Annotated in this window: 111 protein-coding genes and 1 tRNA gene (2 of these 112 cut by a window edge); 73 read left to right on the forward strand and 39 right to left on the reverse strand. The window is 62.7% G+C overall.

All coding sequences use genetic code 11. The features are described 5' to 3' along the window. Nucleotides 1-86: the 5' end (the start) of a N,N-dimethylformamidase beta subunit family domain-containing protein gene (locus ACYG9Z_RS26780; RefSeq protein WP_023690162.1), read on the reverse strand. Its footprint begins 1,552 nt before the window's first position; the window shows 86 of its 1,638 coding nt (coding positions 1-86); the start codon lies at nt 84-86; its stop codon lies off the left edge, out of view. A gap of 169 nt (nt 87-255) precedes the next feature. Between ACYG9Z_RS26780 and ACYG9Z_RS26785 the strand changes: the two genes are divergently transcribed. The 6 genes from ACYG9Z_RS26785 to ACYG9Z_RS26810 all read left to right on the forward strand — a co-directional run bounded on the left by ACYG9Z_RS26785 (nt 256) and on the right by ACYG9Z_RS26810 (nt 4,558). Beyond that, on the forward strand, nt 256-504 hold the full coding sequence (locus ACYG9Z_RS26785; protein WP_023669061.1) for a ParB N-terminal domain-containing protein: 249 nt from the start codon (nt 256-258) through the stop codon (nt 502-504). Nucleotides 505-621: 117 nt separating this feature from the next. Next, nucleotides 622-1,578, forward strand: a complete 957-nt coding sequence (locus ACYG9Z_RS26790; protein ID WP_023690161.1) for an alpha/beta fold hydrolase — start codon at nt 622-624, stop codon at nt 1,576-1,578. 186 nt (nt 1,579-1,764) lie between these two features. Beyond that, nucleotides 1,765-2,163 (forward strand): GFA family protein, encoded by a 399-nt coding sequence (locus ACYG9Z_RS26795; protein WP_023684918.1) that lies wholly within the window; start codon nt 1,765-1,767, stop codon nt 2,161-2,163. Nucleotides 2,164-2,279: 116 nt separating this feature from the next. Further along, on the forward strand, nt 2,280-2,477 hold the full coding sequence (locus ACYG9Z_RS26800) for a hypothetical protein (protein ID WP_023684919.1): 198 nt from the start codon (nt 2,280-2,282) through the stop codon (nt 2,475-2,477). Between the two features lie 355 nt (nt 2,478-2,832). After that, complete coding sequence (locus ACYG9Z_RS26805; RefSeq protein WP_023684920.1) at nt 2,833-3,897, forward strand: glycoside hydrolase family 25 protein; 1,065 nt, start codon at nt 2,833-2,835, stop codon at nt 3,895-3,897. Nucleotides 3,898-4,051: 154 nt separating this feature from the next. After that, nucleotides 4,052-4,558 (forward strand): DUF2314 domain-containing protein, encoded by a 507-nt coding sequence (locus ACYG9Z_RS26810; RefSeq protein WP_023700830.1) that lies wholly within the window; start codon nt 4,052-4,054, stop codon nt 4,556-4,558. On the opposite strand, the gene ACYG9Z_RS26815 is transcribed toward ACYG9Z_RS26810, so the two are convergent. Continuing rightward, the gene (locus tag ACYG9Z_RS26815) at nt 4,548-5,507 is read right to left on the reverse strand and encodes a LysR family transcriptional regulator (protein ID WP_023751465.1); all 960 of its coding nucleotides are present in this window, start codon (nt 5,505-5,507) and stop codon (nt 4,548-4,550) included. The two genes, ACYG9Z_RS26810 and ACYG9Z_RS26815, sit on opposite strands and share 11 nt — an antisense overlap. 65 nt (nt 5,508-5,572) lie before the next feature. Between ACYG9Z_RS26815 and ACYG9Z_RS26820 the strand changes: the two genes are divergently transcribed. From ACYG9Z_RS26820 to ACYG9Z_RS26830, 3 genes are read left to right on the forward strand one after another with little or no spacing between them, the layout of a single operon-like run. After that, nucleotides 5,573-5,785: a hypothetical protein gene (locus ACYG9Z_RS26820; RefSeq protein ID WP_023751466.1), complete on the forward strand. Its 213-nt coding sequence runs from the start codon at nt 5,573-5,575 to the stop codon at nt 5,783-5,785. Between the two features lie 28 nt (nt 5,786-5,813). Next, the gene (locus tag ACYG9Z_RS26825; protein ID WP_023751467.1) at nt 5,814-6,422 is read left to right on the forward strand and encodes a class I SAM-dependent DNA methyltransferase; all 609 of its coding nucleotides are present in this window, start codon (nt 5,814-5,816) and stop codon (nt 6,420-6,422) included. Beyond that, complete coding sequence (locus ACYG9Z_RS26830) at nt 6,419-7,303, forward strand: DMT family transporter (RefSeq protein ID WP_023751468.1); 885 nt, start codon at nt 6,419-6,421, stop codon at nt 7,301-7,303. Before ACYG9Z_RS26825 ends, ACYG9Z_RS26830 begins: the two co-directional genes overlap by 4 nt. A 20-nt stretch (nt 7,304-7,323) precedes the next feature. Here the strand turns inward: ACYG9Z_RS26830 and ACYG9Z_RS26835 are convergent, their stop codons facing one another. Beyond that, nucleotides 7,324-8,265 carry a phosphoribosylaminoimidazolesuccinocarboxamide synthase gene (locus tag ACYG9Z_RS26835; RefSeq protein WP_023684926.1) on the reverse strand — a complete coding sequence of 314 codons (942 nt, stop codon included), beginning with the start codon at nt 8,263-8,265 and terminating at the stop codon, nt 7,324-7,326. 164 nt (nt 8,266-8,429) lie between these two features. Between ACYG9Z_RS26835 and ACYG9Z_RS26840 the strand changes: the two genes are divergently transcribed. Genes ACYG9Z_RS26840 through ACYG9Z_RS26850 form a run of 3 tightly spaced genes read left to right on the forward strand, consistent with a single transcriptional unit; the run spans nt 8,430 to nt 10,560 of the window. Next, nucleotides 8,430-9,401 (forward strand): DUF3592 domain-containing protein, encoded by a 972-nt coding sequence (locus tag ACYG9Z_RS26840; RefSeq protein ID WP_023751469.1) that lies wholly within the window; start codon nt 8,430-8,432, stop codon nt 9,399-9,401. A 27-nt stretch (nt 9,402-9,428) separates the two neighbouring features. Further along, nucleotides 9,429-9,950, forward strand: coding sequence for a hypothetical protein (locus ACYG9Z_RS26845; protein WP_023700824.1), 522 nt, complete (start codon nt 9,429-9,431; stop codon nt 9,948-9,950). 4 nt (nt 9,951-9,954) lie between these two features. After that, on the forward strand, nt 9,955-10,560 hold the full coding sequence (locus ACYG9Z_RS26850; RefSeq protein WP_245259856.1) for a hypothetical protein: 606 nt from the start codon (nt 9,955-9,957) through the stop codon (nt 10,558-10,560). A gap of 23 nt (nt 10,561-10,583) precedes the next feature. Here ACYG9Z_RS26850 and ACYG9Z_RS26855 read toward each other — a convergent pair whose 3' ends face one another. The 3 genes from ACYG9Z_RS26855 to ACYG9Z_RS26865 form a co-directional block, all read right to left on the reverse strand. Further along, nucleotides 10,584-10,790 (reverse strand): type II toxin-antitoxin system HicB family antitoxin, encoded by a 207-nt coding sequence (locus tag ACYG9Z_RS26855; RefSeq protein WP_023736541.1) that lies wholly within the window; start codon nt 10,788-10,790, stop codon nt 10,584-10,586. Between the two features lie 92 nt (nt 10,791-10,882). After that, nucleotides 10,883-11,611 carry a hypothetical protein gene (locus ACYG9Z_RS26860; RefSeq protein ID WP_023736542.1) on the reverse strand — a complete coding sequence of 243 codons (729 nt, stop codon included), beginning with the start codon at nt 11,609-11,611 and terminating at the stop codon, nt 10,883-10,885. A 300-nt stretch (nt 11,612-11,911) separates the two neighbouring features. Next, nucleotides 11,912-15,676: a vitamin B12-dependent ribonucleotide reductase gene (locus ACYG9Z_RS26865; protein ID WP_023751470.1), complete on the reverse strand. Its 3,765-nt coding sequence runs from the start codon at nt 15,674-15,676 to the stop codon at nt 11,912-11,914. 732 nt (nt 15,677-16,408) lie between these two features. Between ACYG9Z_RS26865 and gltX the strand changes: the two genes are divergently transcribed. Continuing rightward, nucleotides 16,409-17,782 carry a glutamate--tRNA ligase gene (gene gltX / locus ACYG9Z_RS26870; RefSeq protein ID WP_023694165.1) on the forward strand — a complete coding sequence of 458 codons (1,374 nt, stop codon included), beginning with the start codon at nt 16,409-16,411 and terminating at the stop codon, nt 17,780-17,782. Here gltX and ACYG9Z_RS26875 read toward each other — a convergent pair. Beyond that, on the reverse strand, nt 17,700-18,896 hold the full coding sequence (locus tag ACYG9Z_RS26875; RefSeq protein ID WP_023751472.1) for a DUF2865 domain-containing protein: 1,197 nt from the start codon (nt 18,894-18,896) through the stop codon (nt 17,700-17,702). The two genes, gltX and ACYG9Z_RS26875, sit on opposite strands and share 83 nt — an antisense overlap. Before the next feature lie 203 nt (nt 18,897-19,099). On the opposite strand from ACYG9Z_RS26875, the gene ACYG9Z_RS26880 reads away from it, so the two are divergent. Further along, nucleotides 19,100-19,720, forward strand: a complete 621-nt coding sequence (locus tag ACYG9Z_RS26880) for a DUF1287 domain-containing protein (protein ID WP_023751473.1) — start codon at nt 19,100-19,102, stop codon at nt 19,718-19,720. Nucleotides 19,721-19,725: 5 nt separating this feature from the next. Here the strand turns inward: ACYG9Z_RS26880 and ACYG9Z_RS26885 are convergent, their stop codons facing one another. Together ACYG9Z_RS26885 and ACYG9Z_RS26890 are read right to left on the reverse strand one after the other, a co-directional pair. Beyond that, nucleotides 19,726-22,050, reverse strand: coding sequence for an NADP-dependent malic enzyme (locus ACYG9Z_RS26885; protein WP_023751474.1), 2,325 nt, complete (start codon nt 22,048-22,050; stop codon nt 19,726-19,728). Nucleotides 22,051-22,209: 159 nt separating this feature from the next. Beyond that, the gene (locus tag ACYG9Z_RS26890) at nt 22,210-22,989 is read right to left on the reverse strand and encodes an SDR family oxidoreductase (protein ID WP_023746000.1); all 780 of its coding nucleotides are present in this window, start codon (nt 22,987-22,989) and stop codon (nt 22,210-22,212) included. 120 nt (nt 22,990-23,109) lie between these two features. Here ACYG9Z_RS26890 and ACYG9Z_RS26895 point away from each other — a divergent pair, with 120 nt between their 5' ends. Both ACYG9Z_RS26895 and ACYG9Z_RS26900 read left to right on the forward strand, forming a co-directional pair. After that, nucleotides 23,110-23,925, forward strand: coding sequence for a UDP-2,3-diacylglucosamine diphosphatase (locus ACYG9Z_RS26895; protein WP_023751475.1), 816 nt, complete (start codon nt 23,110-23,112; stop codon nt 23,923-23,925). Between the two features lie 104 nt (nt 23,926-24,029). Then, nucleotides 24,030-25,244: an MFS transporter gene (locus tag ACYG9Z_RS26900; RefSeq protein ID WP_023715970.1), complete on the forward strand. Its 1,215-nt coding sequence runs from the start codon at nt 24,030-24,032 to the stop codon at nt 25,242-25,244. On the opposite strand, the gene dgcA is transcribed toward ACYG9Z_RS26900, so the two are convergent. Beyond that, a complete protein-coding gene (gene dgcA / locus ACYG9Z_RS26905) occupies nt 25,215-26,198 on the reverse strand; it encodes an N-acetyl-D-Glu racemase DgcA (RefSeq protein ID WP_023751476.1) in 984 nt (327 codons plus the stop codon). The two genes, ACYG9Z_RS26900 and dgcA, sit on opposite strands and share 30 nt — an antisense overlap. Nucleotides 26,199-26,275: 77 nt before the next feature. On the opposite strand from dgcA, the gene ACYG9Z_RS26910 reads away from it, so the two are divergent. Genes ACYG9Z_RS26910 through ACYG9Z_RS26925 form a run of 4 tightly spaced genes read left to right on the forward strand, consistent with a single transcriptional unit; the run spans nt 26,276 to nt 30,350 of the window. After that, nucleotides 26,276-27,463: an MlaE family ABC transporter permease gene (locus tag ACYG9Z_RS26910; RefSeq protein WP_352520279.1), complete on the forward strand. Its 1,188-nt coding sequence runs from the start codon at nt 26,276-26,278 to the stop codon at nt 27,461-27,463. 1 nt (nt 27,464) lies between these two features. Next, nucleotides 27,465-28,283, forward strand: a complete 819-nt coding sequence (locus ACYG9Z_RS26915; RefSeq protein ID WP_023694175.1) for an ABC transporter ATP-binding protein — start codon at nt 27,465-27,467, stop codon at nt 28,281-28,283. 14 nt (nt 28,284-28,297) lie between these two features. Next, entirely contained in the window at nt 28,298-29,671 is a 1,374-nt protein-coding gene (locus ACYG9Z_RS26920) for an MlaD family protein (RefSeq protein ID WP_023690141.1), read from the forward strand. A 37-nt stretch (nt 29,672-29,708) separates the two neighbouring features. Beyond that, nucleotides 29,709-30,350: an ABC-type transport auxiliary lipoprotein family protein gene (locus tag ACYG9Z_RS26925; RefSeq protein WP_460222863.1), complete on the forward strand. Its 642-nt coding sequence runs from the start codon at nt 29,709-29,711 to the stop codon at nt 30,348-30,350. A gap of 34 nt (nt 30,351-30,384) precedes the next feature. On the opposite strand, the gene ACYG9Z_RS26930 is transcribed toward ACYG9Z_RS26925, so the two are convergent. Together ACYG9Z_RS26930 and ACYG9Z_RS26935 are read right to left on the reverse strand one after the other, a co-directional pair. Further along, nucleotides 30,385-31,137, reverse strand: a complete 753-nt coding sequence (locus ACYG9Z_RS26930; protein WP_245259857.1) for an RNA ligase family protein — start codon at nt 31,135-31,137, stop codon at nt 30,385-30,387. Nucleotides 31,138-31,143: 6 nt separating this feature from the next. Continuing rightward, nucleotides 31,144-37,353, reverse strand: a complete 6,210-nt coding sequence (locus tag ACYG9Z_RS26935) for a kinesin (RefSeq protein WP_460222864.1) — start codon at nt 37,351-37,353, stop codon at nt 31,144-31,146. Between the two features lie 313 nt (nt 37,354-37,666). On the opposite strand from ACYG9Z_RS26935, the gene ACYG9Z_RS26940 reads away from it, so the two are divergent. The 3 genes from ACYG9Z_RS26940 (at nt 37,667) to ACYG9Z_RS26950 (ending at nt 39,619) form a co-directional block, all read left to right on the forward strand. Then, nucleotides 37,667-38,005, forward strand: coding sequence for an Hpt domain-containing protein (locus ACYG9Z_RS26940; RefSeq protein WP_023706163.1), 339 nt, complete (start codon nt 37,667-37,669; stop codon nt 38,003-38,005). A gap of 157 nt (nt 38,006-38,162) precedes the next feature. After that, complete coding sequence (locus ACYG9Z_RS26945; RefSeq protein ID WP_023673507.1) at nt 38,163-38,483, forward strand: 2Fe-2S iron-sulfur cluster-binding protein; 321 nt, start codon at nt 38,163-38,165, stop codon at nt 38,481-38,483. A 104-nt stretch (nt 38,484-38,587) separates the two neighbouring features. Continuing rightward, nucleotides 38,588-39,619 (forward strand): NAD(P)/FAD-dependent oxidoreductase, encoded by a 1,032-nt coding sequence (locus ACYG9Z_RS26950; protein ID WP_023715858.1) that lies wholly within the window; start codon nt 38,588-38,590, stop codon nt 39,617-39,619. Nucleotides 39,620-39,639: 20 nt separating this feature from the next. On the opposite strand, the gene ACYG9Z_RS26955 is transcribed toward ACYG9Z_RS26950, so the two are convergent. Both ACYG9Z_RS26955 and ACYG9Z_RS26960 read right to left on the reverse strand, forming a co-directional pair. Then, nucleotides 39,640-41,124, reverse strand: a complete 1,485-nt coding sequence (locus tag ACYG9Z_RS26955) for an MDR family MFS transporter (RefSeq protein ID WP_023715857.1) — start codon at nt 41,122-41,124, stop codon at nt 39,640-39,642. A 231-nt stretch (nt 41,125-41,355) separates the two neighbouring features. Further along, entirely contained in the window at nt 41,356-41,976 is a 621-nt protein-coding gene (locus ACYG9Z_RS26960; protein WP_031244130.1) for a DUF922 domain-containing Zn-dependent protease, read from the reverse strand. Between the two features lie 148 nt (nt 41,977-42,124). On the opposite strand from ACYG9Z_RS26960, the gene folP reads away from it, so the two are divergent. The 3 genes from folP to folK are packed head-to-tail and all read left to right on the forward strand — an operon-like array spanning nt 42,125 to nt 43,849. Further along, nucleotides 42,125-42,970, forward strand: coding sequence for a dihydropteroate synthase (gene folP / locus ACYG9Z_RS26965; RefSeq protein ID WP_023752194.1), 846 nt, complete (start codon nt 42,125-42,127; stop codon nt 42,968-42,970). A 17-nt stretch (nt 42,971-42,987) separates the two neighbouring features. Continuing rightward, nucleotides 42,988-43,347 carry a dihydroneopterin aldolase gene (gene folB / locus ACYG9Z_RS26970; RefSeq protein WP_023673502.1) on the forward strand — a complete coding sequence of 120 codons (360 nt, stop codon included), beginning with the start codon at nt 42,988-42,990 and terminating at the stop codon, nt 43,345-43,347. Beyond that, the gene (gene folK, locus ACYG9Z_RS26975) at nt 43,331-43,849 is read left to right on the forward strand and encodes a 2-amino-4-hydroxy-6-hydroxymethyldihydropteridine diphosphokinase (protein ID WP_023752195.1); all 519 of its coding nucleotides are present in this window, start codon (nt 43,331-43,333) and stop codon (nt 43,847-43,849) included. Before folB ends, folK begins: the two co-directional genes overlap by 17 nt. Here the strand turns inward: folK and ACYG9Z_RS26980 are convergent. Both ACYG9Z_RS26980 and ACYG9Z_RS26985 read right to left on the reverse strand, forming a co-directional pair. Then, nucleotides 43,846-44,394, reverse strand: a complete 549-nt coding sequence (locus ACYG9Z_RS26980) for a DUF924 family protein (protein WP_023673500.1) — start codon at nt 44,392-44,394, stop codon at nt 43,846-43,848. The genes folK and ACYG9Z_RS26980 overlap by 4 nt on opposite strands. Then, the gene (locus tag ACYG9Z_RS26985; protein ID WP_023715853.1) at nt 44,394-46,241 is read right to left on the reverse strand and encodes a monovalent cation:proton antiporter-2 (CPA2) family protein; all 1,848 of its coding nucleotides are present in this window, start codon (nt 46,239-46,241) and stop codon (nt 44,394-44,396) included. The genes ACYG9Z_RS26980 and ACYG9Z_RS26985 overlap by 1 nt, the downstream gene beginning before the upstream one ends. Before the next feature lie 160 nt (nt 46,242-46,401). On the opposite strand from ACYG9Z_RS26985, the gene ACYG9Z_RS26990 reads away from it, so the two are divergent. The 3 genes from ACYG9Z_RS26990 to ACYG9Z_RS27000 all read left to right on the forward strand — a co-directional run bounded on the left by ACYG9Z_RS26990 (nt 46,402) and on the right by ACYG9Z_RS27000 (nt 49,110). Further along, complete coding sequence (locus ACYG9Z_RS26990) at nt 46,402-47,391, forward strand: AraC family transcriptional regulator (RefSeq protein ID WP_023688656.1); 990 nt, start codon at nt 46,402-46,404, stop codon at nt 47,389-47,391. A gap of 60 nt (nt 47,392-47,451) precedes the next feature. Then, nucleotides 47,452-48,660, forward strand: coding sequence for an MFS transporter (locus tag ACYG9Z_RS26995; protein ID WP_023688655.1), 1,209 nt, complete (start codon nt 47,452-47,454; stop codon nt 48,658-48,660). Nucleotides 48,661-48,843: 183 nt separating this feature from the next. After that, nucleotides 48,844-49,110: a hypothetical protein gene (locus ACYG9Z_RS27000; protein WP_023688654.1), complete on the forward strand. Its 267-nt coding sequence runs from the start codon at nt 48,844-48,846 to the stop codon at nt 49,108-49,110. Nucleotides 49,111-49,453: 343 nt separating this feature from the next. Here ACYG9Z_RS27000 and ACYG9Z_RS27005 read toward each other — a convergent pair whose 3' ends face one another. The 4 genes from ACYG9Z_RS27005 to ACYG9Z_RS27020 form a co-directional block, all read right to left on the reverse strand. Continuing rightward, entirely contained in the window at nt 49,454-50,002 is a 549-nt protein-coding gene (locus ACYG9Z_RS27005) for a hypothetical protein (protein WP_023673495.1), read from the reverse strand. Nucleotides 50,003-50,084: 82 nt separating this feature from the next. Next, complete coding sequence (locus ACYG9Z_RS27010) at nt 50,085-51,149, reverse strand: YcjF family protein (RefSeq protein WP_023693368.1); 1,065 nt, start codon at nt 51,147-51,149, stop codon at nt 50,085-50,087. Next, the gene (locus tag ACYG9Z_RS27015) at nt 51,146-52,624 is read right to left on the reverse strand and encodes a YcjX family GTP-binding protein (RefSeq protein WP_023673493.1); all 1,479 of its coding nucleotides are present in this window, start codon (nt 52,622-52,624) and stop codon (nt 51,146-51,148) included. Before ACYG9Z_RS27015 ends, ACYG9Z_RS27010 begins: the two co-directional genes overlap by 4 nt. An 86-nt stretch (nt 52,625-52,710) precedes the next feature. Then, nucleotides 52,711-53,214, reverse strand: coding sequence for a SixA phosphatase family protein (locus ACYG9Z_RS27020; RefSeq protein ID WP_023696494.1), 504 nt, complete (start codon nt 53,212-53,214; stop codon nt 52,711-52,713). Between the two features lie 254 nt (nt 53,215-53,468). Here ACYG9Z_RS27020 and dksA point away from each other — a divergent pair, with 254 nt between their 5' ends. After that, entirely contained in the window at nt 53,469-53,885 is a 417-nt protein-coding gene (gene dksA / locus ACYG9Z_RS27025) for an RNA polymerase-binding protein DksA (RefSeq protein WP_023673491.1), read from the forward strand. Nucleotides 53,886-54,066: 181 nt separating this feature from the next. Here dksA and ACYG9Z_RS27030 read toward each other — a convergent pair whose 3' ends face one another. Beyond that, a complete protein-coding gene (locus ACYG9Z_RS27030; RefSeq protein ID WP_023693371.1) occupies nt 54,067-54,783 on the reverse strand; it encodes a flagellar biosynthetic protein FliO in 717 nt (238 codons plus the stop codon). 205 nt (nt 54,784-54,988) lie between these two features. Between ACYG9Z_RS27030 and cckA the strand changes: the two genes are divergently transcribed. Next, nucleotides 54,989-57,559 carry a cell cycle histidine kinase CckA gene (cckA, locus tag ACYG9Z_RS27035; RefSeq protein WP_023707485.1) on the forward strand — a complete coding sequence of 857 codons (2,571 nt, stop codon included), beginning with the start codon at nt 54,989-54,991 and terminating at the stop codon, nt 57,557-57,559. Between the two features lie 84 nt (nt 57,560-57,643). Next, a complete protein-coding gene (locus ACYG9Z_RS27040) occupies nt 57,644-58,354 on the forward strand; it encodes a purine-nucleoside phosphorylase (protein WP_023712397.1) in 711 nt (236 codons plus the stop codon). Nucleotides 58,355-58,359: 5 nt separating this feature from the next. On the opposite strand, the gene ACYG9Z_RS27045 is transcribed toward ACYG9Z_RS27040, so the two are convergent. Further along, nucleotides 58,360-58,662: a ribbon-helix-helix domain-containing protein gene (locus ACYG9Z_RS27045; RefSeq protein WP_023670924.1), complete on the reverse strand. Its 303-nt coding sequence runs from the start codon at nt 58,660-58,662 to the stop codon at nt 58,360-58,362. Nucleotides 58,663-58,882: 220 nt separating this feature from the next. Here ACYG9Z_RS27045 and ACYG9Z_RS27050 point away from each other — a divergent pair, with 220 nt between their 5' ends. From ACYG9Z_RS27050 to ACYG9Z_RS27060, 3 genes are all read left to right on the forward strand, one after another. Further along, a complete protein-coding gene (locus tag ACYG9Z_RS27050; RefSeq protein ID WP_023684616.1) occupies nt 58,883-59,278 on the forward strand; it encodes a VOC family protein in 396 nt (131 codons plus the stop codon). 80 nt (nt 59,279-59,358) lie between these two features. Then, a complete protein-coding gene (locus ACYG9Z_RS27055) occupies nt 59,359-59,883 on the forward strand; it encodes a twin-arginine translocation pathway signal (RefSeq protein ID WP_023684617.1) in 525 nt (174 codons plus the stop codon). A gap of 51 nt (nt 59,884-59,934) precedes the next feature. Beyond that, nucleotides 59,935-61,506, forward strand: coding sequence for a GMC family oxidoreductase (locus tag ACYG9Z_RS27060; protein ID WP_023752196.1), 1,572 nt, complete (start codon nt 59,935-59,937; stop codon nt 61,504-61,506). Between the two features lie 65 nt (nt 61,507-61,571). Here the strand turns inward: ACYG9Z_RS27060 and ACYG9Z_RS27065 are convergent, their stop codons facing one another. Beyond that, nucleotides 61,572-63,485, reverse strand: a complete 1,914-nt coding sequence (locus ACYG9Z_RS27065) for a PhoX family protein (RefSeq protein ID WP_023752197.1) — start codon at nt 63,483-63,485, stop codon at nt 61,572-61,574. A gap of 117 nt (nt 63,486-63,602) precedes the next feature. Beyond that, the gene (locus tag ACYG9Z_RS27070) at nt 63,603-63,998 is read right to left on the reverse strand and encodes a hypothetical protein (RefSeq protein WP_023688644.1); all 396 of its coding nucleotides are present in this window, start codon (nt 63,996-63,998) and stop codon (nt 63,603-63,605) included. Between the two features lie 311 nt (nt 63,999-64,309). Here ACYG9Z_RS27070 and urtA point away from each other — a divergent pair, with 311 nt between their 5' ends. The 6 genes from urtA to ACYG9Z_RS27100 all read left to right on the forward strand — a co-directional run bounded on the left by urtA (nt 64,310) and on the right by ACYG9Z_RS27100 (nt 70,803). Next, a complete protein-coding gene (gene urtA, locus ACYG9Z_RS27075; RefSeq protein ID WP_023688643.1) occupies nt 64,310-65,620 on the forward strand; it encodes an urea ABC transporter substrate-binding protein in 1,311 nt (436 codons plus the stop codon). Between the two features lie 112 nt (nt 65,621-65,732). Continuing rightward, a complete protein-coding gene (gene urtB / locus ACYG9Z_RS27080; RefSeq protein ID WP_023752198.1) occupies nt 65,733-67,349 on the forward strand; it encodes an urea ABC transporter permease subunit UrtB in 1,617 nt (538 codons plus the stop codon). Next, the gene (gene urtC / locus ACYG9Z_RS27085; RefSeq protein WP_023670933.1) at nt 67,346-68,578 is read left to right on the forward strand and encodes an urea ABC transporter permease subunit UrtC; all 1,233 of its coding nucleotides are present in this window, start codon (nt 67,346-67,348) and stop codon (nt 68,576-68,578) included. Before urtB ends, urtC begins: the two co-directional genes overlap by 4 nt. A gap of 4 nt (nt 68,579-68,582) precedes the next feature. Beyond that, nucleotides 68,583-69,329, forward strand: coding sequence for an urea ABC transporter ATP-binding protein UrtD (urtD, locus tag ACYG9Z_RS27090; RefSeq protein ID WP_023696501.1), 747 nt, complete (start codon nt 68,583-68,585; stop codon nt 69,327-69,329). Between the two features lie 69 nt (nt 69,330-69,398). Next, nucleotides 69,399-70,094, forward strand: a complete 696-nt coding sequence (gene urtE, locus ACYG9Z_RS27095; RefSeq protein ID WP_023706182.1) for an urea ABC transporter ATP-binding subunit UrtE — start codon at nt 69,399-69,401, stop codon at nt 70,092-70,094. 532 nt (nt 70,095-70,626) lie between these two features. Beyond that, on the forward strand, nt 70,627-70,803 hold the full coding sequence (locus ACYG9Z_RS27100) for a hypothetical protein (protein ID WP_023670936.1): 177 nt from the start codon (nt 70,627-70,629) through the stop codon (nt 70,801-70,803). A 92-nt stretch (nt 70,804-70,895) separates the two neighbouring features. On the opposite strand, the gene ACYG9Z_RS27105 is transcribed toward ACYG9Z_RS27100, so the two are convergent. The 8 genes from ACYG9Z_RS27105 to ACYG9Z_RS27140 all read right to left on the reverse strand — a co-directional run bounded on the left by ACYG9Z_RS27105 (nt 70,896) and on the right by ACYG9Z_RS27140 (nt 79,174). Continuing rightward, nucleotides 70,896-72,041: a GGDEF domain-containing protein gene (locus ACYG9Z_RS27105; RefSeq protein WP_023670937.1), complete on the reverse strand. Its 1,146-nt coding sequence runs from the start codon at nt 72,039-72,041 to the stop codon at nt 70,896-70,898. A 315-nt stretch (nt 72,042-72,356) separates the two neighbouring features. Next, nucleotides 72,357-73,160 (reverse strand): DUF72 domain-containing protein, encoded by an 804-nt coding sequence (locus tag ACYG9Z_RS27110; RefSeq protein ID WP_023693383.1) that lies wholly within the window; start codon nt 73,158-73,160, stop codon nt 72,357-72,359. A gap of 29 nt (nt 73,161-73,189) precedes the next feature. Further along, on the reverse strand, nt 73,190-73,654 hold the full coding sequence (locus ACYG9Z_RS27115) for a GNAT family N-acetyltransferase (RefSeq protein ID WP_023706185.1): 465 nt from the start codon (nt 73,652-73,654) through the stop codon (nt 73,190-73,192). Nucleotides 73,655-73,688: 34 nt separating this feature from the next. Next, complete coding sequence (gene uvrA, locus ACYG9Z_RS27120) at nt 73,689-76,610, reverse strand: excinuclease ABC subunit UvrA (protein ID WP_023752199.1); 2,922 nt, start codon at nt 76,608-76,610, stop codon at nt 73,689-73,691. Nucleotides 76,611-77,392: 782 nt separating this feature from the next. Beyond that, complete coding sequence (locus ACYG9Z_RS27125; protein WP_155923853.1) at nt 77,393-77,614, reverse strand: hypothetical protein; 222 nt, start codon at nt 77,612-77,614, stop codon at nt 77,393-77,395. Nucleotides 77,615-77,760: 146 nt separating this feature from the next. Then, nucleotides 77,761-78,369, reverse strand: coding sequence for an ATP-dependent Clp protease proteolytic subunit (locus ACYG9Z_RS27130; RefSeq protein WP_023684630.1), 609 nt, complete (start codon nt 78,367-78,369; stop codon nt 77,761-77,763). A gap of 29 nt (nt 78,370-78,398) precedes the next feature. Then, nucleotides 78,399-78,866 carry an SRPBCC family protein gene (locus ACYG9Z_RS27135; protein ID WP_023752200.1) on the reverse strand — a complete coding sequence of 156 codons (468 nt, stop codon included), beginning with the start codon at nt 78,864-78,866 and terminating at the stop codon, nt 78,399-78,401. Then, a complete protein-coding gene (locus tag ACYG9Z_RS27140; RefSeq protein WP_031244131.1) occupies nt 78,863-79,174 on the reverse strand; it encodes an ArsR/SmtB family transcription factor in 312 nt (103 codons plus the stop codon). Before ACYG9Z_RS27140 ends, ACYG9Z_RS27135 begins: the two co-directional genes overlap by 4 nt. A gap of 65 nt (nt 79,175-79,239) precedes the next feature. Between ACYG9Z_RS27140 and ACYG9Z_RS27145 the strand changes: the two genes are divergently transcribed. The 4 genes from ACYG9Z_RS27145 to ACYG9Z_RS27160 all read left to right on the forward strand — a co-directional run bounded on the left by ACYG9Z_RS27145 (nt 79,240) and on the right by ACYG9Z_RS27160 (nt 81,270). Continuing rightward, the gene (locus tag ACYG9Z_RS27145; RefSeq protein ID WP_023706189.1) at nt 79,240-79,641 is read left to right on the forward strand and encodes a hypothetical protein; all 402 of its coding nucleotides are present in this window, start codon (nt 79,240-79,242) and stop codon (nt 79,639-79,641) included. Between the two features lie 210 nt (nt 79,642-79,851). Beyond that, entirely contained in the window at nt 79,852-80,385 is a 534-nt protein-coding gene (gene ssb, locus ACYG9Z_RS27150; RefSeq protein ID WP_023670946.1) for a single-stranded DNA-binding protein, read from the forward strand. Nucleotides 80,386-80,422: 37 nt separating this feature from the next. After that, nucleotides 80,423-80,821, forward strand: coding sequence for a DUF2306 domain-containing protein (locus ACYG9Z_RS27155; RefSeq protein WP_023752202.1), 399 nt, complete (start codon nt 80,423-80,425; stop codon nt 80,819-80,821). Nucleotides 80,822-80,844: 23 nt separating this feature from the next. Then, nucleotides 80,845-81,270: an OsmC family protein gene (locus ACYG9Z_RS27160; protein WP_023706191.1), complete on the forward strand. Its 426-nt coding sequence runs from the start codon at nt 80,845-80,847 to the stop codon at nt 81,268-81,270. Nucleotides 81,271-81,322: 52 nt separating this feature from the next. Here ACYG9Z_RS27160 and ACYG9Z_RS27165 read toward each other — a convergent pair whose 3' ends face one another. The 3 genes from ACYG9Z_RS27165 to ACYG9Z_RS27175 form a co-directional block, all read right to left on the reverse strand. After that, the gene (locus ACYG9Z_RS27165) at nt 81,323-81,952 is read right to left on the reverse strand and encodes a MarC family protein (RefSeq protein WP_023670949.1); all 630 of its coding nucleotides are present in this window, start codon (nt 81,950-81,952) and stop codon (nt 81,323-81,325) included. Nucleotides 81,953-82,058: 106 nt separating this feature from the next. Beyond that, a complete protein-coding gene (locus ACYG9Z_RS27170) occupies nt 82,059-82,436 on the reverse strand; it encodes a VOC family protein (protein WP_023706192.1) in 378 nt (125 codons plus the stop codon). A 34-nt stretch (nt 82,437-82,470) separates the two neighbouring features. After that, complete coding sequence (locus ACYG9Z_RS27175) at nt 82,471-83,007, reverse strand: hypothetical protein (RefSeq protein WP_023706193.1); 537 nt, start codon at nt 83,005-83,007, stop codon at nt 82,471-82,473. An 87-nt stretch (nt 83,008-83,094) separates the two neighbouring features. Here ACYG9Z_RS27175 and ACYG9Z_RS27180 point away from each other — a divergent pair, with 87 nt between their 5' ends. Together ACYG9Z_RS27180 and gyrA are read left to right on the forward strand one after the other, a co-directional pair. Next, complete coding sequence (locus ACYG9Z_RS27180; RefSeq protein ID WP_023752203.1) at nt 83,095-83,946, forward strand: helix-turn-helix transcriptional regulator; 852 nt, start codon at nt 83,095-83,097, stop codon at nt 83,944-83,946. Between the two features lie 222 nt (nt 83,947-84,168). Then, nucleotides 84,169-86,958, forward strand: a complete 2,790-nt coding sequence (gene gyrA / locus ACYG9Z_RS27185; RefSeq protein ID WP_023696506.1) for a DNA gyrase subunit A — start codon at nt 84,169-84,171, stop codon at nt 86,956-86,958. 56 nt (nt 86,959-87,014) lie between these two features. Here gyrA and ACYG9Z_RS27190 read toward each other — a convergent pair whose 3' ends face one another. Further along, nucleotides 87,015-87,161, reverse strand: a complete 147-nt coding sequence (locus ACYG9Z_RS27190) for a hypothetical protein (RefSeq protein WP_023670953.1) — start codon at nt 87,159-87,161, stop codon at nt 87,015-87,017. A 194-nt stretch (nt 87,162-87,355) separates the two neighbouring features. On the opposite strand from ACYG9Z_RS27190, the gene coaD reads away from it, so the two are divergent. The 7 genes from coaD to tgt all read left to right on the forward strand — a co-directional run bounded on the left by coaD (nt 87,356) and on the right by tgt (nt 92,008). Next, entirely contained in the window at nt 87,356-87,856 is a 501-nt protein-coding gene (gene coaD, locus ACYG9Z_RS27195; RefSeq protein WP_023670954.1) for a pantetheine-phosphate adenylyltransferase, read from the forward strand. 169 nt (nt 87,857-88,025) lie between these two features. Then, nucleotides 88,026-88,520, forward strand: a complete 495-nt coding sequence (locus ACYG9Z_RS27200) for a peptidylprolyl isomerase (protein WP_245259922.1) — start codon at nt 88,026-88,028, stop codon at nt 88,518-88,520. Between the two features lie 43 nt (nt 88,521-88,563). Further along, nucleotides 88,564-89,076, forward strand: a complete 513-nt coding sequence (locus ACYG9Z_RS27205; RefSeq protein WP_023693397.1) for a peptidylprolyl isomerase — start codon at nt 88,564-88,566, stop codon at nt 89,074-89,076. 12 nt (nt 89,077-89,088) lie between these two features. Further along, nucleotides 89,089-89,538 carry a DMT family transporter gene (locus ACYG9Z_RS27210; protein WP_023693398.1) on the forward strand — a complete coding sequence of 150 codons (450 nt, stop codon included), beginning with the start codon at nt 89,089-89,091 and terminating at the stop codon, nt 89,536-89,538. Continuing rightward, a complete protein-coding gene (gene queA / locus ACYG9Z_RS27215; RefSeq protein ID WP_023700784.1) occupies nt 89,538-90,626 on the forward strand; it encodes a tRNA preQ1(34) S-adenosylmethionine ribosyltransferase-isomerase QueA in 1,089 nt (362 codons plus the stop codon). The genes ACYG9Z_RS27210 and queA overlap by 1 nt, the downstream gene beginning before the upstream one ends. Then, complete coding sequence (locus ACYG9Z_RS27220) at nt 90,616-90,885, forward strand: hypothetical protein (protein WP_023684641.1); 270 nt, start codon at nt 90,616-90,618, stop codon at nt 90,883-90,885. The genes queA and ACYG9Z_RS27220 overlap by 11 nt, the downstream gene beginning before the upstream one ends. Next, the gene (gene tgt, locus ACYG9Z_RS27225; protein ID WP_023706199.1) at nt 90,878-92,008 is read left to right on the forward strand and encodes a tRNA guanosine(34) transglycosylase Tgt; all 1,131 of its coding nucleotides are present in this window, start codon (nt 90,878-90,880) and stop codon (nt 92,006-92,008) included. Before ACYG9Z_RS27220 ends, tgt begins: the two co-directional genes overlap by 8 nt. A gap of 6 nt (nt 92,009-92,014) precedes the next feature. Here the strand turns inward: tgt and ACYG9Z_RS27230 are convergent, their stop codons facing one another. Then, the gene (locus tag ACYG9Z_RS27230; RefSeq protein ID WP_023684643.1) at nt 92,015-92,437 is read right to left on the reverse strand and encodes a DUF4864 domain-containing protein; all 423 of its coding nucleotides are present in this window, start codon (nt 92,435-92,437) and stop codon (nt 92,015-92,017) included. 193 nt (nt 92,438-92,630) lie between these two features. Here ACYG9Z_RS27230 and ACYG9Z_RS27235 point away from each other — a divergent pair, with 193 nt between their 5' ends. From ACYG9Z_RS27235 to ACYG9Z_RS27320, 18 genes are all read left to right on the forward strand, one after another. Continuing rightward, nucleotides 92,631-93,242 (forward strand): DsbA family protein, encoded by a 612-nt coding sequence (locus tag ACYG9Z_RS27235; RefSeq protein ID WP_023700783.1) that lies wholly within the window; start codon nt 92,631-92,633, stop codon nt 93,240-93,242. Between the two features lie 68 nt (nt 93,243-93,310). Continuing rightward, complete coding sequence (locus tag ACYG9Z_RS27240; RefSeq protein WP_023670963.1) at nt 93,311-93,547, forward strand: Lrp/AsnC family transcriptional regulator; 237 nt, start codon at nt 93,311-93,313, stop codon at nt 93,545-93,547. Between the two features lie 273 nt (nt 93,548-93,820). Continuing rightward, nucleotides 93,821-95,233: a circularly permuted type 2 ATP-grasp protein gene (locus tag ACYG9Z_RS27245; RefSeq protein ID WP_023670964.1), complete on the forward strand. Its 1,413-nt coding sequence runs from the start codon at nt 93,821-93,823 to the stop codon at nt 95,231-95,233. Nucleotides 95,234-95,376: 143 nt separating this feature from the next. Further along, entirely contained in the window at nt 95,377-96,318 is a 942-nt protein-coding gene (locus tag ACYG9Z_RS27250) for an alpha-E domain-containing protein (protein WP_023693403.1), read from the forward strand. Nucleotides 96,319-96,403: 85 nt separating this feature from the next. Further along, nucleotides 96,404-97,198, forward strand: coding sequence for a transglutaminase family protein (locus ACYG9Z_RS27255; protein ID WP_023752205.1), 795 nt, complete (start codon nt 96,404-96,406; stop codon nt 97,196-97,198). Nucleotides 97,199-97,230: 32 nt separating this feature from the next. Further along, the gene (locus ACYG9Z_RS27260; protein ID WP_023684646.1) at nt 97,231-97,962 is read left to right on the forward strand and encodes a peptidase; all 732 of its coding nucleotides are present in this window, start codon (nt 97,231-97,233) and stop codon (nt 97,960-97,962) included. An 89-nt stretch (nt 97,963-98,051) separates the two neighbouring features. After that, on the forward strand, nt 98,052-99,467 hold the full coding sequence (locus tag ACYG9Z_RS27265) for a pyridoxal phosphate-dependent decarboxylase family protein (RefSeq protein ID WP_023752206.1): 1,416 nt from the start codon (nt 98,052-98,054) through the stop codon (nt 99,465-99,467). A gap of 14 nt (nt 99,468-99,481) precedes the next feature. Then, nucleotides 99,482-99,928: a hypothetical protein gene (locus ACYG9Z_RS27270; RefSeq protein WP_156931556.1), complete on the forward strand. Its 447-nt coding sequence runs from the start codon at nt 99,482-99,484 to the stop codon at nt 99,926-99,928. Between the two features lie 115 nt (nt 99,929-100,043). Next, nucleotides 100,044-100,811 carry a DeoR/GlpR family DNA-binding transcription regulator gene (locus tag ACYG9Z_RS27275; protein WP_023752208.1) on the forward strand — a complete coding sequence of 256 codons (768 nt, stop codon included), beginning with the start codon at nt 100,044-100,046 and terminating at the stop codon, nt 100,809-100,811. A gap of 117 nt (nt 100,812-100,928) precedes the next feature. Next, nucleotides 100,929-102,449, forward strand: coding sequence for a glycerol-3-phosphate dehydrogenase (gene glpD, locus ACYG9Z_RS27280; protein ID WP_023752209.1), 1,521 nt, complete (start codon nt 100,929-100,931; stop codon nt 102,447-102,449). Between the two features lie 38 nt (nt 102,450-102,487). After that, nucleotides 102,488-103,567 carry an ABC transporter ATP-binding protein gene (locus ACYG9Z_RS27285; RefSeq protein WP_023752210.1) on the forward strand — a complete coding sequence of 360 codons (1,080 nt, stop codon included), beginning with the start codon at nt 102,488-102,490 and terminating at the stop codon, nt 103,565-103,567. An 11-nt stretch (nt 103,568-103,578) separates the two neighbouring features. After that, on the forward strand, nt 103,579-104,670 hold the full coding sequence (locus tag ACYG9Z_RS27290; protein ID WP_023730147.1) for an ABC transporter ATP-binding protein: 1,092 nt from the start codon (nt 103,579-103,581) through the stop codon (nt 104,668-104,670). Beyond that, nucleotides 104,671-105,537 carry a carbohydrate ABC transporter permease gene (locus ACYG9Z_RS27295; protein WP_023670975.1) on the forward strand — a complete coding sequence of 289 codons (867 nt, stop codon included), beginning with the start codon at nt 104,671-104,673 and terminating at the stop codon, nt 105,535-105,537. 1 nt (nt 105,538) lies between these two features. Beyond that, nucleotides 105,539-106,453: a carbohydrate ABC transporter permease gene (locus ACYG9Z_RS27300; RefSeq protein ID WP_023670976.1), complete on the forward strand. Its 915-nt coding sequence runs from the start codon at nt 105,539-105,541 to the stop codon at nt 106,451-106,453. 67 nt (nt 106,454-106,520) lie between these two features. Continuing rightward, a complete protein-coding gene (locus ACYG9Z_RS27305) occupies nt 106,521-106,808 on the forward strand; it encodes a DUF2160 domain-containing protein (protein ID WP_023684653.1) in 288 nt (95 codons plus the stop codon). Nucleotides 106,809-106,885: 77 nt separating this feature from the next. Next, nucleotides 106,886-108,613: an ABC transporter substrate-binding protein gene (locus ACYG9Z_RS27310; protein ID WP_023684654.1), complete on the forward strand. Its 1,728-nt coding sequence runs from the start codon at nt 106,886-106,888 to the stop codon at nt 108,611-108,613. 89 nt (nt 108,614-108,702) lie between these two features. Beyond that, complete coding sequence (glpK, locus tag ACYG9Z_RS27315) at nt 108,703-110,196, forward strand: glycerol kinase GlpK (RefSeq protein ID WP_023752212.1); 1,494 nt, start codon at nt 108,703-108,705, stop codon at nt 110,194-110,196. Nucleotides 110,197-110,218: 22 nt separating this feature from the next. Beyond that, nucleotides 110,219-110,695, forward strand: coding sequence for a DUF6882 domain-containing protein (locus ACYG9Z_RS27320; protein ID WP_023752213.1), 477 nt, complete (start codon nt 110,219-110,221; stop codon nt 110,693-110,695). Nucleotides 110,696-110,785: 90 nt separating this feature from the next. On the opposite strand, the gene ACYG9Z_RS27325 is transcribed toward ACYG9Z_RS27320, so the two are convergent. Continuing rightward, complete coding sequence (locus ACYG9Z_RS27325) at nt 110,786-111,277, reverse strand: BA14K family protein (RefSeq protein WP_023693412.1); 492 nt, start codon at nt 111,275-111,277, stop codon at nt 110,786-110,788. A 321-nt stretch (nt 111,278-111,598) separates the two neighbouring features. On the opposite strand from ACYG9Z_RS27325, the gene ACYG9Z_RS27330 reads away from it, so the two are divergent. Further along, nucleotides 111,599-111,674: transfer RNA gene (locus tag ACYG9Z_RS27330), tRNA-Lys, on the forward strand. Between the two features lie 47 nt (nt 111,675-111,721). Here ACYG9Z_RS27330 and ACYG9Z_RS27335 read toward each other — a convergent pair. Beyond that, nucleotides 111,722-112,235, reverse strand: partial view of an ABC transporter ATP-binding protein gene (locus tag ACYG9Z_RS27335; RefSeq protein ID WP_023670982.1) — the 3' portion only. The gene runs 548 nt beyond the window's last position; only the last 514 of its 1,062 coding nucleotides appear in the window; its start codon lies off the right edge, out of view; the stop codon is at nt 111,722-111,724.

A 112,235-nucleotide genomic window follows, 5' to 3' on the forward strand; every position in this document is an offset into this window, starting at 1 on the left:
CATTCATAGTAATGGCCGCGCACTGCCTCGCGGCGCTGCTCGGGCGTCAGTCCGAAATCGGGAAATTCGGTCGGCAGTTGGGTCATGAACACCGGAAAAGTGACAGGCCGCCATTTCGGCCATCTGCCGGCCAAGCGTCAAATGGAAACGATCGGGCCAGCAATTGCATACGACACAATTGCTTGGCCGCTCTTGGCCGCACCCGGCAAACCGACTATCTCAGGCGAGGCGGCATTTTCCGCCTCGGGAGCCGGTATGCTGAGAGTGCAGAAGGTCAAGGTCGACGAAATCTACGTGCCGACGGCGCGCAAGAAGACGCTGCATCCCGAAACGGTCCGGCATCTGGCCGAAGACATACTGGAAAACGGCATGAAGACGCCGATCCAGGTTCGCCATGACGGCAAGCGCCACATCCTGGTCGAGGGCCTGCACCGGCTGGAAGCCGCCAAATGGCTCGGCGAGACCGAGATCGACGCCTATCTGGTGCAGGCCAAGCGCCACTGAGGCGCGCGACCCGATCGAAAACAGCCAAACCGGTCATTCTTCCGCGGATTTTTTCGCAGGGCATGTCGGCATGCGGCGTGCTCGCTCGTCCTTGGGGCGGAACCCGAGGAGACCGACATGTCCAGACCAATCTATTTCGCCATTCTTGCCTCGGTCGCTGCCTTGTTTGCAGCGCCCGGCCCAGCCAATGCAGTGGAGACCAAGCCCGCCATGACCACCGAAGCAACAGCCATGCCGAAGCCGGAAAAGTCCGGCCTGCTGCCGATCGACGGCCTGAATTACTACTATGCCGTCTACGGCAAGGGCGAACCGCTGCTTCTGCTGCATGGCGGCCTTGGCACGTCGGACATGTTCGCGCCGCTGCTGCCGAAGCTGGCGGAAAACCGCACCATCATTGCCGTCGACCTGCAGGGCCATGGCCGCACCGCGCTCGGCGAGCGACCCTTCAGCCTGGAGGGGATGGGCGACGACATGGCTGGTATCGTCAAGGCGCTCGGCTATGACAAGGTCGACGTGCTTGGCTATTCGCTGGGCGGCGGCGTCGCCTTCCGTATGGCCGTCCAGCATCCCGAGACGGTGAGACGTCTGGTCCTGGTCTCGACCGGCTTCGCCGCCAATGGCTTCTATGACGAGATGCGCGGCCAGCAGGCGCAGGTGAGCGCGGCCGCCGCCGATTTCATGAAGGACACGCCGATGTACAAATCCTACGTCGCCGTCGCCCCACGTCCCGACGATTTCCCTAAACTGCTCGATGCGCTGGGCAATTTCATGCGCAAGGATTACGACTATTCCGCCGATGTGGCGAAGCTGAAGATGCCAGTCATGCTGGCCTATGGCGACAGCGACATGTACAAGCCCGAGCACGAGATCAAGTTCTACCAGATGCTCGGCGGCGGGCTGAAGGATGCCGGCTGGATGCGTGAGAACCTGTCGCAGAACCGGCTGGCCATCATTCCCAATCGCACCCACTACGACGTCTTCTTCGCACCGGAGCTGACGGCCGCGGCACTGCCCTTCCTCAATGGCGAAACCAAGGTGAAGACCTGGGACGAAGTCCTCAGCGAAACGAAATAGCTTGCCTGAAAATACATGCCGGCCGTCTCGAAGAGGCGGTCGGCTTTTTTGTGCCTGCGAAGCTACGGAGCCTTGGCGCAGCCATTGGTCCTATCGGCGCAATCGATGGCGCCATCAGGGCTTTTCAATTGACCGGAAGGTACTGTCGATATCATCAAGAGACCTTCAGTGCGATGGGTTCGAATGATGACGAAATACCAGGGCGGATGCCATTGCGGGGCAGTGCGCTACGGCACCGAGGCGGCGCCGCTCAACCAGCGCGTCTGCCATTGCCGGCGCTGCCAGAAGGTGATCGGCGCGGCTTTCAATGCCCGCCTTTTGTTTCGCATCGACGATGTCACCGTCGAGGGAGAGGTGGCGACGGTCAACACCTCTCCGGACCTCAAGCGCGGCTTTTGCGCCGCTTGCGGCACCACGCTGTTTTCCCGACGCGACTCCGCCGGCATCGTCGGCATCACCACCGGCTCGCTCGACGATCCCTCGCTGTTCAAGCCGGAAATGCATATGTGGACCGCCTCGAAGCAGCCCTGGCTGCAACTCGATGACGGCCTGCCGCACCATGAAGGCGCGCCGCCTCCGAACTGACGCCGGCCTTACCGGAAATTAATCCCGAAACCACGACATAGCCGGCAAAGCGTCATTGGCGGGCCATGATTGCCTGCCTATATATCGTCTGCGGGCCGGTATCGAGGAGACGACCGATGAGCGACAGAATCAACACCCTGGACGAGCTTTTGAGCGACCCGATGGTCCTCCTCGTCATGGAGCGTGACCGCGTGCGCCCCGAACAGGTTCGCCTGCTGCTCGAACGTGCCCGCCGCCCGGCCGCCGACGAACCGTCGGTGCCGCCGGCGCATGTGGTGGCCAAGACTTGTTTGCAGCAATGGCTGGGAAGGTAAGGCTATGATCCTTCGTCGTCCTCGGGCTTGACCCGAGGATCCACGCCGTGACGTCGGCCGAAGTATGTCGCGGTCGAGAATGGCTTCCTTGCTCGACCCGTTTCGCCCAAACTCAATCTTGAACCGTCTTCATGCCATGGATGCAACGGCATGGATTCCAGGGTCTGCGCGACGTCGCTTCGCGACTGCTTCGCCCCCGAATGACGAAGGTAGGTTATGGCCGCCGAACATACCCCGGCCAATTCCTAACAACTTGATTCAAACTTTGTTGGTAATTTCTCGTTAGTAATCGAGGCCGGTTTGTCCGGCGGCGTCTGTTTGCCTTCGGTCTGTTGTGTTTTGCGTACAGGTCCAGATGCGGATTTCAGGCGTCGTCAGTTTCATGTTGGCATCGCTGTGGCTTGCCGGCTGTTCGTCCACAGCGGGCGTCGATGGCTTGCAGCCGTCGAACGAGACGACCAGTTCGGTCGTGCGTCCGAGCGCGCCGGTCACAGCGGCTCCGGCGGAGACCGCCGACCTCGCGCCGATGCGGTCCGACATGGTGGCCGACAACGCTGTGGCCGACAATGCGCCGCCCTTTTCCATGGTCGAGGAAGAAGAGGCCATCGTCGCGGGCACGCCGCAGGGGAGCACCAGACCACAGCTCGAGCCCGCCGCTCTGATGTCTGCGCCGAAGCGGTTGACGCGCGCTGCGCCGGCCATGCTGGCCTCGCCGGTCACCCGCTACGGTTTTCGCGACGCCAAGCCGATCAATTTCGGCAAGGCTTCGCCACGCTACCTTGCCGTCCACGGCGTCGACGTCTCGCGCTGGCAGGGCAATGTCAACTGGGGCAAGCTGCGCGCCCAGGGCGCCAACTTCGCCTACATCAAGGCGACCGATGGCGGCGACCATCTCGACCCGATGTTCATGAAGAACTGGCGCAATGCCGACGCCGCCGGGCTGAAGCGCGGCGCCTATCATTTCTTCTACTGGTGCCGCACCGCGGGCGAGCAGGCCGACTGGTTCATCCGCAATGTGCCGAGGGTCGAAGGCGCGCTGCCACCGGTAATCGATGTCGAGTGGAACGGCGAATCTTCCTGCAAGCGGCGGCCGTCGCGGGCCACCGTGCTGGAAAAGATGAAGGTGTTCATGGACAAGCTGGAGCGCCATTACGGCCAGCGGCCCATCATCTACACCGCACCGGATTTCTATCGCGACAATCTCAAGGGTGCGTTTCTCGATTATCCGTTCTGGCTGCGCGCCGTGGCGCGGCATCCCTCAAAAGTCTATCCCGGCCGCAAATGGCTGTTCTGGCAGTACTCCGGCTCCGGCCTGTCGCACGGCGTGACCGGCCGCATCGACCTCAACGTCTTCCATGGCGACGAGCGCGCCTGGCGGGCATGGGCAGGCGGGCAGACGACCGTCGCCGACGCCGACTGAACGTCAGGCCGGTGTCGGTGCGCCTGCGCCGCCTGCCGCTGCGCCTTGGGTTGAATTTTCAGCGTCTCGCTAACGATCCGCTCACTCTGTCCTTTAGCGGTATCGCAACAGCCTTCCGGTAACGTGCCCGTGATCGGGTTTTCGGAGGGATCCATTGCGCAATCCAGTTGTGGCTGTCGCACTTGCCGCCGCCGTCGGCTACGGGTTTTTCAGTTCGCTCGGCCACATGCCGGGCGGAAGTGGCGCTTCGCTGGCGGAGTCGAAGCAGAACGTCGTGTCCTATTCCACCGAGGACAAGGCGATGCAGGCCGCCAAGGACAGCGGCCGCTCGACCCTCAAGCGCTTCCACGAACTGATGGACGCCGGCACGCCGGGCACCTACACGGTAAAATTCCCGCTGACCCAGAACGGCGCCACCGAGCATATCTGGCTGCAGCTGGTGGGCTACAGCGAAGGCTCCTATATCGGCCTGCTTGCTGACGTGCCGGTCAATGGCAACAAGTACAAGATGGGCGACAGGATGACGGTAACCGAGGCCGACGTCGAGGACTGGATGATCAAGAACGGCAAGGTGATCTACGGCGGCTACACCACGCGCCAGGCGCTTGCGGATATGCCGAAGGAGCAGGTTGCAAAGTACGGGTTGACCTTCAAGGACTGAGGGTTGAGGCGCGGGCGAGTTTTATCGCGGTGCCTAGAGGGCTGTCGCGCTTTTCGCGTTCGCGTATCTCTGCCGTTTGCGCCAGCACCCAGTCGCGAAACACCTTGATTTTGGGCGCGTTGCGGCGGCTCTCCAGATGCACCAGCCAATAGCCGTCGCCGTCCGATCCAAGCACGCCGAATGGCTGTATCAACTGGCCCTTTTCCAACAGGGCGCTGTAAAGGTTTTTGGTCAGGATCGCGGCGCCCTTGTCGGTCAGCGCCGCCATCGCATCATAGGCCTGCGTACCCAGTTTCGGGCCAGCGATGACGCGATCGGGCTCGAACGGCACGCCGGCAGCCTTGAACCAGATTTCCCACCAGGGATCGTCGGCACAGCATAGCGGCAGTTGGTAGAGATCCTCGGGGCGGTGGATGCCGCCGACGCTTTCGGCGAGTCTCGGGCTGAGCATCGGCGTATAGTCCGCCTTGAACAGATAGTGAGCCGTCAGGCCCGGCCATTTTCCACTGCCGGTGCGAATGCCGACATCCATGCCGCCGCGCGTGAAATCGACCAGCCCGTGCGATGTATTCACCTTCACGGCAAGATCGGGATGCATCAGCTGGAATGTTCCAAGCCATACGGCCAGCCAGTTCGATGCGAAGGTTTCCATGGTCGTCACCGACAGCACGCCGGTCGCTCCACCCTTGGTGGCGACCCATGCGTCGGCCAGGGTCGAGAACGCGCCTGTTGCGTGCGGCGCCAGCTGCTGTCCGGCCTCGGTCAGCGCGATCTGCCTTGTTTTTCTTATGAAAAGCGGCGTTCCGGCACGTTCTTCCAGCACCTTTATCTGATAGCTGGCAGCTGATTGGGTCATGCCGAGTTCTTCGGCTGCCTTGGTGAAACTGCCCAGCCGGGCCGCGGCTTCAAAGACCCTGATGGCTCCTAATGGTGGTAGTTCCCAGCTCATGACGCATCAATCCCGCTGATGCATACTATGCGACGTTCGATTGGAAACCAAGCCCGGAAAACGGCATGCTGCGTTCATCGGATCAGACCCTGGAGGATACGGCAATGACCACCACCATCGCTCTCTACAACACGCTTCGCCGCCCGGTGCTCGACCTCTTCACCGCGCCGTTCAGGCCTCGCAAGCGCGGCCTGCTCGACCGCCGCTCGCTGTCGGATCATTTCCTCAGGGATATCGGTATGCTTGACGGACGCGTGCCTCCCGGCACCATTGGCTAAGCAAGCTCTTTGACCAGGGGAGGGAAAGATGACTGTGCCATCCGAGGATCTGGCGAAGAGCCGCGAAACGATCAACGCCTATGAGGACTATGCCGAACGCTACGACGCTCTGGTGCGGCACGTTCCGAACCAAAGAGAACAGAAATGGCTGAAGCGCCTGGTGAAGATCGCCGGCAAAGGTGGCCGGATTCTGGAAGTCGGTTCGGGACCCGGATACGATGCGGACTTCGTCGAAGGGCTCGGTGTCCAGGTTCGGCGCACAGACGCAACGAAGCGGTTTCTCGAGTTGCAGGCAGCACGCGGCAAGCATGGTGAGTTTCTCGATCTCATCACCGACGATCTCGGCGGCCCCTACGACGCGGTGCTCGCATTGTGCGTCCTGATCCACGTGCCGCGCGAGCAGGCCGACCAGGTGCTTGCCAAGATTGCCGGGTCGCTGCGGCCGGGCGGCGCCTTTCTCGTCTCGATGCGCATTGGCGATGGCGAGAAGAGCGGCGAATATCATACGGTCTATTGGCGCAGGGACGACTTCGCGGCCCGCCTCGAAAACGCCGGGCTGGTCCTTGTCGGAGACGAATTCAACGTCGGCCGCGATCGCGAAGAGTGGACCACCTTTCTGGCTGTGAGGCCGTCATGACGCGCCGCGGACTGTTTTTGTTCGTGCTGCTCAGCCTCCTGTGGGGCATTCCCTATTTGTTGATCAAGCTGGCGGTTGCCGAGGTGTCGGTGCCCTTCCTGGTCTTTGCCCGAACAGCCGTCGGCGCGCTCGCGCTGCTGCCCTTCGTCCTTGTCCAGCGCAGTTTCGGATGGCTGAAGACACATTGGCCGGCGGTCGCCGCATTCTGTCTGGTCGAGATGATCCTGCCATGGGGGCTGATCACCCATGGCGAAGTCAGCATCGACCGTTCCACCGCGGGACTGCTGATTGCCATGACGCCGGCCGTAACCGTCGCGATCTCAAAGCTGATGGGTTCGGATGAGCGGCTGGGGATACGCCGCTGGACCGGCCTTTTCCTCGGTTTTGCCGGTGTCTTCGTGCTGGCGCTGCCGACCTTGGGTGGCGGATTTCTCGCGGTCGTCGAGATTCTCATGGCCGCGGCCTGCTATGCCTCGGGTTCGATCATCGCGTCGCGCTGGCTCAACGATTTGCCGGCAACCTCGCTGACGGCAGTCTGTCTGGCAGGGGCCGCGCTGATCTACGCCGTGCCGGCGGCGTTGGCCTGGCCGGCGGCCATGCCGTCGACAATGGTGGTTGGCGCAATCCTCGGTCTTGGCGTGTTTTGCACGGCGATTGCCTTCGCCACCTACTTCCTGCTGGTGCGGGAGATCGGCCCCGAACGGGCGGTCGTCATAACCTATGTGGCGCCCGCCGTCTCCGTGGCAGCCGGCGTGCTCGTCCTTTCAGAGCCGCTCGATATCGGCATTGTAGCGGCTTTCGCGCTCATCCTGTGCGGATCATATCTCGGCACGTGGCGCGCTCCGCCAGAACCGTCCGTGTCCGCGACCTCGGCAAGTTGACCGGCGGCCGCCAGCCGCCGTCAGAAATAAGGGCGCAGGTTCTCGCGAATGCGGTCCAGCACCGTCTTTCCCGAGATATCGGCGGTGAAGGTCTTGCCGGTGATGGTCTCAAAGGCCTGCGTATAGACACGCGACGTCTGCTCGATGAGTTCGGCGGGGATTTTCGGAATACGGTCCTTGTAGGGATCGCAGCGTGCGGTTACCCAGGCGCGAATAAAGTCCTTGTCGAAGCTTTGCGGCCGCTCGCCTGCCTTGAAGCGCTCCTCATAGCTTGCCGCAAGCCAGTAGCGGCTGCTATCGGGCGTATGGATTTCATCGGCAAGGACGATGGCGCCATCCTTGTCCGTGCCGAACTCGTATTTGGTGTCGACCAGGATCAGGCCGCGCTTGGCGGCCAACGCTTTGCCGCGCGCAAACAGCGCCAGCGCATAGCGCGAGACGGTGTCCCATTGCTCTTCCGACAACAGGCCGCGCGTCAGGATCTCGTCACGCGTCAAGGGCTCGTCATGGCCGCCATCGAGCGCCTTGCTGGTCGGCGTGATGATGGCCTGCGGCAGCTTCTCATTGTCGCGCAGTCCGTCCGGCAGGCGGATGCCGTACATATCGCGTTCGCCGTTCTTGTATTTCGTCAGCACCGAAGTGCTGGTGGTGCCGGCGAGGTAGTCGCGAACAACGATTTCCACCGGCAGAATGTCGAGCCTGGTGCCGACGACGACATTGGGGTCGGGATAATCGAGCACATGGTTGGGGCAGATGTCCGCCGTTTCCTCGAACCAGTAGCGCGCCGTCTGGGTCAGCAGTTCGCCCTTGAGCGGGACAGCGGTCAGGATCACATCGAAGGCGCTCAGCCGGTCGGTGGCGATGATGATGCGGCGGCCATCCGGCAGATCGTAATTCTCGCGGACCTTGCCTTTGTAGTGGTTCGGGAGTTCCGGAATGAAGGCATCCGAGAGAACGCGCAGTGCTGTCATCCTGGTCTCATGGCTCCTAACAGTTTGGGCGACTCTTAACAAAGTTGGCGGGGCTTCGATACCCGAGGAAAGGGCGGTTCGTCCTTTGCGAATAATCAAGACATTGCCTTCGCCGTGCTATCTATTTGCAGCTTCCGGCACTCCTGGGGGACGCGGTGGACGTAGAGCTCAAATTTCTGATTGTCGGATTTGCCTGCGCGATCGCGGGCGGTCTGTCGTTCATCACCTTCGTCAAATGGCGCGAGGTGCAGGCGATGAGCCACTGGCTGCCGGCGCCGGGCAAGATCATCTCGTCGCGCGTCGAGGCGCGTGAAGTCAGAAGGTCGGGCGTCGGCTCGGACAGCCGCGACACCACCGAGATGCGCAATTTTCCGGCGGTCACCTTCGAATACAAGGTCGGTAAAAAGAAATTTCAAAGCTCGCGCTACAGCGTGAAGGAGAATCTGGGGAATTTCGAAGTCACCGAAACCCTGGCGCAGTTTCCCACCGGCGCTGAAGTGACCGTCTTCTACAATCCGGCCGATCCGGGCAAGGCCGTGATCGAACGCACCCTGCCGGACGGCGCCTTCAAGTTCATGGTCAAGCTCTCGGCCTGGCTGGTGATCGGCACGGTGGTGCTGGTGTTTTCGCTCGGTGGCGTGCTGGAGGCGATCCGGCCGCACCTGCCCAAGCCGCAGAACCTCGGCGCCGGAGCGCTGCTGCTGTTCATGGGGCTGATGATCCTGCGCATGGCCTTCGTCCAGAAGTCGCTTGCCGAGCAGGCGGCAAAATGGCCGGTCGCCCCCGGCCGCATTGACTCCTCGGGCCTGCAGACGCTGCGAAACTACAGCAGCCATCGACGCTGGAGCACCGTCTTCAAATCCCGCATCGTGTACAGCTACGGCGTCGCAGGCCAGCACTACACCTCAGACCGCGTCACCTTCGGCGCCACGGTCACCGCTTCAATGCCCGGCCTCGTCAGCGGCCAGGCGCGCAGCTATGCCGAGGGCGGCAAGGTCGACGTGCATTACGACCCAGCCAACCCCGCCTCGGCAGTGCTCGAATGCAGGGTGCGCGGGCTTTGGCTGCTGTGGGTCTGTTCGGCCGCGTTTTTGGGCGGCGCGGCTTGGCTGGTCGGTTTTATCTGAGGCGCCACTTTCATGACGAGACATCCAATGATCGTTCGCAGGCTGGCCGTCGTTTGCCTGGCTCTGCTCGGCGCCGTGCAGGCAGCGAGCGCAAAGGAATGTCTGCTCAGCCACGCCACCTATCGCGAGCCGCGTTCGGGCGCGGTGTTGCAATTCCGGCCGCTAGACAATGAGCCGGCGGCACTGACGGCCGAAGTGTTTTCGGTGACCGTGCCCAACACCGACACGCGCTTGCCGGCCGACATCGCCTGGACCAATGGCAAAAATTCGTTTCCGCTCGGCACCATCCGCCACGCCTGCACCGACGACGACCGCGAAGCGGGGCTGGAGGATGGCAGCGGTCTCTGCCGGATATGGATGGGCCAGGTCTATGCCTTGACCGGAGGCGGCGCCGAGCAGCTGAATTCGCGCGAAGCGACACCGGCGCCGAAAGGGCTGTTGCTGCCCGATTTCGGCGCGGGCTTCACCGAATTTGCCGATTTCGCCAATGCCAATCCGGACGGCTCGGCGTGGGACGCCTTCACATTGACAGGATGCAGCGATGAATAGCGCCATGAGACCGATTGTCTGGATCTGCACGCTGTTTGCCTCGGCGACGATATCAGCCGCAGCGCGGGCGGACGAGCCGGCGCCGTCGCGCCCGCCGATCGACAAATGCGTCTGGGAAAAAATGGCCGACAAGACGGTTGGGCTGGCCGCCTGGGTGCAGCGCTGCGATTTCGGTTTTCGCCAGATCCACTTCGAATTCGTCGGCAACGCGCTCGCCATCAAATACAGCGATGGCGGCGCGCCCGATCCGCTGGTCGAGGTGTTCGACATCAAATCAGGCGAAACCGCCGAGGCCGCGGTGTTGCGCCTGTTGCTGGAAAAGACCGACAAATCAGTCAGCGCCCGCTGCGTGCTGACGCCCTACACCGAGGGCACCGTGCCCGCGGGCGTCAAACGCTACACATTCAGCCCCGATGCTGCCTATGCGAAAGAGCTGAAGGCGCTAGCCAATGACGAAGTTCCCGAACCGCCCTGCGGCGACTGGGGCGAAATGCCGGATGGTATTCAGTATTTCGAGGCGCCGGCGGGTGAGGGGCGGAGGGTGCTGTTCGTTCGGGCGGGGCAGGACGAGCCGCTGTTCGACGATCAGACGCTGCGGGTGCCGGGATAGGATGTTGTCCTGAAGGCTACCGCTTATGCCTCTACGTATTCCGCGAGACTGATTCCTTTGGGCACCTCCAGCCCATCGGCACGCAAGCCCTCGATGTGAAAGCGTATAGCGTCGCGAATTTCCGTTTCCACCTCAGGCACTGTCGCGCCCGTCGCGATGCAGCCGGGCAGGTCTGGCACATAAGCAGAGAAATTATCGGCCGCTTTTTCAATCACTACCGCATAACGCATACAATCACTCCTTCAGAGGATGCTACGGTGTTCCGGTGCCGCTCATCCTCTCCCCACAACAAGGGGAGAAGATAAGCACTACCGGGTGACCATTAACGCCGTTTCCGGCTGGCCTCTTCGTCAGCAATTAACCTCGCCCGAATTGACGGCCACCTGTCTGCGATCTCTTGACATGAGGCAGCCAGCAGCTTTCTGCGTTGGCTGAAGCTACCGGGTGCAGCGAAAATCTTCTGGGCGAACACGTCAACAACAAAACAAAATTCTGCGCGCGGCTCTCCAGCATCTTCGAAACATTCCTCCGCGTACCAGTGGAGAAGTGCCCCATGCAGCGCCGAAGTTTCTGTCGACAACGGTAGTGTTTTGCAGAGATAAGGTTTGATCAAGCCGAAGCCGACTTCCCCCTTTCCTGTTTGTGGCATCTTGACCGAGTTTGTCGGTCGAACACTAAGAGATACACCGGCAAGAACGAATTTTGGCTGGCTATCTGAAATGCCGGTTATTCTGGCAGCAGTAGGCAGCTTGTCCAAGCTCATAGTCCGGCAAAGTTCGATAGCATCGTGAGCCGTAAGAAGCCTTTGTTCATCGTGCGAGGTGGCAGGTTGGCGCGATAATAAGGCTCTGTCGAGTTGAGATAATCGGCTGTCATCACGCCCGTGAGTTTCAATGAAATGCATCATTGCTCGCTCTATCTCGTTGTAGCGAGTGTCGAGGAGGAAGTTCTTAGGTTTGATGATGTCTTCAATGATCGCGGTTCGCCGCGTGGAGCGAGCGAAACAATATTCAACCAACTTATTAGCGCTAATTCTCGGTTCGATCTTCATAACGAAAAAGCCCTTTCCGGAGCAGTTAAAGTCACACTAGCTGCCGATGCCTTCTCGACTCTCTGATCAGAATCTCCATATAACTACCTTGCTACAGGAGATGGGATTCCGATCTCGTCGCCCCGCGTGGGCTTCGGCGCATCGCGGTACCAAAGGCCGGCCTGAAAGGGGCGGCCTTTGGTGTTTTGAGGGATGTTACATAAAGACATCCTTATGTGGCGTACTCTTTTTGTTCTCGATACCATTTCGGCCCGATCTTACGACCGGGCCGGTGATGTTACGCTTTTGCGCTCAGTTTCCTCAGCTGCACCCGCTCGTCGAGCCGCATGTATCGCACTTCTCGCAGGTGCCGTTCCGCACCATGGTGAAGTTGTGGCATTCCGAGCATTCGTTGCCGGTGTAGCCTTGCATCAAGGATTGCTGACGCCGCGTAGAGGCAAGCGCCTTTGCCTCGGCCGCTTCTTTCGCTGCTTCGTCGGTGAACAACCCGGTGGGATCGGCTGCCTCCTCGGAAACAATATCTTCGACCAATTCCTTGGCTCGCTCCTCATAGTCGCGCTTGTAGGCGATGGCTTCGTCGCTTGCTGGTTTAAGCGCCAGCACATTGGAGCCTGAGAACGCAGTTGGGGTGACCCGGGCAGGGGCCGCGGCAGGTGATCCGGCAAAACCCTTGGGTTCGCCACCTAGGCCAGACACCAACTTGACCGGCGAGGCGCCGCGGGTAAGGCCCTTCGAGAACGGCGTCGCCTTGCCTTCGTTGATGCCGCGTCCGAGCGCCGTCTTGTCGAAATCCGACTGGTCGACATGGGCGAGGTCGTGGCGGCCGAGGTAGGACACGGCGAGTTCGCGGAACACGTAGTCGAGGATCGACGTCGCATTCTTGATCGCGTCGTTGCCCTGCACCATGCCGGCCGGCTCGAATTTGGTGAAGGTGAAGGCCTCGACAAATTCCTCGAGCGGCACGCCATATTGCAAGCCAAGCGAGATGGCGATGGCGAAGTTGTTCATCATCGCTCGGAAAGCGGCGCCTTCCTTGTGCATGTCGATGAAGATCTCGCCGATGCGGCCGTCGTCGAATTCGCCCGTGCGCAGGTAGACCTTGTGGCCGCCGACGACTGCCTTCTGGGTGTAGCCCTTGCGGCGATTCGGCAGTTTTTCACGATCGCGGTAGAGGCGTTCGATGACGCGCTCGACGATCTTCTCGGTGACCTGCACGGCACGCTGTGAAGCGGGCGCCGCGATCAACTGCTCGACCGCGTCGTCCTCGTCGTCCTCGCTGTCGGCGAGCAGCGACGAATTGAGCGGCTGCGACAGCTTCGAGCCGTCGCGATAGAGCGCGTTGGCCTTCAGCGCCAGCTTCCACGACAGCATGTAGGCGCCCTTGGCGTCTTCCACCGTCGCATCGTTGGGCATGTTGATGGTCTTGGAGATGGCGCCGGAGATGAAAGGCTGTGCCGCCGCCATCATCTGGATGTGGCTGTTGATGGACAGCGAGCGCTTGCCGATCTTGCCGCACGGGCTGGCGCAGTCGAACACCGCGAGATGCTCGGCCTTGAGGAAGGGCGCGCCTTCCAGCGTCATCGCACCGCAGACATGGATGTTGGCGGCTTCGATGTCCTTCCTGGAGAAGCCGAGCGCCGGCAGCATCTCGAACGAGAAGTCGTTGAGCTGCTCGTCGGTGAAGCCGAACGTCTCCTTCACCCAGTCGGCGCCGAGCGTCCACTGGTTGAAGACGAACTTGATGTCGAAGGCCGACTTCAGTGCTGCATTGAGCGCCGCGATCTTGTCGTCGGTGAAGCCCTTCGCCTTGAGCGAGCCGGGGTTGACCGCCGGCGCCTGGTTCATGTTGCCGTGGCCGACAGCGTAAGCCTCGATCTCGGCGATCTGGCTTTCTGAATAGCCCAGCGTGCGCAGCGCTTCCGGCACGGCGCGGTTGATGATCTTGAAATAGCCGCCGCCGGCGAGCTTCTTGAACTTCACCAAGGCGAAGTCGGGCTCGATGCCGGTGGTATCGCAATCCATGACGAGACCGATCGTGCCGGTCGGCGCAATCACGGTCGCCTGCGCGTTGCGGTAGCCATGCTCTTCGCCGAGTTCGATGGCGCGGTCCCAGGCAGCCTTGGCGTGCGCGGCCAATTCCTGCTGCTTCAGGTCGGACGCGACCAGCGGCACCGGATTGACGGCGAGCTTCTCGTAGCCCTGTTTCTCGCCATAGGCGGCACGGCGATGGTTGCGCATGACGCGCAGCATGTTCTGCGCGTTGCGGTCGTAATCGGCGAAGGCGCCGAGCTCGCCAGCCATCTCGGCCGAGGTGGCATAGGCAGTGCCGGTCATGATGGCGGTGAGCGCTGCGCAGATGGCGCGGCCCTCGTCGGAGTCATAGGGAATGCCGGACGTCATCAGCAGGCCGCCAATGTTGGCATAGCCGAGGCCGAGCGTGCGGTATTCGTAGGACTGCTTGGCGATCTCCTTCGACGGGAACTGCGCCATCATCACCGAGATTTCGAGGACGACGGTCCACAGCCGCACCGTGTGCTCGTAGGCGGCGATGTCGATCGTGCCGTCGGCATTGCGGTAGGGCAGCAGGTTGATCGAGGCCAGGTTGCAGGCCGTGTCGTCGAGGAACATGTATTCCGAGCACGGATTGGAGGCCCGGATCGCACCGGCCGAAGCGCAGGTGTGCCAGTCGTTCATCGTCGTGTTGAAATGCAGGCCCGGATCGGCCGAAGCCCAGGCGGCGTAGCCGATCTTTTCCCAGAGGTCGCGTGCCTTCAGCGTCTTCAGCACCTTGCCGTCCTTGCGGGCGGTCAGATGCCAGTCGGCGTCGTCCTCGACGGCGCGCAGGAAGTTGTCCTTCAGCGACACCGAATTGTTGGAGTTCTGGCCGGAAACGGTGAGGTAGGCGTCGGAATCCCAGTCGGTGTCGTAGGTCTTGAACGACATCGAGGTGTAGCCCTGCTTGGCGAACTGGATGACGCGGTAGATGTAGTTCTCCGGCACCGCCGACTTCTTGGCCGCCTTGATCTCGCGCTTCAGCGCGGTGTTGATCGACGGGTCGAAGCAATCGTCATCATGGCCTTCGCAGTTGATGCAGGCCTTCATGATCGCTTCGAGATGTTTTTTCACGATCTTGGAGCCGGTGACCAGCGACGCCACCTTCTGCTCTTCATTGACCTTCCAGTCGATGAATTCCTCGATATCGGGATGGTCGGCGTCGACAATGACCATCTTGGCCGCACGACGCGTGGTGCCGCCCGACTTGATGGCGCCCGCCGCGCGGTCGCCGATCTTGAGGAAGCTCATCAGGCCGGACGAACGGCCGCCGCCCGACAGCTTTTCGCCTTCGCCGCGCAGCATCGAGAAATTGGAGCCGGTGCCCGAGCCGTATTTGAACAGGCGCGCTTCGCGCACCCACAGGTCCATGATGCCGCCTTCGTTGACGAGATCGTCCTGCACGCCCTGGATGAAACAGGCATGCGGCTGCGGATGCTCGTAGGAGGACTTCGACTTGGTCAGCTTGCCGGTAAACGGGTCGACATAATAGTGGCCCTGGCTCGGACCATCGATGCCGTAGGCCCAGTGCAGGCCGGTGTTGAACCATTGCGGCGAGTTCGGCGCAACGCGCTGGGTGGCGAGCATATAGGCGAGTTCGTCGCGGAAGGCGCTCGCGTCTTCTTCCGACTTGAAGTAGCCGCCCTTGTAGCCCCAATAGGTCCAGGTGCCGGCCAGCCGGTCGAAGACCTGGCGGGCGTCGATTTCGGAACCGTAGCGCTCGGCTTCCGGCAGCTTGGCAAGCTCGGCCTCGTCGGCGACGGAGCGCCACAGGAAGGAGGGGACGTCGTTCTCCTCGACCTTCTTCAGGCGCGCGGGCACGCCGGCCTTGCGGAAATACTTCTGCGCCAGGATGTCGGCGGCAACCTGCGAGAACTGCGCCGGCACATCGATATTGTCCAAGCGGAACACCACCGAGCCGTCCGGATTCTTGATCTCCGAAAGCGCCTTGCGGAATTCGATCTCCGCGTAAGCTGATTGGCCTGGCTTGGTGAAACGACGCTCGATGCGCATTGGTCCGGTCCCTTTTGTCTATATATAGCGCTTTTCCCCGGGGATTTCTGCCCCCAATGCGAAACGCGCATGTCCGCCGTCTGCCGGCGTTCGAAAACACCGGCTCTCCTTGTGGCAGTCTTCGTCGCCTTGCCGGTCGAGCTTCTTACGAAGCCGCTGTTCCAACTCTGCGCCGAACCCTGCGGGTCCCTCAAAACTGAATTTTTCCTCGATTCCCTCGACCGAGGGAAATTCACATTATCTAGCGTCGAACTTGCCTGCAAACACTAAATATAGTGTTAACAGACAATTTATTCCAGTCCGACAAATCTCCCTTTTCGCTCCCGAAGCCCCCACGATCCAACGCTTCCGCCAGCCTCGTAAACAGGCGGAAATCATGGCCAAAACGCACAAAATCCGGGAAAAATGACCGGGCTCGAAACTCTCCGGTCGCGCCCTCAACAAGAGCACATGGCACATAAAAGGCGACTCGGTTTGCGTCGTCAAGGATTCGTTTGCGTAGCTTTTGTGACCCCAACATCTTGTGTGTCACATATGTGGATAACGGGGACAAAAAGCGGCTGAGGAAAGCCCGATTCTGCCGGCGTGGACCGCTGGTGAGCGGTTCACCCGAGACAGGCCCGGCCGGATTCTGGCTCACAGCCTTTTCATTTTAGCTGGCGTGCATTATGTCTTTGGCGTCGCGCGGGGGCGCGTCTTGTCAATTCCAAGAGCATCCGTTACGCCCCGCCCATGACAGTTACCGTCCGTTTTGCCCCCTCACCAACCGGCCGCATTCATATCGGCAATGCCCGCACCGCCTTGTTCAACTGGCTGTTTGCCATGAACAACAAGGGCCGTTTCATCCAGCGCTTCGACGACACAGACATTGCCCGCTCAAGGCAGGAATTTTCCGACGCCATCCTCTACGACCTGCACTGGCTGGGGATTTTTCCCGACGCCACCGAATACCAGTCGCGGCGCTTCGAAACTTACGACGCGGCGGTGGAGCGGCTGCAGAGAGCCGGCGTTGTCTATCCCTGCTACGAGACCCCCGAAGAACTCGACCTGCGCCGCAAGGTGCGCCGCACGCGCGGCCTGCCGCCGGTCTATGGCCGCGAGGCGCTGGCGCTTTCGCAGCAGCAGATCGCCGAATACCGCTCCGATGGCCGCCGGCCGCACTGGCGCTTTCTGCTGCCCAACTTCACCAGCGATCCGCTGCAGCCCGAACGCACCGAAATCCACTGGAACGATCTGGTGCGCGGCGAGGAAACCGTCGATCTGGCCTCACTGTCCGATCCGGTGCTGCGGCGCGAGGACGGCACTTATCTCTACACGCTGCCTTCGGTCGTTGACGACATCGAGATGGGGGTCAGTCATGTCATTCGCGGCGACGACCACGTCACCAACACCGGCGTGCAGATCGCGCTGTTCAAGGCATTGGGCGCCGAGCCGCCTGTCTTCGGCCACCACAATCTCTTGACCACGGCCTCGGGCGAGGGCCTGTCGAAGCGCAGCGGTGCGCTGTCGATCGAAAGCCTGCGCGAGGAGGGCATCGAACCGATGGCTGTGGCTTCGCTGGCCGTCCTTGTCGGCACCTCGGAAAATGTCGCAGCGGTGCATGACATGCCGGCACTGGCCGCGCGCTTCGATCCCGCCGCCACGTCGAAATCGGCGGCCAAATTCGACCCGGACGAGCTGTTCGTGCTCAATCGTGCGCTCATGCACCACATGCCGTTTTCCGAGGCGCGGGATCGGCTGATCGTGCTCGGCATCTCCGGCGACAAGGCCGAGCCGTTCTGGCTGGCGGTGCGCGGCAATCTCGACCGGCTGAGCGACGCGGTCGGCTGGTGGCGCATCCTTGCCGACGGCCCGCAGCCCGCGCCGGAATTTTCCGACGAGGATCGCGACTTCCTGCAGCAGGCCTTCGACCTGTTGCCGGAAGAGCCGTGGACCGGTACGGTCTGGAAAGACTGGACGGCCAGGATCAGGGAAGCCAGCGGCCGCAAGGGCAAGGCGCTGTTCATGCCGCTCAGGCTGGCGCTTACCGGACTTGCTTCCGGGCCGGAGCTTGCAGATCTATTGCCGCTGCTGGGTCGGGAAGGAACGCTGGCCCGACGACCCTGACCTTGCGCTGGTCCGGCGGGATCAGCGACACCGGCGACACCACCGGCTTGACGGCAAGGCGCTTGATGGCGGCGCGGTCGAGCCCGCCTTGTACGTTCGCCAGCGTCTCCGGATCCGCGCCCGGATCGGGTTTGGCCGCCGGCACCGGAATGAATGGCGTTGTCTCGGTATCAGGCTGCGATTGCTCGGGCGGTGGCGGGTTGCCGCCGATGATCTCGAAATTTCCGGCCTGCGCATTGCAGCCACAAGCCAGCGGCCGCGACATGTTGGGCTGTTTGTAGAGATAGGCGGTCGGCAACTCGCTGTAGGGCCTGCCGGTCACCGACGACGTCATGTTGGCCGAATCGTCTTCCATGCCGCGCGAATAGAACACCTGCATTTCGGTGCCGGGGCAGCTCGATTCGCAGTTCTTCTGGTCGCGCTCGAAATCGCCGAGCGAAGCCGAGTTCGACATCGGGAAGAAATAGCCGTCGCAGGTGCGCACGCAGCTCGTATGGAACTCGCCGCCGACCGTCGGGAAATCCGGCACGCCGGGCTGATTGAGCACCCGGCGCACATTGCGCTCCTCGCCGGGATCATCGGGCTGATCGAGCGTGTCGATCTGCCGGTTGCCGCCGAAAAGCTGGTCGAACAGATTGCCGTCGTCGGGTTCGCGGCTGGCTTCCTGCAGCGGCTCCCGGCGCGGCGCGGGCTCGCCGCGGCAGCCATTGGCGTCGAGCGCGGCCAGGATGCGGCCGCGGTCGCCCCGCGAGCCGCCGCCGGCAAGCTGCGCGCGCTTGGCTTGCAACGCATCGAGATTGGCGTTCATGCGATCGATGCTGCTGTTCAGCGCAGCACATTGGCTGACATTGCGCGAAAACAGCGAAAACCCGCAATTCGCATCGCTCGCACGACCGCGCACCTTTGATAGCTGTTCGAACTGGCGGGAGATGGCCTTGTCATACTTCCGCACCATGCTGGAATTGCCGCCGCCATTCGATGAAGAAGCAAGCTCGGCTTCCAGTTGACGGCAAACGCGGGAGGCGGCCTGCGGTTCAGTGGTGGCGACGGCCGAAAGCACAAGCGCTCCGAGCAGCGCCGCCAGGTGCTTCAGCCTCCATCGTCCGCCCGTCATTGCCCGAACCCCGCTTGCCAGCCTGTCTACCGGATTCGCCGTTAACCGTTCCCTCAATCTACAACCAAAGATGGTCTTAGCCCATAGACACGTTGCAGGAGGCGTTTGGATAGGGCGGCAACTGTGCGATCTCACCGCTGCATGAAAAAGGCGCAATCCCCCCGGAATTATCCCACGATCCAGCAATGCCCCGGGGAGCTGGCATGATCGCGATTACCCGTCGAACCGCGCTGCAGTTCGGTCTGTTGTGCCTGGCGGCGCCCGCCGCCCGGGCGCAGGAAAATCCAGCCGCTCCGGACTGGCGCAGCAAATTGGTCGAAGCCGCGCGTGAGCAGATCGGCGTCACCACCTTCTACGACCCGGCCTATGTCCGCCTCGGCTATCCCGGCGGCGACGTCGCGCCGGACAGGGGCGTGTGCACGGATGTCATCGTGCGCGCCTATCGCCGCGCCTTCAATCTCGACCTGCAGAAACTGGTGCATGAGGATATGGCCGCCAATTTCGCCGCGTATCCCAAGACCTGGGGCCTGAAAGCGACCGACCGCAACATCGACCACCGACGGGTCGGCAATCTTGCCGCTTTTTTCGGGCGCAAGGGAGTTTCCTTGCCCGCCAGCGAGTATCCTCCCGACTTTCAGCCGGGCGATGTCGTCACCCAGATGCTGCCCGGCAACCTGCCGCACATCGTCATCGTCTCATCCGAACGCTCGGCGGACGTTCCGGAACGAGCGCTGGTCATCCACAATATCGGGTCGGGCGCCCGCGATGAGGACACGCTGTTTGCCTTCAAGCAGACCGGGCATTATCGTTTCGTGCCTGCCTGACGGCGTCAGTTGAAATGAACCACCGCCTGCGCCTTGTGCGCCGCCTCGACCACTGCCAGCGCCGTCATGTTGACGACGCCGCGCGACGTCACCGACGGCGTCAAAATATGCGCCGGCTTGTCGGTGCCAAGCAGGATCGGCCCGACATGCAGCGCGTCCATCATCGTGCGCAGCGCGGTCAGCGTGATGTTGGCGGAGTCGAGGTTGGGGAACACCAGGAGATTGGCTTCGCCCTTCAGCCGCGAATGCGGATAGACGCGCTGGCGCAGATGCTCCGACAGGGCTGAATCGGCATGCATCTCGCCGTCGCATTGCAGGTCGGGCGCAACGCGCGCCAGGATCGCCGCTGCCTGCCGCATCTTCAGCGCGCTGGGAGAATCGCGCGAGCCGAAATCCGAATGCGACAGCAGCGCCGCCTTCGGCTCGATGCCGAAGCGCTGGATTTCCTCCGCCGCCAATATGGTCATTTCGGCGATCTCCTCGGCCGTGGGGTCGACCGAGACATGGGTGTCGGTGAGGAAGATGATGCCGCGTTGCGAGATCAGCATCGACAGCGTCGACAGGTCGCGGTCCTTGACGCCCGCGCGTGGTCCGATGACCAGCGTCACATTGCGCAGATGCCGCTCGAAACGACCCTCGAGGCCGCAGATCATGGCGTCGGCATCGCCGCGCTTCAGCGCCAGTGCCGCAATCACCGTATTGTCGGTGCGCACCATGGTGCGCGCGGCCTCCGTCGTCACGCCGCGCCGGCCGGCAAGCTCGATCAACAGGTCGACATAATGGCGGTAGCGCGGATCGTCTTCCGGGTTGATCAGGCCGAAATCTACGCCCGGCTTGATACGCAGGCCGTAGCGCTTCAGCCTGACCTCGATGACATGCGGGCGGCCGATCAGGATCGGCTCGGCAATGCCTTCCTCCAGCACCACCTGGGCTGCGCGCAGCACGCGCTCGTCCTCGCCGTCGGCATAGATGACGCGCTTGGCGGTCGACGCCTTGGCCGACGAGAACACCGGCTTCATCACCAGGCCGGAGCGGAAGACGAAGCGGTTGAGCTGGTCGATATAGGCGGCGAAGTCGGTGATCGGCCGGGTCGCGACGCCGGTGTCGCAGGCAGCCTTGGCCACCGCCGGCGCGATGCGCAGGATCAGGCGGGGATCGAAGGGCGAGGGGATAAGGAAGTCGGGTCCGAAGATCGGCGTCTCGCCGGAATAGGCGCGGGCGGCGACGTCGGATGGTTCTTCGCGGGCAAGCGCGGCGATCGCCCGGACCGCGGCCATCTTCATCTCCTCGTTGATGGCGCTGGCGCCGCAATCCAGCGCACCGCGGAAGATGTAAGGAAAACAAAGCACGTTGTTGACCTGATTGGGGAAATCGGAACGGCCGGTGCAGATCATCGCGTCGGGACGAGCGGCGCGCGCGCCCTCCGGCATGATCTCGGGATTGGGGTTGGCCAGCGCCAGGATCAACGGCTTAGGCGCCATATGATCAAGCAATTCCGGCTTCAGCACGCCGGCGGCCGACAGGCCGAGAAAAACGTCGGCGCCAGGGATCACATCGGCCAGCGTGCGCGCCTCGGTGTCCTTCACATAGGGGTCTTTCCAGCGATCCATCTCGTCGGTGCGGCCCTTGTAGGCGACGCCGAAGCGGTCGGTGACCCAGATGTTCTCTACCTTGGCGCCAAGCGAGACCAACAGGTTGAGGCAGGCGAGCGCTGCCGCACCGGCGCCTGAGGTGACGATCTTGATGTCGGAAATGGTCTTGCCGGCGAATTCCAGCCCGTTGAGCACCGCGGCGGCGACGATGATGGCGGTGCCATGCTGGTCGTCATGGAAGACGGGAATGCCCATGCGGGCCTTCAACTGCGCCTCGACCTCGAAGCATTCGGGCGCCTTGATGTCCTCGAGATTGATGCCGCCGAATGTCGGTTCCAGCGCCGAGATCGTCTCGACCATGCGCTCTATGCCCGGCGCGTCGATCTCGATGTCGAAGACGTCGATGCCGGCGAATTTCTTGAACAGCACCGCCTTGCCTTCCATCACCGGCTTGGAGGCGAGCGGGCCGATATTGCCGAGCCCGAGCACGGCCGAGCCGTTGGAGACGACGCCGACCAGATTGGCGCGCGCTGTATAATCGGCCGCGGTTGCCGGATTGTCGCGGATTTCGAGGCAGGGCGCGGCAACACCCGGCGAATAGGCCAACGCCAGGTCGCGCTGGTTGCCGAGCGGCTTGGTCGCCTGGATCTCGAGCTTTCCCGGCCTTGGATGCTTGTGGAAGTAGAGGGCGGCTTCGTCGAGGTCCGAACGTGCCGTTTTCTTGTTCTCGCCTTCCATGCGGCCGCTCCCTCAAACCTGCTTTGCAGCCTTTTAGCACGCAAAAATGGTTTTTCGCGACGCCAAATGACGCAAGGGCGGCTAAAACAACCCGGTCCGGAAAGATCGAACTATTTCAGATGATTGCGCTGAAATCCTGCCGATTATCCATCGAGCCCTTCAGAACGCGCTGACATAGAGGCCGCCATCGACCGGGATGTTCTGGCCGGTGAGATAACCGGCATGGACCGAGCACAGAAAGGCGCAGATCTGGCCGAACTCTTCCGGCGTGCCGAGCCGCTTGGCCGGAACGTCGGCGCTGATGCGGGTCTTGCGCGCTGCGGCCGCTGCCGGGTCTTCCATCGTGCCGGCCTCATGCGGGCCGCGCAGCCGGTCGGTGTCGAGCTTGCCCGGCAGCAGGCTGTTGATGGTGACGTTGCGGTCGATCACCGTGCGCGCCACGCCGGCCAGGAACGAGGTCAGCCCGGCTCGCGCGCCGGACGACAGATCGAGGCCGGGAATCGGGACGTAGACCGACAGCGAGGTGATGTTGACGATGCGGCCGAAGCCGCGCATGGCCATGCCGTCGATGACGGCCTGCACCAGTTCGATCGGCGTCACCATGTTCTGCGTCACGCCTTCGAGGATCTTTGCGCGGTCGAGTTCGCGGAAATCGCGCAAGGGCGGGCCGCCATTGTTGTTGACCAGGATATCCGGGTCGGGGCAGGCGGCAAGGAGCGCGTGCTGCACGTCGGGTTTCGAGACGTCGCCGACGATCTCGGTCACCTTCACGCCGTAGCGTTCGCGGAGTTCGGCTGCGGTTTTTGCCAGCAGCTCGGCATTGCGGCCGTTGACAACGAGATCGCAGCCGGCCTCGGCCAGCGCCATGGCGCAGCCGCGGCCCAGCCCCTTGCTCGATGCGCAGACGATGGCCTTCTTGCCCTTGATGCCGAGATCCATGACGATTTTCTCCTGTGAATGGCGCGGCACGCTAGCCCTTTGGCTGGCCCAATCGCAACCGTCATACGGTTGTTGCATGAATCGGGGCATAGCCTGCGCGAAAGCAACGGTGACGATCTGATGTCCGGTACAGAAACCCGCACTTTCCGCAGCATGTTCATATCCGACCTGCATCTCGGATCGAAGGCGGCCAAGGCCGAGTTCCTGATCGATTTCCTGCGGTATCACGACGCCGATATCATCTATCTCGTCGGTGATATCGTCGACGGCTGGCGGCTGCGGCGCAGCTGGCATTGGCCGCAGAGCCACAATGACGTCGTCCAGAAACTGCTGCGCAAGGCGCGCAAGGGCGCCTCGATCACCTATATCGCCGGCAATCACGACGAATTCGCGCGCCAGTTCCAAGGCGTGCATTTCGGCGGCATCGTCGTTGCCGACCGCGCCATCCACGAAACCGCCGATGGCAGGCGCCTGCTGGTCATCCACGGCGACCAGTTCGATACCGTCGTCCACAATGCACGCTGGCTGGCCTACCTCGGCGACTACGCCTATGACGCCGCGATGCTGGTCAACCGCGCGGTGACGAGGCTGCGCCACCTGCTTGGGCTTCCCTACTGGTCGTTCTCGTCCTGGGCCAAGGTCAAGGTCAAGAAGGCGGTCAACTTCATCGGCTCGTTCCAGACCGTGCTGACTGAGGAGGCCCGCCGCTCGCATGTCGACGGCGTCATCTGCGGCCACATCCATCACGCCGCGATCGAGACTTATGAGGATGTGCAGTACATCAACACCGGCGACTGGGTGGAGAGCTGCACGGCGGTGGTCGAACATTTCGACGGCAAGATGGAGATCATCCACTGGGCGCTGGTGCTGCCCGAAGCACCGGACGAGCCGTTCATCCCGCTGCTCATCGAAGACAGGGTCGTCGAAGCGGCATAACCCTCCTGTTAATCGACTGGTCCAGGCAGTTTCGGACCGCTTTCGCGCATGTTAAGGGATCGATCTGCGTTGCAGCCCTTTGTGCAGCGTAATTGGATCGATTCATGTCGCTGCCGCCGCTCTCGCCCGAACAACTCGTCAAGCCGCGCCATTTCGAACTGCGCATGAGTCTGATCTTCGCGACATTGTTCGTGTCGCTGGGAACGCATGTGCCTTATTTCCCGCTGTGGCTGCATGCCCAGGGTTTCCACGCCGAGCAGATCGCCATCATCCTGGCGGCGCCGATGTTCCTGCGCGTGGTGACAACACCCCTGCTGACCGCGCTGGCCGACCGGGCGAAGGACAGGGCGGATGTCTATATTGCGCTGGTGGCCGCGACGATGGTGCTTTCCGCCGGCTATTTCCTCACTCCCACCTATGCGGCGGTGCTTGCCGTATCGCTGGCGCTGACGGTGGTGTGGACGCCGCATTCGCCGATCGCCGATTCGCTCGCGCTGTCGGGCGTGCGCCGCTTCGGCTCGAACTACACCGCGATGCGCAAATGGGGCTCGATCTCCTATCTCTGCGCCAACGTCGCAGGCGGCTTTATCCTGGCCTGGACGAGCCCGCAGGCCGTGCCGGTAATCATCTTTGCGGCATTGTCTGCCGCGCTCGTCGCCGGATTGCTGGCGCCGCGGCTTGGCCGCCCGCGCCGGGCTTCGCCGCTATCTGCCGCCGACATCCAGCATCAGGCGCCGAGCCTTCTCAATCCGTATTTCCTGTATTTCACCCTCGGCGTCGGCATCATCACCGCCAGCCATGCCTTCCTCTACGGCTTTGTCTCAATCTACTGGAAATCGGTCGGCATCAGCGATTCCGTCGTTGGCCTGCTGTGGGCCTGGGGCGTGGTGGCCGAGGTCTGCATGTTCGTGTTTTTCAACCGTATTTTTGCCTCCGTCTCAGTCGTCAAGGTGATGCTGATCGCCGGCGTCGGCTCCATCGTGCGCTGGATCGCCTTTCCGTTGATCTGGCCACTCGGGCTTGGCGTTGCCGGTTTCTTCGGCGTCCAGACCCTGCATTCGGTGTCGGTGGCGATGGTGTTGATCGGCCTGCAGAAGATGATCGGCGAAACGGTTTCGGAAGAACGCACGGGTGCGGCGCAAGGCATTGCCTATTTCTTCAACGGCTTCTTCATGGCGGCGGTGACGCTGGCGTCCGGCCCGCTTTATGAGCGCTACGGCGTCGACGGCTTCCTGGCGATGATCCCGATCGCCATCATCGGCCTGGCGCTGATCGGGCTCGCCGCGCGTTCAGCCCCACAGCATCCTGTCAGGCGGTAACACCAGCGACCCCTGGTACACGAGGCCGGGCTGGCGGTCGCGGGCAAGCAGCAGCGGACCGTCGAGGTCGACGAAGTCGGCGCCTTGCGCCAAAAGCACTGCCGGCGCCATCGCCAGCGACGTGCCGACCATGCAGCCGACCATCACGCCGAATCCCAGCTCCCGGGCGCGGTCGCGAAGGGTAAGGGCGGCGGTCAGGCCGCCGGATTTGTCGAGCTTGATGTTGACGGCGTCATAGAGGCCGACAAGCGCTTCGAGGTCCTTCGCCTCGTGGAGGCTTTCGTCTGCGCAGATCGGCACCGGATGAGCGATGTGGCGCAGGATGGCATCATGGCCAGCGGGAAGCGGCTGTTCGATCAGGGCTATGCCATGTTCGGCGGCGAAAGCGAGATTCTCGATGATGTTGGCATCGGTCCAGCCTTCATTGGCGTCGAGGATGATGCGGCTGTCGGGCGCCGCTTCGGTCACGGCGCGGATGCGGGCCAAGTCGTTGTCGCCGCCGATCTTGACCTTGAGCAGCGGCCGTCCGGCATTGGCGCGGGCTTGCGCCGCCATTGCCTCCGGCTCGCCCAGCGACAGCGTGTAGGCCGTCTCCAGCGCCGACAAGGGCACAACGTGGATGGCGTCCGCGACCGCAACGCCGCTGATCTTGGCCTCCAGGTCCCACAAGGCGCAATCGATGGCGTTGCGGGCAGCACCCGCCGGCATCGCATCGAGCAGTTCCTTGCGGCTGATGCCGCCTTCTATCTGCCGGCGCATGGCCTCGATGGCGTCGCGCACCCCCTCCATGGTCTCGCCATAGCGCTTGTAGGGGACGCATTCGCCCCATCCGCGATTGTCCCCATCACTGATCGTGCAGGTAATGACTTCGGCTTCGGTCTTCGACCCGCGCGAGATGGTGAAGGTGCCGGCAATGGGAAAACGCTCGGCCTCAACCGAAATGACACGCGCCATAATTTTCTGCTCCGGCTATGCGACAACGCGTCGTCGGCAAATCGACAGGTACGACCCGTCAGGCTAAACAGGACGCCATGTTGACCATCGGCAAACGCGACGCAAGCGGCAACGCCGCCAAGGAGGCCGACCACCAGCCCCGCGTTGCGGTCGGCGAGGAGGGCGGCGTCCTCCGCTGCGCTTTCTCCGGCATCTGGACGACGACGACAGTGGCGCTGATCGACGCCGAGATGCGCAAGATCGAGCAGCGCAAAGGCTTCCAGACGCTCGCTTTGGATCTTTCCCACATCGAGAAGATGGACACCGCCGGCGCCTGGCTGATCGATCGCCTGGTCAGTGTCTTCGAAAAGAAGGGTGTCGAGATCAAGATGCAGGGGCAAAGCGATGTCGCCTCGATCCTGCTCGGCGCCGTTGGCGAAGCTGTCCGGCGCGAGCCCGAATCGCGCGGCGTCCGGCGCCCCAACATCATCCTCCGCGGGCTGGAGGCGGTCGGCCGCCGCATCTATGAGATGCGCGACGACTTCCTCGCCTCGATGAACATCCTCGGCGCCACCATCGGCGGCGCCCAGATGAAGCTCGGGCGCGGCCATGCCATCAATCCGGCGGCGATCTTCAACCAGATCGATCGCATGGGGGTCGGCGCCATCCCCGTGGTGGTGCTGATGTCGGCGATCGTCGGCGCCATCGTCGCCCAGCAGGGCGCCTACCAGCTCAATTATTTCGGCGCCAACATTTTCGTTGTCGATCTGGTCGGCGTGCTGATCCTGCGCGAACTCGGCGTGCTGATGACCGCCATCATGATCGCCGGCCGCTCCGGCAGCGCCATCACCGCCGAGATCGGCTCGATGAAGATGCGCGAGGAGGTCGACGCGCTGAAGGTCATCGGCCTCAACCCGATCGGCGTGCTGGTGTTTCCGCGCCTGGTGGCGCTGGTGATCGCGCTGCCCTGTCTCACCATCGTCGCCAATTTCGCCGCTCTTGGCGGCGGCATCCTAGCCGCCTGGCTTTATTCCGGTATTGCGCCGACGGCCTTCATCGACCGGCTGCGCGGCGCGATCGATATCAGCACCATCTTCGCCGGGCTGATCAAGGCGCCGTTCATGGCCATGATCATCGGCACCATTGCTTCCGTAGAAGGCATGAAGGTCGGCGGCAGCGCCGAATCGCTGGGTCTGCACGTCACCGCCTCGGTTGTGAAATCGATCTTCGTTGTCATCATCCTCGATGGCCTTTTTGCCATCTTCTACGCATCGATCGAGTTCTGACATGATGCGCAGAAACTCAAAGGCGACCAAGGCTATGCAGGGAACGGGCGAAAGCGATATCGTGCTGTCGGTGCGCGACATCACCGTTGCCCTGGACGACAAGCTGATCCTCGACAAACTGGCGCTCGACATCAAGCGCGGCGAAATCCTCGGTTTCGTCGGCGCCTCGGGCGCCGGCAAATCGGTGCTGCTGCGCACGATTCTCGGCCTGCTGCACAAGCAGTCCGGCACGATCAAGCTGTTTGGCCTCGACCTCGAAAAGGCCAGCGACATCGAACGGTTGCGCATCGACATGCGCCTTGGCGTGCTTTTCCAGCACGGCGCCCTGTTTTCGGCGTTGACCGTGCAGGAAAACGTGCAGGTGCCGATGCGCGAATATCTCGATCTGCCGAAGAAACTGATGGACGAGCTGGCCTTGCTCAAGATCGAACTGGTCGGCCTGCCGCCGGACGCCGCGCAAAAATTTCCCTCGGAGCTTTCGGGCGGCATGATCAAGCGCGCCGCCCTGGCGCGGGCGCTGGCGCTCGACCCCGACATCGTCTTCCTCGACGAGCCGACGTCCGGCCTCGACCCGATCAGCGCGTCCGAATTCGACGAATTGGTGGTGAAGTTGCGCGATACGATGGATCTGACGGTCTATATGGTGACGCACGATCTCGACACGCTGTTTACCGCTTGCGACCGCGTGGCGGTGCTCGGCAACAAGAAAATCCTGGTCGAAGGCACGATCGACGACATGCTGAAAAGCGAAGAACCGTGGGTCAAATCCTATTTCCGCGGAAAACGCGCTCGGCAACTTGATCTTGCCGCGCGCGCATAGACATAAGTGGGGCAATGGAAACCAGAGCCAACTACGTAATTGTCGGCATTTTCACCCTGGCTGCGATCCTGGCGGCGTTCGGGTTCGTCTATTGGACCGCCCAGATCGGTGATCGCGGCGAGACGGCGGAGCTGCGCGTGCGCATTCAGGGTTCGGCCTCCGGCCTCGGCCCCGGCAGTCTGGTGCTGTTCAACGGCGTCAAGGTCGGGGTGGTCAAGCGCGTCTATTTCGACCGCAATGACCCCAATGCCGCCATTGCTACGACCGAGATCGACCAGACAACGCCGCTCACCAAATCGACGCAGGCCGATATCGGCATCGCCAGCCTTGCCGGCCAGGTCAACATCGAATTGAAGGGCGCCGATCCCAAGGAACCGAACCTGCTGGAAGAGGCGGCAAAGGAAGGCAGGACGGCCGAGATCATCGCCAATCCGTCAGCGGTCACCAACCTGCTGCAGACGGCGCAGAACATCTTCACCCGCGCCGACAAGGTGCTTTCCGACCTAGAAGGTTTCACCAGGGATGTGCGCGGGCCGCTGACCCAGACCGTCAAGAACGCCCAGACATTTTCCGATGCGCTGGCCAGGAATGCCGACGGCATCGACAAGTTCCTGACCGCCGTCAGCGCGCTGTCGGATGAGCTGAAGGGTGTTTCCGGCAAGCTCGACGGCACGCTGAAGGCTGCCGAAGGCCTGCTCAATGCCGTCGACAAGGACAAGATCAAGAGCATCGTCGCCAATGTGGACGCCGTCACCGCCAATCTGAAGGAGACCAGCGGACAGCTCGACGGAGTGATCAAGAACGTCGATACCGCGGTCGGCTCGGTCAACGATTTCGCCACGCGCACGCAAGGCACGCTGGCAAAGGTCGACAATGTGCTCGACGGCATCGATCCGGCGCAGGTGCGCGTGGCGCTCGCCAACATTCAGAAGGCCAGCGAAAATGCCAACAAGGCCGCCGCCGACATCGCCAAGGTGACCGACAAGTTCGCCGACCGGGCCGACGACATCGACGAGACGATCAAGGACGCCAAACAGCTTGCGTCGCGCCTCAACGATGCCTCGGTGCGCGTCGACGGCATCCTGAAAAGGGTCGATACGCTGCTCGGTTCGGGCCAGGCCGACGGCGTCATGGCCGATGCCAGGGACACGCTGAAGTCGTTCAAGCAGGTCGCCGACACGCTGAACGCCCGGCTTGGCACGATCACCGACAACATCGCGCGCTTCTCGGGCCAGGGCCTGTCGAATGTCGAGGCGCTGGTCCAGGACAGCCGGCGTTCGATCAGTCGCATCGAAGAGGCGGTGACCGATCTCAGCCGCAACCCGCAGCGCATCCTGTCGGGCGGCGACGGCGAGGTCCGGCAGTTCGATGGCAGGGCACGGCGTTGACTTCCGTGCCCGCCCGCAGCAATTACATGGACCGCGGATGCGGATTCATCATACGATCCGGGGACAGTGGGGATCACGCGTGACGTTCGGGTTGGGTGGGTATAGATCGGCGGCCGTTTTGCTTGGCCTGACGCTGGCTGGTTGCGCGGCATTGGGAGGCAAGCCGGCGCCGCTCGATACGTTCGAGCTGTCCGCCCCGTCGATCGACGCCCATGGCCACAGCCGCCGCCAGATCCTGATCGCCCAGCCATCCGCGCTCAAGGCGCTGGACAGCCAGAACATCGTCATCAAGCCGTCAGATCGCTCGATCCAGTATCTCAAGGGCGCGCAATGGGCCGACCGGCTGCCGCTGATCGTGCAGGCGAGGCTCGCCGAAACCTTCCAGCGCTCCGGAAGCTTTGCCGGCGTCGGCAAGCCGGGCGAGGGGCTGGCGATCGACTACCAGGTGATCGTCGAGATCCGCTCCTTCGAAGTCCGCGTCAATGGTGGCGAGCATGCCGAGGTCAATCTCTTCGTGCGCATCCTGAACGACCGCAACGGCGAGGTGCGCGCCTCGAAGAGCTTCACCGCATCCGCTCCCGTCTCGGGCAGCGGCAATCCGGCCTATGTCAGCGCGCTCGACAGCGCCTTCGGCGAGGCGGCGAAGGATATCGTGAGCTGGACGGACTCGGTGATCTGAGCGAACCCGGCGAGGCGCTTGAGACCCAGGAACCTTAGCCGCCTGCCAGACGGTTGGTGACCAGTTCTGCCTTCATCCAGTGGGTTTCACTCTGGACATGTCCTGCCCGTACATATTTGCCCATGCGAATGGGCATGTCTGCCTCAGCAAATGCTTCGGCAATCCTAGCCACAAAGCCTTCTTGCTTGGCCTTATCCAGGGACGCAGCCAGATTATCGAAGAGGTTGGGGCTGAAAGGCCCACGATAGAGCGTGGGAACAGGAGTGATGCCCAGTTCCTCAAACCGGGCCAGGGTCAAATCCCACGGTTGAATCTCGGTCCCGATGATCCATGCAAAGCCAAGAAAAAATGACGGCAGCGCATCATACGCAACCGAATGTCGGGCATAGAGGTTCTCGCCGACAATCCGTTCATCGTCAGCAAGTTGCGGTGAAACATTTGCTGCAAATGCCTTCAGCCAGTCTCGGGATGGATGATAACGGCTATCGGGACTGCGCGCGTGAGAGCCATCGCGATGAAGGGTTGTGTTCTCTCCATCCATCTTCTCGGTGACCACAAGATCAGCCACCCTTAGTCCTTCAAGCGACGCCATGACCTTGTCGTCGCTGGTGGCTCCGACCGATATCGGCAGATGAAAGGTGCGACCGTATTTCCTCATGCTGGAGGCATAGCTTGCAGCCCATCGCGCCAGCAAGGGCGGCCTGAGTTCTTTGCGCTCGTCATCGTTCGATCCATGACAAACGAAAAAGGCGGGAAATTTCCCGCCTTTTTCATTTTGATGCAGCAATCGTAGCTAGTGCAACCGGCCGCTCGCATGGGCCAGCATGGTGTAGACCTTGCCGGTGTCCGACGTCAGGTAGGTCTGCGCCATGATGTTGTCGCGGTCGTTGCGCGAGACGTCCTTGAGCAGCTTCTCGAAATCGTCGCAGTAGCGGTCGACGGCGGCGCGGAACTCCGCCTCGGCCTGATATTTGCGGCGGATTTCGTCAAAGGTCTGCTGGCCCTTGAGCGTGTAGAGGCGGCGCGTGAACACGTCACGCTCGCCGCGCCGGTAGCGGTTCCACAGCTCGATCGAGGCGTCGTGGTCGATCGCCCGGGCAATATCGACCGAGAGCGAGTTGAGCGACTCCATGACATGCAGCGGCGAGCGCTGGGCGGGAGTTGCGCGCGGTGCTTCCGCGGGCCCAGCCGGCCTGGCGACTTCCTCCTCGCGCGATGCTCCGGTCAGGAGATCGCGCACCCAGCCGCCTTGCGGCGTGCGGGCGTTGGCGTCGCGCTGGCGCGGTGCTTCGGCGGGGCGTTCGATATCGAGCGTGCCACGCAGGCCGCCGAGCGGCGCCTGCGGAGCAGGGCGTTCCGGCTGTGGCGCCGGCGGCGGGCGGCGTACCGGCTCGGCCGGGCGCTGCACTGGCGCCTGCGGCGCCGGGCGCAGGGCGCGCGGTTCGGCATTGTCGCCGCCACGTCCCGATTTCGCAACGATATCCGAAAGTTCCTTGAGCGCGTTGATCTGCTCGGCAACGGCACGGCGGATCGCCGAGGTCGATTCCTTGGCCTCTTCCGGCATTTCGATGACGCCCTTCTTGAGCTCGGCGCGGGTGAGGTCGAGCTCGCTCTTGATCGAGCTTGCGGTGCGCCGCATCTCCTCGGTCGCATCGGCGAACCGGCTGGTTGCCGAATCGACCACTTCCGTTATGGCGATGCGGATCTTGTCGGCTGATGCCAGCGTCTTGCCTTCGGCATTCTGCATCGTCTGGCCGACAAGGTTTTCGAACGAACGCATCACCTTCTCGAGGTCTTCCGACTTCTTGACCAGGCCGACGGCGAGATCTTCGAGCGACGATTGCCGCTCAAGCGTGTGCTCCAGATTGCTCTGCGCCGAGCTCAACAGATCCGAAGCCGAGGACAGCAAGCGGCTGTGCTCGTCGAACTTGGTGGCGATCGAGGCCACTTCGCGCAGGGTCGACGACGACAGTTCGGTAAGCCGCGTGGTGTTCGAATCGACCAGGCGTGCCGAGCTGGCGAAGGTCTGCGCGGCCTTTTCGGTGGTTGCCGCGAAGCTTTGGGTGCTGCCGCTCAGACGTTCGTCGACCTGGCCGAGGTTGATCGCCGCCTGTTCGATCAGCTCACCAAGCTGCGAGCTGGAGACGCTCATGCGGCCGATGAGGTCGGCGACGCTATCGGCGAGCGACGAGCGCGCGCCTTCGACGGCCGACAGCGTTTCGGCGGTGCGGCTGGCGAGCGCGTTGACGAGGGCGGCATTTTCGCTGCGCAGCTTCTCGGTCGCGCGTTCGGTGACCTCTTCCATGCTCTTTTGCAGTTCCGAGCCGCCCTGGGCGAAGCGCTCGACCAGCGGCCGCGCGGTTTCGTCCAGGATCTTCGCCATCTCGGCCGAACGCGCCGCCAGCATCGTGTTGAGCTCGCGGGTATTGGTGCCGATTGTCTTGGCAGCGTCGTTGGTGCTTTGGCCGATGTGCTGGCCGACCGCGGTAAAAGTCTCCGCAATCGTGTTGGCGCGCGAGATCAGCTGAGCTTCTGCGCTGGAAACCTGCTCGTTGAGCTTCTGGCCCATCGTCTCCGTCGTATAAAGAAGGCGGTTCTCGACGCTGGCGACCTGTTCCTCGACGCGCGAAGCTGCGGACGCAACGCTCGCGGCCAGCCGCTCGTCGGCGCCGGCAAGAGCCTGCTCCATCTCGCGGGCGTGGACGGCAAGTTCCTGGCCGGTCTGGCGTGCGCGTTCGGCAACGCGCTGCTCGGTGCTGGCGAAGGCACCGACGATGTTGTCGGCATGCTCGCCGATGGTCGACGTGGAGTCGGCGATGCGCGACACCAGGCGGTGATCGGCCTCGTCGAAGATGCGGCTGATCTCGGTGGCGCGTGCCGACAGCGCGTCCGAACCCTCGGCAATGCGCGAGATCAGCTGCTGGTCGGCGGCGTCGAAGATGCGGCCAAGGTCCGAGGCGCGGGCGGCCAGCGCTTCGGCGGATTCGCCGATGCGCATGCTCAGCCGCTGGTCGGCGCCCTCGAAGTTACGCAGGATGTCGCCGGCGCGGTCGGCCAGCGACTGCGCCGTCTCGACCGCGCGGGCGACCAGCTTCTGGTCGGCGGCGTCGAACGTGCCGGCGATCTCGCCGGCGCGGGCAGCCAGCCGTCCGGCCGTTTCTTCGGCGCGGGCGAGCAGCGAGTTCGACGTCTCGTCGTGCCGGGCAAGCAGCACGCTCGACGTATCCTCGGTGCGAGCGAGCAAGGCGTTCGTCGTGTCCTCGGCGCGAGCAAGCAGGGCGCTCGATGTGTCCTCGGCACGTGCGTGCAGACGGCGATCCGCGTCCTCGAAGGTGCGGGCGATGTCCTCGGCCCGGGCCAAAAGGGCGGCCGAGGTCTGCTCGGCACGCTCGGCGATCTTGCGGTCGGCGTCACTGAAGGCAGCACCGGCCTGTTCGTGCAGCGCGCTGGTGACTTCCATCACCTTCTCGCGCAGCGCGCCGGCAACGAAGACGGCGCTCTTTTCGAGCACGCTGCGGACATTGTCGACACCCACCGACAACGCGCGCTCCATGGTTCCGGCGCGCTCTTCGATGATGCCGGTCTGCTTGCTGAAGGCCTGCTCGATCTTCTCGACATCGGCAGCGATTGCCGCCGAGATATCGGTGCTTCTGCCGGCAATCTGGTCGATATGGCCCGACAGCGAGCGGTCGACATCCTTACGTATGTCGGCGAGCTTTGCCAGATCGTCTTCCAGCGCCTGGGTCAACATGTTGCGGCCTTCGGCCAGCTTGCCGACATGGCCGGCGATGATGTCGTCAACCTCACCGCGGCTTGCGGACAGCTTCTGCAGGTCGGCTTCCAGCGCACGCTTCAAGATGTCTCGGCCCTCGGCCAGCTTCTCGACCTGGCCCGCGACCAGTCCGTCGATGCTCGACCGGCTCTCGGCCAGCTTGGTGAGGTCGTCCTCGAGAGCCTTCGACAGCGTCGCGCGATCCCGGACGAGCTTGTCGCTGTGACCCTCGATCAGGCTGTTGACATTTTCCAAATCCGCTTCCAGCACCCGTGCGAACTCGCCACGGTTTTCGCTCAGCTTCTGCGACTGGTCGGCAATGGCGCTCCTGATCGCATTGAGATCGGCTTCGAGCGCCCGTGTGAGAATGTCGCGGCCCTCGGCGAGCTTCTCGACCTGTCCGGCGACCAGCCCATCGATGTTGGAGCGGCTCTCCGCCAGCTTGGCGATGTCGTCTTCCAATGCCTTTGAGAGCGCCGAACGGTCCTGGACGAGCCTGTTTTGATGATCGGCCATGATGCCGCTGACATTGTGCAAATCGTCCTGAAGCGCCTGGGATAGCGTCGAACGATCCTGGACAAGCCGGCTCGAGTGGTCGGTGATCAGGCTGTTAACATTCTGAAGGTCATCCTTAAGCGCCTGGGATAGCGTCGAACGATCCTGGACAAGCCGGTTCGAGTGGTCGGCGATCAGGCTGTTCACATTTTGCAGATCGGCCTCCAATGCCTTGGAAAGCTGACCGCGCTCTTCCGCCACCTTGTCGGAATGACCCGCAATGGCACCCTTGATGGTGTTGAGGTCGGCTTCGAGCGCGCGCTTGAGGATATCGCGCCCCTCGGCCAGCTTCTCGACCTGGCCGGCGACCAGCCCGTCGATGCTCGACCGGCTCTCGGCGAGCTTGGCGAGGTCGGCCTCGAGCGTCTGTGACAACAGGCCACGATCGTCGGCAAGCCGGCTCGAATGGTCGGAGAGCAGGCCCCTGATGCCGGATAGGTCGTTCTCCAGCGCCTTGCTGAGTTCGGTGCGGTCCTCGGCCAGTTTCGCCGAGTGGTTCTCGATCACGCCCTTGATGCCGATAATGTCGTTTTCGAGCGCCTTGGTCAGGATGGCGCGGCCTTCGGCGATCTTTTCAACCTGGCCGGCGACCAGCCCGTCAATCGAGGCGCGGCTGTCGGCGAGCTTGCCGAGATCGGCTTCCAGGGCGCGCGACAGAATGTTGCGGCCTTCGGCCAGTTTACCGACATGTCCGGCGACCATTTCGTCAATGATCGTACGGGCTTGCACAAGTTTTCCGGAGTCTTCATGCAAAGCCTGGTTGAGCCGGTTGCGGCCTTCTTCAAGCCGCTCGAGATGGCTGCCCAGCGACGCGTCGATGGCGGCGCGCGACTCGTTGACCTTGCGCAGATCCTCTTCCAGGGCGCGCGAGATCAGGTTGCGGCCTTCGGCCAGCTTCTGCACCTGGTTGGTTACGGCCGCATCGATGCCGGCACGGCCCTCGGCGAACTTCGCCAGGTCCGCCTGCATGGCAGCCGCCATGCGTTCGCGGCTTTCGGACAGCTTGCGGCTGTGGTTTTCGACGGCGTCCTCGATGCCGACGCGGGCATCGGCAAGACGCTGGATATCGGTGTCGAATGAGCGCGACACGACATGGCGGGCCGCTTCCATGCGGCCGGCGAAATCGCTGGCGCGGGCTTCGAGCATCGACGAGGTCGACGAGACGATGTCGGCCATGTCGGCGCCGATCTGGGTCTTGCCCTGATCGATCATCGCCGACAAATGATCCTTGCTCTCGGCAAAGGTGTGGGCGATCTCGCGGGCGCGCTCGACCAGCGTTTCGTTGATCTGGCGGGCGCGCGCCTCGAGCGCGGCGTTGAGCTTCTGCGTGCCGGTATCGAGTGCTTCGGCGCGGGTCTGAAATTCGCTGATCAGCGCCTGGCCGCGCTCGGCCAGCGTCCGCTCGATGCCGTTCAGGCTGGACTCGAATTCCGAGCTCAGGGTGCGGGCGGCGCCGCCGAGCAGCGACACCATACCGGTGGTGCGGTCGTCGAGCAGGTCGGTCAGCGACCGGGTCAGGCCGTCTGTGGTGTCCGTCAGCTTGGCGATGCGGGTGTCGAGCAGCGAAGCAAAGGCTTCGCCCGACGTCGACAGCCTGTCGGTGATTGAATCCAGCCGGGTTTCGACGGAATCGAAGATCGACATCGAGCTTTCATTGATGCGGTCGATCAGCGTGTCGCCGGAATTCGTGATCGTCATCGACAGCTTGGTCGACGCGTTGAGGATAGAGTCGCGAATAATGTCGGAGGCGGCGCCGATCTCGTCCTTCAGCGTTTCATGCGCGCCGGTGATCGAGGCGCGCACGCGCTCGGCATGAGTGACGACGGCTTCGCGCTCGCTGCCCAGCCCGTCGACCAGCGACCGGATGCGCGATTCATTCTCCGAATAGGAGCGTTCGATCTGGTTGACCTCGCTGTGGACCAGCGTTTCGAGTTCGACGGCGCGCGCCAGCGTGCGCTCGATGCCTTCGCCCATCGCCGCCACTTCACGGCGAACGGCCTGGCCGATCATCATCACGCGATCCTGGGCGAGGTTTTCCGGCTCCGCCAGACGGAAAGCCACTTCCGTCATCGACTGCGCGGCAATGCGCATTTCCTGCGCGCGGCGGATCATCGCCGCGAAGGCCCAAAACAGGACGACCGGTATGATTGCCGCGATCGCCAGGCCGATCAGTTCAGGGCGGGCCAGGATTTGATCGAATGTACGAATTTTCCAGATGCTGGGGCCAAACAGCAAATTGGCAAGGCCGCCGGCGCCGGCGATCCAGGCCAGCGACACGAACGCCACGACCCAATAGATCGTGCTAGACGCGCGCCGGTTGAGGCTGTGCAGCAGCGTCTTGTAATCTTTTTGGCGGTCATCGTTTGCCGGCTTGAAGCCGGCTGGCTGAGCGCTGTTGCGCGATTCGACCGGGCGCAGCTCGGCGGGCTTGGCTGCCGGCTTCGCACTCTGGTTTTGTTGGACGGGCGCGTTTTGAGCGGGGGCGGGCTTCTGGGGGCGGCCTTCGCGCGCCAGTTCGTCCGCGGCCTGCGATATCTGCGCTTCCAGATCTTCCATCGACGCCGCGATATCGAGATCGCCGCTGCCGTCTCCGCTGAGATCGAGGTCTAGTGCCTTTTCGAGTTCCCTGGCTACGTCGCTGTCGAGAGTTCTGGTCGTCGTTGGTTTCTTCGCCATGCCTTCGCTACCCTGTACTAGCTGCCGAGGGACTTCTTATTTTTGCCTGATTCTGGCTCGTCTTATCCCACGCAGGAGGCTGAAAATGGACCTTCGTATCGTAATGACACACAGGGGTAAAGAAAACATGCATTCCGCGAGATACGTAAAACTTTAAATATAAGGTTAACGACAACGTGATCTAACCGCCTCAGCGGCAACAATTTTCCAGCCCATTCATTAACGCGTTGGCGACGGAAATCGCTTAGTTTTTTCGGCGATCGGCACAAGGAGTTTCAAATTGGTACGCGGTGAAAGCGGCATTGCCTTCTCAATGCCGGGCGGCGATGCGTCGGGACCGGCCCGTTCGCGCCCAGTGGATCTGGCCCACCTGGCCCGTCAGACAATGGGCGATCGCGCCCTCGAACAGGAGGTATTGGCACTGTTCGTACAGCAGGCGCTTTCCGTCCGGGACAGAATAGTCGATGCCGACGTCAGGGAGCGACTGCTTCTGGCGCATGGGCTGAAAGGTTCGGCGCGCGGGGTCGGCGCCTTTGCCATCGCCGACTGCGCCACCTCGATCGAACAGCAGCCGGAAGATGCGCGCATCCTCAAGCGCCTCGGCGCCCTGATCGAGGAAGTGCGCGATTTCATCGCCGCCATCAGCCGGTAATGGCTGCCGCTCGGCAGCGGCCACCGGGATGAATCGACGGGGCCAGGGCGTGCTTTGGCCAGCTTTCGGAAAAAACGTCACAAAGCGGCGCTTTCGCGCGGCAGTTGACTTGTCCGGCGGAGTGATTATCTCGGCTGGGACTCCCTTCAGGTGACAAATGACCAAGCTGACCTTCATTGCCCATGACGGCACTCCTTTCGATGTCGAGGCCGAAAACGGCTCGACCGTCATGGAGAATGCGATCCGTAGCGCGGTGCCGGGCATCGAGGCAGAATGCGGCGGCGCCTGCGCCTGCGCGACCTGCCATGTCTATGTCGACGAAGCCTGGACGGCCGAGGTCGGCGAGCCGGAGGCGATGGAAGAGGACATGCTGGACTTCGCCTATGACGTCCAGCCGAACTCGCGGCTGTCCTGCCAGATCAAGGTGCGCGACGCGCTTGACGGCCTGGTCGTGCGCGTGCCGGCTCGCCAGGGTTGATCTCCCGTACCATCTGATTTTTCCCGCCGCCGCTTGGCAGCGGGCCAATGCTCATGCAGTCTCGCGCCAGTTTCGCCCCAGTTTGACAATGAGGCTCGCCTGGCATGACCGATATAATCAAGACGGACGCACTCATTGTCGGGGCGGGGCCGGTCGGCCTGTTCGCCGTGTTCGAACTCGGCCTCTTCGACATGAAGTGCCATCTGATCGATATCCTCGACCGGCCCGGCGGCCAATGCGCCGAACTCTATCCGGAAAAGCCGATCTACGACATTCCAGGCTGGCCCTCGATCTCGGCGCAAGGGCTGGTCGACAAACTGCTCGAGCAAATTCACCCGTTCAAGCCGGATTTTACCTTCAACCGCATGGTCTCCAGCCTGGAAAAGCTGGACGACGGCTCATTTCGGGTCACCACCGACGAGAACGAGGTGTTCGAAGCCAAGGTGGTGGTGATCGCCGCCGGTGGCGGCTCGTTCCAGCCCAAACGGCCGCCCATTCCCGGCATCGAGGCCTATGAGGGCAGGAGCGTCTTCTATTCGGTGCGCCGTATGGAGGAATTCCGCGGCCACGACCTCGTCATCGTCGGCGGCGGCGATTCCGCACTCGACTGGACGCTGAATCTGCAGCCGGTGGCAAAAAGCGTCACGCTGGTCCATCGCCGGCCGGAATTCAGGGCGGCGCCCGACAGCGTCAACAAGATGTATGCCATGCAGGAGATGAAGCAGCTGGAGTTCCGGGTCGGCCAGGTGAGCGGCCTGACCGGCGCCGACGGCGAGCTGGCCTCTGCTACCATCAAGGGCGGGCCTGACGGCGACATCGAGGTGCCGTGCACGCGCATGCTGCCGTTCTTCGGCCTGACCATGAAGCTCGGCCCGATCGCCGAATGGGGGCTCAACCTTCATGAGAACCTCATCCCGGTCGATACCGAGAAATTCCAGACTTCGGTGCCAGGCATCTTTGCCGTCGGCGACATCAACTGGTACCCAGGCAAGCTGAAGCTGATCCTGTCGGGTTTTCACGAGGTGGCGCTGATGGCGCAGGCCGCCAAGCGCATCATCAGCCCCGGCGAACGTATCGTCTTCCAGTACACGACGTCGTCGACCAGCCTGCAGAAGAAGCTCGGCGTCGTGGAGTAGGTCCTACAGGGCTTTCCGGATCACTCCACCAGAACGACCGGCGCCTCGGCGTCGTCGCGGCCGCGCAGTGACTTCTCCGGCATCAGCGCCAGCGTGATCAGCGCCAGCACGAGCGTGACGGCCGCGGCAAGGAAGATCATCATGAAGGGCGTCGCCGAGACGATCTGTCCGGCAGCCGGCGCGCCTTCGCCGGCAAGCGGCAGGCCATAGCCGAGCGCGACGGCGCCGAGCATGGCGACGCCGAGCGCGCTGCCCAGCGAACGCAGGAAGGTCAGCACGCCGGTGGCAACGCCGAGATGCGCGCGGTCGACGGCGTTCTGCACCGATACGGTGGCGACCGGGAAGGTGGTGCCGCTTCCAAGGCCGATGCAGATGGTCAAGAGCTCGACCACCAGCAGCGAGGCGCGGCCGGCGACCAGGCTGAGCACGCCAAGGCAGATAATGGCGAAGAGAACGCCGACCATGGCTATACGCTTGTAGTGGAAGAAGCGCGGTATCGTGCGGCCGCTGAAGGTCGCGCCGGCGACCGTTCCGAGCAGCAGGCCGAGCATGGCAAGGCCCGACTGGCTGACCGACAGGCCGATGATCGACTGCAGATAGACCGGCAGATACACCGACAGGCCGATATTGGCGGCCTGCAGCAGGAACATCGACGCCGTGCCGGCAAGCACGATCGGATTGCTCAGCACTTCAAGCGAAATCAGCGGCTCGGCCGCACGCATCAGCCTGAGCGCGAACGCAGCCCAGAAGACCGCCGAACAGGCGAGCAGGCCGACGATCTCGCGCGAGCCCCATGGATAGGCGCTGCCGCCCCAATTGAGGGCCAAAAGCAGCAATGCCGTCGCCACCACCAGAAGCAGCGCGCCCAGGGCGTCGATGCGATGCCGCTTTGCGGCGACCGGCAGTTTGCGCAACGGCTTGTTGATGATGGCCATGGCCAAGATGCCGAGCGGGATATTGATCCAGAAGATCAGCGACCAATGCAGATGTTCGGCAAAACCGCCGCCGAGCAGAGGTCCGGCGATGCTGGCGACCGCCCAGGTGCCCGAAATCCACGCGGCATAGCGCGCCCGTTCGCGCGGCGGCACAAGATCGCCGATGACGATCTGCGCCAGGGCGAACAGGCCACCTCCGCCCGCACCCTGGATCGCCCGGCCGATGACCAGCACGAACATGTTGGGGGCCATGGCGCTGACCAGCGATCCCAGAAGGAAGATCAGGATCGCCGCATAGACGGTCGGCCGGCGGCCGTAGACGTCGGAAATCTTGCCGTAGAGCGGCGCCATGGCCGTCGCCGTCAGGAGATATCCGGTCACGATCCACGGCAGGTAGTCGGCGTGGCCGAGCGAACGGCCGATGGTCGGCATGGCCGGCGCGACGATGGTCTGGTCGAGCGCCGCCAGCAGCATCGACAAAAGGATGCCGGCGATGATGACGTTCTTCTCGCTTTCCGTAAGCGGCGCGGCGGGCGCCACCCTAGCCGGCTTGTCGACAGCTTGGTCCATATCAGTTCATCCATAAAGTTTGAGAGCGATTGCGCGGCGCCAAATGGCCGCTCCGCTACGCGCCGCCTCAATTGGTCTTGATCTGGTGTTTCGAAGCTCGCGCCTTGCCAGCCTGACATATCTTGCGAGCCTGACATATGTCGTCCCGTATAGGCCGATTTCGACCTATGCCCGAAAATTTTCTGGGGCTGGCCTCATGTTTTGGCAGAATTGGCTTGGTATCGCCGTGTTTCAGCCGGGCGGAAGCTGGCCGTTCTCGACGCGCTGCATGCGGTAGCGCAGCAGCCGCAGGATGCGGCTTTCGAAATTCACGCCTTCCACGCGGTCGAAGCGCAATTGGTCCTGGTCATGCCTGGCGAGTTCGGCCGCGGTGATCTGCGCCGCCTTCGCCTTTGCCCCGGCGCAGGTCTTTTGCGCAAAGCTCGCGTTCAGCGCGTCTTCGAGCAGACGGCCGTGGTTCTTGGCGATCTCGACATGACGCTCCTCATGGCGCTTGATGTCGGCCGACAGGGTGTCCCAGAACAGCCTGACATCGGGATCGGCCTTGCGCGGCCTGCGCCACTCCGGAAGGATGACCTTGACCTTGACGGTAACGGCGGCCTTGGCGATGCGGCAGGTGTCTGCGGTTTGCGCGTAGCCGATGCGGGTGGTGAACGCCATCTGGGTGGCGCCTGGATGCCGCATCCCGGTGCTTTTCACCTCGGGTCCATGCTTCGACAATTGCGTCTCGATGTCATCGAGCGTGCTGCCGCCGATGGCAAAATAGCTGTAAGTCTTCACCAGATTGGCAGCATTCGCCGGCAGGACGGTCAAAGCCAGCATCAGGGCGCAGAGCAGGGGTCGTTTCATCATGTTGCCTCTTCACTCACCTTGCTTTACGGCCGTTGCCGGCGCAACGGAATTGATCTTCCACCGATCACGCATCGTTGATGGATTGCAAGCGCTCGATGAGCCACATGCCAATGAGCCACATGCCAATGAGACACATGGTTGAAGGACAATGACGACAAGGCGATGGCAACTGGCGCATAAGTGCCATCTCGACCTTGGCGAGAAAGCCATTGTGGTCGGCATTCTCAACGTCACGCCCGACAGTTTTTCGGATGGAGGACTGTTCATCACGCCTGACCAGGCGGTGGCGCAGGCGCACCGCATGGTGGAAGAAGGCGCCGCCGTCGTCGATATCGGCGGGGAATCGACGCGCCCCGGCGCCTCGCCCGTGACGCCTGAAGAAGAGCAGGCCCGCATCCTGCCGGTCATCGCCGCGCTCGCCAGTTCAGGCGAAGCCCTGATTTCGGTCGACACCTATCGCGAGGAAACCGCGCGCCTCGCCGTCGCCGCCGGCGCGCATATCGTCAACGATGTCTGGGGCTTGCAGCGTGAACCCGGCATCGCCCGCGTCGCCGCCGAGACCGGCGCCGGACTGGTCATCATGCATACCGGGCGCGGGCGGCAAAAACTGCCCGACGTCATCGCCGACCAGTTTTTGTTCCTCAAGGCTTCGCTGGAAGTCGCCAGGCGCAGCGGCGTTGCGGACGATCATATCGTACTCGATGCCGGCTTCGGCTTCGCCAAGGAGACGGCTGAGGAAAACCTCGACCTGATGGCGCGGTTTTCCGAGCTTAAGGAGCTCGGTTTTCCCTTGATGGCCGGCACCTCCAGAAAACGCTTCATCGGCACCGTCACCGGCCGCGAAGCCGGCGCGCGCGCCGCCGGGACGGCAGCCACCAGTGTCATTCTGAGGCTGAAGGGCGCCGATCTGTTTCGCGTCCACGATGTCGCAATCAACGTGGACGCACTGGCGGTCGGCGATGCTATGCTGGCGCGCGAAAAGCCAGGACGCTGAGCCCAGGACACTAAGAAATGTACGTCATCCGCATGAAGAACTGCGCCTTCTTTGCCCGGCACGGCGTGCTGGATGAGGAAGAGGCGCTTGGCCAGCGTTTTTATGTCGATGCCGAGTTGACGGTCGAGCCCAGCCGCCCGCTGGAGGATGATTCCATCGAGGACACCGTCAATTACGGCATCGCCTTCACGGTGATTGAAAAGATCGTCACTGGACATCGCCGCTTCCTGATCGAGGCGCTGGCGCTCGAAGTGGCGAAGGCGCTGACTTCACGGTTCCCGCAGATCAGGAAGGCCGAGATCACCGTGCGCAAACCCAACGCACCGGTGCCCGGCGTGCTCGATTACGTCGAGGTGACCGTTGTCTGGCCAGAGTAACAATAACACGGTCTATCTCAGCCTTGGCGGCAATCTCGGCGATCCCTCGGCCTCGATGGCGGCGGCGCTGCGCCTGCTCGACGCCGACGAGAGCACGCGCGTCGTCGCCGTCTCCTCACTTTACCGCACGCCGCCCTGGGGCAAGCTCGACCAGCCGGATTTCCTCAACGCCGCTGCCGAAATCTCGACCTCGCTGGCGCCAAGGGCGCTGCTCGACCTCTGCCTCGAGGCCGAGCGCAAGCTGAAGCGGGTGCGCGAGGAGCGCTGGGGTCCGCGCCTGATCGACATCGACATATTGGTGTTCGGCGACCGCACAATCCACGAAACCGGGCTGGAGGTGCCGCATCCCCGAACGGTGGAGCGCGCCTTCGTGCTGGCGCCCTTGGCAGAGATCGCGCCGGATCTGGCGGTGGGCGGCAGGAGCGTGACCGAGCGGCTCAGCGCCGTCGATACGTCAGGCATAGAGCGGCTGGCTTCCGGCCGCGATTGGTGGCTGGGTTAACCGGAGAAGCCGCCGCCATCGAGAAATGCCTGTTCGTCCGCCGTCGTCTCGCGGCCAAGCATCTTGTTCCTGTGCGGAAAGCGGCCGAAGCGCTGGATGATGTCGCGGTGCTCGATGGCGTATTTCACATACTCCGGCGCCCTGGCGGTGGTGAGCTCGACCGATCTGTCCTGGTCGGCGGGCAGTTCCGAATGTTCGTAGGGCAGGTACAGGAAGACGCGCAGGTTTTCTTCCAGCGAAAGGTCATGGCCGGCCGCAATCGCCTTGGCGGCAAAGTGCCGTGCCAGCGGATCGGTGGCGTACATATGGCCTGAGCCGCGAAAGCAGTTGCGCGGAAACTGGTCGAGCAGGATCATCAGCGCCAGCGAACCCTCGGCATGCTCCGACCATGCGTCGCACTCGCGCCGCGCGGCGGCAAAGTGCAGGTCGAGAAACCTGCTGCGGAAATCCGCGTCGAAGACGTCGTTCTTCTCGAACCACGCGTCTTCGCCGGCCTCGCGCCAGAATTTGGTGACGGCGAGCGCGCGCTCATCCGATGCGGTCATCAGCTTTCCCCCTGATCGGCGGGCTCGGGCTTGTGCAGCACGCCGGCCGTCTCTTCGTTCAGCGCCTGGCCGGGCCGGCGCGGTTGCGTCAGCGGCGTCGGGATCGGCGTGCCGGTATTGCCCCTGAGGAAACGTTGCCCGGCGCGGACGCCTTCGGCCAGCTGCGTCTCCAGTCGGGCATTGTCGCGCCGTCGCACATCCTCGATGACATCGGCGACATCTTCCGGCTCGACGCCCAAAACCTCGAGCGCGGAACCGCCGAAGACGAGGGCCGATTCGAAGGTCTCGCGCAGCTGGAAGTCGACCCCGGCGCGGATGAGCGACAGGGCGGTGCCGCGATCGAAGGCACGCGCCAGGACAGTCAGCAACGGGAACTCCGCCTTGATCAGTTCCGCCATGCGCACCGTGGCGTCCGGCTTGTCGACGCAGATCAGCACGGCGCGCGCGCGGCCTGCACCTGCGGCGCGCAGAATGTCGAGCCGCGTGCCGTCGCCATAGTAGACCTTGAAGCCGAAATCGGCGGCCGCCTGTATCATTTCGACATCATTGTCGATGATCGACACATCGATGCCGCGCAACAAAAGCGGCTGGCTCGCGATCTGGCCGAAACGGCCGAAGCCGATGACCAGCACGCTGCCGGTAAGGCCGTCGGCGATGTCGACGCCTTCAAGCGACTGCTCGTCGCGCGGCGTCAAATATTTGAGCGCAATGATGGCCAGCGGCGTCAGCACCATCGAGATGATGATGATAGCGGTCAGCGTTGCGTTGGCCCGGCTGTCGATGATGCCAACCGCCGCCGCGGCCGAATAGAGGACGAAGGCGAATTCGCCGCCTTGCGCCATGATCACGGCGCGTTCCAGCGCTTCACGATGACCGCTCTTCAGCATGCGGGCGACGAGATAGATGCCGAGCGCATTCATCGCCATGTAGGCGACGACATAGACGGCGATCAGCCGCCAGTTGTCGGCCACCACATGCAGGTCGAGCGACATGCCGACGGCGAGGAAGAACAGGCCAAGCAGGATGCCGCGGAATGGCTCGACGTCGGCCTCCAACTGGTGGCGGAAGGTCGATTCCGACAACAGCACGCCGGCCAGGAAGGCGCCCATCGCCATCGAGAGGCCGGAAAGCTGCATAACCAGCGCCGACCCCAGCACGACCAGAAGTGCTGCCGCCGTCATGACTTCGCGCGCCTTGGCGTCGGCCAGGATGCGGAAGAACGGGTTGAGCAGATAGCGGCCGGCCACCACCAGCCCGACGATGGCGCCAAGACCGATGCCGATTTCGGCCAGCCTCTGCTGCAGGGTCATCTCGGCGCCGCCCGGCGCCAGGAAGGCGACCAGCGCCAGAAGCGGCACGATTGCCAGATCCTCGAGCAGCAGGATGGACACGATGCGCTGGCCCTTGGGGCTGGCCATCTCGCCACGCTCTTCGAGAAGCTGCATGACGATCGCCGTCGAGGTCAGGACGAAGCCGGCGCCGGCAACGAAGGATTGCGCGATCGGAAAGCCGCCGGCGAGACCAACACCGGTAAGCAGCAATGCGCAGACGCCGACCTGCAGCGCGCCGAGGCCGAAAATCTCGCGGCGCAGGCCCCATAGCCGCGACGGCTGCATCTCCAGCCCGATGATGAACAGGAACATGACCACGCCGAGTTCGGCGACATGCAGGATGGCTTCCGATTCGGAAAAAATGCCAATACCGAACGGGCCGATGACCACGCCCGCGGCGAGATAGCCGAGGATCGAGCCCAGCCCCATGCGTTTGAAGATCGGAACGGCGACGACGCCTGCGGCAAGCAGCGCTACCACCTGAATGAGATCGCTGCCCGATGCTTCCGCTGCCATGCCTCTTGTCCCTGTGTCCGACAGCACTCCTTGCATGCACTGGGAGCGGGAGGCAAGGGCGGGAAGCCTGCCAGAATGGGTAGGGTGCCGTGGCAGCGATTCCCCGGTGGAACAACAGTCTGCGCTTGCCTGTCGGACGGCCGGTATCTATATCTGGCAAATGCCTGATTATTCGTCCCGGCCGTCGCCGCTGCCACATATCCCGATGGATGCGCTCAGCGAAGTTCTGCAAGACTTTCGCTTGAGTGGCGTCAACTATGGCCGCTGCGAACTCCGGCACCCATGGAGCATAGACTTTCCGCAACAACAACTGCTTCGTTTTCACTTTGTCGGCCAGGGTCCATGCTGGATTCACACCGAAGCGCAAGGCTGGCAGGAGTTGCGCGATGGCGATCTGGTGCTGCTGCCGCAAGGCATCGCCCATCGGCTGGCGAGTGCGCCGGACGTGGTGGGCGATTCGCTCGAGGGCTGCCAGGTGATCAAGTTGGGCGGCAACGTTTGCGAAGTGATACGGCAGGGAACGGGCGCGACAAGCACCCTTTTCTGCGGCTCCATGTCTCTCGGCTCCTATGCGCTCAATCCGTTGATCACGTTGATGCCGCCTCTCATCAAGGGTTGCGACGTGGCCGGCAATGACCCGATGGTCGGCCCTTTGCTGGCGGCCATGACGGTGGAGGCCGCGCAACCGCAGATGGGCAGCGCCACCATCCTGTCGCGTATGGCGGATTTGCTGACAGCCAGGCTCATACGCTGCTGGGTCAATTGCAACGGCGCCTCGACCATCGGTTGGCTTGCAGCCATCCGCGACCCCCATATAGGGCGCGCTCTGGCGGCCATGCATCGCGACCCCGGCCACAGCTGGACGCTGGGAAGCCTGGCCGGCGTGGCAGGCCAATCGCGTTCGATTTTCGCCGAGCGCTTCAGCGCGGTATTGGGGGAGGGCGCCGCACATTATCTCGCCCGCCTGCGCATGCAGCTTGCCCGCGAATTGCTGGGCCAAAACGGCTTGTCTGTTGCCGAAGTCGCTACCCGTTTGGGCTATGATTCCGAGGCGTCCTTCGCCCGCGCGTTCAAGCGCATCACCAATGTCTCGCCAGGCGTTGTGCGCCGCACAATTCCCGGACGAATGGATATGAATTTCGGATTTTAAGGTACATAACATCCGGGCGGACTCGCCTATCTAAGATCTCCAAACTGTGGAGATCTTCCCGTGACTGACACAACATTACAGCTTGAAGACGCCGCCATTGGCCTTGATGCCGATGCACCAGCCGCGTGGAGCGCGGCCACCTGGTTCGCGGTCCTTTCATTGGCGGCCACCAGCTTTGCCCTGGTGTCTGCCGAATTCTTGCCGGCAGGTCTGTTGACGCCGATGGCGCGCGATCTCGGCATCAGCGAGGGAACGGCCGGACAGGTCGTCACCGCCACCGCTTCCGTTGGCGCCGTGACGGCCATGTTGAGCAATGTTCTCATCGGTCGATTGAACCGCAAGGCGGTGCTGGTTGGCCTCATGGCCCTGGCGGTCGGTTCCAATATTCTTGCGGCGCTGGCGCCCAATTTCTGGCTGTTGTTGCTGGGCCGGGCCGGACTGGGGATTGCTCTCAGCGCTTTCTGGGCACTTTCCGTTGCCGTCGTGGCGCGGCTGGTCGGCGCCAATGCGACAGGTCGCGGCATGGCGATCGTGACCCTCGGCGTCTCGCTCGCGACCATTGCCGCGCCGTCGATGGGTGCGTTGATCAGCGACTGGCTGGGATGGCGCAGCGCGATGGCCATGACGGCGGGGCTGGCCGCGCTTGCCATGCTGCTGCAGCTTCTCAGCCTGCCGACCTTGCCTGCGGCGGCAAGCAACAGCCTTGCAGACGTCTTTCGGCTGACACGGCGGCGTGGCATCCAACTCGGCATGCTTGCCATTGTTCTGCTGATGACCGGGCATTTTGCCGGCTCGGTCTATGTGCGCCCGTTCCTCGAACAGGTGACGCTCCTCACAACCGGGCCGATTGCCCTGGCGCTGCTCGGGTTCGGCATCGCCGCTGTGATCGGCAATATTGCCGGTGGCCGCCTGGCCGACACCAACATCCACATGGCCCTCGCAGTTACCGCCGCGTTGATGGCGTTTGCGGCACTCGCTTTGGTGCTTTGGGGCGCGCAAACCGGCGTTGCCTTCGGCTTTGTTACGCTGTGGGGCTTCGCCTTCGGCATGGCGCCGGTTGTGCTGCCGACCAATATGTCCCGCGCGGCGCCTGATGCGCTGGAAGCAGCAGGCAGCCTGATGGTCACTTCCTTCCAGGTTGCCATCACCGTCGGTGCGGTTGTCGGCGGTTATGTCGTGGACACCTATGGCGCTACGGGGCCTTTGACCCTAACCGCCGTCCTTGCCGCGGCGACGGCCGCACTGGCGCTGCTGCAGCCTCGTGGCTGAAACCTTGCTTCGTCTGACACGGGCGGCCTCAATCAGGCCGTCCGCGCCGTTGCAGCAGCGCTGCACAAGTTTATGCGCCGCACACGTTGCGTTTTGCCGCAATCGGCGGCTATGGGACGCCAGGCTTCGGCCGTTGGAAGGCAGCGACGATCAAGTTCTGCCTTCGTGAGGAGAATGACTGACATGAAGAAGTTTTTGCTCGTCGGCGTGGGTGTCGCCATGCTTGCCGCATCGGCCTGTTCGAAGGCGCCTGAATGCACGCAGGAGATTGCCGCCAAGAAGGCGCAGGAGATGACCGCCGCGCTGCAGGAGGCGATCACCAAGGATCCGTCCAAGGCCGCCGACCTGACCGCCAAGGTGCAGGCTGTGACGACCAAATATCAGGGCGCCACCACGCCGGCCGACGCCTGCAAGGCCTATGACGAGCTGACGGCCGCCATCAAGGGCTGATTCTTCGTTCGGAAATTGAGAAAGGCGGTGGCTCGAGTAGCCGCCGCCTTTTTTGCTGGTGTTCTTAAAGCGCATCGCGCTGACACGAAGGACGGCCGGCACGCACAGGACCCTGACACGTTGGCCTTGCTGTGGCTTGGGCCGTCGGAGACGCTGACATCGTCGGTTGCGCGCCACATGTCCGATCGCGGCAGAAAGGTGCCGCACCGAGCGGCCCGTGCTTGAGGAGCGCCGACCCGGCCGCAAGGTGGCCTGTCATTTTCCGACATCGAGCTGAGCGGAATCGCTCAGCTATCGCGCAGTGCAACCCCGTTCCGCGCTTTTTGGGGGAACCGCTTGAGAGTCAGTTTTTGGCGATGGAGCCAACTTCGACGGCATCGACGCGCTTGAGGCTCATGCCGATGACCGGCACCAGCTGCTGGTCGACGCGCACGGCGATGGTCACCGTCATCGAATTGTCGTCGGGAATGCGGGCCTGCATGACGCCGCGCAGCTGGTTGCGGTTGATGGTGAAGACGACTTTGCGGGCATCGACCACGTTGCCGCCGATGATGTCCAGGCCCGACCCCGCGGCGCCGCCCATGAAATTGCCCTTGTAGTCGCGGCCCTTGCGCTCGACGGTCGCCGACATTTTCTGGGTGAAGACACCGACGCGGCAGTCGCCATCGAGCGTCATGCCGGTCTTGTTGTCCGGCGTCGAGCCGTCGAAGCTGCAGGTGAACTTCGTGCCCTTGTATTTGCCGGCGATGATTTCGCCCGGGCCGACCCATTTGCCTTCAACGGTGCGGAAGAACTGCTTGTCGGGCTCCGCTGCAAAGGCTTTCCCGGTCGGGCCCAGAGGTGCTGCAAGCGCGACCAGGGGCAGGACGCAGGACAAGATTACGCTTTTCATAGACGACACCCGGCAACAAGGAGGCTGTTGTTGGACGACCATGAACAAGATTGGTTAATGCTTGGTGACCGCGAGAGGGCGTTCACTTGGTCGAGGCGGGTGCTTCATTCTCTTTTCTGGCCGCAAACGAGGTCAGCGCCGACAGGAAATCGCCCATACCCGGCCGCCTGCCGGCAATGAAGGGCAGGGGCCGCGCCGTCTCCATGGCAGCAATGCCGATACGCGCCGTCATCATGCCGTTGACCACGCCTTCGCCGAGTTTCGCCGAAAGCCGTGCGGCAAGGCCATGGCCGACGATCTGCTGGACAAAGCTGTCGCCGACGGCGATCGAGCCGGTCACCGCCAGATGGGCAAGAACGCTGCGCGCCAGCCGGAAAAAGCCCAGCGTGCCCGGCCTGCCGCCGTAGAGTTCGGACAAGCGGCGGATCAGGCGCCCGGCCTCGAACACGACATAGGCAACGTCTACGAGTGCGCGGGGGCTGACGGCGGTGACCAGCGACACGCGTTTGGCTGCTTCGAGGATCATCACCTTGGCTCTCGCATCGAGCGGCCCGAGAATTTCGGTCTCGGCCAGTCGCACCAGATTGCCGCCATCGATGATCTCGCCGCGCAATTCGGCCAGGGAGCGCCTGCCGGCCGCGGTTTCGGGTTTCGCAGCGACAAAGGCCGAAAGCTCTTCGACGACGGCCCTTGCAGCCTTCGGATCGTCGCGCGCCACGGCATCGAGCGCCCGCTTTTGCAGTTTTTCGACCTCGGCCAGCCGGGCGATAGCCAGGAATTCGCGCACCAGCACGACTGCGAGGGCCAACACGGCAATTGCGGCCATTCCCGCTGCCAGCCACCCCAGCCACTCTGCGCGCTCGAACAGGTCGCGGATGAGCTGGTCGGTCCACAGGCCGACGGCGAGCGAAACCAGCACGCCGACCGCGCCGAAAAACAGGCTGGCAAACAGCGAGCGCCTGCGCGGCGCGGTCGCCGGCGGCGGTTCGGCGGCGACAATGTCCGGCTCATCGAAGACATCGATCTCGGCCGGCACGACGACGGTGCGCGGCTTGCGCGGCGGCTCGGCATGGGGGCTGCGCGTTTCCTGCTTCGGTTCGGCCTCCGGCTCGATGCGGAAAGCTGCCGGTCTGCGGGGCGCGGTCATGCCAGATGGTCTCCGATCAGGAACTGCAAGGCGCGGTCGAGCCTGATATGCGGCAGCGACAGCGTGACGCCTTCAGCGGTGCGTTCGAGCTTTGGCGGGCGAAAGCGCACGAAACGGATCGCCGGATCGTCGCTGCTCTGCCGGTGGTCGGCTTCCGAAACGTCGAAAACCGCATCAATTTTCTCCGGCAAGTCCCCGGGAAATATGGCGGTTTCGGCTTTACCATCAAAGGTTTCGCCGTTGATCTTCTCGCCCTTCAGCGGCGTGCCGATGATCACCGGCAGGGTGTCGCGGCCTTGCTTGACCGTGCCTTCGCGCGTCGCGCGCACCGCCGCCATGGCGACCACATCGACATCGGCGCCGGTGAAATTTGCCCGCGCCACGGCGCGGTCGGCAAGCCGCCGCACGATTGCCTGCAGCCGGTCATGGCTTTCGTGATGCAAATGGTCGGCCTTGGTCGCGGCAACCAGGATGCGGTCGATGCGGCGTGAAAACAGGTCGGTGAGGAAATTGCCTCGGCCAGGACGGAAACAGGAGAGGATTTCGGTCACCGCGCGTTCCAGGTCGGCCATCGCGCCGGGGCCGGCGTTCAACGCCTGCATGGCGTCGATCACCACGATCTGGCGGTCGAGGCGGGTGATGTGTTCGCGGAAGAACGGTTTCACCACATGCGTCTTGTAGGCCTCGTAGCGGCGCTCCATCATCGCTTGCAGCGAGCCGGAGCGCGGCCGTTTCTCACCCTTGAGCAGCAAGGGCGCGAAGGTCAGCGCCGGCGATCCCTCGAGGTCGCCAGGCATCAGGAAACGGCCGGGCGGCAAGGTCGAAAGCGCCCGCTCGTCGAGCTTGCAGGCCTTGAGGTAGGCGGCAAAACTCTCGGCGAGGCGCCGCGCCGTCATCTCGTCGGCTTCGGCATTGGGTTCGATCCTCGCCGACAGCGCCCGCCAGTCCTGCGACAGGTCGGCCCGCACCGGCAGCATCGCCATCTCGAACGCCTCGCGCGAAAAATCGGCGAAGGATTTGCCGAGCAACGGCAGGTCGAGCAGCCATTCGCCGGGGTAGTCGACGATGTCGACCGACAATCGGCCGCTGGAAAACATCCGGTTCCAACCGGAGGCAGACTCATATTCGATGGTGAGCCTGAGTTCCGAAATGGCGCGCGTCGAGTCCGGCCAGACACGGTCGTTGACCAGGGCGGAGATATGGTCCTCGTACTGAAAACGCGGCACGGCATCGTCCGGCTGTTCCTCGAGGAAGGCGCGAGCGATCCGTCCCGACTTCTGCGCCTCGAACAGCGGCAGGCGCCCACCATGGATGAGATTGTGGACAAGGGCGGAGATGAACACTGTCTTGCCGGCGCGCGAAAGGCCGGTAACGCCCAGCCGAAGCGACGGCGAAAAAAGCCCGCTCGCACGCCCCGACAGCGTATCCAGGGCAATTCTCGCTTCGTCGGTGAAAGTGGTCAGCGATGATGCCAAAATCTGTTCTCTCGAGGCTTCCGTTCGCCCGATATAGGCTTTGCATCTCCAGTTTGAAATGGCGCCTGGACCTGGCCGGTTTCCGCTCAGAGATCGGCGGGCGTCAGGAAGGCTTCGAGATAGCCCGAACCTTGCGCGGCGTCGGTGAGGGTACCGTCGAAGCGCACGACCGCAAGGCCGGAGGTCGGGAAACCATGGTTCATGATGGCCCGCGCGGCCTCGTCGCCATCGCCCGAGACCGCCATGGCAAGGTCTTCCGTCATCGGATTGTGGCCGATGACCAGCAGCGAGCCGGGGCCGCCATTGCTGCGGATGATGGCGAGGTAGCCGGCGGCATCCTCGCTGTAGAGCGTGTCGAAGAACAGCACCCGGCCGGTATCGGTGTGGCCGGCGATGCCTTCCAGCGTCTGGCGCGCCCGCTTGGCGTTGGAGCAGAGCGTGATATCGGGGATGTAGTTGCGGGCACGCATCGCCGTCCCCATCATTTCGGCATCGGCAATGCCGGATGCGTCGAGCGGGCGATCGAAGTCGCGCACGCCGGGAAGGGCCCAGCCAGCCTTTGCATGCCTCAACAGATACAGTCTGCTCACCGGACCCCCAATGGTGTGCTGCCCACCAATGACACAACTGGATTAGCCACGAGAAAAGCCTGAGGCACAATGGGCGGCGGCGCCCAAGCGCAACGAATCATGTGCGAATTCGCCCGCGCCTTTCCTATGGAAGGCTTTGCTGAGGATCGCCCGCGCGGCATTAACAATTGCGTGAAACGCGCGCGGATTACGCTTGTGCAGCCTTCTCTGCGCGAATATATAGGCGCCAAATTTGGGGTTGTTGGGTGAGTCGAATGAACGATATCGTTACAGCCAATTACGTACCCTCCGAAGACGAGCCGTTCATGAACGAACGGCAGAAATCCTACTTTCGCCTGAAGCTCGTCACCTGGAAGACCGACATACTGCGCGAAGCGCGCGAAACACTCGAAATCCTGCAGCAGGAAAACGCCAACCACCCCGATCTCGCCGATCGCGCTTCCTCGGAAACCGACCGCGCCATCGAGCTTCGCGCCCGCGACCGCCAGCGCAAGCTCATTTCAAAGATCGATTCGGCGCTGCAGCGCATCGATGAAGGCACTTACGGCTATTGCGAGGAAACCGGCGAGCCGATCGCGCTGAAGCGTCTCGACGCGCGTCCGATCGCGACCTTGTCGATCGAAGCGCAGGAGCGCCACGAACGCCGCGAGAAGGTCTATCGCGACGATTGAGCCGCTGCCGTCAGGCAGGACTGTTTCATCAGAAATGGCCGGGTTTCCCGGCCATTTGTGTTTTTGGCCGAAGGGTTTAGTCGCACGAAGTTAAAGCGCGTTGCGCTGAAACGGATTTGTGCGACGCGCTTTAAGCGCCGTTCCGATCGGGAAGCGGCAAGATGTGACGGTTCGCCGGGCTTTATCGTTTCTGGCTGGCGAGTTCGCCGAGCAGCTTGGTCATCTCGTCGTCGAGAGACTGCGGTGCCTTCGCAGCCGGCTTGCTTGCCGGTTTGGGGTGCGAATCGTCGAGCGAGACCTCGAGCTCCCGCATCAGGGTATCGTCGATGGACTCATGCTTCGGTGGCGGGGCCTGCCGGGCAGTATTGGCGGCGGAGCCATAGGCCGGCAGCGGTGTCACATTGCTCGCCTGGTAGATTTGAGCCGGTTTCGGCGCCGGTGCGGCCTGGCGCGGCGGAACGGCGGCTGGAGCAGCCCTTACCGGTTGCGGCGGTGGCGCCTGCCTTGCGGGCGCGGTGGGAGCGGGTTGTGCTGCGCGCGGCCGCGGCGCCTGTTGCTGCTGGCCAACACCGCCATCGCCGGTCAATGCCGGACGGCGTGGCGCTGCAAGTCTGATATCGCGCTCGACGACAACGTCGGTCGGGCCGCCGATCAAAAGCAGGTGTTCGATGTCGTCGCGACGGATGAGCACCAGCCGGCGGTGGCTGTCGACCGCCGTCGCGTCCATGACCGCCAGCCGTGTCTTGCGGTTCCTGCCGCCGGCAACGAAGGTGCCGAAGGTCAGGTTGCGGACCAGCCTGATGATGATGAGCACGATCACCAGCAGGACAAGGGCAGCAAACGTCCACAGCAGCGCTGCGGCATATCCGGGACCCGCCACATTATCCAGCCACTGCATCGGTGCCCCCAATCGGCTTTTGAAGTGGAGGGACACTAGACCGTTGCGGCCAGCCACCGCAAGTTGCCTTCACGCTTCGTGAACAGCTTGAAAACACCGACGCGTCATTTTTATCCGACATTTGCCGCCAAGGCCTTTTCCGGATTAGGAGAATGTGATTCAACCGGCCGGGGGCGGTGTCGGACAACTCACGAGCAGGGGGCATATGGCCAGGGAAACGCGAGGCGATTTCTATCCGGTACCGATCGTCGATCAGAACACGCGGCCAGGCGCGGTTACCCGGCTCATCGTGTTCATCATCGTCCTGACTGGGGCCGCGATCGTTTTCGGCATTTTCCGCGAGCGTCTTGGCGATCCGTTCCTGCTCGGCATGCTGGGCGTGCTTGCCATGATCGGCGTCGGCTTCCTGTTCGCCACGGCCATCGGCTTCGTGCAGATCGCGCCGCGTTCGACCGGGGACGAACTGTCGAAGGCCTTCGTCGATTCGATGTCGCAGGGCCTGATCGTCACCGACACCAAGGGCCGCGTCGTCTACGCCAACCGGGCCTACGCCGAGATGACCGGTGCTGCGTCGGCCGCCGATCTGAAGACGGTCGAAGGCCTGCTTTCCGATGTCCCCGAAGCTTCGGTGACCATATACCGGCTGGCCTCGGGCTTGCGCGATGGCCAGGCCGGCGACGGTGAGTTCCGGCTGGCACAGTCGATCCGGCCGGGCGCCGAACCCGGCGCGCGCTGGTACCGGGCGCGGGCCCGGACCTTCAGCGTTCCCGGTCAGCGCCTGCCGATGCTTGCCTGGCAGCTTGCCGATATCTCGCAGGAACGGGCCGAGCAGGAGCGTTTCTTCCTCGACTTGCAGAAGGCCATCGACCATCTCGACCATGCGCCGGCCGGTTTCTTCTCGGCCGACCAGGAAGGCCGTGTCACCTACATCAACGCCACGCTCGCCGAATGGCTGGGCATCGATCTGGCGAGCTTCACCCCTGGCGCCGTGACACTCCCGGAAATCGTCGCCGGCGACGGCATGGCGCTGGTGCGCTCGGTCAAGGCCGATCCCGGCACCACCCGCAACGCCGTCATCGATCTCGATCTGACGACGACAACCGGCGAGGCGGTGCCGGTGCGCTTCATGCATCGGGTCTCGGCCAGCCGAGAGGGGACCAACGGTCCGACCCGCACCATTGTGCTCAACCGCACCCAGGGCGAGGACGCATCGGCCGACCTTCGTGCTTCGGAAGTGCGCTTCACCCGTTTCTTCAATTCGACGCCGATGGCCATTGCTGCCGTCGACAATGGCGGCCGCATCCTGCGCACCAACGCGCCGTTCCTGTCGCTGTTTTCCTCCGTCGTCGACGGCGACGCGGTTGACCGCCGCGTGCGGCTGGACACCGTGATCCATGAGCGCGACCGGCCGGCCTTTGCCGCCGCCTTCGAGAAGGCGCGGCTGAGGCAGGCCGACATCGAGCCGATCGACACGCTGCTGCCCGGCAATGAGGAGCGTCACATCCGCTTCTACGTCAACGCCGTCGCCGACGGCACCGGCGAGGGCGCCGACGAATCGGCCATCGTCTATGCCGTCGAGACCACCGAGCAGAAGGCGCTCGAGGGCCAGATGGCGCAGAGCCAGAAGATGCAGGCTGTCGGACAGCTTGCCGGCGGCATCGCCCACGACTTCAACAATGTGCTGACCGCCATCATCATGGCGTCGGATCTTTTGCTGACCAATCACCGTCCGTCGGACCCATCCTTCCCCGACATCATGAACATCAAGCAGAATGCCAACCGGGCGGCCTCGCTGGTGCGGCAGTTGCTCGCCTTCTCGCGCAAGCAGACTTTGCGGCCGGAAGTGCTGAACCTGACCGACGTGCTTGCCGATCTCCGGATGCTGCTTGCCCGCCTGGTCGGCAACGAGATCAAGCTGAAGGTCGACCACGGCCGCGATTTGTGGCCGGTCAAGGTCGATATCGGCCAGTTCGAGCAGGTGGTGGTCAACCTCGCCGTCAACGCGCGCGACGCCATGCCGGCCGGCGGCGACCTCACCGTGCGCACCCGCAACGTCACCGCCGAACAATGCAAGAGCTTCTCCTACCGCGAGCTCACGCCTGCCGACTATGTCGTGGTCGAGGTCGAGGATAGCGGCTCGGGCATTGCCCCGGACGTGCTGAAGAAGATTTTTGAGCCGTTCTTCACCACCAAGGAAGTCGGCAAAGGCACCGGCCTTGGCCTGTCGATGGTCTATGGCATCATCAAGCAGACCGGCGGTTTCATCTTCTGCGATTCCGAAGTCGGCAAGGGCTCGACCTTCCGCATCTTCTTGCCGCGCCATATCGTGGAGGCGAAGAAGCCCGGCGACGTCAGCGAGGCGCCGGCTGCGCCGGTGAAAGCCGCCGACAGCGCCAAGGACCTGTCGGGCTCGGCCACTGTGCTCCTCGTCGAGGACGAAGACGCCGTGCGCATGGGCGGCTCGCGGGCGCTGACCTCGCGCGGCTATACCGTCCATGAGGCCTCCTCGGGCGTCGAGGCGCTGGAAGTCTTCGAAGCGCTCGGCGGCAAGGTCGATATCGTCGTGTCCGACGTGGTGATGCCGGAAATGGACGGACCGACGCTGCTCGGCGAACTGCGCAAGCGCCAGCCCGACATCAAGTTCGTCTTCGTGTCCGGCTATGCCGAAGACGCTTTCGCCAGAAACCTGCCGCCGGACGCGCAATTCGGCTTCCTGCCGAAGCCGTTCTCCCTCAAGCAGCTGGCCACCGTGGTCAAGGATGTGTTGGAGTCTTAGGGCGCCCTAATTCAAAGCTTGCGCAATGACGTGACGCTGCCATGATTGCAGGCGAAACGGGCGGCGGGTATTGGGGAGCATGTCGTGACGCCGCACAACGAGGCTGCCAGGGGCGACTATGCCGCAACGGTGCTGTTACCGGGCGATCCGCAACGCGCCGAGTGGATGGCAAAGACATTTCTTGAGGCACCGCGCTGCGTCAACCGCCGCCGGGGCGCACTCGGCTTCACTGGTCTCTATCGCGGCCGTCCCATCAGCATCCAGGCCACCGGCATCGGTGTCCCGTCCTTCCTGGTCTATGTGCATGAACTCCTGGATGTTCACGGCGTCAAAACGCTGATCCGCACAGGTACCTGCGGCGGCCTGACACCCCGCGTGCCGCTGCGCTCCTTGGTGATCTCGCAGTCGGTGCGCGCCGAAAGCGACCAAAGCGGCCAGGTCTTCGGCCTCTACGATGCTGCCGCCGGGCCCGATCCCGGCCTGTTCGCCCACGCTTTGGCCTGCGCCGCCCAGCTCGGCATCGACCACCAGGCCGGGCTGACCATCTGCAGCGACGTCTTCTACCACCCTGTAGGGCGCGACCGCTTTGCCGAAGCGCAGGCGCTTGGCGCTCTCGCTGTCGATATGGAAACCAGCGCACTCTACCGAATCGCGGCGCATTTCGGCGCCCGCGCGCTGTCGCTGCTGACCGTCGTCGACAACATCGTGACCGGCGAACAGACTGCCTATTCCGAACGTCAGGCGCTGTTCACCGATATGGCGCGGCTCGGGCTCGACGTTGCGGCGGAAGGCTAGCTTCCTCAGGCCGCTTCGCGCTTCGGCGTCAGCTCATCCATGTCTGGCCGGTGACCGCGCAGATAGAGCGCGCAGGTGGTACGCAGCATCGACGCGAAGTTGGGAATGGCGCCGTTGATCTCGATCGCCTCGTCATAGAGTTTTGAGATGAACTTCGGCGTCGTCAGGCCCTGGCTGTCGGCAATTTCGTCAAGCAGCGCCCAGAACGTTCCTTCAAGCTGGATACTCGTAGAGTGACCGTCGATGCGGATCGACCGGTTGATCTGTCGATAGCCTTCCGGATCCTGCCCGGCAAAAACCCTGCACATCCTTACCTCCCGATATTGTTGGTTTTGGGCGCAGCGTGTCGCGCCTTCAAGTTGTGGTTGTCCCTGCATGTTCGGCCTTGTGGGCCGAATCGGCAATCGGACTTTCGTCTTTAGGCGCTGGCATAGCAGCGATTGCAAATTTAGCCGTGGTAACCGGCTGCCACCACCTTTCGCGCGTGCCGCCCATAATCGCCTCCAACATGCAGCGGCGGAGACTGATTTGGCGAAGGCAATCCATTCCATGATCCGGGTTCTCCAAGAGGCCAGATCCGTCGATTTCTACAGAAACGCTTTCGGGCTCGACGTCGCCGATAGGCTGGATTTCGAGACATTCACGCTGATTTACCTTGCCAACGCCGAAACGGGGTTCGAGCTCGAACTCACCGTGAACAAGGGCCGCACCGAGCCTTATGGGCTTGGCGACGGTTACGGCCATCTGGCGGTCTCGGTGTCCGATCTCGACAGCGAACACGACCGGATCGGCGCGCTCGGCCTCAACCCCAAGAAGATCGTCGAATTCAACCGCGACGGATCGCTGATCGCCCGCTTTTTCTTCATCGAGGACCCCGACGGCTACAAGATCGAGGTTCTGCAGCGTGGAGGGCGCTTCCAGTAGGGGATTATCAGCCGCATTCAGCCGCGCGGCGCCAGCAACGGCGCTGTTCAAGGGCGCAAACAGCAAGCAGGGAGGAACAAATGGTCACGATCTATGACGCGAGGCTCTCACGTCGTGAACTTCTCAAGCGCGGCGGCATCGGCGCGTTGCTCGTCATTTCCGGCAGCGCCGTCATCAGCCCTGAAAATGCCTGGGGGCTCGAGACATCGGCGCTCAAGCCCGAAACCATGGCAACGCTGATCCAGATGGCGCGCGACATCTATCCGCACGATCAGGTGCCCGACAAATACTACGCCATCGCCGTAAAAGGGCATGATGAGCAGGCCGGCAAGGACGCTGCCTACAAGACGATGATCGAAGACGGCATCGCCAACCTCGACAAGAAGTCGGGCGAGGGCGGCTATCGCGGCCTCGGCTGGGAGGAGCAGCGCGTTGCCGTGCTGCAGCAGATCGAGGCGACGCCGTTCTTCCAGTCCATCCGCGGCGGCCTCGTCGTCAGCCTCTACAACCAGCAGGAGGTGTGGCCGATTTTCGGCTACGAGGGCGAATCCTACTCCAAGGGCGGCTACATCGCGCGCGGTTTCGACGACATAGAGTGGCTCTGAGCCCTTCCGTCGTTCTGAAACCCCGCAAACAGGAATTCATGGGAGGAAACCATGGCAGCTTCATTTGATCTCAACAACGACGGCGTGGTCGTGATCGTCGGCTCCGGCGCCGGCGGCGGCACGCTCGGCAACGAACTCGCCCAGAAAGGCGTCGATGTCGTCATCCTCGAGGCCGGCGCGCGCCACGAATACGAGGATTTCATCAACGACGAGTGGGGTTCCTTCAGCCAGCTCGCCTGGACGGACAAGCGCACAACCTCAGGCGACTGGCGGGTGTCGAAGGATTTCCCCAATTTGCCGGCCTGGATCGTCAAATCGGTCGGCGGCTCGACCACGCACTGGGCCGGCGCCTCGTTGCGCTTCCAGAAGCATGAGTTCAGGACGCTCTCGACCTACGGCAAGCTGGAAGGCGCCAACCTGCTGGACTGGCCGGTCACATTGGCCGAGATGGAGCCGTACTACGCCAAGGCGGAAGCCAAGATGGGCGTCACCGGCACCAATGGCTGGCCGCGGCTGCCCGGCAACAACAACTTCAAGGTGCTCAAGGCCGGCGCCGACAAGCTCGGCTATAAGGAATGTCATACCGGCAACATGGCAATCAATTCGGTCGAGCGCGACGACCGCAACTCCTGCCAACAGACCGGCTTCTGCTTCCAGGGTTGCAAATGGGGCGCCAAATGGTCGACGCTCTACACCGAGATTCCCAAAGGTGAGGCGACCGGCCATCTCGAGGTCCGGCCAAACGCCATGGCGATCAAGATCAACCATGACGCTAGCGGAAAAGTGACCGGCGTCGTCTATGCCGACAAGGACGGCAATCTGCAGGAGCAGAAGGCCCGCATCGTCGCCGTCGCCGGCAACTCGATCGAAAGCCCGCGCCTGCTGCTGAACTCCGAGTCAGCGAAGTTTCCGCAAGGGCTTGCCAATTCGTCGGGGCAGGTCGGCAAGAACTACATGCGCCACACCACCGGTTCGGTCTACGCCATCTTCGACCAACCGGTGCATATGTATCGCGGCACCACCATGGCCGGCATTATCCGCGACGAGGCGCGGCACGATCCCTCACGCGGCTTTGTCGGCGGCTATGAATTCGAGACGCTGTCGCTCGGCTTGCCCTTCATGGCCGCCTTCCTCAATCCCGGCGGCTGGGGCCGTTCCTTCACCACCGCGCTCGACCACTATGATCACATGGCTGGCCTGTGGATCGTCGGCGAGGACATGCCGCGCGCGGAAAACCGCGTCACGCTGCACAAGGACGAGAAGGACGCGCACGGTATGCCGATCGCCGACGTGCATTTCGATGATCATCCCAACGACACGGCGATGCGCAACCATGCCTACAAGCAGGCCACAGCGCTTTACGATGCGGTCGGCGCGACGCGCTCCTTCCCGACGCCGCCCTATCCCTCAACCCACAATCTCGGCACAAACCGGATGAGCGAAAAGGCGGAAGACGGCGTCGTCAACAAGCACGGCCAAGCGCACGACATCAAAAACCTGTTCGTGTCGGACGGCAGCCAGTTCACCACCGGTGCGGCTGAAAATCCGACGCTGACGATCGTGTCGCTGGCTATCCGCCAGGCCGAATACATCGCTTCGCAAATGTCGGCCAAGACGATCTGAGCCGTCCTCCGGGATCGCTACGCGGAACGCGCATGGCGCGTTCCGCCCTTTTTTCCTAGGACTCACTATGCGCCGACCGGCTGTCCGTCCTTGCGGCGGATGGCGACGACGGACGGTCGCGGCAGCTGGCCATCCCTGAAGTCGGGCCACAGCGTCTGCGCCTTGTCGAGCGTCTCTGCATCTTCCGCAGGGTGCTGCACCGACAGGAACAAAGTCGAGCCGTCCGGCGTGAAGCACGGGCCGGTCGCTTCGGCGCCGTGCGGGCAGGTGAACAGCAGCTTCGGCAGGCCGCGCGCCGCACCTTCGGTGTCGACGCCATAGACGCCGTCCGGCAGGTCGAAATCATTGGCGCCGTCCGTCGCCACCCACAGCCGCCCGGCCGGATCGAAGGTGATGTTGTCGGGGCAGACGAACCAGCCATTGTCCGACGTATCCGGATGGAAGGTGGCGCCGACCTTGGCATCCCTGGGATTGCCGCAGAGCACGAACAGGTCCCAGGCATAGTTTTCGGCCGTGTGGTCGGCGTCCGCGCCGCGGCCGCCGGGCGGGATCAGTTCGACAATATGGCCCCAGAGATTTTCCGGCCGCGTGTTGGCCGGATTGACCTTTGACTGGTCGCGCTTCTTGTTCTTGGTCATCACCGCATAGACGCGGCCGGTCACCGGATTGGTCTCGATGTCCTCGGGCCGGTCCATCGGCGTGGCGCCGAGCGCATCTGCCGCAAACCGCGTCTTCAACAGCACCTCGGCCTGGTCGGCAAAACCGTTCTCGACGGTAAGCTTGCCCTGGCCGTGCACCAACGGCAGCCACGTCATCGAGCCATCGGCATCGAAGCGGGCGACCGACAGCACGCCATCGTCGAGCAGATCGGCGCCGGAGGCCGGGTTGGCCTTGTCATAGGCCTTGGCCGAGACGAAGCGGTACATATATTCGAAATAGTCGTCGTCACCCATATAGACGACAACGCGGCCGTCCTTGTTGAGGACCACGGTCGAGGCCTCATGCGACATGCGGCCAAGTGCCGTGCGCTTCACCGGCCTGGACTGAGGATCGTAAGGGTCGATCTCGATCACCCAGTCGAAGCGGTTGGCCTCGTTCGGTTCCTTGTCGAGGTTGAAGCGGTCATGGAAGCGGCCGCGGCCATAGATGTCGGAGCCGTCGAAGCCGTAACGGTCGAGCAGGTCGGCAGTCGGCGCCTTTTTCGGGTCGCCGCCGAAAATGTCGGACACGCCTTCCTCGCAGGTCAGCACCGTACCCCAGGGGGTGAAACCGCCGCTGCAATTATAGCTGGTGCCGAGCACTTTCGTGCCAGTCGGGTCGGCCGAAGTTTTCATCAGCGCATGGCCGGCAACCGGTCCGGAAACGGTCATTTCGGTGTTGGCGGTGATGCGGCGGTTGAGCGGGCTGTCCGCCACGCTTGCCCACTTGCCGTCCTTCAATTGCACCTCGACGATCGAATGGCCCATCGCGGCCATCCCGAGATCGACCTGTTCCTTGGTCATCGTCTTGCCGGCATCGCCCTCGGTCATCCCCGGAAACATCACATTGGGCGAGATGTATTCGTTGTTGACGCAGAGCAGGCCATGATCGGAATTCACCGTGCCCTTGGGCAGCGGCATGAAGGCGATGTAGTCGCAATTGTAGCCGAAGCGCTTTTCCTGTTCCTCCGCCGCGACCTTGTTGCCGTCGAATTCGGCGAGGCCGGCTGCAAGCGGGTCGCCCCAGCGCGCGACGATGGTCGTCTCATAGCCTTCGGCGGCGGCATGGGTCTTGCCGTAGACCCGTTTGAGCTCGGGAAAGCCGAGCGTCGACTGCGCTGCGGCGGCATGCGTTTCGCCGGCAAACAAGGAGCCGACAAAGCTGCCGCCGGCAATCAGCGCGCCGGAGGCGAGGCTGCCTTTCAAAAGAGACCGGCGCGAGACGCGCTCGGCAATGATTTCGCGGATGACGGGGGAGGATGAAGACGGTGTATTGGCCATGGTGTCTGCCTCTCAGGGTGGATGTTACGGCGCACCGTTGCCCTAGTCTGCTTAGGCAACATTCACATGACATAAGAGGAAGGTTTTGCCGCAACTGGGCGCGGCACTACGCATCGCTCAGCCCTTGGTGCAGGTCGAGGCGGTGAAGGCGCCGTCGGGCTGCTTCAGAATGATGTCGAATGACGGGGCGGTCTCGCCGTCCAGTGTTGCCTGTGTCATGGAGACGGAGTTGCCACCGGTGGTATAGCCGCCCAGCGGCCCGAGCCAGGTGATCTCGCCATTGGCATTCATCTGATAGTTGTAGCCTTGCGTCGCGGTGCCGAATGTCACCGGACCACTATAGACATTGCCCTTGATGGTGATGTCGCCGAGGTTGAGGAAGGCGCCGAGCAGGTAGACCTCGCAATGATAGGTGCCGTCCGGAAGCTTGCCCTCGCTGAAATCGGCGCGCGCGGCGCCGCTCGTTGCCATCAGCAGCAGGATGCCGGAAATGCATGAGGTGCGAGATGTCATGACGTCACTCTTTTGAGGGCGAGCTTGCCCTATTTTTGCGCGGTACCGCAACATTTTCAGCCCGGAACACACGGCCGGAGATCAAAAACTAGGCATTTGTCTCAATTGGGCAAAAATTAGGCAAAAGCCATGTGCGCTGCGCAAATTTGCCTCAATCAATTTTCGCCGGCTACCACTGTTTTCTCGAGGCTAATATACCAACCGGCTGATAACGCTCGGCTATTCCATCTTCGTGAGCGGCGCCTTTGCGTTTGGCACGGCAGTTGCATTGCATTATCGCGGTGCAATCAAACAGCTTGGGAGTCTTCGGTATGAGGGGTAATTTCTCCACAATAACAAAAATGTTTTCGGCCGGCGTGGTCGCCGCCGGCCTGTCGATGTCGTCTCCGGCCCAGGCCGCCGAAGACACGATCAAGGTCGGCATTCTGCATTCGCTGTCGGGGACCATGGCGATTTCGGAGACGACGCTGAAAGACGCCATGCTGATGCTCATCGAAGAGCAGAACGCCAAGGGCGGCCTGCTCGGCAAGAAGCTTGAGGCGGTCGTTGTCGATCCGGCCTCCAACTGGCCGCTCTTCGCCGAGAAGGCGCGTGAGCTGATCTCCAAGGACAAGGTCGCCGCCGTGTTCGGCTGCTGGACTTCGGTGTCGCGCAAATCGGTGCTGCCGGTGTTCTCGGAACTCGACAACATCCTGTTCTACCCCGTCCAGTATGAGGGCGAGGAAAGCGAGCGCAACGTGTTCTACACCGGCGCCGCCCCGAACCAGCAGGCGATTCCCGCTGTCGATTATCTCATGAGCGAAGACGGTGGCTCGGTGAAGCGCTGGGTGTTGGAAGGCACCGACTACGTCTATCCCCGCACCACCAACAAAATCCTCGAGGCCTATCTGAAGGCCAAGGGCGTCGCCGCCGAAGACATCATGGTCAACTACACGCCGTTCGGCTTCTCCGACTGGCAGACCGAAGTCTCCGCAATCAAGAAATTCGGCTCGGCCGGCAAGAAGACCGCCGTCGTCTCGACCGTCAATGGCGACGCCAACGTTCCGTTCTACAAGGAACTCGGCAACCAGGGCATCAAGGCCGAGGACATCCCGGTCATGGCCTTTTCGGTCGGTGAGGAAGAACTGGCCGGTCTCGATACCGCGCCGCTGGTCGGCCATCTCGCTGCCTGGAACTATTTCGAGAGCGTCGACACACCCGAAAACAAGAAGTTCATCGCCGACTGGCACAAGTTCATCAAGAATGACAAGCGCACCACCAACGACCCGATGGAAGCTCACTATATCGGCTTCAACATGTGGGTGAAGGCGGTCGAAAAGGCTGGCACCACCGATCCCGACAAGGTCATCGACGCCATGGTCGGCGTGTCCGTGCCGAACCTCACCGGCGGCTATTCGACCATGATGCCGAACCATCACATCACCAAGCCGGTGCTGATCGGCGAGATCCAGGCCGACGGCCAGTTCGAGACCGTGTCGCAGACGCCCGGCCTCGTGATGGGCGACGAATGGTCCGACTATCTGCCCGATTCCAAGGACCTGATTTCGGATTGGCGCGCGCCTCTGTCCTGCGGCAACTTCAACGTTGCCACCGGCAAATGCGGCGGCAAGGGCACGAACTGATCCCTCCCGGGACTGACCGATCGTGGACGCGTCCACGATCGGTACCGCCAAGCGTCCGGGCGCTTCAGCCCGCCCGGACGCGGAATTTCCCCACAGAAGAGTATCTGAACGGATGATCCTGTTGCGCACTCTCGGCCTCATGCTGGTGTTCCTGGTGGCAAGCCTATTGCCGTCGAACGCAGCCGAAGCCGATCTGCGCGCCATCGTCGCCAAATTCGCCACGGGCACGGGCTTTGCCACCACTGAGGCTGTTGTGCGCGAACTTGCCGCCACCGGCGATCCGCTGGTTGAACGGCCGCTTGCAGCCCTCGCCGAAGGCAATCTCTACATTCGTAAAGCCGATTCAGCCGTCTTCGTCGGCAGTGAGGCCGCCGACAGCGTCACGCTGCTCGACCCGCTGAGCGGCGAGAAAGCCGGCGACGCCGCCAAGGCCGACATCACCAAGATCAAGGTCAACAACACGCTGCGTCGTGTCATCCGAGATGCGCTGGGAACGCTGACGTTGCGCGCGAAAGATCCTTCTGTCCGCATCGCCGCCGCCGACACCATGTTCAAGACCCCCGATGCCGCCAATATCGAGCCGCTCGATGCAGCCATCGCCGCCGAGACCGACGCCAAGGTCAAGGCATTGTTCGAACAGGCGCGCGCGGCATCGGTGCTGGTCTCCGACAAGCCGGAGGCCGACAAGCTTGCCGCCATTGCCCTGATCGGCGCGCGCGGCGACCGCGACGCGGTCTCGCTGCTCACCGCGGTCGAGGCCAATGCGCAAGGCGCGGTCAAGGATGCCGCGACGGCGGCAATCACCAGCATCAATTCGAGCCTGGCGCTGTGGGATGCCGGCCAGAACATATGGTACGGCATCTCGCTTGGCTCGGTGCTGCTGCTGGCCGCCATCGGCCTCGCCATCACCTTCGGCGTCATGGGCGTCATCAACATGGCGCATGGCGAGATGGTGATGCTCGGCGCCTACACCACCTTCGTCGTCCAGCAGGTGATCCGAACCTCATTCCCCGGCCTGTTCGACTGGTCGCTGGTGATCGCGCTGCCGCTCGCCTTCCTGGTTGCCGCTTCCGTCGGCCTGATCATCGAGCGCGGCGTCATCCGTTTCCTCTACGGCCGGCCGCTGGAAACGCTGCTCGCAACCTGGGGCGTCTCGCTAGTCCTGCAGCAGGCGGTGCGCTCGATCTTCGGACCGACCAACCAGGAGGTCGGCAACCCCTCCTGGATGTCGGGATCGTTCGATGTCGGCCAACTCGCCGTCACCTGGAACCGCCTCTGGATCCTGGTCTTCGCGCTCACCGTCTTCGGCGTGCTGCTCTTTGTTATGAAGCGCACGCCCTGGGGCCTTCAGATGCGCGCCGTCACCGCCAACCGCCGCATGGCCGCCTCGATGGGCATCAGGACGCCTTGGGTCGATGCGCTGACCTTTGCGCTCGGCTCCGGCATTGCCGGCATTGCCGGCGTCGCGCTCAGCCAGATCGACAATGTCTCGCCCAATCTCGGCCGCGGCTACATCATCGACAGCTTCATGGTCGTGGTCTTCGGCGGCGTCGGCAATCTCTGGGGCACGCTGGTCGGCGCCTTCTCGCTCGGCATCGTCAACAAGGTTCTCGAACCCTATGCTGGCGCGGTGCTCGGCAAGATCGTCGTGCTGGTGCTGATCATCCTGTTCATCCAGAAGCGCCCGCGCGGCCTGTTCGCGCTCAAGGGCAGGGCGGTGGAAACATGATCACGGGACGCTTCTTCGCCGCGGGTGCCGACCGTCGCATCGCCATCACTATTTTCATCCTGCTGACGGCCGCCATTATCGTGCCGCTGCTCAACCTCGCAGTGTCGCCGCAAAGCGCGTTCTATATTCCGTCCTACATCGTCGCGTTGACGGGCAAGTACCTCTGCTATGCATTGCTTGCCTTGGCGCTCGATCTCGTCTGGGGCTATTGCGGCATCCTCTCGCTCGGCCATGGCGCCTTCTTCGCCCTCGGCGGCTATGCGATGGGCATGTACCTCATGCGCCAGATCGGCTCGCGCGGCGTTTACGGCAATCCGATCCTGCCCGATTTCATGGTGTTCCTGAACTACAAGGAATTGCCCTGGTTCTGGACCGGTTTCGACCACTTCTGGTTCGCCGCCATCATGGTGCTGGCGGTGCCCGGCCTGCTCGCCTTCGTCTTCGGCTGGTTCGCCTTTCGCAGCCGCGTCACCGGCGTCTATCTCTCCATCATCACCCAGGCGATGACCTACGCGCTGCTGCTCGCCTTCTTCCGCAACGACATGGGTTTCGGCGGCAACAACGGCTTGACCGATTTCAAGGATATTCTGGGCTTCAACGTGCAGGCCGACGCCACCCGCTCGGCCCTGTTTGCCGCCAGCGCCATCATACTCGCGCTCGCCGTCTTCATCACCTGGGCGATCGTCGGCTCCAAATACGGCAAGCTGCTGATGGCGGTGCGCGACGCCGAGAGCCGCACCCGCTTCCTCGGCTGGCGGGCGGAGAACGTGAAGCTGTTTGCCTTCACCGTCTCGGCTGTCATGGCCGGCATCGCCGGCGCGCTCTATGTGCCGCAGGTCGGTATCATCAATCCCGGCGAATTCGAGCCGTCCAATTCCATCGAAGTCGTGATCTGGGCAGCCGTCGGTGGGCGCGGCACCATTGTCGGCCCGATCGTCGGCGCGCTGCTGGTCAACGCCGGCAAATCCTGGTTCACCGGCCTGCTGCCGGAGTTCTGGCTGTTTGCGCTCGGCGGCCTGTTCGTCGCCGTAACCCTGTTCCTGCCCAAGGGCATCGTCGGCATGTGGGATTCCTGGCGCGGTAACGCTCGGGCGATGCGGGCTGCAGCGATTGCAGAGGAAGCGGGCACAGACCCTGATGCCCCGCCGCCATCGAAGATCGTGCGCAGCGCAGCAACAACGCCCGGTGCCTGGTCCGCGTCCGGGCCTGAACCGCAGCCGGCGGAATAGAGCGATGTCGAAGTCCAACACCATCCTCTATCTCGACGGCGTCTCGGTCTCCTTCGACGGTTTCCGCGCCATCAACAATCTGTCGCTGGTGCTCGACAAGGGCGAGATGCGCGCCATCATCGGTCCCAACGGCGCCGGCAAGACGACGATGATGGACATCGTCACCGGCAAGACCCGGCCCGACGAGGGCGAAGTGTTCTTCGACGGCCAGGTCGATCTGACCCGGCACGACGAGGCGGAGATCGCCATGATGGGCATCGGCCGCAAATTCCAGAAGCCGACCGTCTTCGAAAGCCACAGCGTCGAAGACAATCTGATGCTGGCGCTGAAGGGCCCGCGCTCGATCTTTCCGGCGCTGTTCCATCGCCGCTCGGCCGCCGAAGCCAGACAGATCGACGACATCCTCGGCATCATCCGGCTGGGCGACAAGCGCCACGATCTGGCAGCCAATCTCAGCCATGGCCAGAAACAGTGGCTGGAGATCGGCATGCTGCTGGCGCAGGACCCGAAGCTGCTTTTGGTTGACGAGCCGGTCGCAGGGATGACCGATGCCGAGACCGAGGAAACCGCGCGGCTGCTCAAGGACATAGCGCGCGACCATTCGGTCATCGTCGTCGAGCACGACATGCATTTCGTGCGCGAACTCGGCGTCAAGGTCACCTGCCTGCATGAGGGCTCGGTGCTGTCGGAAGGCTCGCTCGATTTCGTCTCGGCCGACGAGCGGGTCGTCGAAGTTTATCTCGGGAGATGAGCATGGTCTGGCGGGTGCAATTCCATCGCTTCGACTTTTCGTTCCTCCGCTTCTGGAGAAGGCGCTGACATGCTCGAAGTTTCCAACGCCACGCTCCATTACGGCGCTGCTCAGGCGTTGCGCGGTGTGTCGCTGACGGCGGGTGCCGGCAAGATCACCTGCGTGCTCGGCCGCAACGGCGTCGGCAAGACCAGTTTGATGAGATCGATCGTCGGCCACCACCGGCTGACGAGCGGAAGCGTTGCCTTCGAGGGGAAGGCGCTCGACCGGAGCGCGGCGTATGATCGCGCCCGGTCGGGCATCGCATTCGTACCGCAGGGCAGGGAGATCTTTCCGCTGCTGACGGTGCGCGAAAACCTGGAGTCCGGCTTTGCGCCGTTGAAGCGCGCCGACCGCAACGTGCCGGCGCATGTCTTCGAACTGTTTCCGGTGCTGAAGCAGATGCTGGGGCGGCGCGGCGGCGATCTCTCAGGCGGCCAGCAGCAGCAGCTCGCCATCGGCCGGGCGCTCGTCATGCGGCCGAAACTGCTGGTGCTCGACGAGCCGACCGAAGGCATCCAGCCCTCGATCATCAAGGACATCGGCCGCGCCATCCACTATTTGCGCGATCAGGCCGGCATTGCGGTGCTTCTGGTCGAGCAATATCTGGATTTCTGCCGCGAGCTCGCTGACGAGGTCAACATCATGGACCGCGGCCAGATCGTCCACACCGGCCCGGCCGAAGATCTCGACCGGGCGGACGTCAGGAAGTTTCTGACGGTTTAACGCAGGTCGACGGCTGCACGGATCGTACACGTCGAAGATTGGCTGAAATGCCCACAATCACTTCGTCATTCTAGGGCGGAGCCAAGGAGCGGAGCGACGCGCGCAGACCCCAGAATCCATGCCGCGACATCAGCCAAAGAGTGCCGCGATGCAGAACAAGATCGCTTCTGCGGCACATTGGCCATTCCACATTCTGCACCGTTAATGACGCTTCTTCGTCCCGGCATGGATCCCTGGGTCTTCGCTCCGCTTCGCGTCGCTACGCCCAAGGATGATGAAGTCGCGAAGGTCCGCGCCCGTTGCGTCGGACTTTCGTCCGAGGCCGCCACACTCTGGCACGCCGAAAACTGCATGCTAGTCTTTCCTAGGCCTCGGTGAGTCGGCCGCTTCCGTATCAGTCTGGTTCTGTAGCAGGTCGAGGGAATATGCTGGCTCAGCCTGCAAGTTCCACGCAAGCAAGCCACCCTAGCTTCCCTCGCAGTTCTGATTGTCGGTCAATGCGTTCAGATAATCTTGCCAGGAGAATAGGGCTATGGAACGGTTCGTCGAGGATCACCAGAAACGACGGCTGACAGAGCGTGTCGACATCATCACCGCCATCAACATTCTGCGCTCGCAAGGCTACCAGCAGGATGAGCTGATCGGCGAAATCACCAAGGTTTTCTACGTCGACCTCGACACTTACAACGAGATCGTCATAGCGGCCTAAAAGCGCGTCGCGCCTGAACGGCCTCATGCGACGCGCTTTGGGGTGTTGTGTTACGTGTGGTGAGGTTCAGGCCGGCTGAATATCAGCCCAGCCTACCCGGCGCGCCGGAAGGCGAGCACACGGTTGCGGCCGCCGCGCTTGGCGCCGTAAAGCGCCTTGTCGGCGGCGCTGAGCACCTTGTCGAATTTGGTGCCGCCCTCGCTGCCGAAGGCGTAGCCGGCGCTGACCGTGCAGGAGAGCAGGCGGGTCTCGGTATCGATCCGGCGCATGGCAAAACTGGCCCGGATGCGCTCGGCTATGAATTCCACCTTTTCAGGCAAGGTGCGATCGAGCACCAATGCAAATTCCTCTCCGCCCATGCGCGCGGCGACATCGCCTGGCTGGAGATTGGCGGTCAAATCCTTGGCGAATAGTTTCAGCACCTCGTCGCCGGTGGCATGGCCGAACTCGTCATTTATGGCCTTGAAGCCGTCGAGATCGAACACGATCACGGCGGTGAAGGACCGGACCGGTGTTTTGCCGTGCAGGTCGAACAAAGCGCGCCGGTTGAGCAGTCCGGTCAGCGGATCGGTCAGCGCTTCGCGGCGATGATGCTGCGCCAGGCGTCCCTGGTTGAGCGCCAGCGAGAGCGCGCCGATGCCGGTCATGCAGGCGATGACGACGATGAGGCTGAAATCCTCGGCCCAGTTGCTCGGCGCATGGCCAAGCACCAGCCTGCCATCCCAGACAAGTGCACCGGAGCACAGCACGAAGGAAATTGCGGTGGCGGTGTAGAGCCCTGCAATGCCGAGGATCGGGGCCGGGAATTCCGTACGACCCTTCCAGTATTCATAGGCCGTCGCAAACAAAAGCAGCGCGGCGAAGGCATTCTCCAGCATGAAGCCCAGCCCGTCATAGCCAAGCGCCATCGGCGGCAAGGCGACTGCCAGCGAGACGCCGGCGCCGACAGCGATGCGCGGCAATGGCGAGCGGCCGGTCGTGAACTGATGGGCCGCGCCCAGCATGGTCGCGAAGCCGAGCAGCAGGAACGTGAAGCTGGCGAGGCCGAGCAGGCGTCCGGGCGCGTCGATATAGGCCTGGTAGGCGAAGACGTCGGCGACGATCAGAAGCACGCTGACCGCCCAGGTCAGCAGGAATTTTTCCGAGCGCGCGGTAAGCCAAATGCCGAACAGCGTCAGGCCGAGGCAAGCGGCGGAAAACCCGACAGCCAACAGAAGGGAACTGTAGTCGAGCGACATGCCCTCGTCCTTGCGCGCGGCGGCCGGCCTCTAGAAAGGACCCGCACCGGATTTATGCAGGATGGAGGTATCGATAAGGTTACGATGCGCATAAGCTATCACGCTTCGGTTCATCGTAGCAATTCTGGGTTGAAACCCTTTTCAAGGGAAAGCGCTGACCGCTTTCCCGGGAAAACCGTTCCACACTTTTCCTGGAATTGCTCCTAATGCATGTCGCCCAGAAGTGTGCCGCGGTTCTGGGACAACGGCATGCATCAAGACAAAGACTTAAATCGCGTCGTATGAATCCGTTTCAGCGCGACGCGCTTTAACCGATCAGCTCACCCGCTTCATCAGCGCCATGGCGCCGAACGGCGCGCGCACCTTGCCCTCGGTGATGAAGTAGACGAACACATCGCGCGGTTTCACCGGCGCGTCGAAAGTCGGATCGGCGCGCCGCAGATCGGCCGGCTGCTTGCCTTGCGCCCAGGTCTTCACCCGCGCTGCCCATTCGTCCAGGCCATTCGGCGTATAGCAATCCGGATTGTCGTCGCTGCCGGTCTGCAGCCGCGCATAGATAAAATCGCCGGTGATGTCGGCGATACCAGGATATTTGGCATGGTCGGCATAGACGATTGCCGCCTTGTATTTGCGCGCCAGGCCCACAAATTCCGGCACGCTGAAACTGTCGTTGCGCACTTCCAGCGCATGGCGCAGCGCCACGCCATCCTGCTTTTCCGGCAGCAGCTTCAGGAAGGCCTCGAAATCGTCGGCGTCGAACTTTTTCGTCGGCGCGAACTGCCACAGGATCGGGCCCAGCTTGTCGCCCAGCGCGGCAATGCCGGAGCCGAGGAAGCGCGTCATGGACTCGCCGGCTTCGCCAAGCACGCGGCGGTTGGTGACGAAGCGATTGCCCTTCAGCGAATAGACGAAACCGTCCGGCGCCTCGCCCGCCCATTTGACGAAGGTCGGCTCCTTGAAGCTGGAATAGTAGGTGCCGTTGACCTCGATGCTCGGTACCTGGCGGGTGGCGTAACTCAGCTGTTTGGCCTTGGAAAGCTTGTCCGGGTAGAAGGACGTATCCCAGGGTTCGAAAGTCCAGCCGCCCATCCCGGCGCGGATTGTTCCTTGGCTGATCATCGTCTTCCTCCCAGTTCCTAAAAATGCGGTCAGGCTATTTTTCCAACCGGTTTGATCATGTCGACCACGGTCCATCCGGGACGGTGGGGATTGGCTCGGCGGCCCGTTTCGTGGAAGCCATAGGCCGTATAGATCTCGATGTTCCGCTCCATGCGCGAATTGGTGTAGAGCCGCACCTCCGGCACACCCCATAGCCGCGCCTGTTCCTGGGCGAAGTCGAGCAGCGCGGTGCCGAGTTTCCTGCCCTGGAAAGCGGGGGAGACCGCGACGCTGAAGATCATCGCATGATCGGGATGGCGCTCAATAACGATCAGCCCGGCGAGTTCCGCGCCGCTCTCCAAGAGCCAGACCTCGCCACGCTCGATGCGTGGCGCATAGTCCTCGGTGACTGGGAGCGGCGGCGCGCCTAACAGGGGGGTGTAGTGCTCATAGGCGGTCTGCGTCAGCGAGACGACTGCGTCGAGATCACCGGCAAGCGCCTGTCGGACTGTCATTCAAAGCTCTCCAGGCGCCCGACCGGTCTGTCAGTTACTCCGCCGCTTCGCGCTTGCCTCCGGGCCGCCGCTCCAAAAGCTCCTTCAGGAACTGGCCGGTGTAGCTGCGCTTTTCGCGCACGATGGCTTCCGGTGTGCCCTGTGCCACCAGTTCGCCACCGCCATCGCCGCCTTCGGGGCCGAGGTCGAGCACCCAGTCGGCGGTCTTGATGACTTCGAGATTGTGCTCGATGACCACCACCGTGTTGCCCTGGTCGACCAGTTCGTGAAGCACTTCCAGCAACTTGGCGACGTCGTGGAAGTGCAGGCCGGTGGTCGGCTCGTCGAGGATGTAGAGCGTCTTGCCGGTCGCCTTGCGCGACAATTCCTTGGCGAGCTTGATGCGCTGCGCCTCGCCGCCCGACAACGTCGTCGCCTGCTGGCCGATATGGATGTAGCCGAGGCCGACCTGCTTCAGTGTGTCGAGCTTGTCGCGCACGCCGGGCACGGCGGCAAAGAAATCGACACCTTCCTCGACCGTCATGTCCAGGACGTCGGCGATCGACTTGCCCTTGAACACGACATCCAGCGTCTCACGGTTGTAGCGCTTGCCATGGCAGACGTCGCAGGTGACATAGACGTCGGGCAAGAAGTGCATCTCGATCTTGATGACGCCGTCGCCCTGGCAGGCTTCGCAGCGGCCGCCCTTGACGTTGAAGGAGAAGCGCCCCGGCTGGTAGCCGCGGGCCTTGGCTTCGGGCAGGCCAGCGAACCAGTCGCGGATCGGTGTGAAGGCGCCGGTGTAGGTGGCCGGGTTCGAACGCGGTGTGCGGCCGATCGGCGACTGGTCGATGTCGATGACCTTGTCGAGGAATTCGAGGCCCTCGATGCGGTCGTGATCGGCCGGATGCTCGCGCGAGCCCATGATGCGGCGCGACGCCGCCTTGAACAGCGTCTCGATCAGGAAGGTCGATTTGCCGCCGCCAGACACGCCGGTGACGGCGGTAAAAGTGCCGAGCGGGATTTCGGCAGTGACGTTCTTGAGATTGTTGCCGCGCGCGCCGACGATCTTCAGCCGGCGGTTCTTCTTGGCCTCGCGCCTGACACCGGGCGTGGCGACTTCGAGCGCGCCCGACAGATATTTACCGGTGATCGAATTAGGATTGGCCATCACCTGCTGCGGCGTGCCCTGTGCGATGATCTCGCCGCCATGGATGCCGGCGGCCGGACCCATGTCGACGACGTAGTCGGCATGCAGGATGGCGTCTTCGTCATGCTCGACGACGATCACCGTGTTGCCGATGTCGCGCAGATGCTTGAGCGTGTCGAGCAGGCGGGCATTGTCGCGTTGGTGCAGGCCGATCGACGGCTCGTCCAGCACATAGAGCACGCCGGTGAGGCCGGAGCCGATCTGCGAGGCCAGACGGATGCGCTGGCTCTCGCCGCCCGACAGCGTGCCGGAATTGCGCGACAGCGTCAGATAGTCGAGGCCGACATCGTTGAGGAAGCGCAGGCGGTCACGGATTTCCTTGAGAACGCGCACCGCGATCTCGTTCTGCTGGTCGTTGAGATGTGGCGGCAGTTCGGTGAACCACTGGTCGGCCTTGCGGATCGACAGCTCTGTGACTTCGCCGATATGCTTGCCGGCGATCTTCACCGCCAGCGCTTCCGGCTTCAGCCGGTATCCCTTGCAGACCGGGCAGGGCGTCGCCGACATGAAGCGCTCGATCTCCTCGCGCATCCAGGCGGATTCGGTTTCCTTCCACCGCCGTTCGAGATTGGGAATGACGCCCTCGAACGTCTTGGTGGTCTTGTAGGAGCGCAGGCCGTCATCATATTGGAAGGTGACCTCGCGCTCGCCGGTGCCACGCAGGACGGCATCCTTTGCCTCTTCGGTCAGGTCTTTGAACTTGTCGCCGAGCTTGAAGCCGTAGGCCTTGCCCAGCGCTTCCAGCGTCTGCGCGTAATAGGGTGAGGTCGATTTCGCCCACGGGCTGACGGCGCCGTCGCGCAGCGAGACGTTTTCGTCCGGCACGATCAGGCTGGCGTCGATGGCGCGCTGATTGCCGAGGCCGTCGCAGGTCGGGCAGGCGCCGAACGGGTTGTTGAACGAGAACAGCCTGGGCTCGATCTCCGGAATGGTGAAGCCGGAAACCGGGCAGGCGAATTTTTCCGAGAACAGGATGCGCTCATGCGTCTCGTTCTTCGATTTGTTGACCGAGTCCTCGCCGGTCTGGCTGGCGTCGAGCGGCCGGTCGGCGAACTCGGCCACCGCCAGCCCTTCCGCCAGCTTGAGCGCCGTTTCGATGGAATCGGCAAGCCGTGTCGCCAGGTCGCCGCGCACGACGATGCGGTCGACGACGACATCGATGTCGTGCTTGTACTTCTTGTCCAACGCCGGCACATCGGCGATCTCATAGAAGACGCCGTCGACCTTGATGCGCTGAAAGCCCTTCTTCTGCAGCTCCAGCAGTTCCTTGCGATACTCACCCTTGCGGCCGCGCACGATCGGCGCCAGCAGGAAAAGGCGCGTGCCTTCCTCGACCGCCAGCACCCGGTCGACCATCTGTGAAACCGTCTGGCTCTCGATCGGCAGGCCGGTCGCCGGCGAATAGGGGATGCCGACGCGCGCGAACAGCAAGCGCATGTAGTCGTAGATCTCGGTGACGGTGCCGACCGTCGAACGCGGGTTCTTCGACGTGGTCTTCTGCTCGATCGAGATGGCCGGCGACAGGCCGTCGATCTGGTCGACATCCGGCTTCTGCATCATTTCGAGGAACTGGCGCGCATAGGCCGACAGGCTCTCGACGTAACGGCGCTGGCCCTCGGCATAGATGGTGTCGAAAGCAAGCGACGATTTGCCGGAGCCCGACAGGCCGGTCATGACGATCAGGCTGTCACGCGGCAGGTCGAGATCGACATTCTTCAGGTTGTGTTCGCGTGCCCCGCGAATGGAAAGGTATTTTTGGTCGGCCATCGCCGGTCGCCGCCTCAGGTCTGGTGTCAGTGGGATCGGCGGGTTTTCCCGGCCATTCCCTATGTAGGTATTTTTGCCGCCACGTCGAGAGACGCCACACTTCTCGACCAAAGCCGTTTAACCGTCTTTCGCGCGAACGGGCAAGCGGAAAGAACAAAGACCGAACACGCTCCTGACAAAGCTGTGCAGAAACTGACAAGGGTGTTTCAGAAACTGACCCTGACGTAAGCTCCCGGCGATCACATTTTCCGTAACCGGCTATTCAAGGTTGACGCCGTCGAATCAGGGGCGCACTCTGCCGGAGTCAACGGAGCCGGCCGTCTTTGATGGCCTCGCCGCCCATAGCGGCCTGCGAGACGCCGCAGGTTTTTGCGATTTGTGCTTCGGATTGACACCAGTCGCAACGGACATAGGAGCGGAGCATGACGCCACCGGATAGTCCCTTGAGGCTCCACCTGCTAGTGGAGCCGCGGCGGGCATAAGTGCCAGGTAGTTTCAAGGCATTGGAGTGTATGCGTCCAAACGAACGCATCGCGTCAGTCCAACAAACCACCAGACAAACCGTGACCTGCCGAATCCCACAAAAATCAGAGACGGCTAGTCGGATCGTCGGCTGAATGCCGCGAGCATCCGAAATCAAAGTCGGTATAACACTACCGGCAGTTTGGATTTGGAATCCAAAAAAAGCCCCGACCGTTAGCGGAAGCAACGGCGGGGCTGTTCTTTTGCGAGGAAGTCGTCGGCGCAGGCTTTCTCTCCCGTATAGTAGCTGGGAGAAGGGGCTACCGGCGCGGCGGCTTGATCCCACCCGTGCCGACATCGACAGTGATGCTGCCGGAAATCCTGACATCGGTGTCGCCGATCTTGAACGTGCCGTTCTCGCCGGCAGACAGCGCGTCGTCCGGCTCCGGCTGCGGCGCGGGCTTGGCGATGCGGTAGTCGCCGGTCACGCCGGGCAGAGCGCCTTTCCGCGACGTGCTGGTGCTGCCCCCGGCAAAGGCCATGCTCGATGTCGCCGCCGTGATGGCAATGGCTATGGTCAGTCTGTTCAGGTGGTAGCGCATGGCAAGACTATAGTGCCGCGCTCAAGGCGAGGCCAGACCAGCGGCGTTGAAATTGAGGGAACACCGGCCTGCATTCAATCCGCCGATCAGGCCGCTGCCTGCTTGCGGGTGTCGAAGACGTGGTCGACGAGGCCCCAGTCCTTGGCCTCCTTCGCGGTCATGAAGAAATCGCGGTCGAGCGTGCGTTCGACCTCTTCGTGGGTGCGGCCGCAATGGTGAGCGTAGAGGTCGGCCATGTGCCGCTTGGTGCGCAAAATGCCTTCGGCGTGACGCTGGATGTCGGAGGCCTGGCCCTGGAAGCCACCCAAAGGCTGATGCAGCACGATGCTGGCATTGGGCAGCGCGATGCGCCGCCCCGGCGTTCCCGCCATCAGCAGGAAGGAGGCCATCGACGCGGCAAAGCCCATGCACACGGTCGACACCGGGCAGCTGACATATTGCATCGTGTCGTAGATGGCGAAACCGCTGGTCACCACGCCGCCCGGCGAGTTGATGTAGAGCGAGATCTCCTTGTCGGGATTGTCCGATTCCAGCGACAGGAGCTGGGCGCAGACCAGCGCCGACATGCCGTCATTGATCTCGCCATTGACGAAGATGATGCGCTCGCGCAGCAGCCGCGAGAAAATGTCGAAGGCGCGTTCGCCGCGGCTCGATTGCTCGATCACCATCGGCACCAGATTGGCAAAGCCGCTCATCTCATTGTCTCCGTTTTGATTTTTCCGGTTCAGGCGGCGCGCAGCAACAGGCGTGGCGCGTTGGCGGCGACAGGCCGCTTGGGCTTGTATGCGCGCAGCCAGAGCCGGCAGCCGGCGCCGGCCATCGCGACCGCAGGCGTCAGGACAAACCCGTCATGGACGATGCGCAGATGCGTGCCGCCGGAAACGGTGCGGGCGAGTGTGAAGGTGACGATGCTCTCCAGCTCCTCGCGGTCGGCGTCGCCGGAACGCTCGCGCCAGGAATAGCGCAGCAGGCGCCCCGGTTCGGCATCGAGCACTTCGCACTCGATCGGCTTCTCAGGCCCGGCAAAGGCAAAGCGGCTGCCGGTTTCCGGCTTGATGTCGTTCGGCATCATCCATTCCGCCAAGAGGTCCGGCACGGTCAGTGCCCGCCACACTTTTTCCGGTGCGTCCGGCAGATCGCATTCGAAGGCGAGGGCATCTTTGGCGGTCTGCGTCTGCTTTTCGTCGGTCATTGGTCCATGTCCTTCAAAACGGCCTTCAGTCTTTCGATGCGCTCCGGCCAGAATGCGCGGTAGCGTTCGATCCAGCCGAGCAGCGGCTCGAGCCCTTGCGGATCGGCGCGATAGTAGGCGTTGCGGCCGGCGCGTCTTTCGCTGACCAGGCCTGCGCCGCGCAGCACGGCAAGGTGCTGCGACACCGCCGGCTGCGACACGCTCATGCCAGTGCGCAACTCCGACACGCTCATCTCGCCGGCGGTCAGCCGCTCGTAGACGGCGCGTCGCGTCGGGTCGGCCAGGGCGCGAAAAATCTCTGCTTCGATCCTGCCGGGCCTCTAAGCCGTGGGGAACAAGATGGGCCGATCATCGCGAGGCAGGAGTAGTATTTATGAATTCCAACGTCGATCTTTCGTCCGCCGAGAACCTCAACGAGGCTCTGAGGCTCTATCGCCGCCTCGTACTCGGTATAGGAGCGATCGCCGTCATCGGTTTCGTGGCCGTGATCTTGTTGGCCAAGCTGGGTACGGCGCTATCGCCGCCACACGGGATTTACATCTTCGGCGAAGGATTGGGGACCTGGGGCCTGATCGCGGTGGTAGCGGCGCTCGTCGCTCAGGTGTGGTGGCACGGGCGCGCGATCGGGAAATTGCTGAATGACCCGGCTCTGAAATCTGAACCTGCAGTCGGGCTGATGTCGGCGCCAACCGTGATCGCACAGCGCGCCCATGGCATGGGCATGGAGTGGAGCGGCTTTTTCGGTCCGTTGCGGCCAGCTAAAAAACGGCGCTGACGACACCGCTTCTCGCCCCTGCGTGTCAGCTAAATCCACGCGCCCGCGTCGGCGATTGCTGCCATTCCTTGACAATCCGTGGTTAACAGTATAGGAACGAAAAGGGAACAAAAACCTTGTGGGAAAAGCCAGCCGCGGCAAGCCAGGATTGTGCGCGGCCTGTAAGGTGAACGACTTGAAATTTGTTTCGGATGAGCACGGAGAAGTGTCATGGCGGGTAGCGTCAACAAGGTCATTCTGGTCGGTAACCTCGGCGCGGACCCTGAAATCCGCCGCCTGAATTCCGGTGATCCGGTCGTCAACATCCGCATCGCCACGTCGGAAAGCTGGCGCGACAAGAACTCCGGCGAGCGCAAGGAAAAGACCGAATGGCACAACGTGGTCATTTTCAATGACCAGATCGCCAAGGTCGCCGAGCAGTACCTGAAGAAGGGCATGAAGGTTTACGTCGAAGGCCAGCTGCAGACACGCAAATGGCAAGACCAGACCGGCGCCGACAAGTACACGACCGAAGTCGTGCTGCAGAAATTCCGCGGCGAGCTGCAGATGCTCGATTCTCGCGGCGAGGGCGGCGGTCAGGTCGGCAACTATGCCGGCGGCGGCGGCGCGAGCCGTGGCTCGGATTTCGGCCAGTCTGGCCCCAATGAGAGCTTCAACCGCGGCGGCAATAGCGGTGGCGGCGGTTCCAAGGGCGGCGGTGGCGGCGGCTCGTCGCGCGAACTGGACGACGAAATCCCGTTCTGAGCTGACGGTAGTTAGCGATATCTGAGGAGAGGGCGCGATGTCGCTCGGACCGCTTCTATCGGCGCGCCCTCCCATTCCATGGCACGCCTTCGCGGCCCTTGCCGCGCTGGCCATTGGCGCTACGCAACTGGCGCTGCCGAAAGGCACGACGCGTCATCGTGTCGTCGGCTATACTTGGGCGGCGCTGATGCTGGTCGTCGCCATCTCCAGTTTCTGGATCCAGCAGATACGCCTCGTCGGTCCGTTCAGCCCGATCCATCTCTTGTCGATTTTAGTGTTGATCGCCGTGCCGCTGGCGGTCTGGCACGCGCATATGCATCGGGTCGCGAAACATCGCAGGGTCATGATATCGCTGTATGTTTTCGCCCTGATCGGCGCCGGCGTGTTCACGCTGCTGCCGGGGCGGATCATGCACACGGTCGTCTTCGGCCAGTGACGCTTTCTGAAAGGAAGATTGCCGTGAAAGCACGGATTAAATGGGTCGAGGAGCGCACCTTCGTCGGCGAGTCCGGCAGCGGCCACAAACTGGTGCTGGGGACCGCCCCCGGGCCGGAAGGCAAGACGCCAGGTCCGAGCCCGATGGAGCTGGTGCTGATCGGCACCGGCGGCTGCTCGGCCTATGATGTCGTCCACATCCTCGAAAAAGGCCGCGAGGCGATCGAGGACTGTGTTGTAGAACTCGACGCCGACCGGGCCGAAACCGACCCCAAAGTCTTCACCCGCATCCACATGCATTTCATCGTCACGGGCCACGCGCTGTCGCGCGACAAGGTCCAGCGCGCCATCAACCTGTCGATCGAGAAATACTGCTCGGCCTCGGCCATGCTGGCCAAGACGGCTGTCATCACCCACGATTTCGAGGTCGTCGATACGGCAGTGGAGTAGGGAGCAGGGAGCAGGGAGCAGGGAGCAGGGAGCAGGGAGCAGGGGCTGCCGTTCACCCCGCCATCAGCGCCTTGATCCCATCCGCGACGAACTGAACCGCAAGCGCGGCCAGGATGACGCCGAGCAGGCGGGTGAGGATCGAGCGGCCGGTCTGGCCGAGGATGCGGTCGATGCGCTCCGACAGCACGAACACCAGATAGGTGATGGCAAGGCAGACGAAGATGATGCCGACCAGCGCCGCTTGTGCTGCAAAACCCTGAAAAGAGCCCGACAGTAGCACAGTCGCCGAAATCGCACCGGGGCCGGCGATCAGCGGGATCGCCAGCGGGAAGGCCGCGATGTTGTGGATCATGTCCTTGGTGATGGCGACGTCGCCGATCTTCTCCTTGCGGTCCTGGCGGCGCTCAAACACCATTTCGAACGCGATGAAGAACAGCAAAAACCCGCCGGCGACGCGGAAAGCCGGCAACGTGATGCCGAACACCGACAGGATGGACGCCCCGGCCACCGCAAACAGCGCCATCACCAGGAAGCCGATGATCGAGGCGCGCACCGAAACCTGCTGACGTTCCTCGCGGTTCATGCCGCGTGTCACCGCGAGGAAGAGCGGCGCGAGACCTGGCGGGTCGATGGTCACCAGAATGGTGACGAAGGCGTTGAACAGGCTGTCGAAACTCGGCATCGCTGACCCCTCCCGCCGGGCCGGACCCCTGCGCCACGATAGTGGTAGAGCAAAGCCTGGCCGGTGGGAACCGTCTGAGATGGCGATACCGGAGACGCCGGCTATGTTAGGCGGCAGCGTTGCAATAGGCCTCCAGGCGATAGCCGTCGGGATCGACGATGAAGGCAGCGTAATAGTCCTCGCCATAGTCGGCGCGCAGGCCCGGCGCGCCATTGTCGCTGCCGCCTGCACGCAAGGCGGCGGCATGGAAGGCGACGACACTCTGCCTCGTCGGCGCGGCAAAGCAGAAATGCAGACCGGACTTCTCGTCCGATGGCACTGGCCGCTCCGCGTCGTTCACCCACAGCGCGACGGCTTGCGCACCATAACCCAGTGAGCCTGGCGACTGGCTGAGGCAGGAATAACCGAGCGGCTTTAGCGCGGCATCGTAGAAGGGCTTCGAAACGTTGGTGTCGCGGACGCCGATCGAGACATGGTCAAGCATGCTTTTGGTCACCTTTTTGCAATATGTTGCGTCATCAGTCGTGGGCGACGCGGCGCGCCAGGAACTCGACTTCGAGACGCCATGTCTTGCCATCGTCGTGCGAACGCTCGCCGAGCCAGCGGAAGCTGTCTTTCGTGATGCGCGAAAAGCTCCAGCGGACCGAGGAACCAGTGCCGTCGGCGCCGACCTGCACAATCGTGTCGCCTTCGGCGCGACCAAGCTGGCGGCTGTAGTATTGGTTGCGCGGGTCGCTCCAGAAGATGTGCCAGGCATCCGAGCCGGGATCATAGGCCCGCAGCGTTGTGCCATAGAAAGTCCATTTGCCGAGAGAAGGCGAGGGGCCGGCATCCCGCGCGGGCAGGATCCATACATCCTGGATCGCCCTGCCTTCCAGGACCCAGCCGAAATGCACCTCGCCGCGTCCGGTGAGAACCGTGCCGTCCTCGAGATGGCGCGTGGCATCGAATGTCCAGGCGCCGACGAAGCGGCCGTAGAGATCAAGCTTGTCAGCCAGACCGGGGTTGGGGCCGTCGCTGTGGAGCGCTTCGGCAAAGGAGGATGTACCGATCATACTTGCTGCCTTCGTTGTGTCAGGAGGCTGCAAGCGATAGGCCCCGGCAGGGTGTCGCGCTTGGGAAAAATTGCTATCTTTCAAGCCATGACGACGAGCGAACAAAACCTGGCATCGGGGCAGGGCTGGCATGTGTCCGACGTGCTGTGCACGGCCGGCGCCGGCGACCGCCCGTTCGAGGAGGCGCACGACACCTTCTGCGTTGCCGCTGTCACCAGCGGCACCTTCCGCTACCGCACCAGGCAAGGCGCCGCCATGCTGGCGCCGGGCGCAATCCTGCTCGGCAATGTCGGCGCCTGCTATGAATGCGGGCATGAGCATGGCGCCGGCGACCGTTGCCTGTCCTTCCACTTCGCTCCGGCCTATCTCGACCGCATCGCCAGCGACGTGCCCGGCGCGAGCAAGCTCGCCTTCGGCGTGCCGCATATGCCGCCTTTGCCGGCGCTCGCATCGCTGCTGGCCGAGGCGGAAGCGGCGCGCGAGATGGTCGACATCGACGCCTTTGAAGAGCTTGGCCTGCGAATTGCCGGTGCAGCACTGGCAGTTGCCGGCGCAGCACTGCCCGTCGCCAGCGATGCGGTGCCTGGCGTTCGACCGCCGAGCCGCCGCGACCAGAAACGGGTTGCCGAGGCGGTGCGGCAGATCGAGCTCAATGCCGACAGGCCGGTCTCGCTTTCCGAGCTTGCCTGCGCGACGGCGACCAGCCCGTATCATTTCCTGCGCACCTTCCGGCAGGTCGCCGGCATGACGCCCTATCAGTTTCTGCTGAGAACCCGGCTGCACCGCGCGGCGGTGCGGCTGCGCATGTCAGGCGATGCCATCTCGGCAATCGCCTTCGAGGCCGGTTTCAACGATTTGTCGACGTTCAACCGCCGTTTCCGGCGCGTCATGGGCGAAACGCCCGGCGACTATCGCGCCCGGCGGGTGGCTACCCGCTAATGCGTCCGCCTGCCTCCTGATACGTTCTGGCTTGGAAAACTGTCCTTCGCAGGCTTTTGCCCCTGGCGGCGGCGAATGCGTTATGGCCAAATCGTCGCAATCAGAGGTATCCATTTGAATTTACCGCTGAAATCGTCATTGGAAAAGCACCACGAATATTGGAGTTTCGGCCGTGCTTCCTATATAAGCGGTCAATGATTCCTGATTAGATTGTGATCCGATTTGACCGACCAAAAACCCCCGCGCGGCGCCGACGGCGGCCCCACCGGCATCGAGCCCATCTCCATCATCGAGGAGATGCAGAGCTCCTACCTCTCTTATGCCATGAGCGTGATCGTCAGCCGTGCGCTGCCCGATGTGCGCGACGGCCTGAAGCCGGTGCACCGCCGCATTCTCTATGCGGCGCATGAGAGCGGCTATCACTGGAACCGCAAATATGTGAAGTCGGCCCGCCCGGTCGCCGACGTGATGGGTAAATACCATCCGCATGGCGACGCCTCGATCTACGACGCCTTAGTGCGCATGGCGCAGGACTGGTCGCTGCGCGTTCCGCTGATCGACGGGCAGGGTAATTTCGGCTCCATCGACGGCGATCCGCCGGCGGCGATGCGCTACACCGAATCGCGGCTGACCAAGGTCGCACATGAGCTGCTGGAGGACATCGACAAGGAAACCGTCGATTTCCAGGAGACTTATGACGCCTCCGACACCGAGCCGAAGGTGCTGCCGGCTCGCTTCCCCAACCTTCTGGTCAACGGTTCCGGCGGCATTGCCGTCGGCATGGCCACCAATATTCCGCCGCATAATCTGGCCGAGATCTGCAACGGCGCCATCGCCATCATCGACAATCCGGCGATCGATTTGCCGGCGCTGATGGAGATCATTCCGGGTCCCGATTTCCCGACCGGCGGCATCGTGCTCGGCCGTTCCGGCATCTACAGCGCCTATGCGACGGGTCGTGGCTCCATCGTCATGCGCGGCAAGGTCAATGTCGAGCAGCGCGGCAACGACCGTGAATCGATCATCATCACGGAAGTCCCGTACCAGGTGAACAAGGCCTCGATGATCGAGAAAATGGCCGAGCTGGTGCGCGACAAGCGCATCGAAGGCATTTCCGACATTCGCGACGAAAGCGACCGCCAGGGCTACCGCGTCGTCATCGAGCTGAAGCGCGACGCTGTCGCCGACGTCATTCTCAACCAGCTTTACCGCTTCACGCCGCTGCAAACCTCCTTCGGCGCCAATATGGTGGCGCTGAACGGCGGCAAGCCGGAAGTGATGAACCTGACCGACATGCTGAAGGCGTTTGTCAGCTTCCGCGAAGAGGTGATTAGCCGGCGCACGAAATTCCTGCTGCGCAAGGCGCGCGACCGCGCCCACGTGCTGGTCGGCCTCGCCATCGCCGTTGCCAACATCGACGAAGTGATCAAGCTGATCCGCACCGCGCCCGATCCGCAGACGGCGCGCGAGCAGTTGATGGAGCGGCGCTGGCCCTCCGGGGACGTGGAGTCATTGATTCTGCTTATCGACGATCCGCGCCATCGCATCAATGAGGATGGCACCTACAACCTCTCCGAGGAACAGGCGCGCGCAATCCTCGAACTGCGCCTGCAGCGCCTGACCGCGCTCGGCCGTGACGAAATCGCCGACGAGCTGAACACGATCGGCGACGAGATCAAGGATTACCTCGACATTCTGTCGTCCCGCGCCCGCATCCAGCAGATCGTCAAGGACGAGCTTGCCGCCGTGCGCGACGAGTTCGGCACGCCGCGCCGCACCGAGCTCACCGACGGCGGCGCCGACATGGAAGACGAGGACCTGATCCAGCGCGAGGACATGGTCGTCACCGTCAGCCATTCCGGCTACATCAAGCGCGTGCCGCTGTCGCTCTACCGGGCGCAACGCCGCGGCGGCAAGGGCCGCTCCGGTATGTCGACCAAGGAAGAGGATTTCGTCACCCGGCTGTTTGTGGCCAACACGCATACGCCGGTGCTGTTCTTCTCCTCGCGCGGCATCGTCTACAAGGAAAAGGTCTGGCGGCTGCCAATCGGCAATCCGCAGTCGCGCGGCAAGGCGCTGATCAACATGCTGCCGCTGGAGCAGGGCGAGCGCATCACCACCATCATGCCGCTGCCCGAGGACGAGACCAGCTGGGGCGAACTCGACGTCATGTTCGCCACCACACGCGGCACCGTGCGCCGCAACAAGCTGTCCGAATTCGTCCAGGTCAACCGCAATGGCAAGATCGCCATGAAGCTGGAGGAGGAGGGCGACGAGATTCTCGGCGTCGAGACCTGCACAGACAATGACGATGTGCTTTTGACCGCCAGCTCCGGCCAGTGCATCCGCTTCCGCGTTGGCGATGTGCGCGTCTTCCAGAGCCGCAATTCGGTCGGCGTGCGCGGCATAAGCATGGCCGAGACCGACCGCATCATCTCCATGTCGGTGATCGAGCATGTCGATGCTTCACCGGCGGAACGCTCCGCCTACCTCAAGCGGGCAGCACTGGAGCGGCGGCTTGCCGCCGAGGTGACCGGCGAGGAAGAAGAGATTGCACTCACCAATGAGGAGATTGGCGAGGAGACCGAGCTTTCCGACAGCCGTTACGAAGAGCTCAAGGCGCATGAGCAGTATGTGCTGACGGTGACCGAATATGGCTACGGCAAGCGCTCGTCATCCTACGATTTCCGCCTGACCGGACGCGGCGGCAAAGGCATCCGCGCCACCGACGTGTCGAAGGTGGCCGAGATCGGCCAGCTGGTGGCGACTTTCCCGGTCGGCAATGACGACCAGATCATGCTGGTTTCGGATGGCGGCACGGTCATCCGGGTGCCGGTCAACGGTATCCGTTTCGCCAGCCGCGCCACCAAGGGCGTGACCATCTTCAACACCGCCGAAGGCGAGAAGGTGGTTTCGGTCGAACGGATTTCGGAGCCGCAGGCCGACGAGGATGTCGAAGAGGGTGTCATTGAGGCCGGCGCCGGAGATGCCGTACCGGACAGCACCGAATAGGTTTGAGCAACAACGCCGGCCCGATGGGCCGGCGCAAACAAGAAACTAGCAATAAATCAGGGGCGACGGTGGGGCCAGCGAGCGCCGAAACCTTCGAACCGCTTTGTGCGGACACGGACGCGCTCTGCCTCGCTATGCAATCCGAATGCGGTGGCGATCAGCATGGCGACGGTCATTGCGGTGGCGAGCATGTAGATCAGCATGTGCGTGTTCTCCTGCGCCTATCCAACGGTTAGATCGGGTTTTGGTTTCATCTTCCGAAGTGCAAACTAGCGAACGCGGCGTGAAGTCTTCGTGATCAAGGCATTCATCTGTCGTTCATGTCTGCGAAAAGGTTCACGCAGATGTTCCCAATCGCATTTGCCTTCCGCCCAATGCCCCGCTAGAAGCACCTCCCATGACCGATCGCATCGCCCTTTATGCCGGCTCCTTCGACCCGCTGACCAACGGCCATCTCGATGTCCTGAAGGCATCGCTGGCTGTCGCCGACACGGTTTATGCGGCGATCGGCACTCACCCCGGCAAGACGCCGCTGTTTTCCTTCGACGAACGGGTGAAGCTGATCGAGGCCGCGACCAAGGCCGAATTCGGCCGCGACGGCGACCGTATCAAGGTCGTCGCCTTTGACGGGCTGGTCATCGACGCGGCCCGCAAGCATGGCGCCTCGATCATGATCCGCGGCCTGCGCGACGGCACCGATCTCGATTACGAGATGCAGATGGCTGGAATGAACGAGACCATGGCGCCGGAACTGCAGACGGTTTTTCTGCCCGCCAGCCCATCGGTACGCACCATTACCGCCACACTTGTGCGCCAGATAGCCTCGATGGGCGGAGACATCCGTCCCTTCGTACCGGCCGCCGTTGCCGGTGCGCTCACCGCCAAATTCGCGAAATAGTGCATGTCGCCCCAAAGTGGATGCCGGTTTTTGGGGCAACGACATGCACCCTAACAAAGACCTTCGGAGATCCCTTATGCAGCTGAAAAAGCTCGCCTCGTTCCTCGTCGTGCTTGCCGGTCTCGTGACCGCATCCGTTTCGGCCTTCGCCGCCGAACCGGAAAACACCATGGTCATCACCTTGAAGAACGGCGACGTCACCGTCGCGCTACGCCCCGACCTGGCACCCAAGCATGTCGCCCAGATCAAGAAGCTGGTGCGCGAAGGGGCTTATAACGATGTCGCATTCCACCGCGTCATCAACGGCTTTATGGCGCAGACCGGCGACGTCAAGTTCGGCAACATGAAGAAGGGGTTCAGCCCCGAGGCCGTCGGCACCGGCGGTTCAGACCTGCCCGACCTGCCGGCGGAATTCTCGCAGAGCGAACATTTCAAGCGCGGCACGCTCGGTATGGCCCGTTCGCAGGACCCGAACTCCGCCAATTCGCAGTTCTTCATCATGTTCGCGCCGGCGCCGAACCTCGATGGCCAGTACACCATCGTCGGCAATGTCGTCAGCGGCATAGAGCTGGTGGACAAGATCAAGAAGGGCAACGAGGCGGACAATGGCACGGTCAGTGAGCCCGACCGCATGATCAAAGTACGCATCGCCGCCGACAAGTAAACCTCTCAAATCATTCTGTTTTCTGAGATAAAGGATATCCGACATGGCTGAGATCAAGGACCGCGAAAACGCGCTCATCCTGGAAACGACCAAGGGCAAGGTCGTCATCGAACTGTTCCCCGACCTGGCCCCGGGCCACGTCGCCCGGATCAAGGAACTGGCCCGCGAAGGCGCCTATGACGGCGTGGTTTTCCACCGCGTCATCGAAGGCTTCATGGCGCAGACCGGCGACGTGAAGTTCGGCAATTCGTCGAAGCCGACCTTCGCGCCTTCGCGTGCGGGCATGGGCGGCTCGGAAAAGCCGGACCTGAAGGCTGAGTTCTCCAACGCCAACCATGGCCGCGGCACCTGCTCGATGGCCCGTTCGCAGAACCCGAACTCGGCCAATTCGCAGTTCTTCATCTGCTTCGACGATGCCGCTTTCCTCAACCGCCAGTACACGGTCTGGGGCCAGGTCATCGAAGGCATGGACAATGTCGACAAGATCAAGCGCGGCGAGCCGGTGGTCGATCCCGACAAGATCGTGTCGCTGAAGGTCGCGGCCGACGTCAGGTAAGGACAAACGAAGATGATGGGCGTGGTCTGGTCGCTGCTCGGCATCCTGTCAGGCGCCTTCATCGCCGTCCAGGCGCCGATCAACTCGCAGCTGGCGCGCGGCCTGGGGCTCCCGGTCGCGGCTGCTGCGTTTTCGTTCCTGTCGGGCGCGATCGTGCTTGGTATCATCTCCATTGCCGTTGTGCGGCTGCAGGACATCTCGCTCGACTGGAAGGCGCCTGCGCCTTGGCTGTTCATCGCCGGCGGCATGCTCGGCGGTTTCTATGTCACCCTGTCGACCATTCTTACGCCGCGCATCGGTGCAGCCGCGCTGATGGCGTTCCTGGTTGCCGGCCAGCTGCTGGCCGGCATGCTGATCGATCGGGTCGGCTTCCTCGGCGTGGCGGTGCGCGAGATTTCGCTCGGCCGCATCGCCGGCGCGGTGCTGCTCTTGGCCGGAGCACTGCTCGTCCGGCTCTACTGATGCGCGTCGATCTCTTCGACTTCGACCTGCCGGAGGAGCGCATCGCGCTGCGCCCGGCCGAGCCGCGCGACAGCGCAAAAATGCTCGTGGTCAGGCCGGGCGAGGGTCTTTCGGACCGCGCGGTTGGCGACCTGCCGTCCTTGCTCAACGCCGGCGACGTGCTGGTCTTCAACGACACCAAGGTCATTCCTGCCCAGTTGAGAGGCATAAGGCGGCGCGGCGAAGCGCAGGCGCAGGTCGACGCCACGCTGCATATGCGCATGGCGCCGGACCGCTGGCTGGCCTTCATGCGGCCGGGCAAGCGCATCGCCGCCGGCGACCGCATCCATTTCGGCCATGACGGCAATTCCTGTTTCCTCGGTCAGCTCGATGCCACGGTGATCGAGAAGGGCGATGCCGGCGAGGTGCTGCTCGGTTTCGACCTGTCGGGGCCGTTTCTCGACGAGGCGCTGCATGCCGTCGGCCACATCCCGCTGCCGCCCTATATCGCCTCCAAGCGCAACGACGACGCGCGCGACCTGACGGATTACCAGACCATCTATGCCAAGGAGGAGGGCGCAGTCGCTGCCCCCACCGCAGGCCTGCATTTCACGCCGGAGCTGTTTGCGGCGCTCGACGCTAAAGCCATCGAACGCCGCTTCGTCACCTTGCATGTCGGTGCAGGCACCTTCCTGCCGGTCAAGGCGGACGATACCGCTGACCACAAGATGCATGCCGAGACCGGCTCGGTCAGCGAAGCAACAGCCGACGCTCTGAATGGCGCCAAGGCGCGGGGCGGGCGTATCATCGCTGTCGGCACGACCTCGCTGCGCCTGCTGGAGAGCGCGGCACGGCCTGATGGCTCGCTGACCGCCTGGTCCGGCCCGACCGACATCTTCATCACGCCGGGCTATCGGTTCAAGACCGCCGACCTGCTGATGACGAACTTTCATCTGCCGCGTTCGACGCTGTTCATGCTGGTTTCGGCCTTCAGCGGCCTAGATACGATGCGTGCGGCCTATGCTCATGCCATCGAGAACCGTTACAGATTCTACTCCTATGGAGACGCAAGCCTGCTTTATCGAGCGGAGATGAGCGATGGACGATGATCTGCAAGCCTTTGATCGCGAGAGCCTGATCGCTGAAGTGAAGAAATTGCGTGCCGGCATTCGCCAGCACCGAGATTCTACCGGCCATGATTTATGCTGGCATCATCCCAACCTGTGGGACCTGCTGCCGGAAAAGACCGATCCATCGATTGCCGTGCCGCCATGGCCGAAATTCATGCGCGGCTGCATCCAATACCGCCAGTCGCTCGACAGGCAGGCGCCAGGCGCGCCTGTCCATGACAAGGAATTCAATGGCTGAGACATTCACCTTCAAGATCCTCGCCACCGACGGCAAGGCGCGGCGCGGTTCCATCACCATGCCGCGCGGCGAAATCCGCACGCCGGCCTTCATGCCGGTCGGCACCGGCGGCACGGTCAAGGCCATGTATATGGACCAGGTGCGCGGCGTCGGCGCCGACATCATCCTGGGCAATACCTATCATCTGATGCTGCGCCCCGGCGCCGAGCGCGTGGCGCGGCTTGGTGGGTTGCATGAATTCGCCCGCTGGCCGCAGCCGATCCTGACCGACAGTGGCGGTTTTCAGGTCATGTCGCTGTCGAAGCTCAGAAAATTGACCGAGAAGGGCGTCACCTTTCGCTCGCACATTGACGGCGCTGCCTACGAGATGTCGCCGGAGCGCTCGATCGAGATCCAGGGCCTGCTCGATTCCGACATCCAGATGCAGCTCGACGAATGCACAGCGCTGCCGGCCGACCTCAAGCAGATCGAGCGCGCGATGGAGCTGTCGCTGCGCTGGGCCGAGCGCTGCAAGACAGCGTTCGGCGATCAGCCCGGCAAGGCGATGTTCGGCATCGTCCAGGGTGGCGACAACGCAGCTCTCAGGGTGCGTTCGGCGCAGGCGCTGAGCGCGATGGAGCTGAAGGGCTATGCGGTCGGCGGCCTGGCCGTCGGCGAACCGCAAGCGGTGATGCTGGATATGCTGGAGATCACCTGTCCGGAATTGCCTGACAACAAGCCTCGATATCTCATGGGCGTCGGCACGCCGGACGACATCGTGAAATCGGTGGCGCGCGGCATCGACATGTTCGACTGCGTGATGCCGACCCGCGCCGGCCGCCATGGCCTGGCCTATACCAGGCGCGGCAAGGTCAATCTCAGGAATGCCCGCCATGCGGACGATCCGCGGCCGCTGGACGAGGAGAGTGACTGCCCGGCGGCACGCGACTATTCACGCGCGTATCTGCATCATCTCGTGCGCTCGCAGGAGGCGCTGGGCGCGATGCTTCTGACCTGGAACAACCTGTCTTACTATCAGAAGCTGATGCAGGACGTTCGCGCCGCGATCGAGGCAAAGGCCTTCGAGGCGCGCACATCAGACATTTCAGAGGGATGGGCGAGGGGCGATATTCCGGTGCTATAAGCACATCTAGGTGCTGAGCGAATTCGCTGCGCGCAAGCTGCAGCCGGTGATTTGAAAGCTGCCGTCGGGCTGCTGTTCCAGCGTGTAGACCGCCTCATAGTCCTTGCCGTCGGGCCCAACGATCAGCACTTGCTGGATTAGCGAAGTTGGCCCCATCTGCTCGACCTTGCCGAAGGAATAGCTCTGCGGCTGGCGCACCGGCGGATAGCCGTTGGTCACCATGTTCATGAAGGTGTCGACGGTCGGAAAGATGCGCTTCACATTTGGAGCGGCGAAACTGTACGCCTTGGCGCCATCATTGGCGATGAGCGCCTTCAACTGACCATCGATGACGGCCTGGCCGGCCTTGACTTCGGCGTCGCCGGCAAGGGCTGCCGACACGAACAACGCGAACAGCAATGAAACAACTGCGAATGCGGTGCGGCGCATGGCCTGTCTCCATCGTCCCCCAACAAAACCTGTCCCGGGACGCATCATACCATACGCTTTGCGGAGCCTCACGGTTTCAGCAACCGCAATATTCGCCACGCAAGTGCCACATGATCATGCTTAAGCCTCCTTTAACGCGGGGCGCGCATCGTAGGGACGGGTGGGGACCCGTTCGCGCAACCAGGGGACGACCATGTTCAAGCAGCCGATCGACCGGCGCCTTTTGCTGAAGGGCGCGGCAAGCCTCGCAGTTTTGGCCCCCTTGCCCGCCTGGGCAAGCACTGGGCCGACCGTCACGGAAGTCGCCTTTGATCCCGCCATTCCAGCGCTCGGCAACCCCGATGGCGACGTCACCATCGCCGAATTCGTCGACTATCAGTGCCCGATCTGCAAGCTCGTCTTCGTCGAACTGAAGAAGTTGATGGAAGAGGACAGCGGCGTTCGGCTTGTGATGAAGGACTGGCCGATCTTCGGCGACGTGTCGCGCGACGCGGCGCGGGTGACGCTGCTGAGCGGCGAACACTATGGCGCGGCGGTCGATGCGCTGATGACCAACCAGCGCGGCCTTTCGGAACGCCGCACCAACGACATCCTTTCTTCCGTCGGTGTCGATGTGGCGATGGTGCGTGCCGACCTCGCCATCCGTGAACCCGATATCGACGCTGCCCTTGTCCGCACCGAAGTCCAGGCGACGGCGTTCAAGCTGCGCGGCACGCCAGCCCTGGTCATCGGCGGCAACTTGTATCGGCGCGGCATGCCGGTGTCCGAACTGAGACAAGCCGTCGCCAAGGCGCGCTCGGCCTGATGCTTGAAAGCCGGGCGGCAGTCTGCCACAAGGGCCGCTTGTGTGCTGAAGCTTGATCGGGACCGGCAATGAAGACGTTTTTCATGCAGATAAAGTGCGATCTGGGCAAGTCCTACGAGGTCGCCAGCGCGCTCGCCGATGCCGAAATCGCCTCGGAAATCTACTCGACCGCCGGCAATTACGACCTGCTTGCCAAATTCTACGTCGACGACGAGGAAGATGTTGGTCACTTCGTCAACGAGAAGGTACAGATTATTCCCGGAATCAAGGACACCTTCACGGTCGTCACTTTCCGCGCTTTCTAAAGCAATTCCAGGAAAAGTGTGAAGCGGTTTTCCGTCCGGAATTGCGTCGAAGCAAAAAGCCATGGCAGGTCTCCGTTGCCATGAAACGGTGAACTGCTATGGCCGCATCAGGCACTTGCCCGGCGACAAGGCAGAGCCTGATTAAGGTCCCGTTCCGACTGCCCGAATTTTGGGCAGTCGAAACATACTGATCGCCGATATCCTCCAAATCACCGATTGCGCTTGATTTTCTCCCGCGACGCCAGTGAAATGGCGTCACAGGGGAGTATGCGATTGGCAGCGTTCGATGAAATGCTTCCGGAAGTTTCCGGGCTGAGACAACCGTATACGGCTTACGACCGCTGGCTGAAGGAGCAGGATCCGGCCAGGCTTACCGAAAAGATGCAGGACGCCGAGCGCGTCTTCCGCAAGACCGGCATTACCTTCGCCGTCTATGGCGAGCAGGAAGCCTCCGAGCGGCTGATCCCCTTCGACATCGTGCCGCGCATCATCTCCGGCAATGAATGGCGAAGGCTGACGCAAGGCATCGAGCAGCGCGTGCAGGCGCTGAACGCTTTCCTCGACGACATTTACCACCGCCAGGAAATCCTGCGCGCCGGCCGCGTGCCGAGGGAGCTGATCGCCAGGAACGAGGCGTTCCTGCCGGAAATGATCGGAGTGCGGCCACCGGCCGGCGTCTACACCCACATTATCGGCGTCGATATCGTCCGCATCTCCGAGAACGAGTTCTACGTGCTGGAGGACAATGCGCGCACGCCGTCGGGCGTCTCCTACATGCTGGAGAACCGCGAGACGATGATGCAGCTCTTTCCCGAGCTGTTCCAGCAGATCAAGGTGCGGCCGGTGGAGAATTATCCGCAATTGCTGCGCCAGTCGCTGGCGGCAGTGCGGCCGCAAAGCACCAAGGGTGCACCGACCATTGCCGTGCTGACACCGGGCAGCTTCAACTCCGCCTATTTCGAACATGCCTTCCTCGCCGACCAGATGGGCGTGCAGTTGGTCGAAGGCCAGGATCTGCGCGTTGTAGATGGCCACGTCGCTATGCGCACGACCGAAGGCTACAAGCAGATCGACGTGCTTTACCGGCGCGTCGACGATTCCTTCCTCGATCCGCTGACCTTCCGGCCGGACTCGGCCCTTGGCGTGCCCGGCATCATGGACGTCTACCGCGCCGGCAACATCACCATCGCCAACGCGCCGGGAACCGGCATCGCCGACGACAAGGCGATTTATTCCTACATGCCCGACATCGTCGAGTTCTACACCGGCCGCAAAGCCATCCTCGGCAACATCCCGACCTGGCGCTGCTCGGAGCCCGACAGCCTGAAATACGTGCTCGAACACATCCATGAGCTGGTCATCAAGGAAGTGCACGGCTCCGGCGGCTACGGCATGCTGGTCGGCCCGGCTGCGACCAAGAAGGAATGCCAGGATTTCGCCAAGAAGCTGCAGGCGAAGCCCTCCAACTACATCGCCCAGCCGACGCTGGCGCTGTCGACTTGCCCGATCCTGACCGAAAAAGGCCTGTCGCCGCGCCATGTCGATCTCAGGCCCTATGTTCTGGTCTCCGACCGAATCCAGATCGTTCCCGGCGGCTTGACGCGGGTGGCGCTGAAGGAGGGGTCGTTGGTCGTGAATTCCTCGCAAGGCGGCGGGACGAAGGATACGTGGGTGTTGGACGATTAGGTAGACAGTAGGCAGTAGGCAGTAGGCAGTAGGCAGTAGGCAGTAGGCAGTAGAGGGACAAGAAATGCCATATTCCACAGAGATTCAAATGCTTACTAATCCCTACTCACTATTCCCTACTCACTAGTCCGAAGGGTCTTGCCATGCTTCTCGGCCGCACCGCCAACGGGCTCTACTGGATGAACCGTTATATCGAGCGGGCGGAAAACATGGCGCGTCTGGTCGATGCCGGCCTTCGCATGGCGCTGACCCGCACCCAGAGCGCGTCGGAAGAGTGGAATTCGGTGCTGCTCAGCGCCGGCTCCGACGTCACCTTCACGCAGAAATACAAGGACTACACCGCCGCCAATGTCGCCGACTTCCTGCTGCGCGACACCTCGAACCCGTCGAGCACGATGTCGGCGATCGAGACCGCTCGCAACAATGCCCGCATGGTGCGCACCGCGCTGACGCGCGAGACCTGGGAGAGCATCAACGAAGCCTGGATGGCCCTGAAGCGCATGCTGGCAAAGCCGATCGACGAGCGCGACCTGCCGAGTGTGCTCGACGCCATCAAACGCGAGACGGCGCTGATCCGCGGCTCGTTCTACGGCACGATGCTGCGCAACGAGATCTTCGACTTCTCACAACTCGGCACCTATGTCGAGCGGGCCGACAACACGGCACGCATCCTCGACGTGAAATACTACGTGCTGCTGCCGTCGATCTCCTGGGTCGGCTCGAGCCTCGACAACTACCAATGGGAATCGATCCTGCGCTCGGTGTCGGCGCACCGTTCCTATCGCTGGGTCTATGAGGCCGACTACAAACCGACCAATATTGCCGACTATCTGATCCTCAATGTGCGCATGCCGCGTTCGCTGACCTTCTGTTATCGTTTTCTCGCCGAGCATCTGAAGTTCCTGGGCGACGACTATGGCGACCGTCATGCCTGCCACGCCACCGTCGACAGGACACAGGCGATGCTGCAGGCAGGGTCGATCAAGGACATATTCGACGCCGGCCTGCACGAATTCCTGGCCAGGTTCATTCAAGACAACACCAAGCTTGGCGAAGAGATCGCACAAGATTACCGGTTCAATTGAGCATGATCGCGAACCGGAGGGCCGCGCTAGCGACAAGTGGGACCCGGTTTTCGGATAAGATCATGCTTACAAACGGAAAATAGGCATGCGGCTCAAGATCACCCACCGTACCGAATACCGCTACGACGCGCCGGTGCACTATCTGTTGCAGCGGCTACGCCTGTTACCGGTCAGCGGACCGACGCAGACCGTCTTGTCCTGGGCGCTGAAGATCGAGGGCGCGCGAGAGGAAGTCCGCTTTAACGACCATTTTGGCAACGATAACAGGCTGTTGAGCGTCGAGGGCGAGCGCGACTTCATCACCGTCGAGGCCTCCGGCGAGGTTGTCACGCGCGACACAGCAGGCGTGTCCGGCCCGCATCACGGCTTTGCGCCGCTGTGGCTGTTCAGCCAGGAGACAGCTTTGACCATCCCCGGCGAGGGCATAAGCGAGCTTGCCGCGGCGGTCGGCAAAGGTACCGACATCGAAAGGCTGCATCGGCTGATGGCGCTGATCGTCGAGCGCGTCGCCTACACGCCGGGCACCACCAGTGTGACGACCCCGGCGGAAGAGGCATTGGCGCTGAAGACCGGCGTTTGCCAGGATCACAGCCACATCTTTGTCACCGCAGCCCGCATCATGGGTTTTCCGGCCCGCTATGTCAGTGGCTATCTGATGATGGATGCGGCCATCGAGCAGGCGGCGAGCCACGCCTGGGCCGAAGCTCATGTTCAGGGTCTCGGCTGGGTCGCCTTCGACGCCGCCAACGGCATTTCCCCCGATGAACGCTATGTCAGGGTAGCCACCGGCCGTGATTATCGCGACGCCTCGCCGGTATCGGGAATTCGACTGGGACAGGCGGAGGAACAGCTTGCAGTCACCGTCACGGTAGAGCAGTAGTCTCCGGCAAGATTGCTGCCTGAAGAGATTCCATGACTTATTGCGTCGGCCTCAAGATCGATCGTGGGCTCGTGTTCATGTCGGACACGCGCACCAATGCCGGGATGGATTCGATCTCCACTTTCAAGAAGATGCATGTCTGGGAAGAGCCAGGCGAGCGCGTCATCGTGCTGATGTCGGCCGGCAATCTGGCCACGACGCAGGCCGTGGTCAGCCTGCTCGACGAGCGCACCAAGGCAGTGGCGGAACGCCACGCGACGCTGCTCGAGACCCCATCCATGTACCAGACGGTGCGGCTGGTCGGCGACACCGTCAAGGAAGTCATCGCCAGCTCGTCGCCTGCCGGCGAAAAGGCGGATTCCTATTTCAACGCCTCCTTCATCCTCGGCGGCCAGATCAAGGGCAGCCCGCCACGGCTGTTCATGATCTATCCCGAGGGCAATTTCATCGAATCGACCGACGACACGCCGTTCTTCCAGATCGGCGAGACCAAATACGGCAAGCCGATCATCATCCGTGCCTATGAAAGGACGATGAGCCTGGCTGAAACGGTCAAGCTCTTGCTGGTATCGTTCGATTCGACGCTGAAATCGAACCTGTCCGTCGGCCTGCCTCTCGACCTGCTGTTCCTGGAGGAGGACACGTTCACGGTGGGTTTGAAAAAGCGCATCGGCCAGGACGATCGATATTATCGTGCTATTTCCGAGGGCTGGTCGAACGCGTTGAAGACGGCCTTTGCCAGCCTGCCGGATTTTCCGGGGTAGCGCGGGAACCTTCGTCGCGGTTGCCTGTCTCTATTTAACATGTTAATCAAAATTCAAACGGCTGGCTGATCGGCGCGTCGGGAGGATCCATGGACAACGAGCAATTCCGCGACTGGTCGAGGCGCGCCGCCGACTGGGGCGCTGATTACCGCGCCGGCCTTCGCGATCGGCCCGTGCGACCTGCCATAGCGCCGGGCGAGATCTTCAGGAGCATCGAAGCTTCTCCGCCGGAGGCCGCGGAATCGATGGAGACGATCTTCGCCGATTTCGAAGCCAAGATCGTGCCCGGCATGACGCATTGGCAGCATCCGCGTTTCTTTGCTTATTTCCCGGCCAATGCAGCACCCGTCTCGGTGGTTGCCGAATATCTGGTCTCTGCGATGGCCGCGCAGTGCATGCTGTGGCAGACTTCGCCGGCGGCGACAGAGCTTGAGACGCGCATCGTCGACTGGATGCGCCAGGCGCTCGGCCTGCCCGAAGGCTTTTCCGGTGTGATCCAGGACTCCGCATCATCGGCGACGCTGGCCGCCGTGTTGACCATGCGCGAGCGCACGCTCGACTGGCAGGGCAACAAGAAGGGCCTTTCCGGGCAGGGCAGGCTGCGCGTCTATTCCTCCGACCAGGTGCACACCTCGATCGACCGCGCCATCTGGGTCGCCGGCATTGGCGAGGAAAACCTCGTCCGCATTCCCGTCGCCGGCACCTACCGCGCCATGGATACCGCGGCTTTGGAAGCGGCGATTGTTGCCGACCGCGCGGCCGGCCTATTGCCGGCCGGCATCATCGCGTGCGTCGGCGGCACCAGCACCGGCGGCACCGACGACATCGCTGAAGTGGCCGCGGTGGCCAAACGCCAGGGGCTCTATCTGCATATCGACGCCGCCTGGGCCGGATCGGCGATGATCTGTCCGGAATACCGGCATTTCTGGACCGGTGTCGAGGGCGCGGACTCGATCGTCTTCAACCCGCACAAATGGCTGGGCGCGCAATTCGACTGCTCGATCCAGTTCGTCCGCCAGCCGGAGGATCTCGTGCGCACGCTGGCGATCAAGCCGGACTATCTGAAAACTCGCGGCCATGACGGCATCATCAACTACTCCGAATGGTCGGTGCCTCTCGGCCGTCGCTTCCGGGCGCTGAAGCTGTGGTTCCTGCTGCGCGCCCATGGCCTCGAGGCGCTGCGCACCATGATCCGCAATCACGTCGCCTGGAGCGAAGGCATCGCCGGGCGCCTGGCCGAGGAGGAGGATTTCGAGCTCGCCAGCCAGCCGATGCTGTCGCTGTTCTCGTTCCGGCATCGCGCCGCATCCGGCGTTGACTCCGACGAGCACAATTTGCGTCTGGTCGACGCCATCAACAATGACGGCCGTATCTACCTGACGCAGACGCGTGTCGATGGCCGGGTCGCCATCCGCTTCCAGGCAGGCCAGTTCGAGACAACCGCGGCCGATGTCGATACCGCCTTCACTGTCATCTGCGAGTGTGCAAGATCCCCGAAGGACTGACAGGGATTGCCCGGGTGGTTGCCGCCGCCGGGGCAAGCCAGCAAGGACTTGCGAGCAAGCATATGGCCGGAAGGGCCGAAGGGGTTAGCCAGAATCTGACGGGCGTCTGGAGCGGGCGCTATTTCTATCCGCGCGAACTGCCGCCGGTTTCCTTCGTTGCAACGCTGATCGAGACGGCAACCAGCTTGACGGGGATGACCCACGAACCGCCGGCGACCAGCACGGCAAGATACGCAAGCCTGCAGGGGCAGCGAGAGGGCAACGCCGTCTCCTTTACCAAGACATACGACAAAGCCGAATTGAAGGCGCACCCGATTCACTACAGCGGCATCATCAACGGTGATGCAACCGAGATCAAAGGCACTTGGCGAATCCCGGGATACTGGTCCGGCAATTTCCTGATGATCCGCTCGCCAGGTAAAGTCGCGGCTGTCACCCGCAAGGTGGCGGAGCGGGTCTGAGCCGTATCTGCCCGGTTCGCCTTTGCAATCATCGATATTTCATTAGCCGGCGTCTCCCTTTTCATTGCTTTCGTTTTCAGCTACAAACAAGAAAAACGAAAACGGGAGGTTCTCAGTGTATTTGTCGCCGCGCCATGCCGAGATCATCCAGATGGCGAAGGACCATGGCCGTGTGCTGGTCGATGACCTCGCCACGCATTTCAACGTGACGCCACAGACCATCCGCAAGGACCTCAACGATCTCTGCGACCAGCGGCTGCTGACGCGCATCCATGGCGGGGCCCTGTTCCCGTCCGGCATCGAGAACATGGAGTATGAGGCGCGCCGCAAGATTGCCGCCGACGAGAAGGAGGCCATCGGCCGCGCGGCGGCCAGGCTGATACCCGACAACGCCTCCCTGTTCATCAACATCGGCACCACGACCGAGTCGGTCAGCAAGGCGCTGCTCGACCATACCGGGCTGATGGTCATCACCAATAATATCAATGTTGCCAACAGGATGCGCATCTATCCTTCGATCGAGGTGGTAATCGCCGGCGGCGTCGTGCGTGGCTCCGACGGCGGCGTTGTCGGCGAGGCCGCGGTCGATTTCATCAGGCAGTTCAAGGTCGACTATGCAGTGATCGGCGCCTCGGCCATCGACCATGACGGCGCGTTGCTCGATTTCGACTTTCGCGAAGTGAAAGTGGCGCAAGCCATTATCGCCAATGCCAGGCATGTCATCCTGGTCTCCGACCAGACCAAGTTCGAACGCACCGCGCCGGTTCGCATCGGCCATCTCTCGCAAGTCAACACCTTCATCACCGACCGTTGCGGCATCCCGTCGGTGCGTAAGATCTGCGAGGAAGCGGAGGTTCAATTGATCGAAACGTCGCTCGGCTAGGCTATCGATCACGGGCCCGTTACATTTCGTTTGACATTCGTTCTTATTTCGAAATAATCCCGATACGGTTTCGTAACAACTCAAAAATGCTGCAATGCGAAATCGCGGGAGGGATTTGTGGACGCAGTCCGTGACATCTTCGTCATCGGTGGCGGCATCAATGGCTGCGGCATCGCCCGCGACGCCGTTGGGCGGGGCTTTTCGGTATTTCTCGCCGAGATGAACGACCTCGCCAGCGGAACCTCCTCCGGTTCGACCAAGCTGATCCATGGTGGCCTGCGCTACCTCGAATTCTACGAGTTCCGGCTTGTGCGCGAGGCGCTGATGGAGCGCGAGGTTCTGTGGAAGAACGCGCCGCACATCATCTGGCCGATGCGCTTCGTGCTGCCCTATGCCAAGGGCCTGCGCCCGGCCTGGCTGATCCGGCTCGGCCTGTTCCTCTACGATCATATTGGTGGCCGCAAATTGCTGCCGGCTACCCGGACACTGGACATGTCCAAGGATCCGGCCGGCAAGCCTCTGAAGCCGCTATTTCACAAGGCCTTCGAGTACTCGGACGGCTGGGTCAACGATGCCCGGCTGGTGGTGTTGAACGCGCGTGACGCAGCCGACCGCGGCGCCACCATCCGCACCCGCACGAAAGTCGTCGGGGCGCGGCGCGAAGGCGATCTGTGGGCGATCCGCGTGGAAGACGTGCAGACAGGAGAGGCCGAGGAGGTCAAGGCCCGGCTGCTGGTCAATGCCGCCGGTCCATGGGTCGACCACGTCCTGTCGACCACCGTGGGCCAGAACGACGTGCACAATGTGCGCCTGGTGCAGGGCAGTCATATCGTTATCAAAAAGAAGTTCGATGATCCGCGCGCCTATTTCTTCCAGAACAAGGACGGGCGCATCATCTTCGCCATCCCTTACGAGGAAGAATTTACGCTGATCGGCACCACCGATCGCGACTATCCCGGCGATCCGCATGACGTGAAGATCAGCGACACCGAGATCGACTATCTCTGCGCGGCGGCGAGCGAATATTTTGCTGAAGCCGTGACGCGTCCCGATATCGTCTGGACCTATTCTGCCGTGCGCCCGCTCTATGACGACGGTGCTTCGAAGGCGCAGGAAGCGACCCGCGACTATGTGCTGAAAGCCGATGGCGGCGGGGGCAAGGCGCCGATCGTCAACGCTTTCGGCGGCAAGATCACCACCTACCGCCGGTTGTCGGAATCGATGCTGGAAAAGGTCGAAGGTTTTCTCGGCAAGCGCGGCAAGCCGTGGACGGCGAACGCGCCCTTACCAGGCGGCGATTTCCCGGCCACCGGTTTCGACGCCCAGGTGGCGAAGCTGAAGAGCGCCTATCCTTTCCTCGACCAGCGCCTGGCGCGTCGGTTGACCAGGCTTTACGGCACGCGCGCGCAAGTGTTGCTCGGCCTCGCCAAGTCGAACGCCGATCTCGGCCGCAATTTCGGCGCCGATCTCTATGAGGCCGAGGTACGCTACCTCAGCGAAAACGAATGGGCGCTGACCGCCGAAGATGTATTGTGGCGTCGCACCAAGCGCGGTCTGCATCTCAGCCGCGAACAGGCCTCGGCGCTTGACGAATTCATGCGCGGCATCAGCCGGCGCCATGTCGCGGCAGCGGAATAGGGAAGGCGATTGATGCACAAAGCCTGGGAGGAGGCATCATGCTGGAACTGAGAAACGTGACGAAGATGGTCGGCGCGGTGGAGCATATCCGCGACGTGTCGCTGACGCTTCAGCACGGCTCGCTCAACGTTTTGCTCGGGCCGACACTGTCGGGCAAGACCAGCCTGATGCGGCTCATGGCCGGACTCGACGTGCCGACCACCGGTTCAGTCTGGTTCGACGGCCAGAATGTCACCGGCATGCCGGTGCAGCAGCGCAAGATCGCCATGGTCTATCAGCAGTTCATCAACTACCCCGCGATGACCGTCTACGAGAACATCGCCTCGCCGTTGCGCGTCGCCGGCAACGACCAGGCCAAGATCGACAAGGAAGTCCGCAACGCGGCAGGGCTTTTGAAGCTCACACCCTATCTCGACCGCACGCCGCTCAGCCTGTCCGGCGGCCAGCAGCAGCGTACGGCGCTGGCCCGCGCCATCGTCAAGAATGCCAGCCTGGTGCTGCTCGACGAGCCGCTCGCCAACCTCGACTACAAATTGCGCGAGGAGCTGCGCGCCGAACTGCCCAAGATATTTGCCGCCGCCGGCACTATTTTCGTCTACGCCACGACCGAGCCGCATGAAGCCTTGCTGCTCGGCGGCAATACGGCGACGCTGTCCGAGGGGCGGATCACTCAATTCGGGCCGACCATCGACGTCTTCCGCAAGCCGATCGACCTGGTGACGGCGAAAACCTTTGCCGATCCGCCGCTCAACACCATCGTGCTGGCCAAGAAAGGTCCGGATTTCCTTCTCGAGGGCGGCGTCAAGCTGCCGGTACCGGCAGAACTCGCCGGCATTGCCGACGCCAACTACACGATCGGCTTCCAGCCGCATCATCTGTCGCTCGAGCGGCCCAACGCTGCCGCGGTGCCGGTGCGCGCCAAGGTGACGATCACCGAGATCACCGGCTCGGAAAGCTTCATCCATCTCGATTTTGCCGATGCGCGCTGGGTCATGCTGACCCACGGCATCCGCGATTTCGAGCCCGACGCCGAGATCGAGGTGTTTATCGATCCGCGCCACATCATGGTCTTCGACAGCAACGGCAGCGCCGTCGCCGCGCCGAAGCTTGCGGCCTGAGGGGGGAAGAGATGGCGCGCATCGACGTCAACCATGTCAGGCACTCCTACCTGCCCAACCCGCAGAAGGATGCCGATTTTGCGCTGCGGGAAGTGCACCACACTTTCGAGGATGGCGGCGCCTATGCGCTGCTTGGGCCTTCGGGTTGCGGCAAGACCACGCTGCTCAACATCATTTCGGGACTTCTGCACCCCTCGCACGGTGAGTTGCTGTTCAACGGCAAGGACGTCACCAATCTGTCGACGCAGGAGCGCAACATCGCGCAGGTGTTCCAGTTCCCGGTCATCTACGACACCATGACCGTCTACGACAATCTGGCCTTCCCGCTGCGCAACCGCGGCGTGCCGGAGGCCGATGTCGACCGCAAGGTGCGCGAGACGCTAGAGATGATCGACCTGGCGTCGTGGGCGAAGAAGAAGGCGAGGGGCCTGACCGCCGACCAGAAGCAGAAGATCTCGCTCGGCCGCGGCTTGGTGCGCTCGGATGTCAATGCCATCCTGTTCGACGAACCGCTGACGGTTATCGATCCGCACATGAAGTGGGTGCTGCGCTCGCAGTTGAAGCAACTGCACCGCCGCTTCGGCTACACCATGGTCTATGTGACCCATGACCAGACCGAGGCGCTGACCTTCGCCGACCAGGTCGTCGTCATGTATGATGGCGGCATCGTCCAGATCGGCACGCCGGCTGAATTGTTCGAGCGCCCGCGCCACACATTCGTCGGTTACTTCATCGGCTCGCCCGGCATGAACGTCATGCCGGTGGCGATCGACGGCAAGACCGCGACCATTGGCAGCCAACGCATCGAGCTGCCCGGCGCGCCAAAGACCGCCGCTGGGAGCTCCGGCGCCATCGAACTCGGCATCCGCCCCGAATATGTCAGGCTCGGCCGTGACGGCATGGCGGTTAAAATCAGCAAGGTCGAGGATCTCGGCCGCCACAAGGTGGTGCGCGCCAGCCTCGAAGGCCGCGAGATCGCTGCCGTCATCGGCGAGGACGAGAGCGTGCCGGCCGACCCAAAGGTTCGCTTCGATCCGGCCGGCATCAACATCTATGCCGATTCCTGGCTGGTTGAGATGGGGCGTGTCGAGATGGGGGCATAGATGGAAAAGACCTGGAACAACAAGGCCTGGTTCCTGGTGCTGCCGGTGCTGGTGCTGGTGGCGTTCTCGGCCGTCATTCCGCTGATGACGGTCGTCAACTATTCGGTGCAGGACACCTTCGGCAACAACGTCTTCTTCTGGGCAGGCACCCAGTGGTTCGAGGAACTGCTGTCGTCCAGCCGCTTCTGGGAAGCGATGGTGCGCAACCTGATCTTCTCCTTCATCATTCTGGCCATCGAAGTGCCGCTCGGCATATTCATCGCGCTCAACATGCCGAAGAAGGGCTGGGGCGTGCCGGTCTGCCTGGTGCTTATGTCGTTGCCGCTGCTCATTCCGTGGAACGTCGTCGGCACCATCTGGCAGGTCTTCGGCCGCAACGACATCGGCCTGCTCGGCTACTACGTCAACGCGCTCGGCATCGACTACAATTACGTTCAGGATCCGTTCGACGCCTGGGTCACCATCATCATCATGGACGTCTGGCACTGGACCAGCCTTGTCGTGCTGCTCTGCTATGCCGGCCTGGTTTCGATCCCGGATGCCTTCTACCAGGCGGCCAAGATCGACGGCGCCTCGCGCTGGGCGGTGTTCCGTTATATCCAGCTGCCGAAGATGCAGCGTGTGCTTTTGATCGCCGTGCTGTTGCGCTTCATGGATAGCTTCATGATCTACACCGAGCCCTTCGTCGTCACCGGCGGCGGCCCCGGCAACTCGACCACCTTCCTGTCGATCGACCTCGTCAAGACCGCGCTCGGCCAGTTCGACCTCGGTCCGGCGGCCGCCATGTCACTGGTCTACTTCCTGATCATCCTGTTGTTGTCGTGGGTGTTCTACACCGTGATGACCAACTACGACGCGGAGCGCTGAGATGAGCGGCGCCAACGAAAGAGCCGACAGAGTGAGCGAAACCACCGCTTCGGGAAAATTGGCGAGCACGCTTTCGCAGGATCAGGTCGCCCGGCTGATGCGCAAGCGCGGCGAGGAATCGCGCTGGTGGTGGATCGTGCCGACGATCTACATCATCGTGCTTCTGCTGCCGATCTACTGGCTCATCAACATGAGCTTCAAGACCAATGCCGAGATCGTCTCCTCGCTGACGCTCTATCCGCATCAGCCTACGATCGCCAACTACGTCACTATCTTCACCGATGCGTCCTGGTATTCGGGCTACATCAACTCGATCACCTATGTTGTCATGAACATGGTGATTTCCGTGGCTGCGGCGCTGCCGGCGGCCTACGCCTTTTCGCGCTACCGCTTCCTCGGCGACAAGCATCTGTTCTTCTGGCTGCTGACCAACCGCATGGCGCCGCCGGCAGTGTTCGCGCTGCCGTTCTTCCAGCTCTATTCGGCTTTCGGCCTGATCGACACCCACATCGCTGTGGCGCTGGCGCACTGCCTGTTCAACGTGCCGCTGGCGGTGTGGATCCTCGAAGGCTTCATGTCGGGCGTGCCCAAAGAGATCGACGAAACAGCCTATATCGACGGCTACTCCTTCCCGCGCTTCTTCGTCAGGATATTCATGCCGCTGATCGCCAGTGGCATCGGTGTCGCCTGCTTCTTCTGCTTCATGTTCTCATGGGTCGAGCTTTTGATCGCTCGCACGCTGACGACCACCGATGCCAAGCCCATCGCCGCCACCATGACCCGCACCGTCTCGGCCGCCGGCATGGACTGGGGCCTGCTTGCCGCCGCCGGCGTGCTGACGCTGATCCCCGGCGCGCTCGTCATCTGGTTTGTCCGCAACTACATCGCCAAGGGCTTCGCCCTGGGGAGGGTGTGATGAAACAAAAGCACGGGTTCACCCTCACCACCACCGCCAAGGGCTTTGCCCTGGGGAGGGTGTCACCATGAATCTCGACCTCACCTGGATGGCGTGGACGTGGCCGACGGCGGCGTTCTTCGGCACCATTCTTCTGCTGCTGTGTGGCATGGCGTTTTGGGAATTTGCCTCGCCGGGCGGCAATCCGCGCGCCGGCATCCTGCGCTTCGAGACGACGCGCGGCGACCGTCTTTTTCTGTCGCTGCTTGGCAGCGCCTTTATCCATCTCGCTTGGCTGGGTCTTGTCGGATCCAACCTGTGGTGGGCTCTCGCTCTCTCCGTGGTCTACGCCGTCGGCGTGTTCCGCTACGTATAGAGGGGGAAACTGTTGGATCGACCGCGTGCCGGCGGCCGTTCCAGATCGCACTTGAAACCTAAATGTGGAGGAAACCTATGCGACGGCAATTTTTAACATCAACAACTGCCCTTGTCCTGTTGCTCGGGGTAGGCAACGCCTACGCCGGAATGGATGAGGCCAAGGCGTTTCTGGACAAGGAAATCGGCCCGCTGTCGACGCTCGACCGCGCCGGCCAGGAAGCAGAAATGCAGTGGTTCATCGATGCCGCGAAGCCTTTCGCCGGCATGGACATCAAGGTCGTGTCCGAAACCATCGCCACCCACCAGTATGAATCGCAGGTGCTGGCGCCGGCCTTTACCGCCATCACTGGCATCAAGATCACGCATGACGTCATCCAGGAAGGCGACGTCGTCGAGAAGATCCAGACCCAGATGCAGACCGGCCAGAACCTTTATGACGGCTGGGTCAACGATTCCGACCTGATCGGCACCCACTGGCGCTACCAGCAGGTCCGCAACCTGACCGACTGGATGGCGGGCGAGGGCAAGGACGTTACCAATCCGAACCTCGACCTGAAGGATTTTATCGGCACCTCCTTCACCACCGCGCCGGACAAGAAGCTCTATCAGCTGCCCGACCAGCAGTTCGCCAACCTCTACTGGTTCCGTTACGACTGGTTCAACGACGAGAAGAACAAGGCCGACTTCAAGGCGAAATACGGCTACGACCTCGGCGTTCCCGTGAACTGGTCGGCCTATGAGGACATCGCCGAGTTCTTCACCGGCCGCGAGATCGATGGCAAGAAGGTCTATGGCCACATGGACTATGGCAAGAAGGACCCGTCGCTCGGCTGGCGCTTCACCGACGCCTGGCTGTCGATGGCCGGCAACGGCGACAAGGGCCTGCCGAACGGCCTGCCGGTCGACGAATGGGGCATCAAGGTCAACGAGAAATCACAGCCGGTCGGCTCCTGCACGGCGCGCGGCGGCGACACCAACGGCCCGGCTGCCGTCTACTCGATCCAGAAATACCTCGACTGGCTGAAGGCCTACGCTCCGGCCGAAGCCCAGGGCATGACGTTCTCCGAATCCGGCCCGGTGCCGGCACAGGGTGCGGTCGCGCAGCAGATATTCTGGTACACCGCCTTCACCGCTTCGATGGTCGACGCCGGCGCCAAGGCGGTGCTGAACGAGGACGGTACGCCGAAGTGGCGCATGGCCCCGTCGCCGCATGGCGTCTACTGGAAGGACGGCATGAAGCTCGGCTATCAGGACGTGGGTTCCTGGACGCTGATGAAGTCGACGCCGACCGACCGCGCCAAGGCCGCCTGGCTCTACGCGCAGTTCGTGACCTCGAAGACGGTCGACGTGAAGAAGAGCCATGTCGGCTTGACCTTCATCCGCGAAAGCACGATCCACGACAAGAGCTTCACCGAACGTGCGCCGAAGCTCGGTGGTCTGATCGAGTTCTACCGCTCGCCGGCCCGCGTTCAGTGGTCGCCGACCGGCACCAACGTGCCCGATTATCCGAAGCTGGCACAGCTCTGGTGGCAGGCGATCGGCGATGCCTCGTCCGGCGCCAAGACGGCGCAGGAAGCCATGGACTCGCTCTGCGCCGAGCAGGAAAAAGTCATGACCCGCATCGAGAAGTCGGGCGTCCAGGGCGATATCGGCCCGAAGATGGCCGAAGAGCATGACCTCGCCTACTGGAACGCCGACGCGGTCAAGAACGGCAATCTCGCGCCTCAGCTGAAGATCGAAAACGAGAAGGAAAAGCCGATCACCATCAACTACGACGAACTGGTGAAGAGCTGGCAGAAGTAATCTTGGCGTACGCGCCAGGATCATAGTGAACGGGGAGGCGGCATCTTGCCGTCTCCCCTGTTTGTATAGGCGAGCTACCGGGAGGACTAATGACCGGATACATCCTTGCAATCGACCAGGGTACGACATCGACCAGGGCGATCCTGTTCGACGGCGCGATGAAGGTCGCCGGCAGCAAGCAGCAGGAATTCACGCAGCATTATCCTGCCTCCGGCTGGGTCGAGCATGATCCGGAAGAGATCTGGGCAAGCGTCGTCGCGACGGTCAAAGGCGCGCTGAAGGCCGCCGGCCGCGAGGCCTCGGATGTGGCGGCGATCGGCATCACCAACCAGCGCGAAACCGTCGTCATCTGGGACAAGGCGACTGGCAAGCCGATCCACAATGCCATCGTCTGGCAGGACCGCCGCACCGCGCCGCTGTGCCAGAAGCTGAAAAAACACGGCCTGGAGAAAAAGTTCACCAAAAAGACCGGCCTTCTGCTCGATCCCTATTTCTCCGGCACCAAGATCGCCTGGATGCTGGACAAGGTAAAAGGTGCGAGAAAGCGCGCCGAAAAGGGCGAACTGCTCGCCGGCACCATCGACAGTTTTTTGATCTGGCGGCTGACCGGCGGCAAGGTGCATGCGACGGATGCCACCAACGCCTCGCGCACGCTGGTCTACAACATCGAGAAAAATGTCTGGGACGACGAGCTGCTCTCCATCCTGCGCATCCCGGTGGCGATGCTGCCTGAGGTCAAGGATTGTGCCGACGACTACGGTGTGACGGAAAAAGGCCTGTTTGGCGCCGAAATCAAAATCCTTGGCGTGGCCGGCGATCAGCACGCAGCGACCATCGGCCAGGCCTGTTTCGAGCCAGGCATGATGAAATCGACCTATGGCACCGGCTGCTTTGCGCTGCTCAACACCGGCGCCGATCTGGTGCGCTCGAAGAACCGGCTGTTGACCACCATCGCCTATCGGCTGAACGGCAAGACTACCTATGCCTTGGAAGGCTCGATCTTCATCGCCGGTGCCGCCGTGCAATGGCTGCGCGACGGCATCAAGGTGATCGGCAAGGCCGAGCATAGCGGCGTTTTGGCGGCAACCGCCGACCCCACGCAGAACGTCTATCTGGTGGCGGCTTTCGTCGGTCTCGGCGCGCCGCATTGGGACGCCGAGGCGCGTGGCGCGATCTTCGGGCTGACGCGCAACTCAGGCCCGGCGGAGTTTGCCCGCGCGGCGCTGGAATCCGTCGCCTACCAGACCCGCGATCTCCTCGACGCAATGCGCAAGGACTGGAAGGGGGCGTCGGCCAAAACCGTGCTTCGCGTCGACGGCGGCATGGTGGCCTCCGACTGGACCATGCAGCGGCTGGCCGATATCCTCGATGCGCCGGTCGATCGCCCGACCATTCTGGAGACGACGGCGCTGGGTGCGGCGTGGCTTGCCGGCTCGAAAGCAGGCGTGTGGCCGAAGGCGAAGGATTTTGCCAACAGCTGGGCGCTCGAGCGCCGCTTCAAGCCGGACATGGATGCCACGGTGCGCTCGGCAAAACTCGCGGGCTGGCGCAATGCGGTGCGCCGGACGCTGAGCGCGCGGTAGTAAATCATGGCGGGGGAAGGGGATGAATCCACACTGGTATGGGGCCTGGCGCGACGAGGCTGTCGAACAATTGGATGCAAAGAATGCACGCTTGCAGCAGGAGTTCCGACTCGGCAGTTGGCCTCGCTATGACTATGATCTGACAGAAGGAAAGCTTCTGTTCTCGGACAACGGCATCACCAAGGTCGTCGCCGAAATCCAAATCGCCGGATCGACGAGTGCCAAGGCCAGCAACTGGCTCTGGGCTTGGGCAAATTCAAACCTGCCTGGCGAACTGCTTGCCGACGCAAAGCTGGTTCGGTCATTCGGACAGGAGCATTCCATTGATGAGCTGGCTCAATCCTATGCGATAGCTTTGAACAACGACCTGGAAGTGCTCGGCTGGAAGATGACCGCAGTTGCGGTTCGAATCTGCAACGGCCTCGGTGCATACCGTTCTCCGCGTGGTGAAGGCGGAGCCCTGTATCTGATCTTCAAGAGCGTCAATTGGGCCAGCTAATCCGCCGCGCCCGTACCCAAGCAACCTACGGAAAGGCCCGCGCCGTTGCCGGCGCGGGCTTTTCTACACAACACTTGGTACCAACTCAGCTCAATAGGGCGAATTGCACTGCCGACGCGGGCCGTAATTGGGCTGGAATGTGTTGTCCGAAGCGCGGTACGACCGATAGTGGTCGTAGCACCACTGCACATGCGCATCGCCGCGGTTGTTCTCGCTGTTGACGATCGCGCCGGTGATCAAGGCGCCGGTGGCGAAGGCAGCCAGCGGGAACCAGTAGTCGCCGTGACGGCGATAGCCGCGGTGATATTCGCGATAGCCGCGATGGCCATTCCAATAGCTGCCGCCATCATTGTTGCGCGAGAATTGGCGGCCTACGCGGAAATCGCGATTGCCGGAATTGCGGTTGCCATGGCGCATCCACCGCCAGTTGTCATGACGAGAATCGCCCACATTCACGATGTCGGACGAAGTTGCTGATGACTGGGGCACGAACATCTGGGCGGCATTGGCCGGCATAGCGGCGGCCGCGGCAAACGAAATTGACAGGGTGGTCGCCAGTAGACCCGTTGCGATCTTGTTCATGATCTTCTCCTTGAAGGGTGGTTGACGTCCCTTGTGAGACGAAAACGGCCCGCTCGTGCGATGGTTCCACCAAAACAGTAAGTTGCTGATTTGTAATGTTTCTCGAATTTGGCGCGTGAGAAAAGGCGCGTTTCGCGCGCCAACAGATCGAAGCGGCGACCACGTTGCGGGAGCGGCTCACCGGGCTGGTGACGACGCAATTTGCGGCGCGTCGGGCGATGGCCGAAACCCCGGTGGAACGGCCATCTTTTTCCGGTTGACCGGTCGCGGCACTCTCCCTATGTTCCGCGCAATTTCGAGGGCGGCCTTTAGAGCCCGCGGGAGCGCGTAGCTCAGCCGGTAGAGCAACTGACTTTTAATCAGTAGGTCTCGGGTTCGAACCCCGACGCGCTCACCAGAAATATTTCGTGCGGAAGTTGCCCTGTCAGCAGCCCCCATCGCCCCCTACAATCGCCGCCCGGTCTTGACGTCGAACAGATGAGCGCAGGCGCGGTCGATCTCGATGCGCATCTGCTCGCCCTGTTTCAGTGCCAGCCGCTCGCGGAAAAGGCAGGAGATTTCTTCTCCGGCGCAGTCGACCCTGGCAAAGATTTCCGAACCCGTTGCTTCCAGAAGCACGATCGTGCCGGCGATTCCTTTGGCGGTCGTCGCTCGGATGTGTTCGGGACGGATGCCGTAGATGAGGTCGCCGCCGGGTATGTTTGCCAGGTCGATGCCTTCCGGCAGCGGCAAGATCAGTCCACCGGCGCTGCGGAAAACACCTTCCTCGACATGGCCCCGAATGAAATTCATCGCGGGCGAGCCGATGAACCCGGCAACGAAGAGGTTGGCCGGGCGATCGTAGAGATCGAGCGGTGCGCCGATCTGCTCGACAAGGCCGTCATGCAGCACGACGATCTTGTCGGCCATGGTCATGGCCTCGATCTGGTCGTGGGTAACGTAGATGGTGGTGGTTCCC

This window comes from Mesorhizobium sp. RSR380A, assembly GCF_054719385.1.

Coding starts and splice junctions, on each gene's coding strand:
- ACYG9Z_RS26785 (WP_023669061.1), top strand. CDS start 256: ATGCTGAGAGTGCAGAAGGTCAAGGTCGACGAAATCTACGTGCCGACG.
- ACYG9Z_RS26790 (WP_023690161.1), top strand. CDS start 622: ATGTCCAGACCAATCTATTTCGCCATTCTTGCCTCGGTCGCTGCCTTG.
- ACYG9Z_RS26795 (WP_023684918.1), top strand. CDS start 1,765: ATGACGAAATACCAGGGCGGATGCCATTGCGGGGCAGTGCGCTACGGC.
- ACYG9Z_RS26800 (WP_023684919.1), top strand. CDS start 2,280: ATGAGCGACAGAATCAACACCCTGGACGAGCTTTTGAGCGACCCGATG.
- ACYG9Z_RS26805 (WP_023684920.1), top strand. CDS start 2,833: ATGCGGATTTCAGGCGTCGTCAGTTTCATGTTGGCATCGCTGTGGCTT.
- ACYG9Z_RS26815 (WP_023751465.1), bottom strand. CDS start 5,507: ATGAGCTGGGAACTACCACCATTAGGAGCCATCAGGGTCTTTGAAGCC.
- ACYG9Z_RS26820 (WP_023751466.1), top strand. CDS start 5,573: ATGCTGCGTTCATCGGATCAGACCCTGGAGGATACGGCAATGACCACC.
- ACYG9Z_RS26825 (WP_023751467.1), top strand. CDS start 5,814: ATGACTGTGCCATCCGAGGATCTGGCGAAGAGCCGCGAAACGATCAAC.
- ACYG9Z_RS26830 (WP_023751468.1), top strand. CDS start 6,419: ATGACGCGCCGCGGACTGTTTTTGTTCGTGCTGCTCAGCCTCCTGTGG.
- ACYG9Z_RS26845 (WP_023700824.1), top strand. CDS start 9,429: ATGATCGTTCGCAGGCTGGCCGTCGTTTGCCTGGCTCTGCTCGGCGCC.
- ACYG9Z_RS26850 (WP_245259856.1), top strand. CDS start 9,955: ATGAGACCGATTGTCTGGATCTGCACGCTGTTTGCCTCGGCGACGATA.
- ACYG9Z_RS26855 (WP_023736541.1), bottom strand. CDS start 10,790: ATGCGTTATGCGGTAGTGATTGAAAAAGCGGCCGATAATTTCTCTGCT.
- ACYG9Z_RS26860 (WP_023736542.1), bottom strand. CDS start 11,611: ATGAAGATCGAACCGAGAATTAGCGCTAATAAGTTGGTTGAATATTGT.
- ACYG9Z_RS26865 (WP_023751470.1), bottom strand. CDS start 15,676: ATGCGCATCGAGCGTCGTTTCACCAAGCCAGGCCAATCAGCTTACGCG.
- gltX (WP_023694165.1), top strand. CDS start 16,409: ATGACAGTTACCGTCCGTTTTGCCCCCTCACCAACCGGCCGCATTCAT.
- ACYG9Z_RS26875 (WP_023751472.1), bottom strand. CDS start 18,896: ATGACGGGCGGACGATGGAGGCTGAAGCACCTGGCGGCGCTGCTCGGA.
- ACYG9Z_RS26880 (WP_023751473.1), top strand. CDS start 19,100: ATGATCGCGATTACCCGTCGAACCGCGCTGCAGTTCGGTCTGTTGTGC.
- ACYG9Z_RS26885 (WP_023751474.1), bottom strand. CDS start 22,050: ATGGAAGGCGAGAACAAGAAAACGGCACGTTCGGACCTCGACGAAGCC.
- ACYG9Z_RS26890 (WP_023746000.1), bottom strand. CDS start 22,989: ATGGATCTCGGCATCAAGGGCAAGAAGGCCATCGTCTGCGCATCGAGC.
- ACYG9Z_RS26895 (WP_023751475.1), top strand. CDS start 23,110: ATGTCCGGTACAGAAACCCGCACTTTCCGCAGCATGTTCATATCCGAC.
- ACYG9Z_RS26900 (WP_023715970.1), top strand. CDS start 24,030: ATGTCGCTGCCGCCGCTCTCGCCCGAACAACTCGTCAAGCCGCGCCAT.
- dgcA (WP_023751476.1), bottom strand. CDS start 26,198: ATGGCGCGTGTCATTTCGGTTGAGGCCGAGCGTTTTCCCATTGCCGGC.
- ACYG9Z_RS26910 (WP_352520279.1), top strand. CDS start 26,276: ATGTTGACCATCGGCAAACGCGACGCAAGCGGCAACGCCGCCAAGGAG.
- ACYG9Z_RS26915 (WP_023694175.1), top strand. CDS start 27,465: ATGATGCGCAGAAACTCAAAGGCGACCAAGGCTATGCAGGGAACGGGC.
- ACYG9Z_RS26920 (WP_023690141.1), top strand. CDS start 28,298: ATGGAAACCAGAGCCAACTACGTAATTGTCGGCATTTTCACCCTGGCT.
- ACYG9Z_RS26925 (WP_460222863.1), top strand. CDS start 29,709: ATGCGGATTCATCATACGATCCGGGGACAGTGGGGATCACGCGTGACG.
- ACYG9Z_RS26935 (WP_460222864.1), bottom strand. CDS start 37,353: ATGGCGAAGAAACCAACGACGACCAGAACTCTCGACAGCGACGTAGCC.
- ACYG9Z_RS26940 (WP_023706163.1), top strand. CDS start 37,667: ATGCCGGGCGGCGATGCGTCGGGACCGGCCCGTTCGCGCCCAGTGGAT.
- ACYG9Z_RS26945 (WP_023673507.1), top strand. CDS start 38,163: ATGACCAAGCTGACCTTCATTGCCCATGACGGCACTCCTTTCGATGTC.
- ACYG9Z_RS26950 (WP_023715858.1), top strand. CDS start 38,588: ATGACCGATATAATCAAGACGGACGCACTCATTGTCGGGGCGGGGCCG.
- ACYG9Z_RS26955 (WP_023715857.1), bottom strand. CDS start 41,124: ATGGACCAAGCTGTCGACAAGCCGGCTAGGGTGGCGCCCGCCGCGCCG.
- ACYG9Z_RS26960 (WP_031244130.1), bottom strand. CDS start 41,976: ATGATGAAACGACCCCTGCTCTGCGCCCTGATGCTGGCTTTGACCGTC.
- folP (WP_023752194.1), top strand. CDS start 42,125: ATGACGACAAGGCGATGGCAACTGGCGCATAAGTGCCATCTCGACCTT.
- folB (WP_023673502.1), top strand. CDS start 42,988: ATGTACGTCATCCGCATGAAGAACTGCGCCTTCTTTGCCCGGCACGGC.
- ACYG9Z_RS26980 (WP_023673500.1), bottom strand. CDS start 44,394: ATGACCGCATCGGATGAGCGCGCGCTCGCCGTCACCAAATTCTGGCGC.
- ACYG9Z_RS26985 (WP_023715853.1), bottom strand. CDS start 46,241: ATGGCAGCGGAAGCATCGGGCAGCGATCTCATTCAGGTGGTAGCGCTG.
- ACYG9Z_RS26990 (WP_023688656.1), top strand. CDS start 46,402: ATGCCTGATTATTCGTCCCGGCCGTCGCCGCTGCCACATATCCCGATG.
- ACYG9Z_RS27000 (WP_023688654.1), top strand. CDS start 48,844: ATGAAGAAGTTTTTGCTCGTCGGCGTGGGTGTCGCCATGCTTGCCGCA.
- ACYG9Z_RS27005 (WP_023673495.1), bottom strand. CDS start 50,002: ATGAAAAGCGTAATCTTGTCCTGCGTCCTGCCCCTGGTCGCGCTTGCA.
- ACYG9Z_RS27010 (WP_023693368.1), bottom strand. CDS start 51,149: ATGACCGCGCCCCGCAGACCGGCAGCTTTCCGCATCGAGCCGGAGGCC.
- dksA (WP_023673491.1), top strand. CDS start 53,469: ATGAACGATATCGTTACAGCCAATTACGTACCCTCCGAAGACGAGCCG.
- ACYG9Z_RS27030 (WP_023693371.1), bottom strand. CDS start 54,783: ATGCAGTGGCTGGATAATGTGGCGGGTCCCGGATATGCCGCAGCGCTG.
- cckA (WP_023707485.1), top strand. CDS start 54,989: ATGGCCAGGGAAACGCGAGGCGATTTCTATCCGGTACCGATCGTCGAT.
- ACYG9Z_RS27045 (WP_023670924.1), bottom strand. CDS start 58,662: ATGTGCAGGGTTTTTGCCGGGCAGGATCCGGAAGGCTATCGACAGATC.
- ACYG9Z_RS27055 (WP_023684617.1), top strand. CDS start 59,359: ATGGTCACGATCTATGACGCGAGGCTCTCACGTCGTGAACTTCTCAAG.
- ACYG9Z_RS27060 (WP_023752196.1), top strand. CDS start 59,935: ATGGCAGCTTCATTTGATCTCAACAACGACGGCGTGGTCGTGATCGTC.
- ACYG9Z_RS27065 (WP_023752197.1), bottom strand. CDS start 63,485: ATGGCCAATACACCGTCTTCATCCTCCCCCGTCATCCGCGAAATCATT.
- ACYG9Z_RS27070 (WP_023688644.1), bottom strand. CDS start 63,998: ATGACATCTCGCACCTCATGCATTTCCGGCATCCTGCTGCTGATGGCA.
- urtA (WP_023688643.1), top strand. CDS start 64,310: ATGAGGGGTAATTTCTCCACAATAACAAAAATGTTTTCGGCCGGCGTG.
- urtB (WP_023752198.1), top strand. CDS start 65,733: ATGATCCTGTTGCGCACTCTCGGCCTCATGCTGGTGTTCCTGGTGGCA.
- urtC (WP_023670933.1), top strand. CDS start 67,346: ATGATCACGGGACGCTTCTTCGCCGCGGGTGCCGACCGTCGCATCGCC.
- urtD (WP_023696501.1), top strand. CDS start 68,583: ATGTCGAAGTCCAACACCATCCTCTATCTCGACGGCGTCTCGGTCTCC.
- urtE (WP_023706182.1), top strand. CDS start 69,399: ATGCTCGAAGTTTCCAACGCCACGCTCCATTACGGCGCTGCTCAGGCG.
- ACYG9Z_RS27100 (WP_023670936.1), top strand. CDS start 70,627: ATGGAACGGTTCGTCGAGGATCACCAGAAACGACGGCTGACAGAGCGT.
- ACYG9Z_RS27105 (WP_023670937.1), bottom strand. CDS start 72,041: ATGTCGCTCGACTACAGTTCCCTTCTGTTGGCTGTCGGGTTTTCCGCC.
- ACYG9Z_RS27110 (WP_023693383.1), bottom strand. CDS start 73,160: ATGATCAGCCAAGGAACAATCCGCGCCGGGATGGGCGGCTGGACTTTC.
- ACYG9Z_RS27115 (WP_023706185.1), bottom strand. CDS start 73,654: ATGACAGTCCGACAGGCGCTTGCCGGTGATCTCGACGCAGTCGTCTCG.
- uvrA (WP_023752199.1), bottom strand. CDS start 76,610: ATGGCCGACCAAAAATACCTTTCCATTCGCGGGGCACGCGAACACAAC.
- ACYG9Z_RS27125 (WP_155923853.1), bottom strand. CDS start 77,614: ATGGCCTTTGCCGGGGGCAGCACCAGCACGTCGCGGAAAGGCGCTCTG.
- ACYG9Z_RS27130 (WP_023684630.1), bottom strand. CDS start 78,369: ATGAGCGGCTTTGCCAATCTGGTGCCGATGGTGATCGAGCAATCGAGC.
- ACYG9Z_RS27135 (WP_023752200.1), bottom strand. CDS start 78,866: ATGACCGACGAAAAGCAGACGCAGACCGCCAAAGATGCCCTCGCCTTC.
- ACYG9Z_RS27145 (WP_023706189.1), top strand. CDS start 79,240: ATGAATTCCAACGTCGATCTTTCGTCCGCCGAGAACCTCAACGAGGCT.
- ssb (WP_023670946.1), top strand. CDS start 79,852: ATGGCGGGTAGCGTCAACAAGGTCATTCTGGTCGGTAACCTCGGCGCG.
- ACYG9Z_RS27155 (WP_023752202.1), top strand. CDS start 80,423: ATGTCGCTCGGACCGCTTCTATCGGCGCGCCCTCCCATTCCATGGCAC.
- ACYG9Z_RS27165 (WP_023670949.1), bottom strand. CDS start 81,952: ATGCCGAGTTTCGACAGCCTGTTCAACGCCTTCGTCACCATTCTGGTG.
- ACYG9Z_RS27170 (WP_023706192.1), bottom strand. CDS start 82,436: ATGCTTGACCATGTCTCGATCGGCGTCCGCGACACCAACGTTTCGAAG.
- ACYG9Z_RS27175 (WP_023706193.1), bottom strand. CDS start 83,007: ATGATCGGTACATCCTCCTTTGCCGAAGCGCTCCACAGCGACGGCCCC.
- ACYG9Z_RS27180 (WP_023752203.1), top strand. CDS start 83,095: ATGACGACGAGCGAACAAAACCTGGCATCGGGGCAGGGCTGGCATGTG.
- ACYG9Z_RS27190 (WP_023670953.1), bottom strand. CDS start 87,161: ATGCTGATCTACATGCTCGCCACCGCAATGACCGTCGCCATGCTGATC.
- coaD (WP_023670954.1), top strand. CDS start 87,356: ATGACCGATCGCATCGCCCTTTATGCCGGCTCCTTCGACCCGCTGACC.
- ACYG9Z_RS27200 (WP_245259922.1), top strand. CDS start 88,026: ATGGTCATCACCTTGAAGAACGGCGACGTCACCGTCGCGCTACGCCCC.
- ACYG9Z_RS27205 (WP_023693397.1), top strand. CDS start 88,564: ATGGCTGAGATCAAGGACCGCGAAAACGCGCTCATCCTGGAAACGACC.
- ACYG9Z_RS27210 (WP_023693398.1), top strand. CDS start 89,089: ATGATGGGCGTGGTCTGGTCGCTGCTCGGCATCCTGTCAGGCGCCTTC.
- queA (WP_023700784.1), top strand. CDS start 89,538: ATGCGCGTCGATCTCTTCGACTTCGACCTGCCGGAGGAGCGCATCGCG.
- ACYG9Z_RS27220 (WP_023684641.1), top strand. CDS start 90,616: ATGGACGATGATCTGCAAGCCTTTGATCGCGAGAGCCTGATCGCTGAA.
- tgt (WP_023706199.1), top strand. CDS start 90,878: ATGGCTGAGACATTCACCTTCAAGATCCTCGCCACCGACGGCAAGGCG.
- ACYG9Z_RS27230 (WP_023684643.1), bottom strand. CDS start 92,437: ATGCGCCGCACCGCATTCGCAGTTGTTTCATTGCTGTTCGCGTTGTTC.
- ACYG9Z_RS27235 (WP_023700783.1), top strand. CDS start 92,631: ATGTTCAAGCAGCCGATCGACCGGCGCCTTTTGCTGAAGGGCGCGGCA.
- ACYG9Z_RS27240 (WP_023670963.1), top strand. CDS start 93,311: ATGAAGACGTTTTTCATGCAGATAAAGTGCGATCTGGGCAAGTCCTAC.
- ACYG9Z_RS27250 (WP_023693403.1), top strand. CDS start 95,377: ATGCTTCTCGGCCGCACCGCCAACGGGCTCTACTGGATGAACCGTTAT.
- ACYG9Z_RS27255 (WP_023752205.1), top strand. CDS start 96,404: ATGCGGCTCAAGATCACCCACCGTACCGAATACCGCTACGACGCGCCG.
- ACYG9Z_RS27260 (WP_023684646.1), top strand. CDS start 97,231: ATGACTTATTGCGTCGGCCTCAAGATCGATCGTGGGCTCGTGTTCATG.
- ACYG9Z_RS27265 (WP_023752206.1), top strand. CDS start 98,052: ATGGACAACGAGCAATTCCGCGACTGGTCGAGGCGCGCCGCCGACTGG.
- ACYG9Z_RS27285 (WP_023752210.1), top strand. CDS start 102,488: ATGCTGGAACTGAGAAACGTGACGAAGATGGTCGGCGCGGTGGAGCAT.
- ACYG9Z_RS27290 (WP_023730147.1), top strand. CDS start 103,579: ATGGCGCGCATCGACGTCAACCATGTCAGGCACTCCTACCTGCCCAAC.
- ACYG9Z_RS27295 (WP_023670975.1), top strand. CDS start 104,671: ATGGAAAAGACCTGGAACAACAAGGCCTGGTTCCTGGTGCTGCCGGTG.
- ACYG9Z_RS27300 (WP_023670976.1), top strand. CDS start 105,539: ATGAGCGGCGCCAACGAAAGAGCCGACAGAGTGAGCGAAACCACCGCT.
- ACYG9Z_RS27305 (WP_023684653.1), top strand. CDS start 106,521: ATGAATCTCGACCTCACCTGGATGGCGTGGACGTGGCCGACGGCGGCG.
- ACYG9Z_RS27310 (WP_023684654.1), top strand. CDS start 106,886: ATGCGACGGCAATTTTTAACATCAACAACTGCCCTTGTCCTGTTGCTC.
- glpK (WP_023752212.1), top strand. CDS start 108,703: ATGACCGGATACATCCTTGCAATCGACCAGGGTACGACATCGACCAGG.
- ACYG9Z_RS27320 (WP_023752213.1), top strand. CDS start 110,219: ATGAATCCACACTGGTATGGGGCCTGGCGCGACGAGGCTGTCGAACAA.
- ACYG9Z_RS27325 (WP_023693412.1), bottom strand. CDS start 111,277: ATGAACAAGATCGCAACGGGTCTACTGGCGACCACCCTGTCAATTTCG.